Annotated in this window: 95 protein-coding genes, 1 tRNA gene, 1 pseudogene and 1 riboswitch (2 of these 98 cut by a window edge); of the genes and pseudogenes, 33 read left to right on the forward strand and 64 right to left on the reverse strand. The window is 70.2% G+C overall.

Going from position 1 to position 115,343, the window contains the following annotated elements; translation table 11 throughout:
* Positions 1–1,611, forward strand: the 3' portion of a protein-coding gene (locus HKD39_RS10245) for a glycoside hydrolase family 43 protein (RefSeq protein WP_171199781.1). It extends 186 nt beyond the left edge of the window; only the last 1,611 of its 1,797 coding nucleotides appear in the window; its start codon lies off the left edge, out of view; it ends in the stop codon at positions 1,609–1,611.
* 52 nt (positions 1,612–1,663) lie between these two features.
* Here the strand turns inward: HKD39_RS10245 and HKD39_RS10250 are convergent, their stop codons facing one another.
* The 4 genes from HKD39_RS10250 to HKD39_RS10265 all read right to left on the reverse strand — a co-directional run bounded on the left by HKD39_RS10250 (position 1,664) and on the right by HKD39_RS10265 (position 7,032).
* Positions 1,664–2,143 carry a GNAT family N-acetyltransferase gene (locus HKD39_RS10250; RefSeq protein ID WP_171199782.1) on the reverse strand — a complete coding sequence of 160 codons (480 nt, stop codon included), beginning with the start codon at positions 2,141–2,143 and terminating at the stop codon, positions 1,664–1,666.
* A complete protein-coding gene (gene miaB, locus HKD39_RS10255) occupies positions 2,140–3,669 on the reverse strand; it encodes a tRNA (N6-isopentenyl adenosine(37)-C2)-methylthiotransferase MiaB (RefSeq protein WP_425488442.1) in 1,530 nt (509 codons plus the stop codon). The genes HKD39_RS10250 and miaB overlap by 4 nt, the downstream gene beginning before the upstream one ends.
* A 72-nt stretch (positions 3,670–3,741) precedes the next feature.
* Complete coding sequence (locus HKD39_RS10260; RefSeq protein ID WP_171199783.1) at positions 3,742–4,275, reverse strand: hypothetical protein; 534 nt, start codon at positions 4,273–4,275, stop codon at positions 3,742–3,744.
* Between the two features lie 348 nt (positions 4,276–4,623).
* On the reverse strand, positions 4,624–7,032 hold the full coding sequence (locus tag HKD39_RS10265; RefSeq protein WP_171199784.1) for a sialidase family protein: 2,409 nt from the start codon (positions 7,030–7,032) through the stop codon (positions 4,624–4,626).
* A 384-nt stretch (positions 7,033–7,416) separates the two neighbouring features.
* Between HKD39_RS10265 and HKD39_RS10270 the strand changes: the two genes are divergently transcribed.
* The 4 genes from HKD39_RS10270 to HKD39_RS10285 all read left to right on the forward strand — a co-directional run bounded on the left by HKD39_RS10270 (position 7,417) and on the right by HKD39_RS10285 (position 10,945).
* Complete coding sequence (locus tag HKD39_RS10270) at positions 7,417–8,145, forward strand: amino acid ABC transporter ATP-binding protein (protein WP_171199971.1); 729 nt, start codon at positions 7,417–7,419, stop codon at positions 8,143–8,145.
* A gap of 304 nt (positions 8,146–8,449) precedes the next feature.
* The gene (locus HKD39_RS10275; RefSeq protein WP_343074683.1) at positions 8,450–9,268 is read left to right on the forward strand and encodes a glutamate ABC transporter substrate-binding protein; all 819 of its coding nucleotides are present in this window, start codon (positions 8,450–8,452) and stop codon (positions 9,266–9,268) included.
* 109 nt (positions 9,269–9,377) lie between these two features.
* The gene (locus tag HKD39_RS10280; RefSeq protein WP_171199786.1) at positions 9,378–10,067 is read left to right on the forward strand and encodes an amino acid ABC transporter permease; all 690 of its coding nucleotides are present in this window, start codon (positions 9,378–9,380) and stop codon (positions 10,065–10,067) included.
* Positions 10,064–10,945, forward strand: coding sequence for an amino acid ABC transporter permease (locus tag HKD39_RS10285; protein ID WP_171199787.1), 882 nt, complete (start codon positions 10,064–10,066; stop codon positions 10,943–10,945). The genes HKD39_RS10280 and HKD39_RS10285 overlap by 4 nt, the downstream gene beginning before the upstream one ends.
* Before the next feature lie 47 nt (positions 10,946–10,992).
* Here HKD39_RS10285 and HKD39_RS10290 read toward each other — a convergent pair whose 3' ends face one another.
* The 8 genes from HKD39_RS10290 to HKD39_RS10325 form a co-directional block, all read right to left on the reverse strand.
* The gene (locus HKD39_RS10290; RefSeq protein WP_212754414.1) at positions 10,993–12,720 is read right to left on the reverse strand and encodes a GTPase; all 1,728 of its coding nucleotides are present in this window, start codon (positions 12,718–12,720) and stop codon (positions 10,993–10,995) included.
* Positions 12,717–14,888, reverse strand: coding sequence for a dynamin family protein (locus tag HKD39_RS18800; RefSeq protein ID WP_212754415.1), 2,172 nt, complete (start codon positions 14,886–14,888; stop codon positions 12,717–12,719). Before HKD39_RS18800 ends, HKD39_RS10290 begins: the two co-directional genes overlap by 4 nt.
* A gap of 264 nt (positions 14,889–15,152) precedes the next feature.
* Positions 15,153–17,120, reverse strand: coding sequence for a ribonuclease Y (gene rny, locus HKD39_RS10300; RefSeq protein WP_171199788.1), 1,968 nt, complete (start codon positions 17,118–17,120; stop codon positions 15,153–15,155).
* A 629-nt stretch (positions 17,121–17,749) separates the two neighbouring features.
* Positions 17,750–18,487, reverse strand: coding sequence for a RecX family transcriptional regulator (locus tag HKD39_RS20490; RefSeq protein WP_171199789.1), 738 nt, complete (start codon positions 18,485–18,487; stop codon positions 17,750–17,752).
* A 2-nt stretch (positions 18,488–18,489) separates the two neighbouring features.
* Positions 18,490–19,530, reverse strand: a complete 1,041-nt coding sequence (gene recA / locus HKD39_RS10310) for a recombinase RecA (RefSeq protein ID WP_171199790.1) — start codon at positions 19,528–19,530, stop codon at positions 18,490–18,492.
* Between the two features lie 514 nt (positions 19,531–20,044).
* Positions 20,045–20,254, reverse strand: coding sequence for a DUF3046 domain-containing protein (locus HKD39_RS10315; RefSeq protein ID WP_171199791.1), 210 nt, complete (start codon positions 20,252–20,254; stop codon positions 20,045–20,047).
* A gap of 403 nt (positions 20,255–20,657) precedes the next feature.
* Positions 20,658–22,838, reverse strand: a complete 2,181-nt coding sequence (locus HKD39_RS10320; RefSeq protein WP_171199792.1) for an Hsp70 family protein — start codon at positions 22,836–22,838, stop codon at positions 20,658–20,660.
* A 136-nt stretch (positions 22,839–22,974) separates the two neighbouring features.
* Positions 22,975–23,796: a PspA/IM30 family protein gene (locus HKD39_RS10325; RefSeq protein ID WP_171199793.1), complete on the reverse strand. Its 822-nt coding sequence runs from the start codon at positions 23,794–23,796 to the stop codon at positions 22,975–22,977.
* A gap of 446 nt (positions 23,797–24,242) precedes the next feature.
* Between HKD39_RS10325 and HKD39_RS20495 the strand changes: the two genes are divergently transcribed.
* Entirely contained in the window at positions 24,243–26,306 is a 2,064-nt protein-coding gene (locus HKD39_RS20495; protein WP_171199794.1) for a vWA domain-containing protein, read from the forward strand.
* A 51-nt stretch (positions 26,307–26,357) separates the two neighbouring features.
* Here HKD39_RS20495 and HKD39_RS10335 read toward each other — a convergent pair whose 3' ends face one another.
* From HKD39_RS10335 to HKD39_RS10375, 9 genes are all read right to left on the reverse strand, one after another.
* Positions 26,358–27,644, reverse strand: a complete 1,287-nt coding sequence (locus tag HKD39_RS10335; protein WP_171199795.1) for a GNAT family N-acetyltransferase — start codon at positions 27,642–27,644, stop codon at positions 26,358–26,360.
* 62 nt (positions 27,645–27,706) lie between these two features.
* Positions 27,707–28,360 carry a CE1759 family FMN reductase gene (locus HKD39_RS10340; protein WP_171199796.1) on the reverse strand — a complete coding sequence of 218 codons (654 nt, stop codon included), beginning with the start codon at positions 28,358–28,360 and terminating at the stop codon, positions 27,707–27,709.
* Positions 28,357–29,577: an LLM class flavin-dependent oxidoreductase gene (locus tag HKD39_RS10345; protein WP_171199797.1), complete on the reverse strand. Its 1,221-nt coding sequence runs from the start codon at positions 29,575–29,577 to the stop codon at positions 28,357–28,359. Before HKD39_RS10345 ends, HKD39_RS10340 begins: the two co-directional genes overlap by 4 nt.
* A gap of 65 nt (positions 29,578–29,642) precedes the next feature.
* Entirely contained in the window at positions 29,643–30,773 is a 1,131-nt protein-coding gene (locus tag HKD39_RS10350) for a LysR family transcriptional regulator (RefSeq protein ID WP_171199798.1), read from the reverse strand.
* Positions 30,774–30,916: 143 nt separating this feature from the next.
* Complete coding sequence (locus HKD39_RS10355) at positions 30,917–32,560, reverse strand: hypothetical protein (RefSeq protein WP_171199799.1); 1,644 nt, start codon at positions 32,558–32,560, stop codon at positions 30,917–30,919.
* A 180-nt stretch (positions 32,561–32,740) separates the two neighbouring features.
* Entirely contained in the window at positions 32,741–34,108 is a 1,368-nt protein-coding gene (locus HKD39_RS10360) for a hypothetical protein (RefSeq protein ID WP_171199800.1), read from the reverse strand.
* A 352-nt stretch (positions 34,109–34,460) separates the two neighbouring features.
* Entirely contained in the window at positions 34,461–34,943 is a 483-nt protein-coding gene (locus HKD39_RS10365; RefSeq protein WP_171199801.1) for a hypothetical protein, read from the reverse strand.
* Positions 34,940–35,638, reverse strand: a complete 699-nt coding sequence (locus HKD39_RS10370) for a pyridoxamine 5'-phosphate oxidase family protein (protein ID WP_171199802.1) — start codon at positions 35,636–35,638, stop codon at positions 34,940–34,942. Before HKD39_RS10370 ends, HKD39_RS10365 begins: the two co-directional genes overlap by 4 nt.
* 66 nt (positions 35,639–35,704) lie before the next feature.
* Positions 35,705–37,456, reverse strand: coding sequence for an alkaline phosphatase D family protein (locus HKD39_RS10375; RefSeq protein WP_171199803.1), 1,752 nt, complete (start codon positions 37,454–37,456; stop codon positions 35,705–35,707).
* 60 nt (positions 37,457–37,516) lie between these two features.
* Between HKD39_RS10375 and HKD39_RS10380 the strand changes: the two genes are divergently transcribed.
* Positions 37,517–38,953 (forward strand): aminotransferase-like domain-containing protein, encoded by a 1,437-nt coding sequence (locus HKD39_RS10380; protein WP_171199804.1) that lies wholly within the window; start codon positions 37,517–37,519, stop codon positions 38,951–38,953.
* 511 nt (positions 38,954–39,464) lie between these two features.
* Positions 39,465–39,854 carry a hypothetical protein gene (locus tag HKD39_RS10385; RefSeq protein ID WP_171199805.1) on the forward strand — a complete coding sequence of 130 codons (390 nt, stop codon included), beginning with the start codon at positions 39,465–39,467 and terminating at the stop codon, positions 39,852–39,854.
* 1 nt (position 39,855) lies between these two features.
* Here the strand turns inward: HKD39_RS10385 and HKD39_RS10390 are convergent, their stop codons facing one another.
* The 3 genes from HKD39_RS10390 to HKD39_RS20500 all read right to left on the reverse strand — a co-directional run bounded on the left by HKD39_RS10390 (position 39,856) and on the right by HKD39_RS20500 (position 44,565).
* Positions 39,856–40,257, reverse strand: a complete 402-nt coding sequence (locus HKD39_RS10390) for a PPOX class F420-dependent oxidoreductase (protein WP_171199806.1) — start codon at positions 40,255–40,257, stop codon at positions 39,856–39,858.
* A gap of 639 nt (positions 40,258–40,896) precedes the next feature.
* Positions 40,897–44,022: an aminomethyl-transferring glycine dehydrogenase gene (gene gcvP, locus HKD39_RS10395; protein ID WP_171199807.1), complete on the reverse strand. Its 3,126-nt coding sequence runs from the start codon at positions 44,020–44,022 to the stop codon at positions 40,897–40,899.
* Positions 44,023–44,127: 105 nt separating this feature from the next.
* A riboswitch (glycine riboswitch) is annotated at positions 44,128–44,238 on the reverse strand.
* Between the two features lie 150 nt (positions 44,239–44,388).
* Entirely contained in the window at positions 44,389–44,565 is a 177-nt protein-coding gene (locus HKD39_RS20500) for a GNAT family N-acetyltransferase (RefSeq protein ID WP_171199808.1), read from the reverse strand.
* Positions 44,566–44,713: 148 nt separating this feature from the next.
* Between HKD39_RS20500 and HKD39_RS10405 the strand changes: the two genes are divergently transcribed.
* Positions 44,714–45,814 carry an adenosine deaminase gene (locus tag HKD39_RS10405; protein ID WP_212754416.1) on the forward strand — a complete coding sequence of 367 codons (1,101 nt, stop codon included), beginning with the start codon at positions 44,714–44,716 and terminating at the stop codon, positions 45,812–45,814.
* Position 45,815: 1 nt separating this feature from the next.
* On the opposite strand, the gene HKD39_RS10410 is transcribed toward HKD39_RS10405, so the two are convergent.
* The 8 genes from HKD39_RS10410 to clsA all read right to left on the reverse strand — a co-directional run bounded on the left by HKD39_RS10410 (position 45,816) and on the right by clsA (position 52,160).
* The gene (locus HKD39_RS10410) at positions 45,816–47,387 is read right to left on the reverse strand and encodes an MFS transporter (RefSeq protein WP_246232410.1); all 1,572 of its coding nucleotides are present in this window, start codon (positions 47,385–47,387) and stop codon (positions 45,816–45,818) included.
* Entirely contained in the window at positions 47,384–47,833 is a 450-nt protein-coding gene (locus HKD39_RS10415) for a MarR family winged helix-turn-helix transcriptional regulator (protein WP_425488443.1), read from the reverse strand. Before HKD39_RS10415 ends, HKD39_RS10410 begins: the two co-directional genes overlap by 4 nt.
* 106 nt (positions 47,834–47,939) lie before the next feature.
* Positions 47,940–48,548, reverse strand: a complete 609-nt coding sequence (locus HKD39_RS10420) for a MerR family transcriptional regulator (RefSeq protein WP_171199810.1) — start codon at positions 48,546–48,548, stop codon at positions 47,940–47,942.
* Positions 48,549–48,814: 266 nt separating this feature from the next.
* Complete coding sequence (locus tag HKD39_RS10425; RefSeq protein ID WP_171199975.1) at positions 48,815–49,348, reverse strand: bifunctional nuclease domain-containing protein; 534 nt, start codon at positions 49,346–49,348, stop codon at positions 48,815–48,817.
* 79 nt (positions 49,349–49,427) lie between these two features.
* A complete protein-coding gene (ftsR, locus tag HKD39_RS10430; protein ID WP_171199811.1) occupies positions 49,428–50,165 on the reverse strand; it encodes a transcriptional regulator FtsR in 738 nt (245 codons plus the stop codon).
* Positions 50,162–50,668: an FHA domain-containing protein gene (locus tag HKD39_RS10435; protein ID WP_171199812.1), complete on the reverse strand. Its 507-nt coding sequence runs from the start codon at positions 50,666–50,668 to the stop codon at positions 50,162–50,164. Before HKD39_RS10435 ends, ftsR begins: the two co-directional genes overlap by 4 nt.
* Before the next feature lie 322 nt (positions 50,669–50,990).
* Positions 50,991–51,377: a glycine cleavage system protein GcvH gene (gene gcvH, locus HKD39_RS10440; RefSeq protein ID WP_171199813.1), complete on the reverse strand. Its 387-nt coding sequence runs from the start codon at positions 51,375–51,377 to the stop codon at positions 50,991–50,993.
* A gap of 189 nt (positions 51,378–51,566) precedes the next feature.
* Complete coding sequence (clsA, locus tag HKD39_RS10445) at positions 51,567–52,160, reverse strand: cardiolipin synthase ClsA (protein ID WP_171199976.1); 594 nt, start codon at positions 52,158–52,160, stop codon at positions 51,567–51,569.
* Positions 52,161–52,317: 157 nt separating this feature from the next.
* On the opposite strand from clsA, the gene HKD39_RS10450 reads away from it, so the two are divergent.
* From HKD39_RS10450 to HKD39_RS10460, 3 genes are all read left to right on the forward strand, one after another.
* Positions 52,318–53,721: a UTP--glucose-1-phosphate uridylyltransferase gene (locus HKD39_RS10450; RefSeq protein WP_171199814.1), complete on the forward strand. Its 1,404-nt coding sequence runs from the start codon at positions 52,318–52,320 to the stop codon at positions 53,719–53,721.
* A gap of 145 nt (positions 53,722–53,866) precedes the next feature.
* Positions 53,867–55,009: an alanine dehydrogenase gene (gene ald, locus HKD39_RS10455; RefSeq protein ID WP_171199815.1), complete on the forward strand. Its 1,143-nt coding sequence runs from the start codon at positions 53,867–53,869 to the stop codon at positions 55,007–55,009.
* A 140-nt stretch (positions 55,010–55,149) separates the two neighbouring features.
* Entirely contained in the window at positions 55,150–56,637 is a 1,488-nt protein-coding gene (locus tag HKD39_RS10460; protein WP_171199816.1) for a hypothetical protein, read from the forward strand.
* Here HKD39_RS10460 and HKD39_RS10465 read toward each other — a convergent pair.
* From HKD39_RS10465 to HKD39_RS10475, 3 genes are all read right to left on the reverse strand, one after another.
* Positions 56,622–57,281: a hypothetical protein gene (locus HKD39_RS10465; protein WP_171199817.1), complete on the reverse strand. Its 660-nt coding sequence runs from the start codon at positions 57,279–57,281 to the stop codon at positions 56,622–56,624. The genes HKD39_RS10460 and HKD39_RS10465 overlap by 16 nt on opposite strands.
* 116 nt (positions 57,282–57,397) lie before the next feature.
* Positions 57,398–58,066, reverse strand: a complete 669-nt coding sequence (locus tag HKD39_RS10470) for a hypothetical protein (protein ID WP_171199818.1) — start codon at positions 58,064–58,066, stop codon at positions 57,398–57,400.
* 7 nt (positions 58,067–58,073) lie between these two features.
* On the reverse strand, positions 58,074–58,970 hold the full coding sequence (locus tag HKD39_RS10475; protein ID WP_171199819.1) for a hypothetical protein: 897 nt from the start codon (positions 58,968–58,970) through the stop codon (positions 58,074–58,076).
* Positions 58,971–59,081: 111 nt separating this feature from the next.
* Here HKD39_RS10475 and dinB point away from each other — a divergent pair, with 111 nt between their 5' ends.
* The 3 genes from dinB to HKD39_RS10490 all read left to right on the forward strand — a co-directional run bounded on the left by dinB (position 59,082) and on the right by HKD39_RS10490 (position 62,146).
* Complete coding sequence (gene dinB, locus HKD39_RS10480; RefSeq protein ID WP_171199977.1) at positions 59,082–60,293, forward strand: DNA polymerase IV; 1,212 nt, start codon at positions 59,082–59,084, stop codon at positions 60,291–60,293.
* Positions 60,294–60,553: 260 nt separating this feature from the next.
* The gene (gene ligD, locus HKD39_RS10485) at positions 60,554–61,585 is read left to right on the forward strand and encodes a non-homologous end-joining DNA ligase (protein WP_343074673.1); all 1,032 of its coding nucleotides are present in this window, start codon (positions 60,554–60,556) and stop codon (positions 61,583–61,585) included.
* 123 nt (positions 61,586–61,708) lie between these two features.
* Positions 61,709–62,146 (forward strand): GNAT family N-acetyltransferase, encoded by a 438-nt coding sequence (locus HKD39_RS10490; RefSeq protein ID WP_343074685.1) that lies wholly within the window; start codon positions 61,709–61,711, stop codon positions 62,144–62,146.
* Between the two features lie 48 nt (positions 62,147–62,194).
* Here HKD39_RS10490 and HKD39_RS10495 read toward each other — a convergent pair whose 3' ends face one another.
* On the reverse strand, positions 62,195–63,196 hold the full coding sequence (locus tag HKD39_RS10495; protein ID WP_171199822.1) for an NAD(P)H-binding protein: 1,002 nt from the start codon (positions 63,194–63,196) through the stop codon (positions 62,195–62,197).
* A 299-nt stretch (positions 63,197–63,495) separates the two neighbouring features.
* Between HKD39_RS10495 and HKD39_RS10500 the strand changes: the two genes are divergently transcribed.
* Positions 63,496–63,783: an excalibur calcium-binding domain-containing protein gene (locus HKD39_RS10500; protein WP_171199823.1), complete on the forward strand. Its 288-nt coding sequence runs from the start codon at positions 63,496–63,498 to the stop codon at positions 63,781–63,783.
* Between the two features lie 151 nt (positions 63,784–63,934).
* Here the strand turns inward: HKD39_RS10500 and HKD39_RS10505 are convergent, their stop codons facing one another.
* A complete protein-coding gene (locus tag HKD39_RS10505) occupies positions 63,935–64,357 on the reverse strand; it encodes a VOC family protein (protein ID WP_171199824.1) in 423 nt (140 codons plus the stop codon).
* A 102-nt stretch (positions 64,358–64,459) separates the two neighbouring features.
* On the opposite strand from HKD39_RS10505, the gene HKD39_RS10510 reads away from it, so the two are divergent.
* Positions 64,460–64,960 carry a MarR family winged helix-turn-helix transcriptional regulator gene (locus tag HKD39_RS10510; RefSeq protein ID WP_171199825.1) on the forward strand — a complete coding sequence of 167 codons (501 nt, stop codon included), beginning with the start codon at positions 64,460–64,462 and terminating at the stop codon, positions 64,958–64,960.
* Here HKD39_RS10510 and HKD39_RS10515 read toward each other — a convergent pair.
* Complete coding sequence (locus HKD39_RS10515; protein ID WP_171199826.1) at positions 64,957–70,365, reverse strand: alpha-2-macroglobulin family protein; 5,409 nt, start codon at positions 70,363–70,365, stop codon at positions 64,957–64,959. The two genes, HKD39_RS10510 and HKD39_RS10515, sit on opposite strands and share 4 nt — an antisense overlap.
* Positions 70,366–70,764: 399 nt before the next feature.
* Here HKD39_RS10515 and HKD39_RS10520 point away from each other — a divergent pair.
* Positions 70,765–71,902: pseudogene (locus tag HKD39_RS10520) on the forward strand (Cmx/CmrA family chloramphenicol efflux MFS transporter).
* On the opposite strand, the gene HKD39_RS10525 reads toward HKD39_RS10520, so the two are convergent.
* The 3 genes from HKD39_RS10525 to HKD39_RS10535 form a co-directional block, all read right to left on the reverse strand.
* Positions 71,856–72,281, reverse strand: coding sequence for an MmcQ/YjbR family DNA-binding protein (locus tag HKD39_RS10525; protein ID WP_171199827.1), 426 nt, complete (start codon positions 72,279–72,281; stop codon positions 71,856–71,858). The pseudogene HKD39_RS10520 and the gene HKD39_RS10525 sit on opposite strands and share 47 nt — an antisense overlap.
* Positions 72,282–72,348: 67 nt before the next feature.
* Positions 72,349–73,407: a DUF808 domain-containing protein gene (locus HKD39_RS10530; RefSeq protein WP_171199828.1), complete on the reverse strand. Its 1,059-nt coding sequence runs from the start codon at positions 73,405–73,407 to the stop codon at positions 72,349–72,351.
* 233 nt (positions 73,408–73,640) lie between these two features.
* Entirely contained in the window at positions 73,641–74,012 is a 372-nt protein-coding gene (locus HKD39_RS10535) for a winged helix-turn-helix transcriptional regulator (RefSeq protein WP_171199829.1), read from the reverse strand.
* A gap of 122 nt (positions 74,013–74,134) precedes the next feature.
* Here HKD39_RS10535 and HKD39_RS10540 point away from each other — a divergent pair, with 122 nt between their 5' ends.
* From HKD39_RS10540 to HKD39_RS10550, 3 genes are all read left to right on the forward strand, one after another.
* Positions 74,135–75,565, forward strand: coding sequence for an MFS transporter (locus HKD39_RS10540; RefSeq protein ID WP_171199830.1), 1,431 nt, complete (start codon positions 74,135–74,137; stop codon positions 75,563–75,565).
* The gene (locus tag HKD39_RS10545) at positions 75,562–76,140 is read left to right on the forward strand and encodes a DUF1684 domain-containing protein (RefSeq protein ID WP_171199831.1); all 579 of its coding nucleotides are present in this window, start codon (positions 75,562–75,564) and stop codon (positions 76,138–76,140) included. The genes HKD39_RS10540 and HKD39_RS10545 overlap by 4 nt, the downstream gene beginning before the upstream one ends.
* 231 nt (positions 76,141–76,371) lie before the next feature.
* The gene (locus tag HKD39_RS10550; protein WP_171199832.1) at positions 76,372–76,755 is read left to right on the forward strand and encodes a nuclear transport factor 2 family protein; all 384 of its coding nucleotides are present in this window, start codon (positions 76,372–76,374) and stop codon (positions 76,753–76,755) included.
* Positions 76,756–76,980: 225 nt separating this feature from the next.
* On the opposite strand, the gene HKD39_RS10555 is transcribed toward HKD39_RS10550, so the two are convergent.
* Positions 76,981–77,054, reverse strand: a tRNA-Pro gene (locus HKD39_RS10555).
* Between the two features lie 136 nt (positions 77,055–77,190).
* On the opposite strand from HKD39_RS10555, the gene HKD39_RS10560 reads away from it, so the two are divergent.
* Positions 77,191–78,627 (forward strand): MFS transporter, encoded by a 1,437-nt coding sequence (locus HKD39_RS10560; RefSeq protein ID WP_171199833.1) that lies wholly within the window; start codon positions 77,191–77,193, stop codon positions 78,625–78,627.
* A gap of 108 nt (positions 78,628–78,735) precedes the next feature.
* Here HKD39_RS10560 and HKD39_RS10565 read toward each other — a convergent pair whose 3' ends face one another.
* From HKD39_RS10565 to HKD39_RS19585, 4 genes are all read right to left on the reverse strand, one after another.
* Positions 78,736–79,623, reverse strand: coding sequence for a GDSL-type esterase/lipase family protein (locus tag HKD39_RS10565; protein WP_171199834.1), 888 nt, complete (start codon positions 79,621–79,623; stop codon positions 78,736–78,738).
* Positions 79,620–80,819 (reverse strand): glycosyltransferase, encoded by a 1,200-nt coding sequence (locus HKD39_RS10570; protein WP_171199835.1) that lies wholly within the window; start codon positions 80,817–80,819, stop codon positions 79,620–79,622. The genes HKD39_RS10565 and HKD39_RS10570 overlap by 4 nt, the downstream gene beginning before the upstream one ends.
* On the reverse strand, positions 80,819–81,961 hold the full coding sequence (locus HKD39_RS10575; protein WP_212754418.1) for a glycosyltransferase family 4 protein: 1,143 nt from the start codon (positions 81,959–81,961) through the stop codon (positions 80,819–80,821). Before HKD39_RS10575 ends, HKD39_RS10570 begins: the two co-directional genes overlap by 1 nt.
* An 86-nt stretch (positions 81,962–82,047) precedes the next feature.
* The gene (locus tag HKD39_RS19585; protein ID WP_171199836.1) at positions 82,048–83,076 is read right to left on the reverse strand and encodes a TetR/AcrR family transcriptional regulator C-terminal domain-containing protein; all 1,029 of its coding nucleotides are present in this window, start codon (positions 83,074–83,076) and stop codon (positions 82,048–82,050) included.
* Between the two features lie 185 nt (positions 83,077–83,261).
* On the opposite strand from HKD39_RS19585, the gene HKD39_RS10585 reads away from it, so the two are divergent.
* Both HKD39_RS10585 and HKD39_RS10590 read left to right on the forward strand, forming a co-directional pair.
* A complete protein-coding gene (locus HKD39_RS10585; protein ID WP_171199837.1) occupies positions 83,262–84,791 on the forward strand; it encodes an MFS transporter in 1,530 nt (509 codons plus the stop codon).
* 155 nt (positions 84,792–84,946) lie between these two features.
* Entirely contained in the window at positions 84,947–85,180 is a 234-nt protein-coding gene (locus tag HKD39_RS10590; protein WP_171199838.1) for a hypothetical protein, read from the forward strand.
* Positions 85,181–85,771: 591 nt separating this feature from the next.
* On the opposite strand, the gene HKD39_RS10595 is transcribed toward HKD39_RS10590, so the two are convergent.
* On the reverse strand, positions 85,772–85,957 hold the full coding sequence (locus tag HKD39_RS10595) for a hypothetical protein (protein ID WP_171199839.1): 186 nt from the start codon (positions 85,955–85,957) through the stop codon (positions 85,772–85,774).
* Here HKD39_RS10595 and HKD39_RS10600 point away from each other — a divergent pair.
* Complete coding sequence (locus HKD39_RS10600) at positions 85,938–87,239, forward strand: penicillin-binding transpeptidase domain-containing protein (protein ID WP_171199840.1); 1,302 nt, start codon at positions 85,938–85,940, stop codon at positions 87,237–87,239. The genes HKD39_RS10595 and HKD39_RS10600 overlap by 20 nt on opposite strands.
* Before the next feature lie 102 nt (positions 87,240–87,341).
* On the opposite strand, the gene HKD39_RS10605 is transcribed toward HKD39_RS10600, so the two are convergent.
* The 8 genes from HKD39_RS10605 to HKD39_RS10640 all read right to left on the reverse strand — a co-directional run bounded on the left by HKD39_RS10605 (position 87,342) and on the right by HKD39_RS10640 (position 95,345).
* A complete protein-coding gene (locus HKD39_RS10605; RefSeq protein ID WP_171199841.1) occupies positions 87,342–88,550 on the reverse strand; it encodes an acyl-CoA dehydrogenase family protein in 1,209 nt (402 codons plus the stop codon).
* Positions 88,547–90,040: a ribosome biogenesis GTPase Der gene (gene der / locus HKD39_RS10610; RefSeq protein WP_171199842.1), complete on the reverse strand. Its 1,494-nt coding sequence runs from the start codon at positions 90,038–90,040 to the stop codon at positions 88,547–88,549. Before der ends, HKD39_RS10605 begins: the two co-directional genes overlap by 4 nt.
* A complete protein-coding gene (locus HKD39_RS10615) occupies positions 90,037–90,822 on the reverse strand; it encodes a lysophospholipid acyltransferase family protein (RefSeq protein ID WP_171199843.1) in 786 nt (261 codons plus the stop codon). The genes der and HKD39_RS10615 overlap by 4 nt, the downstream gene beginning before the upstream one ends.
* A complete protein-coding gene (gene cmk, locus HKD39_RS10620; protein WP_171199844.1) occupies positions 90,819–91,649 on the reverse strand; it encodes a (d)CMP kinase in 831 nt (276 codons plus the stop codon). The genes HKD39_RS10615 and cmk overlap by 4 nt, the downstream gene beginning before the upstream one ends.
* Entirely contained in the window at positions 91,650–92,447 is a 798-nt protein-coding gene (locus HKD39_RS10625) for a pseudouridine synthase (RefSeq protein ID WP_425488444.1), read from the reverse strand.
* A gap of 248 nt (positions 92,448–92,695) precedes the next feature.
* Positions 92,696–93,442: an SMC-Scp complex subunit ScpB gene (scpB, locus tag HKD39_RS10630; RefSeq protein WP_171199845.1), complete on the reverse strand. Its 747-nt coding sequence runs from the start codon at positions 93,440–93,442 to the stop codon at positions 92,696–92,698.
* Positions 93,439–94,425 carry a segregation and condensation protein A gene (locus HKD39_RS10635; RefSeq protein ID WP_171199846.1) on the reverse strand — a complete coding sequence of 329 codons (987 nt, stop codon included), beginning with the start codon at positions 94,423–94,425 and terminating at the stop codon, positions 93,439–93,441. The genes scpB and HKD39_RS10635 overlap by 4 nt, the downstream gene beginning before the upstream one ends.
* Complete coding sequence (locus HKD39_RS10640) at positions 94,422–95,345, reverse strand: ParA family protein (protein WP_171199980.1); 924 nt, start codon at positions 95,343–95,345, stop codon at positions 94,422–94,424. The genes HKD39_RS10635 and HKD39_RS10640 overlap by 4 nt, the downstream gene beginning before the upstream one ends.
* Before the next feature lie 467 nt (positions 95,346–95,812).
* Between HKD39_RS10640 and HKD39_RS10645 the strand changes: the two genes are divergently transcribed.
* The 3 genes from HKD39_RS10645 to HKD39_RS10655 all read left to right on the forward strand — a co-directional run bounded on the left by HKD39_RS10645 (position 95,813) and on the right by HKD39_RS10655 (position 98,135).
* Complete coding sequence (locus HKD39_RS10645; RefSeq protein ID WP_171199847.1) at positions 95,813–96,310, forward strand: MarR family winged helix-turn-helix transcriptional regulator; 498 nt, start codon at positions 95,813–95,815, stop codon at positions 96,308–96,310.
* Positions 96,311–96,423: 113 nt separating this feature from the next.
* On the forward strand, positions 96,424–97,038 hold the full coding sequence (locus HKD39_RS10650) for a cysteine hydrolase family protein (protein ID WP_171199848.1): 615 nt from the start codon (positions 96,424–96,426) through the stop codon (positions 97,036–97,038).
* An 8-nt stretch (positions 97,039–97,046) separates the two neighbouring features.
* A complete protein-coding gene (locus HKD39_RS10655) occupies positions 97,047–98,135 on the forward strand; it encodes an FUSC family protein (protein WP_171199849.1) in 1,089 nt (362 codons plus the stop codon).
* On the opposite strand, the gene HKD39_RS10660 is transcribed toward HKD39_RS10655, so the two are convergent.
* A complete protein-coding gene (locus tag HKD39_RS10660; protein WP_171199850.1) occupies positions 98,059–98,793 on the reverse strand; it encodes a MerR family transcriptional regulator in 735 nt (244 codons plus the stop codon). The genes HKD39_RS10655 and HKD39_RS10660 overlap by 77 nt on opposite strands.
* Before the next feature lie 108 nt (positions 98,794–98,901).
* Here HKD39_RS10660 and HKD39_RS10665 point away from each other — a divergent pair, with 108 nt between their 5' ends.
* A complete protein-coding gene (locus HKD39_RS10665; protein ID WP_171199851.1) occupies positions 98,902–99,318 on the forward strand; it encodes a hypothetical protein in 417 nt (138 codons plus the stop codon).
* 99 nt (positions 99,319–99,417) lie between these two features.
* On the opposite strand, the gene HKD39_RS10670 is transcribed toward HKD39_RS10665, so the two are convergent.
* On the reverse strand, positions 99,418–100,500 hold the full coding sequence (locus HKD39_RS10670) for a site-specific tyrosine recombinase XerD (protein ID WP_171199852.1): 1,083 nt from the start codon (positions 100,498–100,500) through the stop codon (positions 99,418–99,420).
* Between the two features lie 205 nt (positions 100,501–100,705).
* Between HKD39_RS10670 and HKD39_RS10675 the strand changes: the two genes are divergently transcribed.
* Complete coding sequence (locus HKD39_RS10675) at positions 100,706–102,946, forward strand: NADP-dependent isocitrate dehydrogenase (protein ID WP_171199981.1); 2,241 nt, start codon at positions 100,706–100,708, stop codon at positions 102,944–102,946.
* Here HKD39_RS10675 and HKD39_RS10680 read toward each other — a convergent pair.
* Both HKD39_RS10680 and HKD39_RS10685 read right to left on the reverse strand, forming a co-directional pair.
* On the reverse strand, positions 102,915–104,147 hold the full coding sequence (locus HKD39_RS10680; protein ID WP_171199853.1) for an MFS transporter: 1,233 nt from the start codon (positions 104,145–104,147) through the stop codon (positions 102,915–102,917). The genes HKD39_RS10675 and HKD39_RS10680 overlap by 32 nt on opposite strands.
* An 8-nt stretch (positions 104,148–104,155) precedes the next feature.
* A complete protein-coding gene (locus tag HKD39_RS10685; protein WP_212754420.1) occupies positions 104,156–104,977 on the reverse strand; it encodes an alpha/beta fold hydrolase in 822 nt (273 codons plus the stop codon).
* Between the two features lie 107 nt (positions 104,978–105,084).
* On the opposite strand from HKD39_RS10685, the gene HKD39_RS10690 reads away from it, so the two are divergent.
* Together HKD39_RS10690 and HKD39_RS10695 are read left to right on the forward strand one after the other, a co-directional pair.
* Positions 105,085–105,888, forward strand: a complete 804-nt coding sequence (locus HKD39_RS10690) for an arginase family protein (RefSeq protein ID WP_171199855.1) — start codon at positions 105,085–105,087, stop codon at positions 105,886–105,888.
* Positions 105,885–106,259 (forward strand): MerR family transcriptional regulator, encoded by a 375-nt coding sequence (locus HKD39_RS10695; RefSeq protein WP_246232416.1) that lies wholly within the window; start codon positions 105,885–105,887, stop codon positions 106,257–106,259. Before HKD39_RS10690 ends, HKD39_RS10695 begins: the two co-directional genes overlap by 4 nt.
* A gap of 91 nt (positions 106,260–106,350) precedes the next feature.
* Here HKD39_RS10695 and HKD39_RS10700 read toward each other — a convergent pair whose 3' ends face one another.
* A complete protein-coding gene (locus tag HKD39_RS10700; RefSeq protein WP_425488445.1) occupies positions 106,351–106,938 on the reverse strand; it encodes an NUDIX domain-containing protein in 588 nt (195 codons plus the stop codon).
* Positions 106,939–106,993: 55 nt separating this feature from the next.
* Positions 106,994–108,844, reverse strand: a complete 1,851-nt coding sequence (gene pyrG / locus HKD39_RS10705) for a CTP synthase (protein WP_171199857.1) — start codon at positions 108,842–108,844, stop codon at positions 106,994–106,996.
* 381 nt (positions 108,845–109,225) lie between these two features.
* On the opposite strand from pyrG, the gene HKD39_RS10710 reads away from it, so the two are divergent.
* The gene (locus HKD39_RS10710; protein WP_171199858.1) at positions 109,226–111,571 is read left to right on the forward strand and encodes an exo-alpha-sialidase; all 2,346 of its coding nucleotides are present in this window, start codon (positions 109,226–109,228) and stop codon (positions 111,569–111,571) included.
* A gap of 129 nt (positions 111,572–111,700) precedes the next feature.
* Here HKD39_RS10710 and HKD39_RS10715 read toward each other — a convergent pair whose 3' ends face one another.
* From HKD39_RS10715 to recN, 3 genes are all read right to left on the reverse strand, one after another.
* The gene (locus HKD39_RS10715) at positions 111,701–112,642 is read right to left on the reverse strand and encodes a copper transporter (RefSeq protein ID WP_171199859.1); all 942 of its coding nucleotides are present in this window, start codon (positions 112,640–112,642) and stop codon (positions 111,701–111,703) included.
* Positions 112,643–113,812, reverse strand: coding sequence for a putative cytokinetic ring protein SteA (gene steA / locus HKD39_RS10720; protein ID WP_171199860.1), 1,170 nt, complete (start codon positions 113,810–113,812; stop codon positions 112,643–112,645).
* A 145-nt stretch (positions 113,813–113,957) separates the two neighbouring features.
* Positions 113,958–115,343: the 3' portion of a DNA repair protein RecN gene (gene recN, locus HKD39_RS10725; protein WP_171199861.1), read on the reverse strand. 444 nt of this gene lie beyond the right edge of the window; only the last 1,386 of its 1,830 coding nucleotides appear in the window; the start codon falls outside the window, past its right edge — the gene reads right to left on this strand; the stop codon is at positions 113,958–113,960.

Below are 115,343 nucleotides of genomic sequence, written 5' to 3' on the forward strand. Positions count from 1 at the left end.
CGCGGTGAGGGCGGCGAGTGGTACCTGTATTGCACGTCCGATCGGGGCACCGACGAGCCCGGTGGGTTCGAGCCGGGGCTACTGCCGATCTACCGCTCCACCGATCTGGTCAACTGGACCTACGTCCGGGCCGCTGTCGAGAATCGCCCGTCCTATGCGGTGGCGGACGCCGGGCTGTGGGCGCCCGACATCGTCAAGGTCGGCCGCGAGTACCGCCTGTACTACGCGGTGTCCGACACCACGCTGCCCGGCGCGGGCGCCGCTGTCGGGGTCGCCGTCGGCAGTTCCCCCGCCGGCCCGTTCACGGTGTCGGACAGGCCGGTCGTCGAGCCGCAGCCGAACCCGGACAATCCACGGTTCCGGCGCAGCACCATCGACCCGGAAGTGATCGTCTCGAATGGCCAGGCCTACATGTTCTACGGCGGCTTCGGCGGCGGGATCTCCGCCCGACGGCTCTCCGCCGACGGGCTCAGCACCGACGCAGCCAGCGAGCGGCCGATCGCCATCGGCGACCGGTACGAAGGCTCCTACCTGGTCAAGCGGGGCGGCTGGTGGTACCTGATGATGTCGTCGACCAACTGCTGCAACGGTCCGCTCACCGGCTACACCGTGTTCGCCGCCCGCTCCAAGTCACTGCTCGGGCCGTACCGCGATCGGACCGGCGCATCGGTGCTGGACAGCCGGGTCGGCGGCACCCCGGTCGTCACCCAGAACGGCAACTCCTGGGTCGGCGTCGGGCACAACTCCATGGTGACCGACCTTGCCGGGCAGGACTGGATGGTCTATCACGGCATCAAGGAGGCCGATCCCTACTACCGCGGCGCTGTCGGGTACACCAAGCGCCCCGCATTGATCGATCCGGTCGACTGGGTCGGTGGCTGGCCCACCGTTCGGCGCGGCGCCGGCTCCTCGGATCGGGCCCAGCCTGGCCCGGTCACCCGCCCCGATCAACGCCAGGGTTACCGACCGCAGCCGGTGCGCGACCCGCGGCTGGGTCGCACGATCGCGGCCGACCGCTTCACCGATCCACACCTCGACGGTTGGACCTGGGTGCGCCGGCCCGACTCGTCGACCTACCGAGCCGGGAACGGGTCGCTGCGCTGGCAAACGCAGGCCGGCGATATTCAACCGCCGTCCGCCAGCCCGCTGGCATCGATCCTCACCCGCCCGGCACCGGCCGGCGACTATGCCGTGACGGCGACCGTCTCGGTGGACGTGCCGGCCGACCGCAGCGTTCACAACTTCGTGCAGGGCGGCCTGGTCATCTACAACGACGACACCAGCTACCTGAAGCTGGTGGCGGTGTCGATCGGGGTCACCAGGCAGACCGAGTTCGGCAAGCGGGTCGCGCCGCAGCCGGGATACCCGGCCTACGGCAACGCCGTCGTCGGTGTGCAGGGCGCCAGCCAGACACACCTGCGGATCGTTGCCAAGGCTTGCGGACCGGTGAGCTGCTACACCGCCTACACCAGTCCCGACGGGCATCGCTGGGTTCGCGGCGCGACCTGGCGGCAGGCGGCCACCGATCACACCAGGATCGGGCTGATCTCGATGGGCGGCACCGGATTCACCACCACCTTCAGCGACGTGCGGGTGAACGCGCTGCGCTAACAGCGTCCCGGCGCGACGCCGCGCTAACAGCGTCCCGGCGCCGACCAGCCGGTCAGCCGACCGGCCGGGTGAAGAACACGCTGTTCGGGTCTGGCCGGTAGTCGCCGAACGGTGCGCACTCAACGAACCCGGCGCGCCGGTACAGCCGCCGCGCGGCGCCGAAGTAGTCCTGGGCACCGGTCTCCAGGCTCACCCGCGTCATACCGGCCGCTGCGGCCTGCGCCAGCAGCCGGGTCAGCACGGCGGCGGCGACGCCCTGTCCGCGGGCGGCGGCCGTGGTGCGCATCGATTTCAGCTCGCCATGATCGGCCGAAAGACGTTTCAGCGCACCAATTCCCAGCAACACGCCGGCCCGGCGCGCGGACAGGAACACCATGCCGTCGCCGACCAGAGCTTCCGGCTGCAGCGCGTGCACGCTGCACGCCGGCGAGGTGGCATGCATGTCGGCCAGGTGCTCGGTCAGCAGACCCAGCACGTCGGCGCGGAGCGGGTCGTCGAGATCGATCCGAAGCTCAGCGGACGGAGCCGTCATCGGCAGGACGCCGCGGGGGCGACGGCAGCGGACCGGCCGATACCGGGCATGCCGAGCCCGACCCCTGGCGTCTTGGGCCGCTCCCCTGCTTCGGTCTTGTCGCCCGCCCGGGTGCGGCGGTGCCCGGTGAGTTCGCCGTCGGCGATCAGGTGGTGCGGGGCGGCGCCGGTGACGAAGGTGGTGACCACGTCGCCGGGGCGGATGGCGGTCTGCACCGCTGGGCCGGTCGGGGCGAAGTGCACCAGCCGACCGTCGCGGGCGCGGCCGCTCATCCGCTCGGTGGCGGCGTCCTTGCGGCCCTCCCCCGCGGCCACCAACAGCTCGACCTCACTGCCGATCAGTGCCCGGTTGCCGGCCCACGCCGACTCCTCGACCACCTCGATCAGCCGGCCGTAGCGCTCGCGCACCACCTCCGGCGGCACCTGGTCGGGCAGCGACGCGGCGGGCGTGCCCGGCCGCGGCGAGTACTGGAAGGTGAACGCGGCGGAGAACTGCGAACGCCTTACCGCGTCAAGGGTTTGCTCAAAATCCTCATCGGTTTCGCCGGGGAACCCGACGATGATGTCGGTGGTGATCGCCGCGTCCGGCATGGCGGCGCGCACCTCGTCGAGGATGCCGTAGTACTTCGTCATCCGATACGACCGGCGCATGGCTTTCAGCACCCGGTCGGAGCCGGACTGCAGCGGCATGTGCAGCTGGTGGCAGACGTTCGGTGTCTGGGCCATCGCGGCGATCACATCGCTGGTGAAGTCTTTCGGGTGCGGCGAGGTGAACCGGACCCGCTCCAGCGAGTCGATGTCGCCGCAGGCCCGGAGCAGCTTGCCGAAGGCCTGCCGGTCGCCGAACTCCACACCGTAGGAGTTCACGTTCTGCCCGAGCAGCGTCACCTCGAGAACGCCGTCGTCGGCGAGCATCTGCACCTCGGCCAGCACGTCGCCGGGACGCCGGTCGGCCTCCTTGCCGCGCAACGACGGCACGATGCAGAACGTGCAGGTGTTGTTGCAGCCCACCGAGATCGACACCCACCCCGAGTAGGCGTTGTCGCGCCGGGCCGGCAGCGTCGACGGGAAAATCTCGAGCGACTCGAGGATTTCCACCTCGGCGCTGCGGTTGTGCCTGGCCCGCTCCAGCAGCGTCGGCAGCGAACCGACGTTGTGGGTGCCGAACACCACGTCAACCCACGGCGCCCGGCGCACGATGTCGCCCCTGTCCTTCTGGGCGAGGCAGCCACCGACGGCGATCTGCATGTCGGGGTTGGCCTGCTTGGCCGGCGCCAGGTGCCCGAGGTTGCCGTACAGCTTGTTGTCGGCGTTCTCCCGGACCGCGCAGGTGTTGAACACCACCACGTCGGCGTCCGCGCCCGGGTCGGCGGCCTGGTAGCCGGCGTCCTCCAGCAGACCGGCCAGCCGCTCGGAATCGTGCACGTTCATCTGGCAGCCGTAGGTGCGCACCTGGAAGGTGCGTCGGCGTCCGCTGCCGGTCGGTGGCACCGGCGCTGGGGCTACGGGGGTTACCGCTGAAGTCACGCCCTTGAGGTTACTCACCGCCCGGGCATGTCGCGGCCACCGAACACCGCGTCAACGGCGAGGACGTGACCGTCATTGCCCCTTCAGCGCAGCGTCGCGGATCGCCGCCGCAACCGTCGGCAACGGGACAACCTGGAGACTCCCAGCGCCGTTGTCGGATGCTGTCCAATTGGCCAACGCTCCGCCGGCGGTGCCCGCTGCCAGTACCTTGCGGTCTCCCGCTGCTCTTGCGGTGAGACCCTTGGCGCTGATGCACGCCATGCCGAAAGTGGCGGTGTCGCGTTCAGCGGGAACACCGTAAATGACTGTCGTGTATCCGGGGAGGTAGGTGGTTGTGACAATAAAGATTCCCCGCCCATCCGCTGCGGTGAAAACGTTCGGCTGCGTTCCCACCGACGTGCCACCGGCCGTCCCGCCCTCGATCCACACCGATCGGGGCTGAGCGCTCGACATTTTGCCCGCAATGACGGTTTGCGGTTTCAGTTCGAACTCGCTCGCCACTGTTCGCGTGCCGTCAGCAAGCGTGATTTCCTCGGACTTGTTCCGTGGCGAGAGTGTGCCAAGAACGGCGATTGCCCCCGGCTCCGCCGTGAACTGGCTCGACATCTGGGATTGAAACGTCTGGCTGCTGCATGAGGCGCTGCCGACTCTCGTCGTCGTCGCAGCCGAGTTCGAGTTCCCGGCGCCGCAGCCGGAGATCATGACGGCCAGCGCCAGCCCAACACCGGCGGCGTAATCCCGAGGCCCGACAGTCCGCCGATGGCACAACCTTTGCACGGCCGCTCCCTCGGTGGACGATGGCGTCACACTTCGCCAGCCCCAGCGTGGCCTCGGTGCCCAATCGGAGACAAGGAAAGATCAGTAACGATGTGATCTCGCGCCCGTCACCGTCGCTGCCGGTGCGGCGCCCGCCCGCCGGAAGGACGGTCCGGGCGCCGGCCGGCGCCACGCGCCTCAGCCGATCGACACGTTGTCCAGGTAGTACGAGCTGCCGGTGAACCCGGTACCGACCGAGCCGAAGCTCACCGAGCTGAGCTTGCTGAGCTGCTCCTGCGGCTGGGTCAGCCGGAAGGTCTGGCTGCCGAAGGTGAGGGTGCCGCCGGTGGTGCTCACGTCCAGCTTCAGGTTGCGCCACTGGCCCTGCACCGGCGGGTCGGTCAGGGTGCCGAGCAGGTTCCACTTGCCGCCGTCCCACCAGCTGATGCTCTTGCCCGGCAGGTTCAGGTGCAGGTGGTAGGCCCGGCCGGCGCTGCCGTCGGCCTTGGTGCCGTTGATGTCGATCAGCATGCCGCCGTTGATGGTCATCCCGGCGACGTCGGTCTGCACGCTCACCGAGTCCCTCGCGCCGAACGGCCGGGTGGCCAGTGCCAGCGCCGCGCTGTCGTGGTCGAGCAGCCGCAGCGCGCGCCGGCTTCCGAGCCCGGCCTGCCGCTGGTTGGCCATGCTGGGGACGTAGTCGACGACGGTGGCGTGCACCGAGTCCACCCAGCCGCGCGGCACCGCGTTCACCGGGTCGTTCTCGAAGGTTTGCGCGTCGGCGCGGTACACCTCCAGTTCGGTGACGCCGGTCAGGGTGCCGCCGGCCGGTGCCAGCACCCGGACGTACTTGGCCTGCTGAACGGCAAAATCCTGATAGCGCAACGAGAAGTCCACCCGTTTGCTCGCGGTGATCACCGGCGCGCCCCAGGTCTTGCCGTCCGGCGAGAGCTGCACCACCGCGTCCTGGGCGACGCCGGCGGCCAGCATCAGCCCGATCCGGTTGATCGGGTAGCTGCGGTCCAGTTCGAGGGTGAGCTGCGCTGGATCACGCGAGATCGGCTTGAGCTTGGCGGCGGCGAACCGCTGGCTGCTGCCGTCCACCGCGCCGCTGGGACGGGTCTGCGGGAACTGCACAGCGGTGCGATCGAAGGTGCCGGTGAGCTTGGCCTTGCCCTGCGCCACCATGCTGGTCAGATCCAGCTTGCCGACGTTGGGTCCGACCGCGTCGATGGTGCGGGCCCAGACGCCGTACTGCTCACCCTGCTCCTGACAACCCCAGGCTGCGCACAGGTCGCCGGCCACCAGCGAGCGGCTGCCGTCCAGCGACACCATGGTGGTGTTACCGGACGAACCGTGGGTCCAGTAACCGTCGGCAGGCCGGTTCTCGAACAGTTGCTTCGGGTCCGACCAGTCGTCGCCCTTGCCGTCTGCACTGATCAGCATGTTGTTGTCGGGACGGCCGAACGCCAACACCAGAATCCCGTTGGGCTGCAACACGATCGACGGCTCGATCGCGGCGTCGACGGTGTCGGTGGGCGCGGCGATCTTGACCGGCTTCGTCCAGGTCTTGCCGTCGTCGGACGAGTACGCCTGCAGCAGCCCGTCGGACTGCGGGCTGGCGCGCAGAATGGCGATCAGCCGCCCGTCGACGGTGCGGGCCATGCCGACCTCGTTAGTGGTGTGGCCGGCGACCGGGGTGTTGATGGAGCCGCGCACCGTCCAGGTGGCGCCGGCGTCCTTACTCTGCAGGATCACCGAACGCCCCGCCGGGTCACCGGTGAGCCGGGTGTACGCGGCGGTGATGATGGTGCCGTCCGGCAGCTGCTCGGTGCCCTTGTGCAGCCGCATGCCGCGGTCGAACAACGACTGCGAGACATTCTTGCCGTCGGTCGGGACGAACCGGCCGAGCCGCTCGACGAACGTCTTGCCGCCGCCGGTGGACACCTGGCTGACGATGTCCAGCTGGGTGCGCGCCGCATCGGTCCAGCGCGGGATGAACTGCGGCGCCAGCAGCGATCCGTCGGCCAGCTGCACCAGCGACTGCGGCGCCATGTTCGTTTTGCGGTAGTCCGAGAAGGTCTTCGCGCCGTCATGCGAGACGATCAGCTTGTTGTCGGAGTCGGCGGCAGCGACGTCGGCGTTCTGGGCGGCGGCCAGAAACACCTGCGGCACCCGCTGCGGCTGCTCACCGGGGTTCACCACCCCCACCGTGTCCACCACGGCCATATGCGGGTTGGTGGCCTGGGTGCCGGCCGCCGGCGAGTACGGGTAGTACACGCTGCCCAACCCCACCGCTGAGCCCTGCGGGTCGCCGCCGGACTCGGGGGTGGCGGCCTGGACGCCGGGCCCGCCAGGGAGTACCGCGAGGGTGGCGCCGCCGACAATGAGCACGCTCAGCGCGGCCAACCGGGCCCGGCCGCGGGCCGCGGCATGCCGGCGACGCTGCGTCACCGCCGCGCGATGCCGGCCGGGGCGGTGCGGCACCGAGGCCGGTGCGAGTGCCGAAACCGGTGCGGTTGCCAAAGCCGGTGCCGGCGCCGGCGCGGACCGGACAGCGGAGGCGAAGGACGGGTCGGTGTGCTGTCTGCGCACGTCGTCGGGCATACCAGCGGCTCCTCGGAACCTGGTCGGGACAGATGCGAAACACGATTCCACGATTGCGGCGCTGGCACCACCCCAGCGCCGTAGCCGCCGCCGGAACCGGACGGCATGCCATATCGATTCCGTAAAACCTGGCGGGCGTGACGAGCGTGCGGGCCGTCGAGTGTGGGAAGCTCGCCTATCGCCGCTGCCCGAACGCTGCCCGGTGCCGACCGGTGATGCCTACTTCAGGTGTGTGGTCGCGCCCGTACGACGAAAGGTGACTGAGTGTCCAGTCCCGCATCCGTTCCCGACCGGCCGGCCGCCGAGCTCAACCTTGGTGAGCAGGTCACGATCAACAAACCGGCGACCACCAGCGATACCCGCGGCGGCGCCGACAGCTCGGTGATGATCGGCATGTACGACGTGCAGAAGCACTTCGGCGATCTGCACGTGCTCAAGGACATCAACCTGCAAGTGCCCAGCGGGCAGGTGGTGGTGGTGCTCGGCCCGTCCGGATCCGGCAAGTCGACGCTGTGCCGCACCATCAACCGGCTGGAGCCCATCGACTCGGGGCGCATCGAGATCGACGGCGTCGAACTCCCCGCCGAGGGCAAGGCGCTGGCCCGGCTGCGGGCCGACGTCGGCATGGTGTTCCAGAGCTTCAACCTGTTCGCCCACAAGACCATCCTGGACAACGTCACGCTCGGACCGATCAAGGTCAAGGGCATGCGCAAGGCCGAGGCCGACAAGCTCGGCATGCAGCTACTGGAGCGCGTCGGCATCGCCAGCCAGCGGGACAAGCTGCCGGCCCAGCTGTCCGGCGGCCAGCAGCAGCGCGTCGCCATCGCCAGGGCGCTGGCGATGCAGCCGAAGGTGATGTTGTTCGACGAGCCCACCTCGGCCCTCGACCCGGAAATGGTGCAGGAGGTACTCGACGTGATGACCTCGCTGGCCAAGGAGGGCATGACGATGCTGGTGGTGACCCACGAGATGGGGTTCGCCCGGCGCGCCGCCGACCGGGTGCTGTTCATGTCGGACGGCGAGATCGTCGAGGACGCCGAGCCCGACGCCTTCTTCGACAACCCACAGTCCAACCGTGCCAAGGACTTTCTCGGGAAGATCCTGTCGCACTGATCGTGCCTACCCGAAAGGCCGGCCGGGAAATCCCCGTCCGGCACCGCCATTCGAAAGGAATGACGACATGAAGTACGGAAAACTCTCCGCAGCGCTCGCCGCGGGTGCCGCGGCGCTGCTGACGCTGTCGGCGTGCGGCAGCGGCAGCGATGCCGGCGCCAGTGTCAGCGACGCCGTCAACAACGCCACCAGCGTTGTCGGCGGCGCCGTCAATACCGCCACCAGCGTCGCCGGCGGCGCCGTCAATACCGCCACCAGCGCTGCCGGTGGAGCGATCAACACCGCCACCAGCGCGGCCGGCTCGATGGCCGACAAGGCCACCAGCGCGGCCGGTTCGGCCATGAACAACGCCACCGGCGGCGGCGATCCCAGCAAGTCCAAGGTGCTGAACGATGCCAAGGGCGGCAAGCTCACCATCGGCATCAAGTTCGATCAGCCCGGCCTCGGCGTGAAGAACCCTGACGGCTCGTTCTCCGGCTTCGACGTCGACGTCGCCAAGTACGTCGCCAAGAAGCTCGGCGTGCCGGAGACCGGCATCACCTTTGTCGAGACCAAGTCCGCCGAGCGCGAGGACAAGATCAGCAAGGGCGAGGTCGACTACATCGTCGGCACCTACTCGATCACCGACGAGCGCAAGCAGAAGGTGAACTTCGCCGGGCCGTACTTCATCGCCCACCAGGATCTGCTGGTGAAGGCCGACAACACCGACATCACCGGGCCCGAGGCGCTGAACGGCAAGATCCTGTGCTCCGTCACCGGGTCAACGCCGGCGCAGAAGGTGAAGAAGGACTACTCGCAGCAGGTGGAGCTGCAGGAGTTCGGCACCTACACCGAGTGTGTCGAGCAGCTCAAGTCCGGCGTTGTCGATGCCGTCACCACCGACGACGTGATCCTGGCCGGCTACGCCGCGCAAGATCCCGGCCAGTTCAAGCTGGTCGGCAAGGGCTTCTCGGACGAGAACTACGGCATCGGCCTGCAGAAGGACGACACCGCGGGTACCGACGCCATCACCACCGCGCTGAAGGACATGGTGAAGGACGGTTCCTGGAAGGCCGCGCTCGACAAGAACGTCGGGCCGTCCGGTTACAAGATCCCGGAGCCCCCGGCCAACCTGACTTCGTGATCTGACGGCAGGGGCGCGGCGACATGGTCGCCGCGCCCCTGCTGATGTCTTGCCCCAGGTTCACCTCTGAGCAGGTTCACCTCCCCACCCAACGGAAGGATGGCCGTCGATGGACTTCAGCTTCCTGAGCGACGATCGCTACGACTTCCTCGGCGCGTTCTGGATGAACGTCCAGCTGACGTTCTGGTCGGCGATCGGAGCGTTGATCCTCGGCACCGTGCTGGCGGCCATGCGGGTCAGCCCGGTGCCGCTGATGCGGGCCACGTCGACGGTGTACGTCAACGTGGTGCGGAACATCCCGCTGACGGTCATCATCATCATGATGTCGCAGGTGCTGTACACCCAGCTCGGCGTGCAGCTGGCCACCCGCGGTGAGCGAGGATTCCTCGCCACCAACAACTTCCGGCTCGCGGTACTCGGATTCGTCTTGTACACAGCATGTTTCGTGGCCGAGGCGATCCGCTCCGGCATCAACACGGTGCCGCCCGGGCAGGCCGAGGCGGCCAGGGCCATCGGGCTGCGGTTCACCCAGGTGCTGTGGTTGATCGTGCTGCCGCAGGCATTCCGGTCGGTGATCGCACCGCTGGCGAACGTGCTGATAGCGCTGATAAAGAACACCACCATCGCCTCGGCGATCGGCGTTGCCGAGGCCGCGCTGTTGATGAACACCCTGGTGGAGAACGAGGCAGACAAGTACATGGCCGTGTTCCTCACCATTGCCGTCGGGTTCATCATCCTCACCCTGCCGGTGGGTCTGCTGCTCGGCTGGGTGGCCAAGAAAGCGGCGGTGAAACGATGAGCAATCTCGCGGTCCTTTACGACCATCCCGGCCCGAAGGCCAAGCGCCGCAACCTCATTGCCTCGATCATCTTCGGCTTGCTGTTGATCGGCCTTGCCGTCTGGGTGTGGGTGATTCTGGACGGCAAGGGCCAGGTCGGGGCCGGCAGCGGTGAGCGCTGGAAGCCGCTGATCAACGCCGACAACTGGAAGACCTACCTGCTGCCCGGCCTGTGGAACACCATCAGGGCGGCGCTGGTCGCCGTGGTGATCTCGGTGGTGTTCGGCGCGATCTTCGGTATTGCCAGGCTGTCCGACCACGCCTGGGTGCGCTGGATCGCCTCGGTTGTTGTCGAGTTCTTCCGGGCCATCCCGGTCATCATCCTGATGGTGTTCGCCTACACCTTCTGGAACCAGGTGTTCGGCACCTCCAACCCGTTCGCCGCGGTGGTGATCGGCCTGGTGCTCTACAACGGCTCGGTGCTGGCGGAGGTGTTCAGGGCCGGCATCCTGTCGCTGCCGAACGGGCAGACCGAGGCGTCCAAGGCGATCGGCCTGCGCAAGACCCAGATGATGATGTCGGTGCTGCTGCCACAGGCCATCACCGCAATGCTGCCGGCCACTGTCAGCCAGCTGGTGGTGATCGTCAAGGACACCGCACTCGGTGGTCTGCTGATCGTCGGCTACACCGAACTGCGCCGCGTCGCCGGCACCTCGGCAAGCTACTACCGCAACCTGCTGCCCACCTACGTGCTGCTGTGCGTCATCTACCTGGTGCTGAACCTGCTGCTGGTGTGGGCGGCATCGGCGCTGGAGAAGCGGATGCGGGTGGGGCGCAAGGGTCGCCGCACCGCGGCACCGAAGGTGGACCTGCGGCAGGACTTCGGGCAGAACGTCTGAGCCTGAGTGCGGGTCTCGGGTGCAGGTCTGGAATGCAGCCGGGGCACTCAGCCGGCGGCTTCGGCGAGCGCCGCGCGCACCTGCCGGTAGTCGTCCAGTACCTGCGCGACCGGAGCCAGCACCCGTTGCTGCGCAAAGCCTTCCAGTCGTTGCTGCAAGACGCGCTCGGCGCGGTCCCGGCGCCGCCTGGCACCCACCCCGATCAGCGGGCGGCAGATCGCCGCGGTGAGCAGCCCGGCTATCGCTCCCCCGGCCAGCAACACCGTCGGCCACGGCAGCGGCCCGAGGTAAGGGGTATCCGGCTGCGGCATCTTCAGCCAGCCGAGCACCATCAGCACCACCAGCCAGACCAGCCCGGCCGCCGCCGCGGCGGCGAACAGCCACTGCAGCAGCCCAACCAGCCGCCACCACAGCGGCCGGCGCAGGCCGAGGTCGGTGCCGGCCACCACCCGGTCCAGACCGTCCAGAACGTCGGACTGCGGCGGCCGCGCGGCCCGCTGCACGGCGCCGGCCCAGCGCGGTGGCAGCCCGGCAGCGGCGGTGTCACCCACCCGCCGGCCGGCCAGCTCCAGTTCGGCCAGCGCCGCCTCGCTGGGCGGCGGCAGCGAACTGCGGGCGGGGGTGGCCGGCGCGGGCTCGCCGTCGGCCCTCGGCTGCTGGGTGACGGCGCCGAACACGCCGGCGAGTTGCCCGGTCGGGCCCAACCGCAGCCGCCGCAACGGATCAGGACGGAAGCGCCGCAGCCATCTGGTGAACGGCCAGCCCACCGCGCCGGTGGCGTCGCGCCGGTAGCCGGCCTCCACCGCGGCGAGCACCGTCGGCACCCCGGCGGCGTTGCCCAGCGCCCGGCTGAACCCGGCGTCCTGGGCGACCCTGGCCACGTTCACCGGCTCCGCACCACGCCGGCGTTCCCGGCCGGCGTCGGTGGACCCGGCCAACTGCCGCGCGGCGGTCCGAACGTCGGCGGAAAGCCGTTGCAGGGTCGCGGTTCTGCTGGACACCACCCCGCCCAGCGCCGCCCGCAGCTCAGCGATGCCGGCGCCGGTGACGGCCGACACCGGCAGCACCGTGGCGTTCGGCAGCCCGTCGGCGCGCAGCAGCCCGGTGAGGTCTTTCAGGCAGGCCTGCAACTCGTCAGGGGTGAGCCGGTCGGCCTGGTTCAGCACCACGATGGTCACCGCATCGTGCCCGGCGAGCGGCTGCAGGTAGCGGCGGTGCAGCGCCGCATCGGCGTACTTCTGCGGGTCGGTGACCCAGCAGAACGCATCGACCAGCTCGATCAGCCGTTCCGCCTCCGCCCGGTTGGCGGCCTCGGTGGAGTCGTGGTCCGGCAGATCGAGCAGCACCAGCCCGGCGAGCGCAGGGTCAGCGCGGTCCGCCGGCACCTGATGCCAGGTCGGCACCTGCAGCCACCGCAGCAGCGCGGACGGATCGCTGACCGGACCGTCCGGCTCGCCCTGCGGCGGCCACAGCACGGCGCTGGCCACCGAGGTGATGGGCCGACGGATGCCGACCTGCGACAGCGGCGCGCCGGCAATCGCGTTGAACAGACTGGACTTTCCGCTACCGGTGGCACCGGCGAGCGCCGCAACGGTCCGGTCGCCGGTCAGCGCGAGTCGCGCGGCCGCCTTGTCGACCAGCCGCCGGGCGGCATCGGCCGGCCCCGGCTCCAGTCGGTCCCCACCCAGTTGCACGGCGGTCTGCAGCGCGGCCATCCGGCGCTGCAGACCGGCGATGTCGATGTCGCCAGCTGACCGCCTGCGGCTGAACATCATCGGCCGGTACCGCCCTCGCCGGGTGCGGCGGCGTTCGGACCGGGCTCGGACCTGCTGCGCCGGAACCAGCGGCGCCGCGGCCGCTGCGGCTCCGGCGCAGGGGCGGGCGTCCGGTCCGGTGGCCGGTAGCCGCCGCCGATGCCGGCCAGCAGACTCCGGTCCCCGGCTCCGCTGCCGGTGTCGGTGCCTGCGGTGGGCTCGGCCGGGAGGCTGCTGGCGAGCTGGCGGGCAATGTCGTCGGCGGCGCCGCGCAGGCTCGAAGCCGTTGGGCCGGAACCGATCCGGGTCAACACGGTGTCGAGCCGGGTGCGGTCGATCGCCAAGATCTGGTCGGCGCGGTCGGACAGGTCCTTGCGGGCGGACTGGACAAGGGTGCGCACCGCCTGATCACCGAACACCGCCTCCAGCAGGCGCTGCGCCAACACCGCGGTGCCGCCGGCGATGCCGATCTCGGCGCCGGACAGGCCGGCGGTCTGCGAGAAGGTGACCAGCATCAGCGCGACGCCGGTGCCGTTGACGCCGTAGGAGAGAATCCTTGCCGCGGTGCGCTTTTCCTTACCCTCGTCGCTGACCATGGCGAAGACGTCGGCCTGCCAGTCGCGGACCGTGCGCGACACCCGTTCCAGCAAACCCGGTGCCGTCCTTGCGATATCGGGGTGTGCCGCGAGCACGCTCGCCCCGCCGGGCAGCTGCTGCCAGCGGCGGGCCACCTCGTCGGCGGCCAGCTCGGCCTGCCCGGCGATCAGCTGCTCCACCCCGGACTGCAGCGCCTGCCCGACCTCTTCGGCCTGCCGGGGTTTGCCGGTGACGGCCGACACGATCCGGTCGCGGATCCGGCCGATCCTTGATTCAAGGTTCCGCATGAACTCGCCGGTGCCGAGGAACTCCTGCCAGCGCGCCAGGACCTCGGTCCGCAGCAACGAGCCGTCGGCCAGTCCCTGCGAAATGCGTTGCTGGGCTACGGTGTAGACCTCGTCGACCTGGGCGCCCAGCGCGGCAACGGCCTGCTGCTGGTGGTCCACCGCACCAGCCAGCTCGCGGGCCCGCCGGCTCAGCGCCTCCACCGCCCCGGACAGCGTCTGCCGGACCACGGCCTGCCGGGTGACGGCGTCGTGAGCCAGCGCGCCGAGCCAGTTCTTGAGTGGCTGCACGGCCGGTGGCGGCAGCAGACCCTGTTCGTTGGGCGCGGTCTCCGGCACAACGAACAGGGGTGACCCACCCAGCCCACGCTCGGCCATCATGGCGTGCAGGTGCCCGGCCACCTCGTCGACGGCGTCGGGTGGCACCCGATCGAGCACCAGCGCGACGGCCGCCTGCCGGGCGGCGGCGCCGGCGAGGAAGTCCCACGGCACCGCGTCGGCGTAGCGCGCGGCGGTGGTGACGAACACCCACAGGTCGGCGGCGGCGAGCAGTTGGCTGGCCAGCGCCCTGTTGCTCTCCACCACGCTGTCGATGTCGGGGGCGTCCAGCAGGGCCAGCCCGGGCGGCACCGCCTCGGTCGGGATCAGCTGCAGCGCGGTGATCGGCGCGTCCGCGGCCAGCTCGACCGGAAAACTGGACCTGGCCAACGACGGCAGGATGCGCGCCCGGCCGCCCGCCGTTGCGCCGGCCGGCCCGCCTGGCCCGGCCCGGTCGGGTGCACTTCGAGCCGGCGCCTTCTCGAGCTGAGCGCCCGCTGGCTGTGGGTTCGCTGTCTGTGCGTTCTGCTGCTGCGGTGCCGGCCGCCGCGGCGCCTGCTGCTGATGCTTCGGATCCGGCGCGCCGCCCTGGTCCGCCGGTGCCGTGCGGATCTCGGCGAAATAGCCGGTGTCGGCCGGGTGGTGCACCAGCACGGGCGCTCTGGTGGTCGGCCGGATCACCGACGAGCGGCTCGCCGGGAAGCCCAGCAGCGAATTGACCAGCGTCGATTTACCGGCCCCGGTGGAACCGCCGACCACCGCGAGCAGCGGCGCGTCCACCGATTCCAGGCGCGGCAGCACATAGTCGTCCAGCTGCGCGAGCATCGCCTGGCGCTCGGCGCGGGCCGGTCCGGATCCGGACAGGTTGAGCGGAAAGTCCAACTCCCCCAGCACGGTTCGCAGCTGCTGCAGGCTGCCGAGCAGTGTTCCGCCCGGCGCGGCCAACGGGATCGGCCCGGTGGTGGCGTCACCGGTATGTGGAGTAGTCATGGCCTGAACAGATTGCCGTGCCGAGCCCGGCCGCGCCATTCCGCCACGCCACGCGGAACGGGTTGATGCGAAAGCCCGGTCGCCGGGTGAGTCACCAGCCGGACGCTCTGGTGCAAAGGCCCTGTCCTGCCCCGTCTCCCGCGAGCACAACCGTTTCAGCACCGCACCCACCGTCCGGCGCGCTGAAACGGTTGTGCCGTACCGAACCGCGGGTGCTCGTCCGGAGCCGCGCTGCCAGCGGGCGCTCGACCGAGGGCCGGCGGGTCAGCGGGCGATCTCGGAGGTGCGGGACTCCCTGATCACCGTGACGCGCACCTGCCCGGGATAGGTGAGCTCTTCCTCGATCTGCTTGGCGACTTCCCTGGCCAGCACGTGCGCCTCAAGGTCGTCCACCACCTCGGGCTTCACCATCACCCGGACCTCGCGCCCGGCCTGCATGGCGAACACCTTGTCGACGCCCTTCTTCGCGGCCGCAATCGCTTCGATGCGTTCCAGCCGCTGCACGTACGCCTCCAGCGACTCCCGGCGGGCGCCGGGCCGGCCGCCGGAGCAGGCGTCGGCGGCCTGGGTAAGGACAGCCTCGATGGTGCCGGGCGGCACCTCGTCGTGATGCGCCTCGATGCAGTGCGCCACTTCTTCGGACTCGCCGTAGCGGCGGGCGAGTTCGGCGCCGAGCAGCGCGTGGCTGCCCTGCTGCTCGTGGGTGAGGGCCTTGCCGATGTCGTGCAGGAAGGCGCCGCGGGCCGCGACCGTCGGGTCGAGCCCCAGCTCGGCGGCCATCGCCCTGGCGATGTGCGAGGTCTCGATGAGGTGACCGAGCACGTTCTGCCCGTAACTGGTGCGGTACTTGAGCTGCCCGACGAGCTTGACCAGCTCGGGGTGCAGATCGTTGATGTGCACCTGCAGCAGCGCGTCCTCGGCAGCACGGGCGCAGCGCTCGGTCACCTCGTCGGTGGCCCGGACGTAGGCCTCCTCGATGCGCTGCGGGTGAATGCGTCCGTCGTCGATCAGCTCCTCGAGGGTGACCCGCCCGATCTCCCTGCGCACCGGGTCGAAGCAGCTCAGCAGCACCGCTTCCGGGTGGTCGTCGATGATCACGTTGACGCCGGTGACGGTTTCGAAGGTGCGGATGTTGCGGCCCTCGCGGCCGATGATGCGGCCCTTGAGTTCGTCGGCGGGCAGCTGCACGACGGACACGACGGTCTGTGCGGTCTGGTCGGATGCCACCCGCTGGATGGCATCGGCGACGATCGCGCGGGCCCTGGTGGTGGCGGTGCGTTCGGCGTCGGCCTCGGCCCGCCGGACCAGCAGCGCGGCATCGCGGCGCACCGCATCCTGTTGCTGCTCCAACAGTTCGGCGCGCGCCTGCTCGGGGGTGAGGCCGCCGATCCGGACCAGCTCGGCTTCCAGACTGCTGGTCAACTCGGCGGTCGCGCGTTCCCGGTCGGCGAGCTGCTCGCTGAGCGCACCGAGTTCTTCGGCCTGTAGCCGGAGCGCGTCCTGCTTGCCGGCGACGCCGGCGCGGTCGGTCGCCAGCTGGGCCTGGTCGCGGCGCAGCTCTTCCCGCTCGGCCGAGTGCCTGCGCTGTTCCTGGGCGAGCTGGTCGAGCGAACTCTGCAGTCGGTCCTGCTGGCCGACCAATTCTGCCCTGCCGGACTGCACGGCCTCGTTGGCCCTGGTGACGGCGTTCGCCGTGGCCTCTGCTGCCCGCTGCTGGGCTTGCTCGGCTGCGGCGGTGGCCGCGGCGGCGCGCTCGCGGACTCGTTCGGCGTCGGCGGTCAGCTCTGCCACCCGCTGCTCGGCGCTGCGGGCGGCCGCCGCGCTGCGGTCCCGTTCCGAACGCAACTGCGCCAGCTCCGACAGCAGCTGTTGCTGTCGCTCCCGCTCCGCCGGATCGGTTGGCGCCGTTTCGGGAGCCCGGGTCGCCGGGTGCTTGGTGGAGTCGGCACCGGCGTCGTCGGAGATGGCGTGCCTGGCCCCGTCGGCGGGCGGCGTCGAGCGGGTGCCAGCGGTTCCGCCGGCGAACGATGCCGGGCGCTTCGCGGTGTCGACCGGTGCGCTGCCGCGCTGCCGTTGCTCGGACAGTGCCTGGTCGATGACGGCACGTAGTTGCGCCGGGTCCAGCGCCGCAGATTGTTGGCTCCGGTTGCGCAGCTGCCAGATCAGCGCCACCACGACGGCGAGGGCGATGAGCAGGACGACGGAAAGCACAATCACGGGAGTGGACGACATGACACGGCTCCCTTCTGGTCGGTCGCCGGCCCCGGCCGGCGACTGCTGTCAGAAGTAACACCGCTCCGTACGCCAAGGGGAGGTTTCGGCCGGCGCCCTGATCGGCTCGCGGGCTGGGCCCGTCGAGCCGGGTGGACGGCACGGCATCCACCGTTCCAGCGATGGCTCGCGCCGGCGCCGACGTTGGGCGACCAAGCCGGCCGCCGTGGATCGCTGCCGCTGAACGCAGCAGCCATCAGGGTGCAGCGCTGCGGCACCGACAATCGTCGATCCGCCGGCCGAACCGACCGAGTTGCCCAGCAAACCGGAAACGACCCCACGGGGCCGGCTCTGCCGGAACTCACCACCCGTCTCCGGACGGTCTCGATCGCGTCGTGCTCAGGTAGTGCTTGAGACTGCTATAGCGGGCGTGACCAGCGATGATGGTGTTCGCCATCGATGCCGGCATGGACACCGGCAGCGGATGGATCCGCAACGCCGGTCACGCTCAAGTGGTGTTACTCCTGTGATTGCGACAGTACGTGTCGGCCGAGAAACCGGTCAAGGACGGCCACGGCCGCGCGGCCAAGCAACGGAGCCCGCACCGGGGGCACCGGGACGCCGCGACTGCGCTCCCGCCTGTAGCGGTGTCACGTCTGTCGGTGGCTCTCGATGGCCTCGTTGACCACCCGCACGGCCAGCTCGGGTGGATAGCCGCGCCGGGCGAGCTGGCCGAGCAACCGGCGGCGGGCCGCGACCGGCCCGGCGGCCATGGCGGCGTCGATGCGTTTGCCGACGAGTTCGGCCGCGCGCTCCCGCTCGGCGCCGTCGTCGAGCTCGTTGACGGCGTAGGCGAAGTCGCCGTCTGCCACTCCCTGGCGGCGCAGCTCGGCCCGCAGCCCGCGGCGACCGAGACCGCGGTCGCGGTGTTTGGCGCGAACATAGGCCTCGGCGTAGGCGCGGTCGTCGATCAGACCGAGCAGCTCGAAGCGGTCGAGCACGGCCGTCGACACCTGCTCGCTGACCTCGCGCTGCGCCAGCTTGCGGGCCAGCGTGGCACGCGGCCGGGGTGCCATCGCCAGCTGCCGCACCACGATGTCTTTCGCCCGGCGCCCCTCGTCGGTTTCCAGTACCGGATCCGGCGGCGGCACCCGGCCGCCGCCGGCAGCTCCGGTTGGCACGCCGCGCGCTGCCGAACTGCCGGACACCGATCTGCCCGAGCTACCCGACACGCCGTGCGGGGCCTCGGGTTCCGCCTCAGTGCCGGTGCCCAGGGCTGGCTCCGATCCGGCTCCCGGTGTCGAGTTGGCGGCGCCGGGTGCGGCCTGGACGGCGGCGATCCGCTCGGCGAGCTCGCGGATCGCCGCCTCCCTATCGGCGGGTGGCACGATCAGAAGTCGACGGGAGCGGGCACCGGCTCTTCTTCGGCGTCCAGCCGGGCGCCGACACCGAGCTTCTCTTTGATGCGCTTGTCGAGCTCGATGCAGATGTCCGGGTTGTCGCGCAGGAAGCTGCGGACGTTCTCCTTGCCCTGACCCAGCTGCTCACCCTCGTAGGTGTACCAAGCTCCGGACTTGCGGATCAGCCCCTGCTCGACACCGACGTCGATCAGCGACCCCTCGCGGGAGATGCCCTGGCCGTAGACGATGTCGAACTCGGCCTGCTTGAACGGCGGGGCGGTCTTGTTCTTGACCACCTTGACCCTGGTGCGGTTGCCGATCACGTCGGTGCCGTCTTTCAGCGCTTCGATGCGGCGAATGTCCAGCCGCACCGAGGCGTAGAACTTCAGCGCCTTGCCACCGGTGGTGGTCTCCGGCGAGCCGAACATCACGCCGATCTTCTCGCGGAGCTGGTTGATGAAGATCATCGTGGTGCCGGTGTTGGACAGCGCCGAGGTGATCTTGCGCAGCGCCTGGGACATCAGCCTGGCCTGCAGACCGACGTGGGAGTCGCCCATCTCGCCCTCGATCTCGGCGCGGGGCACCAGCGCCGCCACCGAGTCGACCACCACCAGGTCGATGGCGCCCGAGCGGATCAGCATGTCGGCGATCTCGAGAGCCTGCTCACCGGTATCCGGCTGGGAGACCAGCAACGCGTCGGTGTCGACACCGAGCGCCTTGGCGTACTCGGGGTCGAGCGCGTGCTCGGCGTCGATGAACGCGGCGATGCCGCCGGCCGCCTGCACGCTGGCAACCGCGTGCAGGGTGACCGTGGTCTTGCCGGAGGATTCCGGCCCGTAGATCTCGATGACCCGGCCGCGGGGCAGCCCGCCGATGCCGAGCGCAACGTCGAGCGCGATCGAACCGGTGGGGATGACCTCGATGGGTGCGCGACCCTCGTCGCCCAGCCGCATCACCGATCCCTTACCGAACTGCTTCTCGATCTGCGCCAGCGCGATGCCGAGTGCCTTTTCGCGGTCGGGTGCCGTCATGACCCACCCATGCCTTTCGTCTCACCCAGCGGTCGTCCCGCCGGAGCTTGGTCTGTTGAAGCCTGGTCTGGTGAAGCTTGGTCTGTTGAGGTGTTGGTGTTCGAGTGCTGTTGATGTTGTGCTGCCGACGCTAGATCCAGGCACCGACAGTGGCGATCAACCTGCCAGGCATGTGGATGAATTTCCGGGGTGTGGATAACCCGGCCCACGCTGTCGGACCCATCGGCTAGCGAACCGCTGGAAGCCGATAACCATTGCCGGACAACACTTCCGGTGCGTTCGGTGCGTTCACCGCCTGCGCTGCTGGCCTGCCGTGAGCTCACCGCCCGGTCCGATTCACCGAACGGATCGCTGCCGGGATCACCGAACGAAACCACCGACCGGAACCACCGAACACGGGCACCAGCTTAGCCGTACAGATGTTCGATCGACGGAGGTGCGGCGGCGTGTCTTGATCCGAGCCCGGCCGGCACCGTCGATCACGGAGACCGATGCGGCGGGGAGAGTTGTCCGGTCAGTCCGGCAGTCCGAACCGCAGCGCGGCGGGCACCTCGAACTCGCGGCACACCTGGGCCCAGATCTCGCGCGGATTGATGCCGGCCTCGATGGCCTGATCGGCGGTCAACCCGCCCAGCTCGCCGAACACGTGGTCCTTGGCCACCGATGGCGCCCGCCGGGGACCGAAGTACTCGTCCATCAGGGCCCTGAACTCGCTCAACCGCACCCGTCGAGCCTACGCGGCGCTCCTACTGCTCCCACCCAGCCGGCGGGCAGCCGGCACGCTGGTTGCGACTGCGGGCTGCGGACTGCGGTTGAGAGCGGCCGGCGCTAGGGCCGTGGCGGCACCCCTGAGACCTGGGACTGAGACCTGGGACACTGTGCGGGTGGACAGTCTCGGCTTCGACTCGCCGCTGGTGCAGATCTTGACCGCACTTGCCCTTGTCGCGTTGCTGGTGCTGCTGATCCGCCAGTACCGCGGGAAGTAAGGCCCCAAGCACGGATCCGTCACGCCGCAGCGCACTGGAACGGCCACCGAAACAGCCATCGTGCTGGAGCGATGATCGTGCCGGAACGACCGGGGCCCGGCCGCGCCGACTGCTCGACCGCGCCGACTGCTACCGCTACTGCTATCGCGTCGGCTGCCCCGCGGGCGCCGACTGCCCCGCGCCCGGCGAATCCCCCGCCGGTGGTGACTGCCCCACTGGCTGTGACTGCCCCGCCGGTTGCTGACCGCCGGGTTGCGGCTGGCCCGGCACCTGCGGCGGCAGCAGCACGATCGCCACCGCCGCGGCCAGCAGCACGGCCAGCGCGACGACCACCGCGATCCAGCGAGAGCGCTTGGCCGGGCCGGCCTGTCGATCCGGCTGGTCGGAGTCGTCGGCGGCTGCAGCCTTGTCACCGGCCGACTGGCCGAACAGCTGCGCGAGCTGAGCGCGCGCCTGCTCCAGCGGCTCGGGTTCGGCTGCGTCCGCTGCCCCGACGACGCCGCGGCCAGGCCTGACCCGGCCAAGTTCGGGCGCTCCGGACGCCCGGCCCCCTGGTGCCCGCTGCCCGGGTGCCGGCTGCCACGGTGCCGGCTGCGCCTGACGCCCGCCCGCTGTCATCGGCCGCGCGGGCAGCGTTCCTCCCGGCAAAGAAGCAGACACAGCAGAACGCGAGGCGCCCGACGGCACCGCCGGTGGGGCGCCCGCCGACAACGGGGCAGCAGCACTCGAACGCGCGGCACTGTCGCCCGGCGACGGGGACGGTGAGGGTCGCGGCGATTCCCACGGCAGTGCTCGCTGCTGGCCCGGGGGCGTCGGCACGGGCTCGATCGGCGGCAACGCCGCCCCTGCGTCGGGCGCGTTCACTGCGCCCAACCGCTGCGCGTCACCCGACCGTTCACCCGCACCCAACCGCTGACCCTCACCCGCCCCGGCCGGCGGAACCGCACCCAACCGCTCACCCGCCCCCGACCGCTCACCCGCCCCGGCCGGCGGAACCGCACCCAACAGCTCACCCGCACCCGACCGCTGACCTGCACGCACCGGCGGAACCGCACCCGGCAGCCGACCCGGACCAGCCGGCGGCGCCGCGCCCAACGGCTCGTCCCCGCCCGTCCGCTGCACCGAGCGGAAGTTCGGAACCGAATCGATCAGCCCACCCCCACCTCCGCCGACCGAACTCGCCCCGCCGGCGCCGGGAACGGAAGCGATCGGAGCGGCCTCAGGGGCGAACGGACTCGGCGCACCACCGGCGCCGTCGTGGCCGACCACCGCGCCGCCGGCCTGCACCGTCACCGCCTGCACCATCGCCGCGCCGTAGGCCACCGCGAGCTCGGGGTCCTCCTGGGTGACCGGCACCAGCGCGGTGCGGTCGGCGATCATCTTCGCCACCAGCGGAATGCGGCTGGACCCGCCCACCAGGTAGATCGCGCTGACCTCGGCACCGGACTCGGTGACGGTCCGGCGCAGGCTCGCCACCGTGCGGTTGAGCGCGGCGCGAATCAGGTTCTCCAGCTCGCCGCGGGTCAGCAGCAGATCGGAAAACGGTTCAGGCAAAGGGATCTCGGTCTGCGCGGCACGCGACAGCGTTTCTTTGCCGGCCCGCACGTCCTCCCGCAGACTGCGGGACGCCCGGCGGTCGGCGGCGGTCTGCGGCACGGCCATGGCCTGCCAGTAGCCGGGGTCGCGGGCGGCGATGTCGCGGCCGATCCGCTCCCAGATCAACTGGTCGAAATCAACACCGCCGACATCGGACAGGCCCCCCTCGGCGAGCACGGTGAGCCCGGAACCGGTGCTCTGCACAACGGCGGCGTCGAAGGTACCGCCGCCGAGGTCGTACACCGCCACCGCGTCGCCCTCGGGCAGCTCGTGGCCGGGAAGTGCCCGGAAGTTGGTGGCGGCGGCGATCGGCTCGGGGATCAGCACCAGCTCGTCCGGATCGGTCCACCCGGCGTCGGCCGCGGCCGCGCGCAGCACCCCGCGGCGGCGGCGCCCCCACTGCGCCGGGTGGGTGAGGTGCAGCCGGGCCGGCGGCCGCCCGTCCAGCATGGCCGCGGCGGCGGTCCGCACCCGCGCCAGCACCGCGGTGATCGCCTGCTGGACGGCGACGACGTCCGCGCCGAGTAGCAGCTCGACGTCGTCGATGCGGCGCTTGGGGTTCGGTTCGAACCGCTCGGGTGCCAGCCGGGCCAGCCGCTCGGCCTCCCGGCCGGTGGCCAGCGAACCGTCGTCGGCGAAGTAGACGGCCGACGGCATCATCCGCTGGCCGTCGAAGGCCACCACCCGCAACTCGGTGCCACCCAGCGCGGTGGGGGTCGCCAGCACCGCAGCGGTGTTGGAGGTGCCGAAGTCGACGCCGAGAACGGTGCCGGTGACCGGCTGTTCGGCGTCCGCAGCAGCGGAAATGGTTGGGGTCCTGATCGATCAGCTCACGCCACGCCCGACCGCGTCGCCGTCCCGATCAGCCCTGCTGGTTCGGCTGCGCGGCGGGCTTGGTGACGTTCGGGGTGGCGGCGCCGGCGGTGCCCTGGTCGATGGACCGTGGCTGCTGCGCCGACAACTCGGGGTGCAACTGCGAGCGCAGCTGCTCGAGCCGGGAGGCACCGGCCATGTCCAGCGTCGACTTCTGCACCTCCATCATGCGGCCCTCGACCGAGTTCTCGGCCAGCTCGGAGGCACCGAGCGCATTGGCGTAGCGGCGTTCGATCTTGTCCCGCACCTCGTCGAGCGACGGGGTGTTGCCCGGGGCCGTCATGCCCTGCATCTGCTGCATGGACGCCGAGATCTGCTCCTGCATCTTGGCCTGGTCCAGCTGCGACATCAGCCTGGTGCGCTCGGCCAGCTTGGTCTGCAGGTTGGTGGCGTTCTGCTCGACCGCCTTCTTGGCCTGCTCCGCGGCCTGCAGGGCCTGATCGTGCATGCCCTTGAGGTCTTCCATCTGCTGCTCGGCGGCGACCAGCTGGGTGGCGAAGGTGGTGGCGGTCTGCTCGTACTGGGTGGCCTTGTCGGTCTCGCCCTTGGCGCGGGCCTCGTCGGCCAGCACCAGCGCCTGCCGGGCCGAGGCCTGCAGCCGCTCGACGTCGCCCATCTGGCGGGTCAGCTTCATCTCCAGCTGGCGCTGGTTGCCGATGACGTTGGCGGCCTGCTGGCTGAGCGCGGCGTGCTGCCGTTGGGCGTCCTCGATCGCCTGCTGGATCTGCACCTTCGGATCGGCATACTCGTCGACCTTGGACGAGAACAGCGCCATCAGGTACTTCCAGGCTTTGACAAACGGGTTGGCCATGTCTTTTCAAGTCCTCTCGGCAGCCCCGAACTCCGGCGAGCTCAGGAGACAGCATTCACCACCCGCTGACGGGTGTCCGCTGCAATACGGTTCCATGGTGTCAGGTAGCAGGCCCAGCTTCCACCCCGGGCCAGCGGTTTCGGGGAAACTTCGGGGAACTGGTCCGGGCTCACCCTGGCCGGTCGGGCCCGCCGGGGCCGTCCGGGCCGGGGGCCGTCCCGTTCGATCGGCTGGTCCCGCCCCGGTGCCGTCCCCGCTGCACGCTGCGTTCCGGCACTCCCGGCTCCCGCCCCGGCCTGCCGGACGCCGGTCACCACCGCTGCCCGTTGACCCGCGCCGGTCCCGCTGCGGCCGGGTTCGCGCTGCCGGGCTGCGCCGCCGGAGACCACCCTGACCTGCGCCCGATCGATACAGTGTCGTGTTGGGCCGGCTGGTTGGGCCGTCAGGTGGGGCCCGCAGATGGGGCGCTCGGGTTGGACCGTCCCGATACCAGCCAGCAACAGCACGCCGAAGAGAAGTCCGAGAGGGAACGCATGGGCCGGCACGCCGCCTCCGAAAGCCGCCGCGGGATCGCTGCGTGGCCGTTGGTCGTGGTCGGCGTTGTGCTGATTCTGGCCGCAGCGACCGTGGTGTACGTGCTGGCGGTCCGCGGCAGCGACAAGGCCGACGCCGCGCCCTGCTCAGGGTCGGCGCAACTCGGCGTGCTGGCCGGGCCGGGCAGCGCCCCGGCCGCCGGTGCGCTGGTGAAGGCCTACAACGCGACCAACCCCAATGCCAGATCCACCTGCATCACCGGCGCGGTGGTCGACGTTCCGGCCGGCAGCACCGCGGCCGAGGCGCTGGCCAAGGGCTGGACGACGGCGACCGGCAGCCCGGCGGTGTGGCTGACCGACGATCCGTCGCAGCTGACCGCGGTCGAGCAGCGGACACCCGCGCTGACCGCCGGCCGCGCCAAGGACCCGGTCGCCACCTCGCCGGTGCTGCTGGCCGCGCCGGCCGGTGCCGGCATCGAGAAGGTGGCCTGGAACTCGCTGCTTCCGGCCGGCTCCGGCGCACCGGCGATGACGGTGCCGAACCCTGCGACCAACCGGGCGTCGGCGTACGCGCTGGAGTCGGCGCTGGCGCCCGCATCGGGGACGCTCACCGCCGCCGGGGTGCGGGCGGCGCAACCGAAGCTTGCGGGCCTGCGGTCGGCCGCTGCCGCCGCCCCGGCCGACACCGCGGCCGCGCTGGCCAGCCTCACCGCCGGCGGTGCACAGCCGGCGCCCGTCCCGGTGACGGAGGCCGATCTGGCCACCTACAACACCGCGCACTCGCAGAGCCCGTTGACCGCCGTCTATCCGACCGGCCGCACCGCCGGCGACGCGATGTACGTGGTCCCCCTGGGCGGCGAGTGGGTCGATTCCACCCAGTCGGCCGCGGCGTCCGGGTTCGCCTCGTTCATCGAATCCGCGGCCGGCAAGAAGGCGCTCGCCGCCGCGCATTGGCGGGTGCCGGGCGGCCCGGCGACCACCGGCGTCGGCATCACCCCGTCCACCGAAGTGCAGGCGCTGCCGCCGGCCGCGCCGGATGTGGTCACCGCGCTGGCAGCGGCGATCGGGTACCCGGCGGACGGCGGTTCACCGTCGGCGACCGCAGGGTCGTCGGCGGCGCCCGGCACCGGCGCAGCCAAGGCGCCCACTGCCGCCGCGACAACCGCGGCCACCAGCCCGGCCACCCCCAGCAGCACGCCCCCGCCGAGTGCGGCACCCACCAGCACGGCAGCCGACACCACGGCACCCGGCACCACGGCACCCGACACCGCGGCGTCCGGCACCGGCGGGGGCGCGACGGTCACCCCCCTGCCCCCGCAGACCGTCCCGGCCAAGCCCGCGCCGGCAAAACCGGCACCCGCAAAACCGTCACCGGCACCACCGGCCCCGGCCGAGCCCGCGACGATTCTGCTGCTCGACACCTCGAGCGCCTGGGACGTCACCGTTGACGGGCGGTCCCGCATGCAATGGCTGCAGGAGGCGGTGTCCGGCGCACTCAGCTCTGCCGGCAACCGGTCGGTCGGGCTGTGGACCACCAGCAGCCGGGACGACGCCGGCTACGCCGAGGTGGTTCCGGCCGGGCCGATGAACGATGCCGTCAACGGAACTCAGCGCTCCACCGCGATCGGCACCGCGGTGGCCGAGCTGACCGCGGGCGGCGGGAACCGGACCTACGCCGCCGTGCCGGCGGCACTGCGCTGGTTGTCCGAGCATCCGGTGGACGGGCGGCCGCAGCGGGTGATCCTGGTGACGGCGAACACCGACAACACCCCGGACACCTCACGGGCCCAGGTGATAGCTGCGGTGCAGGAAGCCATTGCCGGACAACAGATCCGGCTCGACATTGTCGGCGTCGGCGAGAACGCACCCGACCAGGCGCTCACCGACCTTGCACAGGCCGGCGGCGGCAGCTACACCGACGTGCAGCAGACCCCGAACCTCGGTGGCGCGCTCACCGAGCTGGTCAACGCCACCTGACCGGGCCGGCCGACGCCGCGAGCGTTGGCCGGCCCGGCGGTGCGGCCTGGCTCAGAATTCGTCAGGGCACCACGGCGCGATCGGTGAGCCGAAGGCGGTGGCGGCAGCGGCAGCGGCACCCGCGGTGTGTTCGGCCACCCGACCGGCCCGGTGCAGGTCGAACAGCGACACCCCGCCGAGGTACGCGGTGCCGAGTTCCAGCACTGACAGCGACAGATCCGGTGCCGCCTTCGTCCTTGCGACGGTCGCATCGTCCGGCCCGCCGCGCAGCCGGTAGCGGCCGGAGTTGCCGGGCAGTTGCCGGTCGGCGACCTCAAGCACCAGGTCGATCTCGGTGGCATATCGCCTGGCCCGCAACGCCTCAGCCACGTCCACCAGCCGCACATAGATGTTGTCGGTGACCTCGGTGTGCACCGCTCTGGCGTCGGTCACCAGCAGCCGCAGCAGCTCATCGGTCGGGGCATTGCGGCGCACGAACTTCCGGGCAAGGTCGAGGTCGAGCAGGTAGCGCCACAGCCCGGCGTAGGCGGCGGCGTCCTGCCCGGCGAGCAGCCCGACGTGCACCTCGCCGTCCGGGCCGGACGAGCCGAAGCCTTCCTTGAAGCGGTAGGTGGCGTAGCCGTCGACGTCGCCGGAGGCGTTGTAGTGCAACACATAGCGCTGCTCGCCGGCGCCGCGGCGGGCCCACTCCGCGTCGAACAGCGTGAGCTCCCACCAGGCATCCGGACGATCCAGCTTGCCGGGCCGGTCGGTGACCATGGCGGCCTGCAGCGCGGCGGCGACCGGCTGGAACTGCTCAAGGGGCACCTCGGCGCAGGAGCCGGCCGTCGGCACACCCGGCAGGAATTGCAACGCCCTGGTGCTGCCGGAGAGCCTGGCCCTTGCGGCGGCCGGGCCGTACCCGAAGCGCCCGTAGATCAGTGCCTCGGAGGCCCACAGCGCGGCCAGCGGTTCACCAGCGGCAGCGACGTCCTCCAGTTGCCGCTGCATCATCGCGGTGAGCAGGCCGCGGCGCCGGTAGGCCGGTTGCACGGTGACGTTGGTGACGGCGGCGACGGGCACCTGTAGGCCGCCGGGGACGGTGATCTTGCGGGCGTACGACCCGGCGCTGGACACCCAGGAGCTGCCGACTTTGAAACCGATAAAACGTTTGGTGTCAACGACTTTCCGGTCGAGCTCGTCTCGTTCGGGGCGGTACTGCTCCTGGAATCCCCTCGCCACCGCCCGCTGGTACGCGGGAAAACCGGCCATGGTCAGCCGGGTCAGCTTCGGCTCGGTCAGGTGCGGCGCCGGGACCGCCGCCGGCTTGCTTCGGCTGGTGCGCTTCTTGTTCGCCATGACGTCCATTGCACCCGATCGGCCGCCGCTGCCGCCACTCGGTTACCCGTTACCCGCACCGCTCAGCGGCGTACCCGGTCCAGCAGCGACGAAAACTCCACAGGATCGGCGAAGCCCTCGTCGCTGCCCCAATCCCGGTCCGCGGCGGCCAGCTGGCCGGCCGGACCACGATCGGCGGGTGCCTTGGCCCCCAGCAGCTGCGCGAAATCCGTTGCTGCCCTGGCGATCCGACTGCTCAGTCCGCCTTCCGCGGCGGTGTCGCCCCAGTCGGCGGTGGCGGCGAACACGCCTGTGGGTGCCGGCAGGGCGCCCAGGTAGCCGAACAGCGGGCGCAGCGCGTACTCCAGCACCAGGCTGTGCCTGGCCGAGCCGCCGGTGGCACCCAGCAGCACCGGCTTGCCGCGCAGCGACCGCGGCTCCAGCGCGTCGATGAACATCTTGAACAGCCCGGCGTACGACGAGGCGAACACCGGCGTCACCACGATCACCCCGTCGGCGTCGACCACGGTGTCGATGGCCCGCTGCAGCTCGTCCGAGGCGAAGCCGGTCAGCATCCGGTCGGCCAGCGGGTGCGCCAGCTCGCGCAGCTCGATCACCCGCAGCTGCACATCTTCGCCGCCGAGCTGAGTGACCGTCGCATTCGCCAGCCGGTCGGCCAGCATCCTGGTCGACGACGGGGTGCTCAGCCCGGCGGAGATCACCGCGAGAGTGGTCACTTGCTCACCGCTTCCGAGTTCGTTTCCGTGCTGTTGGTGGTGTCGGTGTTGCTGTTGTCGGTGTTGCTGTTGTCGGTGCTGCTATTGCTGGTGCTGCTGGTCTCGGTGCCGTTGCCGCCGTTGGCCTTTGCGGCTTCCTCAGCCTTCTTGGCGGCCAGCATGGACGCGAAGGTGGGCGGGTTGTCCGGCACGTCCGCAGGGCGCAGCGCGGCAAACTCCTTGCGCAGCACCGGGACCACTTCCTCGCCCAAGATGTCCAGCTGCTCCAGCACCGTCTTCAGCGGCAGCCCGGCATGGTCCACCAGGAACAGCTGGCGCTGGTAGTCGCCGGCGTAGTCGCGGAACGACAGCGTGCGTTCGATCACCTCTTGCGGACTGCCGACGGTGAGCGGGGTCTGGGCCGCGAAGTCTTCCAGCGACGGACCGCCGCCGTAGACCGGGGCGTGGTCGAAGTACGGGCGGAACTCGCGGACGGCGTCCTGAGAGTTCTTGCGCATGAACACTTGTCCGCCGAGGCCGACGATGGCCTGGTCGGCGCGGCCGTGGCCGTAGTGCTCAAAACGCTTGCGGTACAACTCGATCATCCTGCGGGTGTGGCTGGTCGGCCAGAAGATGTTGTTGTGGAAGAAGCCGTCGCCGTAGTAGGCGGCCTGCTCGGCGATCTCCGGGCTGCGGATGCTGCCGTGCCAGACGAACGGCGGGATCCCGTCGAGCGGACGCGGCGCCAAGGTGAACGACTGCAGCGGGCTGCGGAACTTGCCCTGCCAGGTCACGTCTTCCTCGCGCCACAGCCGGCGCAGCAGGTCGTAGTTCTCGATGCTCAGCGGGATGCCGTCGCGGATGTCCTGGCCGAACCACGGGTACACCGGGCCGGTATTGCCGCGGCCCAGCATCAGGTCGACGCGGCCGTCGGCGATGTGCTGCAGCACGGAGAAGTCCTCGGCGAGCTTCACCGGGTCGTTGGTGGTGATCAGCGTTGTCGAGGTGGACAGGATCAGCTTCTCGGTCTTGGCCGCCAGATAGCCGAGCGTCGTTGTCGGTGAGGACGGCACGAACGGCGGGTTGTGGTGCTCACCGGTGGCGAACACGTCAAGGCCCACCTCCTCGGCCTTCTCGGCGATGGCGAGCATCGCCTTGATCCGCTCGTGCTCGCTGGGGGTGCGGCCGTTGGTCGGGTCGGTGGTGACATCGCCGACGGAGAAAATCCCGAACTGCATTGCTGCCTCCTGAGAGTTCCGGACCCGCCAACCGTTTTTGTTGACGCGTCAAGTAACCCGTCTAACTAGAGTAGGTCGCCATTCATTCCCGAGCTCCCCCGGCCGGCCGGCTCGCGCTGTTGTTGCAGGTCAGCGAGCCTGGCCCGGTCTTGCGGCGGCAGCCACACGGCATCAGGGTCGGCCGGCACCGCCTCCTCGCCGGTGACCCGCTCGACCAGCGCGTGCACCGTCGCGGCCGGCACGCACGGGTTCCAGGTGGCCCACCACCAGAACACCGGCGTCGGGTCGATCACCGGCCGGCGCCGGAGCGTGGCCGTCTCCGATTCGGGCAACGGCATGCCGGCGCCGATCAGCGTGGCGGCGCCGCCGGGGCGGGCCGTCGAGCGCAGCCAGTGCGCGAAGCCGAGCCCGGCGTCGGCGTCGTCGAACTGCCAACCGAGCTCGGCCGACGCCGCGGCCAGCCAACTCGCCCAGTCGACCGGCGCGGCGGTGAGCGGGAACCGCAGTCGGTGCTCGGCCACGTCGGCCGCCGTCACCGGGCCCGGCGCATCCAGCGGATGTCCGGCCGGGACCAGCAGCTGCACCTGTTCGGCCAGCACCGGAACCCCTTGCGCCGCATCCGATTCCGGCGGCGCGGGACGGCCGAAAGCAACGTCGGCGACACCGTCGAGCACCGACGCCAGTGCCGTCAGCCGCGGTGGCCGGAACACCACCCTGGTGGCAAAGCTGACCTCGTCGCCGGCCCTGCGGGCCCGCGGCAGCAGCGCGGCATGTTCGTCCATCAGGTCGATCACCAGAGCCCTGCGGGTGTTGTCGGTGCCGCCGATCCGGTCGATGCCGTCGAGCACCTGCCTGGCCAGCGGGATCAGGTCGCGCCCCGCTGTGGTCAGCTGCACCGGCCCGTCCAGCAGGCCACCGTCGTCGTCGTCGGCGGGGTCGGCGGCATCGGCAGTGCTCGCGGCACCCGCGGTGCCGGCGGGGTCGGTGGTGCCGGCCGGGGCGGCGACAACGCCATTGCCGGACGCACGTGCCCCAGGGCCCGATGCCGGGATCACCACCCGGGAGCACAGCCCGGCCTGCAACTGGACCAGTTGCCGCCGCACCGTCTCCGGGCTGACGCCGAGCTCTTGCGCCGCCCGCGAGATGTCAAGGCTCTCGGCAACGGCGACGAACGCGCGCAGCAGCGCGGTGTCCATGTCCATACCTCAGAGTGGCACAACAGCGCCGGTTCGGCCCGGGCTCGTCCGGCGGTGCGGCCACCGGCACCAGCGCTGTGCGCTGAGATCCGGCGAGAGTTGCCCTGGCACAGCCACTTTCGTCGCTCGGCACAGCCGGCCGGTCACCACTGCTGGCCAGTGGGCTCCGTGGTTGTCGGTTCGGTGTTCGGGCCGGACCCGGGCGGGCCTGAGGGACGGCGCAGCCGCCACGTCGCCAGTGCGGCGGCACCGAGCACCGCCAGGCCGATCAGCACCCACAGCCAGACCTCGTCGGGTCCGTCGGTGGCCAGCTGCACGCCGGCCAGCAACTGGGTGCCACCGGTGGCGATCATCGGCAGCAACACCCCGAGGCCGACGACCAGCTCGTCGCCGGCCGGCCGCACCGGCCGGTCGTCCGGGATTCCGTAGTCGTCGCCGTAGCTGTGCCCGCGGCCGAACACCTCGGTCATGCCGCCGGCGACGCAGCCGACAGCGCCGGCCGCCACCACCGCAGCGGCCAGGATCAGCGACAACACCATTGCATCGCTGCTGTCGAGCGAGCGCACGTTCATCGTGATCATCAGCAACAACACGGCGAAGACCAGGGTCAACACCACCGCAGCCCCCGCGGCGATGCGCTGCACCGCAAGCGTGATCCCCACCGCGATGCCCACCACCAGCGCGGCGATCAGCTGCCCGCGGTACTGCTCGGTGAGGGCGCCGAGGCCGGAGGACACCGCGTGCAGCACCACCATCACAAGGACGGCCGGCAGCACCCCGCGCGCCAACACCGGACCACCGATCCAGACCAGCACCGGGCCAAGCACCAGCAACACCAACCCGCAGATGATCATCCCCGCGCTGACGCGGTCAAGACCGCCGGACGACGCGACCATCAGTGCCCAGAACACCGGTAGATACGACAGCACGGTTCCGGCGAGGCCCACCACCAGCAGACTGCGGCGCACCGGAACCCCAGCAGCCGCCTCCGCTTCGTGCTGGGGGGCCTCGCGTTGGGCTGCCTTGTGTTCGGCACCGGCACGACCGGCGCCGACGAACACCAACAGCAGCAGGGCCGCCAGCACCACGCTCATCACCATGGCAGCGGTGGACCCGGGATCGGGGGTGTCGGTGACGCCGGTGGCGTCGATCGGCTCCGGGTCGATCGGGATGCCGGCCTCCGCGCCCGGCAGGATCGAGGGCAGCAGACCCTCGGGAAGCAACTGGATCAACACGGCGGCCGCCGCGATGGCCGCGGCGAGGCGGGCGGCACCGGCCACCAGCAGGTTGCGGGCCACTCCGAGCACGCCGATGAACAGGAACGCCGGTGCCAGCTGAGCGGCCGTCCCGATCAGGACGTATGCCTGTCCCGACCCTGAGTGTCGGGTCGCGCCGGTCAGCCCAAGTATCGCGAACGGTACCGCCAGCGCCGCGCCGATCACCGCCGGCAGCCACCCGATGCCGGGCCACCTGCCCCACAGCAGCACCGCCGCCGCCGCGCCCAGCACCAGGATCGCCACGTACACCCAGGAGGGCCACCACTCGATGCCGCCCGCCAACACCAGCAGGGTGATGGACTGCCCGCGCACCACCAGCATCACCAGCAACGCGGCGACCGCCACCAGCAGCGACCCGAGCGGCAGCAGCGGCGTCGCCGATTTGGCCGCCCCCACCGGCGCGGTGCCGTACCCGCTCGGGCCCGCCGCGCCGGTGCCACCGGTCGAATCCGGCGCGAACGACGGCGGGACTGCGGCGGGACGATCGCTGTGTGCTGGTTCCGGTTGCATGCCGACTCCCCTGTGCGACTGACTCCCCGTGCCGCCGGTGCCCGGCGGTCTCACCGTAAGATGTGCGATGACCCGGATCGCGCGGACACACTGCCCGATCCGATGACGGTTAACGTTGCCCGGTCCGACGACGGTAGGCCGATCAGCGTTCCAGCGCGCGGTGGACCCGGCCGCTGATCGTCACATGGTCAGTCCGAGCACGAGCTTGCCGGCGCCGCCGGCCACCAGCGGCAGCAGCACGCCGACTCCGACCACCAGCGCGTCGGCGAGCGACTCCGGCCGCAGCCGGCCGGCACCGCTGCTGGGCGCGCCCCACCCCACCGGCCGGTGGCTTTCCGACGCTCCGACCAACCGGCGAAAGGCGCTCCCGGTGATGGCACCGCCAGCTGCGACGGCGATCAGCATCCCGCCGGCCAGCAACGTGGCACGAAAATCCGGGGTGGATTCCAACGATTCATCCAGCGTCAACAGAGCCACCAGCACCGCAGCAAACAGCACAACAAGAACCGCCCCGATCACCCCCGCGAATCGCTGGGTCGCCGCCACCATCCCGGCCACGGCGCCCAGCACAACAGCGGCGAACATCAACGCCGGCGGGCGCGAGTCGGACTGCAGGATCGGCGCAACCGATCCCACCAGCGCCAATCCGAGCGCCGCCGGCAGCACCGCCTTTGTGATGGCCGGGCCGGCGACCGTCACCAGCGCCAACCCGACCAGCAGCAGCACCAGCCCACTGCCGAGCAACGCAACCCGAACCGACTGTTCGAGGGTGTTCCGCACCGATTCCGAGTCGGACCACGGAAACGGCCGCAGGCCGATCAGACCGAGCCACATCGGCGGCACCACCGTTGCCGCTGTTCCGGCGATCCCAATGGCAAGCAGCCGCCCGGACACCCGCCGCTCGGCCCCGCGGACCGTCCCCAGGCGCTGCTCGCTGCGCATCCCGACGCCGGCGGCCAGCGCCAGCACCACCGCGGCCAGCAACAGCACCCCAGCGGCCATCCGCGCGTTCGAGCCGCCACCGGCGTAGGCCGGGTCGCTCAGTGGGGCGACGACGCCGACGGTGCTGGCCACACCGGACCTGAGCGCGGCGGCGGCACCCAGTTGTTGATCAAGCAGGCCGGCCGGGACCAGCTGGACAACAGCGCCCCCGGCGAACACCGCCGCCGCGGCCCGCCGCCACCCCGACAGCCAGAGCATCCGTCCGGTGGCCAGCACGCCGATGCTCAGCACCGCACCCGCCGGCGCGGCGGCCAGGCCGATCACCAGCTGCCCGGCATCGCCGCGCAGCGCCGCGCCGGAGGCGAACACCGCGGCGCACGGCGTCACCAGCACCGCGCCCGCGCCGGTCAACATCCAGCCTGCGCCGGCCGGACGCCGACCCCATAACGCCAGCGCTGCAACAGCTCCGGTCGTCGCCAGCACCGGTACCAGCCACGCCGACCGGTCGGGTGATCCGACCATCAGCCCGACGCTCAGCCGGCAACCGCGCAGCATCGCCACCAGCAGCAGACCGGCCAGCGCGCAGCCGAGCGCACCGATGGGCACCGGCTGCCGGAACCGCGCGTCGTCGGTGGGCGCGTGGCCCGGCCGGCTCTGCGGCGCCGGCGTCGGTGCAGTCGCCGCAGTCGCGCGCGGTTGCGGTGCCGGTGCTGGCTCTGCTGGCGCTGCAGGTGCTGCAGGTGCTGCAGGTACGGCTGGCGGCAGCGGCGTTTGGTGCATGGGACCCCCTCGGTGTCGCGGGGTCCGACGACCGGTGCCAACCTGCGGTTCCGCGCCGCAATGGGGAGTTCACCCCAACAACGGCTCGGGCCGCCGGCTCAGCTGCTCAACCACTCAGCTGCTCAACCACTCAGCTGCTCAACGGCTCAACGGCTCAGCTGCACCGGGGTTCAGTGGCTCAGGGCCGGCGGAAGGTCATCACCCAGTTGACCGGGTCGAAGCTGGCGCCGCCGTCGCGGGAGAAGTCCTGCGTCCAGACCGGATGGTCGAGATCGCGTACGTCCCAGCGGAATCGGCCGACGACGCTACCCGCGGGGTACGCAAGGGTCCCGGTAAAGGTGCCGATCGGACCGTCGAAGGTGCCGCTGACCGGATCGTCCAGCACCCCGGGCAACAGCGACGACGCCCACCAGATGCGCCAGCGAGCACCGACAGGGTCGAACAGGCGCAGCGACATGCCGTTGAACGTGGTGCCGTCGGCGAGCGTGCCGGTGGTCTCGTCGAGGTTGCCGCCGCCGCCGAGGATCGGCCGGGCCGAGGCGGTGCTGGAGAACTCGACCCAATCGCTTTTCAGGTTGAACGGATCGCGCAACCGGCGATGCTGGATGTGCCACTCGCCGAACAGAAAGTCGAAGTCCCGAAAGGGATCGCCGGTACTCACGCGGTTCTCGATGCGGCCGGGCCCGGCGTACCGGCCGGCGTCGCCGCGACCAACGCCGCCACCGAGTCCGGCAGGTCCGCCTGGCAATCGTCGGCCGGCACCGGAGTGCCCCAGCCGGTGCTGGCCGGAACAACGCCGCGCCAGGTGCCGGGCGCCGCATCCGCACCGCTGTCGCCGGGGCCGCCGGTGCGGGCCTTCGCGGTCCACTGCCCGTCGACGATGGGCAGCGCCAGCACCAGTGTCGCCGCGACCTCCTTGGGCAGGTGGCCGCGCACTTCGCCGCCGCGACCGGGCAGCAGGGTCTGGCTGACCACCTCCAGCGCGGCCAGCGCGTCGTCACCGGAGAGCCGTTGAGCGGTGCCGGAAATCACCGCTGACCGATAGTTCGCCGATGAATTGAACAGGCTACCGGCCACCACCAGCGCGTCCAGGTGGGTGACGCTGAGCGCCACCGGCGCACCCTCGGCCGCCCGGCGCAGCGCGCCGGCACCGGTGGAGCCGTGGATCAACACCCGGTCGGCGTCCCTGGCGATCAGCACCGGGACCACCAGCGGCTGCGGCCCGGCCTGCGCCGTCGCCGCGGTGACGGTGCTCAGGGTGCCGACCAGTGCCTGGTCGATGATGCTGTACAGCCGGTCCCGGTCGGTGACGGCCCGCTCCGGGTGCCGGCGAATCTGTGGTGAGGCAACGGTCATACCCTGATGCTCGCCCGGTTCTGGTCGCGCCAGCCAGACCAGAATGCCCCAGAACTGACGACCAGTTCAGCTCGTGGTTTCCGCCGGGCCGGCCCCGGACGCACCGCCGGCCACCACCGCCGCACCCACCTGCACCAGCGAAGGGTCAGCCGGATCATCGCCACGGACAACGCCTCCGCGCCACACCATGCGCAGATCTGGCCCGTGCACCGACAGTTCGGCAAGGCAGTTGTCGAACCACGGCCCCGAGGTGACGGCCCACGGGTACTGCGGGTCCGGAACCTTCTTGGCGTGACCGGCGATGAAGCGCATCGGCCGCACCAGGCCCCTGGCGAACTGCGACATCAACACCCGGACGACCCGCGGCATCGGGTTGCGGATCGGCGAGCACACCGCCTGCACGATAGGTGCCTTGGCCCCGTACTGCGCCGCGTCGATCACCTGCGCCACATACGAATTGTGCACATCGCCGGACAGGAAGGTGACGGTGTCCGGCACCGGTCCGCGCTCGCCCCGCGCCAACGCCATCACCATGTCGGCGACCTCGTCGAAGCCGGAGTTGAACGCGGCCCAATGCTCCATGTCAAGGGAACGACGCAGCTTCTCCCCCAGCGCGGCAAGGACTTTGCCGTACCCGCCGGAGGCTACCGTCTCGTCGATGGCCTCGAGGTCGTGCATGCCGGGCGGCAGCAGGAAGGGCAGCGACGTCCCGATCAACATGTGCCGCAGCCCCGGCTGTTGCTCCCGGTCCAGCGTCAGCTGGTCGCCCAGCCAGTCCAGTTCGCCGGGGCTGAGCATCGATCGCCGTTGCGGCTCAAGCACTCTGGCGGCTCTGGAATCCACCATCACCAGACGACTGTCGCCCAGATCGCGCCGGTAGCTCCAGCGGTAGACGTCGGGATTGCGGTCGACCCGTTCCATCAGCTCGAACACCGCGTCGGTGAGGTCCAGATGTGCACCGGCGCCGGCGGCGAGTACCGGCCCGAACACAGGATCGGCCGAAAGCGCTTGCGGGGAAAGGTTTCCCAGGTGCTGGTACACCCAGTACGACGCCAGCCCGCCCATCAACCGCTGGTGCCACCACTGCGTCTTGTTGATCTCGACGTGCCAGCTGTACGAGGTGTTCCAGTCGTCGCGGATGTCGTGGTCGTCGAAGATCATGCAGCTGGGCACGGTCGACAGCAGCCAGCGGTTGGCCGGATCACTCCAGGCCAGTTGGTACAGGTGGCAGTACTCGGTGTAGTCCTTGATCTCCTCGCCGGGCGGCTCGTCCAGCGATCGCCTGCCGGCGATGAACTCGCGCATGGCATCCGAGGTCTCGTCGGCGTAGACCTGGTCGCCGAGAAAGGCCACCAGGTCGGGCCACGGCTCGTCGCCGCGGGCCAGCGCCAGGGCCAGGGTGCGCAGCGCGTCGACGCCGTTGGTGCGGTTACCTTCGGCGTCGTGCGGCACGGTGGTGCGGCACGAGCCGAAGAGCATCCTGGTCGGGCGGTCGGGATCGATGGTGCGGATGGCCGGCACCGGAAACCGACTGTCCGATTCGGGCCATACCTGCGTTTGGTCCAGTTCCACTCGGTAGGGATAGCTGCCGCCGGGCTCAAGCCCGTCGACGATCACCACCGCGTAGTGGTGGCCGGACACCTCGAAAGTATTTGCTCGCCAAGACTTTTCGCCGACGTCCTGCACCACGGTGACCGTCGACGGAGCGCTGGTCTCCACCCAGACGGTGGCCTCGTTGGTTCCGATGTACCGCAGCAGCGGGCCGAGCACCAACTGGGCTTCGGCGGCGGGTGCGGTATCGGAACGGTCTGTTGACATGCATCATCAATACCCCATCGATATCAACAACCCCGTCGACGGTGACGGTATCGTCCGCCCATGCCCCGGCACGCCCGCCCGACCGGACTGGTGCTCACCCTCGACCCGGCCGACGGCGGCAGCGTCGCGCAGCTGATCCAGGCCCTGACCCGCGCCATCGAGTCCGGGCAGGCCGCCGACGGCGACCCGCTGCCGTCCAGCCGGATGCTCGCCGCGACCCTGCGGGTGCCGAGATCGGCGGTGGTCGCGGCCTACGAATCATTGACCGGCGTCGGACTGCTGGCGGCGCGGCCCGGCGGCACCACCCAGATCGCCCACGGCGCCGCCGACTTGGTGCGCTCGGGAGCCCGCCCGGTGGTCGACTCGTCCGTGGCGTCGACACCGCGGCCGGCCCGGCGTCCGGCCGGCAGCCCGGCGGCAAACCGCAGCCAAGGCCCGGCCCGTCGATCACCGCTGGATCTGGTGCCGGGGCACCCCGACCTTGCGCTGCTCGATAAGGCAGCGTGGTCCCGCGCCTGGCGGCAGGCCGGCGCCGGCGTCGACGACCCGCACGGCAGCGGCGGCAGCTACCGCGAGTTGCAAGGCGCCCTTGCCGCGCACCTGCGCCGTTTCCGCGGGGTGGTCGCCGACGCCACCCAGGTGCGGCTGGCACCCGGCATCGATCCGCTGCTTCGCGGGGTGGTCGGTGCGGCCCGGCTGGCCGGGCGCACCATCGCCATGGAAGATCCGGGATATCCGCGGGCCCGCAACGTCTTTCACGAGACCGGGTTGTGGGTGCGAGGAGTGAAAGTTGATGCCGACGGGCTCCGGGTTGACCTGTTGCGGTCCACCGACGCCGCCGTCTATCTCACCCCTGCCCATCAATATCCGATGGGTGTGCCGCTGAGCCTGGCCCGGCGGGTGGAGCTGGTGCGCTGGGCAGCGGCAACCGGCGCGATCGTCATCGAGGACGACTACGACGGCGAGTTCCGTTACGACACGGCACCGTTGCCGGCGCTGCGGACGCTGCGCGGCGCCGCCGATCACGTCGCCTATCTCGGTACCGCGTCGAAATTGCTCACCCCTGAGCTGCGGGTGGCGTGGGCGGTGTGGCCGACCCGGCTGCCGGCACCGGATCCGGACGAACGGGTGTACGTCAGCGGCCCGACGGCACGGGCGCTGACCCACCTGCTGGACGACGATGCAGTGGCCAGGCATCTGGCGAAGGCGATGCGCACCTACGCCTCCCGGCGCGGCGCGTTGATCGAGGCCCTGGGCCGGCAGCTGCCGGAGCTGTCGATCGCCGGCGCCGCGGCCGGCCTGCACCTGACGGTGCTGCTCCCACCGGGCAGGGACGACCGGGCAGTGACGGCCGCGCTCGCCGCCCGCGGTTACCTGGTGGCTCCGCTGGCCGACTACAGCCCGCGCCGGCAGCCACCCGGTCTGGTGATCGGTTATGCCAGGCTGCCGGCAACGGCGGCGAAGGACTTTGTCGCGGCGATCGCGGCCGTACTGTGACCAGCGGGTGCGGGTGCAGCGCCCGGCTGCCGGGACGCCCTCGGGCCGTTCGGCCGGCCCCGATGCCGGGGACGCCGGCCGGATCGGGAACTCGGGAACGCGGTTGCCGCGTTGTCACGGCGTTGGCCGGCAGCCAGCCGTGCCGACCAGCAGGGGCTGACGACAGGTCCCGTCGGGGCAGAGGGGTTGCACCATGCGCAGTCCGTTCCAGGGCAGGGCACCATGGCGAAAATCGGGACGCGGCTCGGCAACGGTCGCGGCATCGGCGGCGGGCGAGGGGGTGCCCGCTCGCGCAGTCTCCACCGGCCAGACTGAATCCGGCACGCCTGAATCGGGTACGGCCGAACCCGGCACGCCTGAATCGGGTACCGCCGAATCCGGCACGCATGAATCAAGTACCGCCGAATCCGGCACCGCGGAACTGGACGCCGGCGACCACCCCCGTCCAGCGGCAGGCCAGGGTAGACGCCGGCGCCTGCTGGGCCGGGGTGACGCTGCCGGCCGGGATCGGTTGGCGCGCGCACTGATCGACGAGGCGTACGGGATGATCCTGCGCGATCGGCAGGAGGCGGTGGCCGCCGCCGCGGCCGAGTTGGCCGCAGCGCAGCGCACCGTCACCGGGTTGGAACGCGATCTGGCGCGGATGCAGCGGTCCCGGTTGCACTGGCGCCGCTGGCATCGGCTCGACGACGCGGCCATGGCCGACCGGGTGGTGGCGCTGCGCGCGGTGACCGTCGCACAGCTCGCCGACCTTGCCGACACCGACGTGCCACCAGGCGAACACCTGCTGGCGGTGCGCGAGTACCTGCTGCGTCACCAACCGCCGGAGCCACCACCCGCCGCACCGGCCTCGGACGCTGAGCCAGCGCCGGAAGCTGGGCGCCCCAACGCGTCCGGCTGAGTTACTGGCCGACGACCTTGTCGATGCTCATCTTGAGGATGACGCGGTCTTTGGCGTCCGGCGGCGGCGTGCTGCTGGGATTGCCATAACGGTTCTGCAGCTCGACGTAGTAGGCGCCCGTCGGGTCGGGCACCACCTCGGTCAGCTTCCCGCGCAGTTCCAGATACGAGAACGGGTTCTCCGGGTCCACCAGCATCAGCGACATCGCCGGGTTCTTGTGCAGGTTGCGATACTTCGCCCGGCTGGTGATGTGGGTGAACAGCAGGAATTCGCCGTCGTAGCCGAACCACATCGGGTTCACCTGCGGGGTGTTGTCCGGCCGCACGGTGCCCAGCGCCGCGTAGATCGGCTGTGCAAGGAGTTGACGCTGCTTGTCGGTCAGTTCAACGGGTTCATTCGCCATGTCTGCAGAACCTGCCACACCCGACGGGCATTCCGGCAGCCGCCCCGAATTCACCTGTTCGGGCGCCACCCTCGCCCCGGCCCGACGCTGCCCCGCCCGGCACCAGCCGGCCTCCCCCGACCTCCGACAGCTGCCGGGCGTCCTCCGACAGCCTCGGCCGCCCGGCACCAGCGAGCATCCACCGTCCTCGGCCGCCCAAGGGAAAAATCGGTGCCTCGATGCGTCGTCGTCAGAACTGACCTGGGCAAACATCAATTGAGCAACGCATTCTTCCGTTCGACCAAGCCGGGCCACCCGCGCCGTTGCCTGGGAGTCCGGGCACGCTCGGCATACGGTGCGCAAGCTCACCAGCGGGAAAACGTGCGCCTCGAACGGCAAAAGCCCAGGTCGATCTGGGCAAACGGCCATCGAGACACCTATTTTTCCGCTGACGACGGGCAGCCAGCTCAGCCCGGCCACAGCCGCAGGGACCAACGCGGCGTGCCCAGGCTGCTGGGACCGGCGCGGCGTGGGCAGAGCCGCAGGGACCAGCAGGGATGGAGACCATGACCGACCCGGCGCCCGGCGCGGCAGGACCGCCGCGGCGTGGCCGGGCTAGGACCGGCGCGGCCTGGCCGGAGCCGCTGGGCCGGCCGCGGCTCAGTCGGCGTCGGCGAAGGCCTCCGGCGGCGGGCACGAGCAGACCAGGTTGCGGTCGCCGTAGGCACCGTCGATGCGACCGACCGGCGGGAAGTATTTGTGCGCCGCATCGACACCGGCCGGGAAGACCGCCTCGGCCCGGCTGTACGGATGGTCCCACTCGCCGGCCAGCACCGCGGCGGTGTGCGGCGAGTTGCGCAGCGGGTTGTCGGTCTTGTCGTACTCCCCCGACGCCACCTTGTCGATCTCCGCGCGGATGGCGAGCATGGCGTCGCAGAACCGGTCCAGCTCCATCAAGTCTTCGCTCTCGGTGGGCTCGACCATCAGCGTGCCGGCCACCGGGAAGCTCATCGTCGGCGCGTGGAAACCGTAGTCGGCCAACCGCTTTGCCACATCGTCAACGGTCACCCCGGTCTCCGCTGTGATCGGCCGCAGATCCAGGATGCACTCGTGCGCGACGAAGCCGTTCTTGCCGGTGTACAGCACCGGGTAGGCAGCACCGAGTCGGCGTGCTATGTAGTTCGCCGACGCCACTGCGGTCAGCGTGGCCCGGCGCAGCCCGGCCGATCCCATCATCCTGATATACGCCCAGCTGATCGGCAGGATCGACGCGCTCCCCCACGGCGCCGCCGAAATCGCGCCAACCCCACCGTCTTCCGGCTTGGTGACGCCGAGATCGGCCAGCGGATGCCCAGGCAGGAACGGCGCGAGATGCTCGGCCACCGCCACCGGCCCGACACCGGGGCCGCCGCCGCCGTGCGGGATGCAGAACGTCTTGTGCAGGTTCAGGTGGCTGACGTCGCCGCCGAACACCCCCGGCTGGGCCAGGCCCACCAGCGCGTTCAGGTTGGCGCCGTCGACGTACACCTGACCGCCGGCGGAGTGCACCACCGACGCCAGCTCGGAGATGCTGTCCTCGTACACACCGTGCGTCGACGGGTAGGTGACCATGATCGCCGCCAGGTTGTCGCGGTGCTGATCCACCTTGGCGCGCAAGTCATCCATGTCTATGTTTCCAGCGTTTCCAGCGTTGCCCGCGTTACCGGCGGCGCCCGCGTTACCGGCGGCGCCCGCCGAACCCTCAGCAACCGTGCCAACCACGACCACCTTCATCCCGGCCATCACCGCGGACGCGGCGTTGGTGCCGTGTGCCGACGCCGGGATCAGGCAGATGTTGCGGTGCTCGTCACCGCGGCTGCGGTGGTAGGCGCGGATCGCCAGCAGCCCGGCCAGCTCACCCTGCGACCCGGCGTTCGGCTGCAGCGAAACCCTTGCGTAGCCGGTGATCTCGACCAGCCAGGCCTCCAGCTGCTCGATCAACGCGAGCATCCCGGCGGCGTCCTGCACCGGGGCGAACGGGTGCAGCCCGGCGAACTCGGGCCAGGTCACCGCCTGCATCTCGGTGGTGGCGTTCAGCTTCATGGTGCAGCTGCCCAGCGGGATCATCGAACGGTCCAGCGCCAGGTCGGAGTCGGACAAGCGGCGCAGGTAACGCAGCATCGCGGTCTCGTTGCGGTGCGCATGAAACACCGGGTGGGTCAGATAATCGCTGCTGCGCAACAAGTTCTCCGGCGCCAGCTGCACGCCGGCCGCTCCGGTCCGCTCACCGTCGGTCTCGGCAGCACCGGCACCGGCGGCACCGAACGCCTCGACCACAGCGGCCAACTGCTCACTGGTGGTGGCCTCGCTGACCGCGATCTGCACCGCGGAGTCACCGTCCTGCCAGAGGTTGATGCCGCGATCACGGGCAGCGGCAACCACATCGGCGGCGCGGCCGGGCACCTGCGCCCGCACCGTGTCGAAGAAATATTCATTCTCGATGCGCACCCCTGCGCCCCGCAGCGCCCCGGCCAGCGCCACAGCATGGCCGTGCACCCGCTCGGCGATCTTCGCAAGGCCCTCGGGACCGTGGTAGACCGCGTACATCGAGGCCATCACCGCCAGCAGCACCTGCGCTGTGCAAATGTTGCTCGTCGCCTTCTCCCGGCGGATGTGCTGCTCGCGGGTCTGCAGCGCCAGCCGGTAGGCGGGATTGTTGTTGGCGTCGTGGGAGACCCCGACCAGCCGGCCGGGCAGCTGCCGCTGCAACTCCGACCGCACCGCGATGAAACCGGCGTGCGGCCCACCGAAACCCAACGGCACCCCGAACCGCTGTGACGAACCGACGGCCACATCAGCTCCCAGCTCGCCGGGAGCCCGCAGCAGGGTGAGCGCCAGCAGATCGGTGGCCATCGCCACCTTGGCCTCGCGCTGGTGCGCGGCCTCGATCAGCGCGCTGTAGTCGCGCACCGCACCGGAAGCGCCCGGGTAGCTGAGCAGCAGGCCGAAGAAATCGTCGGTGGGCAGCGCGCCGGAATCCGCCGGGCCGCCGTCCTGACCCGACAGATCGCACACCACGATCTCGATGCCGAGCGGCTCGGCGCGGGTCTGCAGCACCGCAAGGGTCTGCGGCAGGATGTCGGCGTCCACCACGAACCGGTTCGACTTGGAGCGGGCGGTGCGGCGGATCAGCGTCATCGCCTCAGCGGCTGCGGTGCCCTCGTCCAGCATGGACGCGTTGGCGACGTCCAGACCGGTCAGGTCGGACACCGCTGTCTGGAAGTTCAGCAGCGCCTCCAACCGGCCCTGGCTGATCTCCGGCTGGTACGGCGTGTAGGCGGTGTACCAGGCCGGGTTCTCCAGCACGTTCCGCTGGATGACGCCGGGCACCAGGGTGTCGTGGTAGCCCATGCCGATCATCTGCACCATGGCGGTGTTGCGATCGGCGAAGCTGCGCAGTTCGGCGAGGGTGGCGGCCTCGGTGGCTGGGTCCGGCAGGCTCAGCTCGCCGCTCATCCGGATGCCGGCGGGCACGGCGCGGTCGGCCAGCTGGTCGAGGTCGCGGACGCCGAGCAGCCCAAGGATGGTCTCGAGGCCGTGCGCGTCCGGCCCGACGTGCCGGTCGGCGAACGACGAGGGATCGATCGGCGCCGGGCCGCTGGGGAAGTGTTCGGCGACGCTGGCCAGGTCGGCGGGCAGCGCCGCGTCGATGCGATCGGTGCCGTTGGCCGCGGTGGCTGCGGCGGACACGGTGGCGTCGGCGGGCACGGTGGCGTCGGCGGCGTCGCGGGTGTGCAGGTCGGTCATCTCGGGATCCTCCCGGCGGCCGGCGAACCGGCGCATCGATGTCAGAACGCTGCGGCTACGCCACCAGCGTCCTCCCCCTCTGTCGCACCGACTGCTTCAGAGGTGTCTGACCCGGCGGTTCTTCTGCCTGAGAGATTGGTGGGGAGGCACTTGCTCCTTCGGCGCGCTGCCGCCGCTGGCGAGCAGCGGGGGCAGCGACTCTCACGCCGGGATCATCGACGACTCCAAGAGTACCGCTCACCGCCGCGATGGCCGGTCAGCCAGCATGAGGGCCGCCGTACTCAAGTTTCGCGTCGCTGGATGGGCCCCTTCGACACAAATCGCGCCGGCAACCCGGTTCTCGCGCTCCGAAACTTGAGTAGCGCGTTACGCAAGTCCGTCGGGGGCGGGAGCGAAGCACGGGCGCAGCACCGCACGCACTGCTTCGGTGGCCAGCCCTTTGCCCTGTTGTGACGGGTCCAGCGCCCAGCCCAACTCAGCTTGGGTGCCAACCGCCTCGGGGAGCCGTTCCGCCTGCGCCCAGGCATCGCCGACCGCCACCATCAGATCGCCGAGACGACGCCGTCCAGCTCGATGACACGCGACGCAGCTCGGCCCGGCCCGCCGGAGCGCCCGTCACGCAGAGGCTGTGCCATGCGCGAAATACTGTGCCATGCGGGAAACGATGCACCATGCGGCAGGATCGCGTCTCATGCCGAGCAACCAACAGCGGAGTCAGCGGGCCGACCAACCGGCGGCCGCGAGCGGCAGCGCGGTCGCCGACGCGCCGCAGCCGACGCCGGAACTGGCCGCGTTCATCGCCGGGCAGCCCAAGGCCGAACTGCACGTGCACCACGTCGGCTCGGCCTCACCGCGGATCGTCGCCGAGCTGGCCGAGCGGCACCCCGGCGTTGTGCCCACCGACCCGGACAAGCTTGCCGAGTTCTACACCTTCCGCGACTTCGCGCACTTCGTCGAGCTCTACCTGGCGACCGTCGACCTGATCCGCACCCAGGAGGACGTCAGGCTGCTCACCTACGAGGTGGCCAAAGACATGGCAGCGCAACAGATCCGGTATGCAGAGCTCACCTGCACGCCGTACACGTCGGTGCTGCGTGGGGTGCCGATCGAGGGGTATATCGAGGCGATCGAGGACGCCCGCGTCGCCGCCGAGCGCGACCTCGGGCTCACCCTGCGCTGGATCTTCGACATACCGGGTGAGATCGGGCCGAACGCCGCCGACGAGACGGTCCGGATCGCCCTCGACCACGGGCCGGACGCGCTGGTGGGCTTCGGGCTGGGCGGGCCGGAGATCGGCACCAGCCGCCCCAAGTTCAAGCCGGCCTTCGACCGGGCCAGGGCGGCCGGCCTGCACTCGGTCCCGCACTCCGGCGAATCCACCGGGCCGCAGAGCATCTGGGATGCCATCGAGGCCCTCGGCGCCGAACGCATCGGCCACGGCACCAGCGCCACCCAAGACCCCGAGCTGCTGCGATACCTGGCCGACCACGACATCGCGCTGGAGGTCTGCCCCACCTCGAACGTCGCCACCCGCGTCGTCGACGACTACGCCGGTCACCCGCTGGCTGCCATGGTCGCTGCCGGCGTCACGGTCACCATCAACTCCGACGACCCGCCGATGTTCGGCACCACGCTGAACCGGGAGTACGGCATTGCCGCTTCGCTGCTCGGGCTGGACGCCGCCGGCGTCGCCGGGCTGGCCCGCGCCGCGGTGCACGCCTCGTTCATGGACGATGCCGGCAAGCGGGCGCTGACCGCCGAGATCGACGCCCACCTGGCGACCAACACCTGATTCAGCCCCTGGCGGCGACCACCAGGTGCCGGCGCCCGGGCCGTGGGTCGAGGCTGATCCGCAGCCCCGCCTGCCGGGCGGCCAGATAGCCACAGCCCAGCGCGGCCAGCACCACAACAACACCGGAGACGCCGAGCGCGATCGGCGCACCCCAGTGCTCGGTGATCCAGCCGACGATCAACGAACCGATCGGCGTCGACCCCATCAACACCAAGAAGTACAGGCTCATCACCCGGCCGCGGAGGCTGGCGTCGGTGGCCAGCTGCACCGTCGAGTTCGCCATGGTGTTGAAGCTGACGCCCGCCAGCCCGGTGACGGCCAGCACGGGCAGGAACAACCACAGCCACGGCGTCGCGCCGGCCACCATCAGCATCACCCCGAAACCGGCGGCCGCGGCGTACAGCATCCGCACCGTGACGACGTTGCGCCGCGCGGCCAACAGCGCACCCACCAGCGAGCCGACCGCCATGGTGGAGTTCAGCCAGCCGTACAGCCCGGCCCCGCCATGGAACTCGGTGCCGGCATAGGCGGTCAGGATGATCGGGAAGTTGAAACCGAAACAGCCGACGAAGAACACCAGCACGATGGTCCACAGCAGGTGCGGCCGCGCCGCGACATAGCGAAGCCCTTCCCGCAGTTGGCCTTTGGCGCGTTCGGCCCGCGGCAACACTTGCAGCTCTGACACCCGCATGGCCAGCAGCGCGCCGATCGTCGCTACGAACGTCAGCGCGTTGATGGCGAACGCCCAGCCGGGCCCAGCGGCGGCGATCAGCACGCCGGCGATGGCGGGGCCGGTGAGCCTGGCCAGCTGAAAGTTGCCGGTGTTCAGGCTGACCGCGTTGCGCATCAGCTCCTTCGGCACCATCACCCCGACAAAGGTCTGGCGCGCCGGGTTGTCGACGACGGTGACCAGCCCGAGGCCGAGCGCCACCACATAAATGTATTCGACTCGAATGTTTCCGGTGAGGGTCAGGGCGGCCAGGATCACCGCCAGCGAGCCGAGCACGCACTGCGTGATCAGCAGCAGCTTTCGCTGGTCGTAACGGTCGGCGATGAGCCCGCCGAACAATCCGAGAAACAGCATCGGCCCGAACTGCAGCGCGGTGGTGACGCCCACCGCGAAGGACGAACCGGTCAGTGAGAACACCAGCCAGTCCTGCGCGATCCGCTGCATCCAGGTGCCGTTGTTGGACACCGCCATGCCCAGCCAGTACAGCCGGTAGTTGCGCACCGACATGGCCGCGAACGTGCGCTGCTTCGCCGGCGCTCCGGCATCAGCACCACCGCTCCCAGCGCCGCGGCCACCAGCACCATCACCGCTGTCACCTGCAGCGCCACCCGCACCGCTGTCACCCGCAGCGCCGGCGCCGGACGCGGCAGGGTGGCCGGACGCGGCACCGTGCCCGCTCGAGGTAGCCTCGGCCGCCGCGGCAATGGCGGTGGGCTCGACCGGCTCGGTCGGTTCGGTGTTGGTCGGCACCGCGGCACCGGCGGGGAACTCGGCGTCCAGAGCGGCTGTGGAGTTGTCGGCGCGATCGGGTCGGCGCCCTGGCGGGGTGTGCGCTGATGTCATTCCGGCTGTTGTGCCTCCGAAAGTCGTTGTAGGGCCGGCAGCGCGGCGCGGATGCGGTCACGCTCGCTGTCGGTGAGCAGGTCCAGTTGCGCCATCAGCCAGTGGTTGCGCAGCCGTCTGACCTCTTCGGCCAGCTCGACGCCGGCGTCGGTGACGAAGATCAGCTGCTGCCGCCCGTCGTCCGGGTGCGGCTCGCGGCGCACGTAGCCGTGCTCCTGCAGGCGTTCGATGATCCTGGTCATCGACGGCGGGCGGACGTGTTCGGCCCTGGCCAGCGTGCCCGGTGTCAGCGGGCCGCCCCTGAGTAGCCGTCCCAGCACCGACAGTTCGGTGGCCGACAGCGCGTCGTCGGACGCGTGGTGGCGCATCCGCCGCCCCAGTACCAGCACGGCGGCGCGCAGCTGCGCCACCGCCTCCATGCTCAGTTCCACCCCGCGTCCAGACACCCAGCCACTCTAGCTCGTTAGCTAGGTTAACAACAACCGTGACGTGCGCGGATGCGGCCCGCTCGGGCGGGACGGAGTGGGAAGAGACTGCAGGGCAGGCCGGGGGTCAGCCGGCGGTGCGGGACTGGCGGCGCATCGCCAGCTCGTCCCGCGGTGCGGCGACCACCTGCTCGCCGTCGAGCCGTTCCGCCGGGAAGTCGGCGAGGGTGCCGGTGATCTCCCGCATGGTGCCGCTGACCGCGATGCCGAACACGCCCTGGCCGCCCTGCAGCAGGTCGACGATCTCCTCGGGCGAGGTGCATTCGTACACGGTGGTGCCGTCGGAGAACAGGGTCACCCCGGCGAGGTCGTCGACGCCGCGGGCGCGCAGGTGCTCCACCGCGACCCGAATGTTGTGCAGCGAGACCCCGGTGTCCAGCAGGCGTTTGACCACCTTGAGCACCAGGATGTCCTTGAACGAGTACAGCCGCTGCGAGCCGGAGCCCTTGGCCGACCGCACCGTCGGAACAACGAGGCCGGTACGCGCCCAGTAGTCCAGCTGCCGGTAGGTGATGCCGGCCGCCTGGCAGGCGGTGGTGCCGCGGTAGCCGGTGAGCGGATCGGGCAGCTCGTGGTTGGGGAACAACGCGTCCTGCTGCTCCGCGGGCTGGGGCTGGCCGGCCGATGCCGAACCGTCGGCGTGCCCTGCGGGCGTGCCGTTACCCGGCTGCTGCATCGTGACCCTCTCTCTGACCGTCAACGACGGCCGCTCCCAACACTCCGCTGACCTGCACCTGCCGGCCGGTGGCTCTGTGCCGACACTTCTGTGCCGACACTTCTGTGCCGACACTTCTGGGCCGGACCGACCGCGCACCCGATACCGACAACCGACACCGACGCATCCGGCGAAGTCACCGACCGGATCGAGTGAATTGACGGTAGGCCGCGGCCTCCGCCTCGGTCAACGTCCCTCCCGGCGTGTCCTCAACCTAAACTTGAGGCTTAAGACCGGTCGGGGCCGAAGTCGTCCGGTGAGACGCTGTCGAGGAACTCCCTGAAGGCCTGCACCTCACGGTCGGGGTCGACGGGTTCACCGTCGGGGCCGAGCCCGTTGCCGTCGGCGCCGTCCGCCGAATCGTCCGGCTCTTCCAGGACGATGCCGGCGCTGTCCATCAGCTCTTCGGTGACGAACACCGGGCAATCGACCCGGACGGCTAGTGCGATCGCGTCGGACGGGCGGGCGGACAGTGAGGTGCCGTCGTCGAAGGCCAGCTCGCCGTAGAAGGTGCCTTCGCGGAAATCGACCACCCTGACCTGTTCCAGCTTGCGGCCGAGTGCGGCGATGACGTCGCGCAGCAGGTCGTGGGTGAGCGGGCGGGCCGGCCGCATGCCCTGCAGGTGCATGGCGATGGCCGTTGCCTCGACGCTTCCGATGACGATCGGCAGGCTGCGTTCACCGTCTTTTTCGGTGAGCACGAGAATTGGCTGCTGGGACGGCATCTCGACCCGCACGCCCACGATGCGCATCTCGATCACGTCGTCGGCCCTCCATCCGTGCAGATTCAGCTGGCTCACCACCACCCGGCTCGACCGTACACGCCGCGCCGGGAGGCGGTCAGCCGCCCAGATGCTTCCGCAGATCAGTCTTCACCAGAAGTGAATGGACTTGCAGCATGGTGGCCGCGAGTTGGGCGGCCAACGCCCCGGCTCGCTCCTTGGCGTCCGGATCGCGCTGCCGGGCCTGGGCCGACACCAGTTGGCTGATCAGCGAGCTCTCCCGCTCGGCCGCGGTGCGCATCGGCCGCAGGTGCCGTGGCTCCAGCCCGGCGGCGATCAACTCGGCGGCGATCTTGGCGATCGCGGCGTTGTCGACGTCGTACCAGCCGCCGGCCATCGCGGAGACCAGGCCGTAGGACTCCAGTTCGCGCAGTTGCTCGGAGCTGAGCCCGCACTCGGCGAGCAGTTCGACGCGCGTCATGCGCACGTCGGCGGGCCGGGCCGGGCCGGCGAAGTCCGCCGGGGTCGGGCCGTCCGCCGGCATCACCGAGCGCGGCAGCCGCGGCGACGGGGTGCCGGGTTCGAGGCCGCGTTCGATCGCGTCCAGCTGTTCCTTGATCACCCGCAGCGGCAGGTAGTGGTCGCGCTGGGCGGCCAGCACGTAGCGCAGCCGTTCGACGTCGGCCGGCAAGAACTGTCGGTAGCCGCCGGGGGAACGCTGCGGTTCCACCAGGCCCTCGGACTCCAAGAACCTGATCTTGGAGATCGAGACCTCGGGAAAGTCCGGTTTCAGCCGGGCCAGCACCGCCCCAATGCTCAGCGCCGGTCCGGCCGCGGGTGACCCCGCCGCGGTCATGGCTGGCTTGGCGAGTTCGTTCCGGCGGCGGCCGAGTCGTCGGCCGGCTGGTTGCCGGCATTCTCGGCGGTCAGGTAGACCAGCCGGAATTTGCCGATCTGCACCTCGTCGCCGTTGGACAAGGTGGCGGCCTCGACCGGCTCGCGGTTGACCAGTGTCCCGTTCAGCGACCCGACGTCGCGGACCTCGTAGCCGCCGGCGATCCGGCGGAACTCGGCGTGCCGCCGGGAGACGGTGACGTCGTCGAGGAAGATCTCGCTCTCCGGATGCCGGCCGGCGCTGACCTGCTCGGCCTCGAGCGTGAATCGCGATCCGGCGTTGGGGCCGCGCTTGACCACCAGCAGGGCGGTGCCTGGCCGCAGCGCCTCAAGACCGGTCAGCGTCTGCTCGCCCGGCTTCTCCGGCTCACCGGTGGGGATGGCGCGGAACACCGAGGTGGTGGCCGGGTCCTGGGCAGCAGGCTGCCCGGGGTTCTGCTCTCGCGCGGAATCGTGATCGGTCACCCGTCGCTCCCTTCGACAACTCTTCGCCGGCGCTGCCGGGCGTCAGTGCATCTGCATGTCGCTGCACTTGTCAGTGTTGCCCCACTGGCAGTGCAACCGAGCACCTGTCCGCGACCGCCGGGAGCAGCCGCTGACTCGTCTCGCTGGTCTTCCGGTCGTGAACAACGGACCCCGGAACGAGGATCCGTCAACCCGACTGGACGCAACCGGCACCATTGCCCGTTGCCGAATCGCAGGGCGCCGTTAGCCGCCGACCCGGCGCGATCCGCTGGTGCTTGACCGTACCGTGCGTCGGCTGGCGGCGACACCGCCGGTGGCGGGATCAGTCGCTACCGACGACGTCCGCGTAACCCTTGGCGTCGAGCAGGTCCGCGGTGCCGGCGGGGTCGGTCAGCTCGATCTCGACCATCCAGCCGTCGCCGTAGGGATCGGTGTTGACCAGCTCAGGGCTGTTCTCCAGGGCCTCGTTGCGGCCGGTGACGGTGCCGGCGACCGGGGAGTAGATGTCCGAAACGGACTTGGTCGACTCCACCTCGCCGAGCGAATCACCGGTGCTGACGGTGGCGCCGAGGTCGGGCAGTTGCACGTAGACGATGTCGCCGAGGCTGCTCTGCGCGTAGTCGGTGATGCCGATCCGGACGGTGCTCGCGCCCTCGGCCTGTTTGACCCATTCGTGGTCGGACGAGTACTTCAGGTCCTCGGGAATCAACGGCGCACCCTCTCGTGAGCTGCCGTTCGCGCCGGCGAACGGGCTGAATTGGCTGAACGTGACTGGCTGAACGTGAAACAGGACGGGCCCGGCATCGGCCGCAAGCCCTGCGGCCCACCGATTTCGCGCTGCGAAGCGTATGCGGCGACCGACCGGGCAGGCAACAGCCGGGCCGGCCTGAGCGGCGGCCTACCCGCGCACCGGCGTGTGCCGCACCACCCACAGCACTTGTTTGAGGTAGAGCACGCCGGACCAGAGATACAGCCCGACGCCCCACACCGTGAACGCCACCCCGATCGGGAAGGCGACCTTCTGCACCGCGGCGTCACCCTGGCCCAGCAGCAGGAACGGGAAGGCGTACAGCAGGCAGAAGGTGGCGGCCTTGCCGAGGTAGTGCACCGGCAGCGGCGGGTAGCCGTGCCGGCGCAGCACCGGGATGCACACCGCGAGGACCAGGTCACGTCCTACCAGCAGCGCCGCCACCCACCACGGGATGATCCCGCGGATGACGAACGCCACCAGGGTGGCGAGGATGTACAGCCGGTCGGCGGCCGGGTCCAGCAGTTCCCCGAGCCGTGAGTACTGGCCGAGCAGCCGGGCCAACTTGCCGTCGGCCCAGTCGGTGACGGCGCTGACCGCCAGCACCACCAACGCCCAGCCGTCGGCCTTGGGGCCGAGCATCAGCCACAGGAACAGTGGCACCCCGAGCAGCCGCAGGAACGACAGCAGGTTCGGCACCGTCCAGATCCGGCCGAGGTCGCCGAGCTGGTAGGTGGCAGTCAGCGAGGGGTCGCCGGGATCGGGCGCGGACTGCTGCGGTCTGCTGGCCACTCCCCGATCGTCGCTCACGACGCATGACGCTACCCACCGCGGCGGCTGCGCTCACCGGCGGAGGACTTCCGAATCGGCAAGAATCGCCCGCGCTCTACCATGACCGATCATGAGCGCCGAAGGATTGGCCCGTGCCCGCCAGGTGATGCAGGACGGGGGTGTGCCCGAGCAGGCCATCGCCGTGTTCGAGCGGTTCTACGGCGAGTTGGAGGCCGGCGCCACCGGCATGGTGCACGAGGCGGACATCGAGCCGCTCACCGACGTGCCGAAGCTGGAGCAGACCGCCAGCACCGAGGCCGAGCAGGCGGCCGCGATGGACGTCACCGCGATCATCAAACTCAACGGCGGGCTCGGCACCTCGATGGGCATGTCGCAGGCCAAGTCGCTGCTGCCGGTGCATCCGGGCGTGACGTTTCTCGACATCATCGCCCGGCAGGTGCTGGCGCAGCGCACGGCGTTGGGGGCCAGGCTGCCGCTGATCTTCATGAACTCGTTCCGCACCCAGGCGGACACCCTTGCGGCCCTGCGACGCATCGATACCGAGCTGGCCGGCGGCAACCTCGCGGTGGACGGGGTGCCGCTGGACTTCTTGCAGAACCGCGAGCCCAAGCTGCGCGCCGACGACCTCACCCCGGTGAGTTGGCCGGCCGATCCTTCACTGGAGTGGTGCCCGCCGGGGCATGGTGACCTGTACACGGCGCTGTCCACCTCCGGGGTGCTGGAAACCTTGCTGGACAAGGGTTTCAGGTACGCCAGCGTGTCCAACTCCGACAACCTGGGTGCCAGTCCCAGCCCGCGCGTCGCTGCCTGGTTCGCCGCGTCCGGCGCGCCCTACGCCGCCGAGGTGTGCCGGCGCACCCCGGCCGACGTCAAGGGTGGCTATCTGGTGGTGCGCAAGTCCGACGGCAGGCTGGTGCTGCGGGAGACCGCCCAGACCCCGCCCGAGGACATGGCGATGGCCGACGACATCAACCGGCACCGCTACTTCCACACCAACAATCTGTGGTTCGACCTGCGGGTGCTCAAGCAGACCCTTGACGAGCGCGACGGCGTGTTGGGGCTGCGGCTGATCCGGAACGAGAAGACGGTCGACCCCACCGACAAGACGTCGCCGAAGGTGATCCAGATCGAGTCGGCGATGGGCGCCGCCGTCGAGGTGTTCGACGGCGCCACCGCCATCGAGGTGCCGCGCTCGCGGTTCCTGCCGGTGAAGACCACCAACGATCTGCTGCTGCTGCGGTCGGACGTGTACGGCTTCGACGACGCCGAGCGCCCGGTGGCGAAGGCCGATCCGGTGCCGCTGGTCGATCTCGACCCTGGCTACTACAAGCTGATCGACGACTTCGACGCCAGGTTCCCGGCCGGCGCGCCCTCGCTGGTGCAGGCCAGCGCGCTGCGGGTGCGGGGCGACTGGACCTTCGGCGCCGGCGTCACCGTTCGCGGAGCGGTGACGCTGGACGACGAGGGCGCCCCCGCCAAGGTTGACGACGGCAAAACGCTTGGCGCCGAGTAACTCTGGCCGGTGGCACCGCGGCTGCCGGCGGCGCCACCATGGGGCGAAGGGTGGGCGTCGGATCGGCTTGTTAATGGTGGTTTACTGACAGGTGAGCGTTGCCGGCACCGTGGCCGGCCGACCGTGATCCGGACACGAGGTAGCCATGCGCATCGGCGTTCCCACCGAGGTGAAGAACCACGAGTACCGGGTGGCGTTGACGCCGGCCGGGGCCCACCAGCTGGTGGCCGCCGGGCATCAGGTGTTGGTGCAGTCCGGCGCCGGCGCCGGCAGCAGGATCACCGACGAGGAGTACACCGAGGCGGGCGCCGAGGTGGTCTACGCGGCCGACGCCGACCAGGCGGCGGACCGGGTGTGGGGCGAGTCGGAGCTGGTGGTGAAGGTCAAGGAGCCGATCGCCTCCGAGTACCACCGGTTACGCCCCGACCTGACGCTGTTCACCTACCTGCACCTGGCGGCCGACCGGCCGCTCACCGAGGCACTGCTGGCAGCGGGTACCACCTCGATCGCCTACGAGACGGTGCAGTTGCCGGACCGGACGCTGCCGCTACTGGCGCCGATGAGCGAGATCGCGGGCCGGTTGGCGCCGCAGGTCGGCGCCTATCACCTGATGCGCAACGAGGGTGGCCGCGGGGTGCTGCTGGGTGGGGTTCCCGGGGTGGTCGGCGCCAAGGTGGTGGTGCTCGGCGGCGGCGTCTCCGGGATGCACGCCGCCGAGATCGCGCTCGGGATGCGCGCCGACGTGACGGTGCTCGACCTGTCCATCCCGGTGCTGCGCAGGTTGGATTCGCACTTCTCCGGGCAGGTGAAAACCCTTGCCTCCACGGCATATTCGATCGCCGACCAGGTGCGGCAGGCCGATCTGGCGATCGGGGCGGTGCTGGTGCCGGGCGCGAAGGCACCGAAGCTGGTCAGCAATGCGCTGGTCGCCGAGATGCTGCCGGGTTCGGTGCTGGTGGACATCGCCGTTGACCAGGGCGGCTGTTTCGAAGACAGCCATCCGACGACGCACGACAACCCGACCTTCCGGGTGCACGAGTCGGTGTTCTACTGCGTGGCGAACATGCCGGGTGCGGTCCCCCGCACGTCGACCTTCGCGCTCACCAACGCGACCCTGCCGTATGTCTCCGCGGTGGCCCGTTCCGGTTGGCGGGCAGCGCTTTCCGCCGATCCGGCGCTGGCGCTCGGGCTGCACACCCATGCCGGAACCCTCACCAACGAGCCGGTCGGTCAGGCGCACCAGTTGCCCTCGACACCGCCGGACCAGGTGCTCGCAGCCGGCAGTTGAGACTCAGGCAGTTGCGGCTCAGGTCCGTTGCGGCCCGGGTGGTTCCAGGGTGTCTCGCGCGTCCGGTTGGAAGACTCGGTTGATCGACGTCCACCCAATGCGGCGGGCGGCTGCGGCCCGGCGCCGCTAAGGTGCTCACCGTGTCGTCCGCCGGTGCCGCCAAGGGGTCGGCGCCCGCGCGCCCGCGGCACGCCGGCAATCAACCTGGCGTCGGCAAGCCGCGGCCGCTGCGGCATGCCGTGCTGGACGCGCTGTCCGTCCCGTGGAACACCCTGCGCTGCCTCGGCCGGCACTTCCCCACCCTGTTCGTCATCGCCCTGGCCGGCCAGCTCGCGCACGACCGGCTGATCGATCTGGCCGTCTGGGTTTCCCGTGCCGGTGGCATCTTCGGGCAGCTGGTGCTGGTGCTGGCACCACTGTCGGTGCTGACCTCATATGTGTTGATACTGCGGGTGATCCGGCCCTCGCTGCCGACCGTGCGGGAGCTCACCTCGACTCGGCCGGACGGGGCGCTGCCCACCGCCCGCCGCTTCCGGCTCCGCAGGCTGGTCACCGAGTTGGACGAGCTCGGCGCGCTGCTGATCCCGTTCCTGGTGGTGTATTCCACCGCCGGCCAGTTGCGCAACGACGCCATCGCCTTCAACCTCGGGGTGACCAACGACGTCGCCGACAATCTGATGGTCCACGTGAACGACGCCGACGTGAGCGCGGCACAGGCCACCGCGTCGGCCGACCAGGTCGCCCGCACCCTCGGCTCCGACACCAACATCTGGCTCTGGGTGCTGATCGTGACGGCGTTCGCGGTACGCACCGCGCTGCCCTGGCTGATCAAGAACGTGCGCTGGGGACTGCTCGGATTCGTCGCGGCATACGCCGAAGCGCTGTGGATGGTGTCGGCGGCACCGTTGCTGAACGGTCTGCGCAGCCACGCCACCGACTGGGTCACCGGCCGCAAGATCGTGGCATGGACGCAGCAGACAATGCACTCCTTCACCGATCTGCTGGGCCCGCTCACCGGCGTCGCGAACACCGTGATCACGGTGCTGGGCAAGCTGATCGGCTCGGCCGGGACGCTGCTGCTGGTTCCCCTGGCGTGGCTGTCGATCGGCGCTGTGGTGTTCGGTCAGTTGATCGACGCCGGCCCGCGAACCGAGCGCACCAACTGGATGACCAGGGCGCGGCTGCGTTTCAACCGGCGGATGTCGTCGCTCGATCAGCGGGCCCAACGGGCCGCCGGCGAGCTGACCTCGGGACTGAGCGGCAGGTTCGGGCAGATCGTCACCGGAGTGCGCACCATCATCGGCAGCGGTGGGGTGGCAATGGTGTTGTTCTGCATGCTGTTTCAGGCGGCGCAGCTGGCCGGCGGCGGACTCTGGATGCTGGAACGCGCGATCATCGGCCCGCAGGAACCATCGGTGTGGATCGCCCTCGGCGACACCGGCGGCCCGCTGCGCACCCTGAACAACACGCTGGTGACGATGCTGTTGCTGTGTCTGGTCGGTGCCGGCACCGACCGCGCCCTGCACGGCCGGCTGCTGCGGCGTCGAGCCGAACAAGCAGCGCCGACCTCGGCGGAGTCAACCGACCAGCACCCGCCCGCGCCGCCGACCACTCAACCGGCGGGTTGAGCGATGCTCAACACCCCGACGTAGGGCGCGTTGCTCGGATAGTCGATCACCACCTCAGCTGGCCGCACCCCCGCCGGCAGCAGAAAGCTGGCCTGCTGCACCGGGTTTCCGCCCGCCGCGGCATCGCTGGATGTCGCGGTTCCGGACCCGGGTGACGCGGCCGGGGCGGGGTCGGCCAGCTCCGGGTCGACAGCCGCGGCGCACCCCACCGTCCCGAACCCGTCGAGCTCGTCAGGGTTCGCGCCGAAGCGCTGGCCGGACGCGTCGGCCAACGTCACTCCGCAGGTCGGGCCGGACGCGGTGGACTCGAGCTCCAGCTGCCACACCTGCGCTCCGGGAACCGATACCTGCACTGCCGCACCGTTTTTGCCGGGTGCGCCGGCCCCAGCACCACCGGCCCGATCCGACGGCATCGGACGCACCGCCACCAGTCGCAGCGTTGCCGACGGCAGCCGCAGCTGCTCGCCAGGCGCTGCTCGCAGTTGCTGGTGCGGAGTCTGGGCACGCTGGCTCCGGTAGCCGTCGGTGACGCTCCACAACGCCAGCCCGGCGACCGGGAGCAGCGCGATGAGAGCAACGAGATTGCGTCGCCACCAACCGGTCTCGGCCGGTCCACGTCGCGGCGGCAGGGGCGGCTCGGACACCGACCCCGGCTGTGAACCGGAGACTGAACCGGGAGTTGAATCGGGAATTGAATCGGGAGCTGAACCGGGGGCCGATCCCGAAGGCGGCCCCGAGGGTGGCCCCGAAGGTGAGGCCATCAGGAATCGCCCTGCCCGGCAACCACCGTGCGGGTCGGCGGGGGTACCACCGGTGCGGCGCTGGCCCGCCATGCCGTCACCGTTGCGGCCGTCACCGGAAGCCGCACCTGCACCTGGCTGTCCAGCCGCAGGGTCTGCGGCGCGGCCCGCGAAGCCAGCAGCGTCAGGCCGGACACTCCGGCCGGGACCTCGAACACCACCGCAACGGTCCGGACGAAGCCGGGTTGCGCCGCGCCGCCGATGGCCGGCTGCGGCCAGCGGTCGGTCGGGGTGAACAGCCGGCCGGAGTCGTCGCGCAGTTGCCAGCCGATCAGGCTGACCGGTTCGTCGTGGGCCCGGATCGATGCCGTCAGCACAACGAACACCCCGTTGCTGGTGCGGGTGGCGGAGTTCGGCCCGGTGGCGGAGTTCGCCCTGGCGGCCAGTTGTGCGCTGCCGGTCACCGCGTCGGCCCGTAGGTCGAAGGTGCGGGCCCGCACCCAGGTGCCCATGGCGCCGCTCGCCGGGAAGGCGGCCCTTTGCACCTCGGGAGTGAGCTTGTTGAACGGATCGCCGCCGGGCTGCACCTGCTGCAACCACAGGGTGCCGAGCAGCGCCGCGACCAGCACCACCGGAGTGATCAGCCGCCGCCACCACGGACGATCGGTCGGCGCGCGGTGCCGAACCATCAGCCGATCAGCTCCCCGCCGGGAACGGCCGGATCGGGGCAACCACAACGGCTTTCGCGGCCGGGTCGCCCCAGCGCAGCTCTTGGTTGGTGACCCACCGGCGCTGCTGCTCCGAGTTCACTTCGACGCGCGCGTTCGGTCCGGTGCCGGGCTGGCTCGATCCGGTCCCGGACGGGCTCGCTCCGGACGCCGGTTGGCCCGCGGACGCCGCGGCTGCGCCGGTGGTGCCGGCGCTGTCCTGCTGTTCCCAGAAGAACGCCACCTGCTCGGGGACGCCGGGCTGCAGGGTGGGGTTGACGGTGCCGTCGCTGACGATCAGCACCTGGTCGGGATTGGCGGAGTTCAGGCCGGGCTCGTCGGGCAGCGTGACGGCCGCCTTCGCAGCTGAGCCGGAGCCGGCAGCGGGCGTCATCGGCTCGTCCGCCGCGACCGCCATGGTGGTGACCACCACCAGCCAGTGCCGGCCCGGCTGGCTGATGCGCAGTGTCGGCGCGAACGCGTCGGGGCGATACAGCTGGACCTTCTCGACGGTGACCCGCCATTGCGGCGTGTCGATCGGCGTACCGACCGGCACCTGCGGAACCGCGGCCTGCGCCGGAACTCCTTGCAGCCCACCGAATATGCCGCTGACGGCTGCCACCAGAGCCGCTGCTCCGACCACCCGTTGCCGGTAGCTGGTTCGGCCGGCCAGCGCGCGCGGGCGCCAGCGGGCCAGCGACTCCCGCGCGTCCCTGCGGGCTCGGCGCACCAGTTCGGCGGCGGACACCGTCGCGGAATCCGAATCAGGGCCGGCGCCCGATTCGGATACCGGGGATGCGGCCGGGCACGCGCCGGCTGCCTCGGCGGCGGCTCCGATGGTGTCTGGCGGGTGCGCTGCGGCGTCCGCGCCCGCGGGTGGGTTCACGACTGTGGATCCTAGGGTGCGCAGCCTCGGGTGCACAGGCCTACGTCGATGTCCACCGGCACTGTCGGCACCGCATGCGAACATGCGTTCGTGTCCGAAGAGAGGTCGGCGATGCCACATGCGGCCAGGCGCACCGCCGCGGCCGGGATCCTGCACGCCGATCTCGACTCGTTCTACGCCTCGGTCGAGCAGCGCGACCAGCCGGCATTGCGCGGCCGTCCGGTGGCGGTGGGCGGCGGCATCGTGCTGGCGGCGTCGTACGAGGCGAAGGCGTGCGGGGTCAGCACGCCCATGGGTTCGGCGATGGCAAGGGCGCTGTGCCCCGAGCTGGTGGAGGTGCCGCCCCGGTTCTCCGCCTACACCGAGGCCAGCCGCGCGGTGTTCAAGATCTTTCGCGACACCACTCCGCTGGTGGAGCCGGTGTCGATCGACGAGGCCTTTCTCGATGTCGGCGGCCTCGGCCGGCTGGCCGGGTCGCCCGAGCACATTGCGCACCGGCTGCGGCAGCGGGTGCGGGCCGAGGTCGGGTTGCCGATCAGCGTCGGGATCGCCCGCACCAAGTTTCTGGCAAAGGTGGCGTCCGGGTCGGCGAAGCCGGACGGACTGCTGCTGGTCCCACCGGACGGCGAGCGGGCGTTTCTGCATCCACTGCCGGTGGAGCGGCTCTGGGGCGTCGGGAAGGTCACCGCCGACAAACTGCACACCCTTGGGCTGCGGACGGTGGCCGATGTGGCCGCCACCGACACCGCCGCGCTGATCGCGCTGCTGGGCGCGCATACCGGCCGGCATCTTGCCGGGCTCGCCGCGCTGGCCGACGAGCGCGTGGTGCAGACCCGCCGGCGGCGCAAATCCATTGGGGCGCAACATGCTCTCGGTCGTGGCCGGCACACCAGGGCCGAATTGGACGGCTCGCTGACGGCGCTGGTCGACCGGGTGGTCCGGCGGCTGCGCACCGCGGGAAGACGCGGCCGTACCGTCACGCTGCGGCTCCGATTCGCAGACTTCCAACGGGTCACCCGCTCGACAACGCGGTGGGACGGCACCGATTCGACCGCCGAGGTGTTGGCCGCCGCCCGTGGCCTGCTGGACGCCGCCGGCACCCTGATCGCCGAGCGCGGCGTCACCCTGATCGGGGTGGCCGTCAGCAATCTGGACGACGCCGGCCAGCCGGCGCTGCCGTTCCCTGGTGACGCCGCGGCGCCGCCGCCGGAGCTGGACACCGCGCTCGACGCCATCCGCGACCGGTTCGGGTCCGCTGCCGTGGGCAGAGCCGCGCTGCTGGGCCGCGACTCCGGTCTCGCGGTGCCACTGCTGCCCGACTGAGCTGCTGTCCGGCTGAGCTGCTGTTGCCCGGCTGAGCTGCTAACCGACTGAGCCGCTGCTGTCCGGCTGAGCTGCTAACCGACTGTGCCGCAGCTACCCGACTGTCTGCATCCGCCGGCCGCCGGGGCCCGGTGCAATGGACCCCAACAATGGCTCCCAACACCAAGAGTTGGTCCGGGTGGCGGGTGCGCTCCCGGCGACTGTGTTGCCGTCGGCGCAGCGTCGCTGCGTCCGCAGCACCACGCCGGTATGTTCGGCGGGTGGCAGCCAAAGCCGATGACGCCGTGGGCAAGCCGATCGAGTTGCAGGTGGACGGGCTCCCGATCCGGTTCACCTCACCCGAGCGCATGTACTTCCCCGAGATCGGCGCCAGCAAGCTGGAGCTGGCGCAGTACTACCAGGCGGTCGGCCCCGGCATCGTCAACGCGCTGCGCGACCGGCCGTGCATGCTGCATCGTTTTCCGTCCGGCCTGACCGGCGACAAGGTGCACCAGAAGCGGGTGCCCAAGGGCGCTCCCGAGTGGCTGCCGACCGTTCAGGTGTTCTTTCCGCGTTTCAAGCGGACAGCGGACGAGCTGTGTGTGGAAAAGCTCGCCGACGTGATCTGGGCGGTGCAGATGTCGACCGTCGAGTTCCACCCGTGGAACAGCCGCAGTGCAGATGTGGAGCGCCCCGACGAGTGGCGGATCGACCTTGACCCGGGCCCGACCTGTCCGTTCTCCAGGGTGCAGCGGGTGGCCGACGTGGTGCACGAGGTGCTCGATGACCTCGGCGCCGTCGGCTGGCCGAAAACCTCTGGTGGCAAGGGATTGCACATCTACGTGCGGGTGGCACCAGACCACAGCTTCACCGATGTGCGCCGCGCCGCGCTGGCCTTTGCCCGCGAGGTGGAACGCCGGGCGCCGCAGGACGTCACCACCACTTGGTGGCGCAAGGATCGTGATCCGTCGCTGGTGTTCGTCGACTACAACCAGAATGCTCGCGACCACACCATCGCCGCCGCCTACTCGGTGCGTGGGATGCCCGATGCCAGGGTCTCGACGCCGATCCGTTGGGCGGAGATTCCCGACGTCGACCCGAGGGACTTCACCATCCGCACCGTGCCGGCCCGCTTCGCCGAGCTTGGCGACCTGCATGCCGGCATCGACGAGGCGGTGTTTTCCCTTGCGCCGCTACTGGAATGGGCCGAACGCGACGAGCGCGAAGGCCTGACCGACAAGAGCGATGAAGTGCCGGTCGACGCCGGCCAGGTGGGAAAGGGCGGGAGCGAAAGCCATCCGCGAGATCGCTAGCCTGAGCTGATGACCGCCTCCGACCGCGACAGCACCACGCCGGACACCAGCGATACCCCTGTGCTGGCAACGCTTTCCGGTGGCTTCAGGGTGATCGCCGCGCGGCCGCAGGATGTTCCGGCGATGGTCCGGCTGCTCGCGGACGATCCGATCGCCACCGCCCGGGAGTCCGCTCCGGACGGGGCCGAGTACGCCGCCGCCTTCGCCGAGATCACGGCGGATCCGCGGCAACTGCTGGTCGCGCTGCTGCCGCCGAGCCCGGCTGCGGCGACCGGCGAAGCCGAGGCCGATGAGGTGGTGGGCACCCTGCAGCTGTCGTTCGTTGCAGGGCTGTCCCGGCGCGGAGCGACTCGGATGATCATCGAAGCAGTGCGGATCGCCCCTGCGGCCCGCGGCACCGGCGTCGGTTCCGAGCTGATCCGGTGGGCGCTGGAGCACGGCCGCGAGCGCGGCGCGGTACTGGCTCAGCTCACCACCGATCAACGACGTGAGGACGCGCATCGGTTCTACCGGCGGCTCGGGTTCGAGGGCACGCATCTGGGGATGAAGCTGTCGCTGTGACCTCCGCCGGTACGTGCGGCGGGGTGTCGAGGTAACGACCGGGCCGGCTCAGCCGGCGAAAGCCGCCCGGTGATCGGCCACCCACCGAGTGAACGGTTGTGCCGGGCGCCCCAACAGCTCGGCCACCGTGTCGGTGACCGGCTCCGGGTTGTCGATCATCGCGCGTTGGCCGTCGATGATCGACCTGGCGAACGACTCGGGCAGGCCGGCGAACAGCTCGCTCATCGCCTGCTGCTGGCTCAGCTCGACATAGGCGACCGGGCGGCCGATCACCTCGCCGATGTGCTCGGCGTACTCGCGCTGGGTGAGTTGCTCCGGCCCGGTCAGATGCAGGGCCTGATTCCGTTGGGCCTGATTCGGTTGGGCCTGGTGCTGTTGGCCCGGTGCGCTCGCGGCCCGACCCGCGGCGCCGCCGGGTGTCCGATCGCCAGGGGTGCCGGTGCGTGTCTGATCGCCGGTGGCTATCTGATCGCCGCCGGCGGCTGTCCGATCGCCGGCACCGGTCAGCGACTGCACCGCCACGGCGGCGAGGTCGTCCTCGTGGATCAACGCCCGCCTGGCATCGGCGGCCGGCCAGCGCACCGTCCCGGTCGCCCGAATGCTGTCGGCCCAGCCGAGCGTGTTGGCAGCAAAACCACTGCTGCGCAAGAAGGTCCACGGCACACCTGTCTCCCGGATCAGCCCCTCCAGCAGCGTGTGCGAACCCATGATTCCGCCCTGCCCTGCGGCGCTATCGGCACCGTGCGCCGACTGGTAGACGATGCGGCCGCCCGCGCCCCGAACACTGTCGGCGACGGCCGACACCACTCGCGGCGCGGCAGGATCGCCGGCGATCGAGGGGAACAGCAGGAACGCGGCGTCGGCCGGCCGCAGCGCGCCGAGCGAGCCGGGGTCGGTCAGGTCGGCGGGCACCGGCTCGACCCCGGCGGGAAGCGCGGCAGCCCGGTCGCGCACCACGGCGAACACCTGGTGTCCATCGGGTTCCTCCAGCAGCCGCTGCACCACCCGGCCACCGACCCTGCCGGTCGCGCCGGTCACTAGAATCCTCATGCGCATGCTCCCGTCGTCGTTTCCCGCCGCTCGGTGCGGCACAGCGACGGTATGAGTTCAAGCCGAGTTGAGGTCAACCCTCGACCGGGGCGGGCATCGGCCGTTCATCTCAAGCCATGTCCGGCCCTCTCAACTGCGTGAATGAGCCGGAGTTGGGCTGATTTGGACCACGGGGCAGGTATATGTCATTCTTTGCCTAACCGCGCTGAATCCAGCCGCTGGTTCCCCTCCTGGTCCGACCACCCGGCTACCGCCTACCCTGCTCGCCGGCCGTCGACCCCTGCTGCAAAGGCCTTGCCATGTTGCGTCGTCTTACCGCGGCCTCCGCCGCCGCCGTGCTGTCGCTGACCCTGCTGGCCGCTCCCCCGGCCGCGGCAAAGACGGTGAAGCCCAAGAGCTATCCGAACTGCGCTGCCCTGAACAAGGACTACCCGCACGGTGTCGGCAAGAAGGGTGCGAAGGACCGCTCGAAGAGCAAGTCCAAGAGCTTCCGCCCCGTCACCAACTTCACGGTCAGCACCACCGTCTACAACCTGAACACCAAGCGGGACGCTGACCGGGACGGCATCGCCTGCGAGAAGCGCTGATGCCGTCCCCGGCCGGCATTGCCCGGCACTGGAGCTCAGCGCGGAAGATCGGGCACCGAGTTCGGTGGCCGATCTTCCGCGCTGATGCACGCGGCGGGCAGCGGCGACGCGTAACCCGAGCGCGCCCGGCGGCGGCTACGGGTGACTGCGGTCAGCGTGCCGCCGCCTCGGGTGCGCTGCCATGCACCGTGAGCAGATAGCCCTGTGGATCGGTGAAGCTGAACATCCGGCCGAAGGGCCCGTCGCTGGGCGGCGCGACGATCGGCACGTCGGCAGCCCGCAACCGCTGGTGCAGCCCGTCCGCGTCGGCGGTGGCCAGCCAGAGCGCAACGCCCACCCCTGGCCGCGGCGCCGCGGCTGCCAGGTCGACACCCGGCAACGGCTCACGCACCGCAAACGGGATGGGCGCGGTGTCGAACACCACTGCACCCGGCGGGCTGGCCGGCGCCGGCACCAGGCCGAGGACATCGCGGTAGAAACTCGCCGCCTGCTCCAGATCCTGCACCTGCAGGGCGATGAAGTCGCACCCGGTCACCGCGCTGGCGCCGGCTGGATTCGTTGTCGTCACTGGCATGTCTGTTGCTCCTTCACGATCGACACAGTTGACTGTTCAGTGTCAATATGTTGACACGAGACTCAGCCTGCACCCGGATTCGTCATGTGTCAAGCTATTGACATGGCTACAGACGTGACGGGATCGCGGCAACAACCGGGGCGCTTCTCCGACCGAGTTGGTTATCTGCTCAAGCAGGTGGACAGTGTGCTGCGCGCCCGGATGGACGACGTGTTACGCCCGCTCGGCCTGACGGTTCCGCAGTACGCCTGCCTCGAACTGCTCGGCGCCGAGCCGGGACTCAGCGGCGCCGAGCTGGCGCGCGGCGCCTTCGTCTCCCGGCAGGCGATGAACCTGGTGGTCAAGGGCCTGCAAGACCGGGACCTGATCACGCGACCCGACACCGCGCCGTCCGGACGCAGCCGCCCCATCGAGCTGACCCCGGCCGGCGACACCCTGCTACGCACTGCGGCGGCCCGCGTCATCCAGGTCGAGACCATCATGGTGTCGCTGCTGTCCGACCGCCGGCTCCAGCAGCTGCGCAGCGGCCTGGAGTCCTGCGTCACCGCGCTGGAGAACCTCCCGCAACGGCCACCGAACAGCGGCACGGTGCCGGGCGCCTAACCGATCACCACCCGGTCGGAAGCGCTGCGCCCAAAGGTTTCCGGTGCGTACATCTGCTCGGCCTTGGTCGGTGGCGCGACAAAGGTTCCTGGCACGGTGGCCCTGGCCTGGTAGCTGTAGGAGTACACCCCGCCCTGCAGCCAGGAGGTGAACGCCTCGGCGCGATCGTCCCGCAGATTCTGGTGCTCGTACCAGTAGGCGTTCCCCTGCTCGGCGCCGATGGGAGCAGCAGGATCGGCGGCAGGGCCGGCGTCTTTGCCTGCCCCGGTCTCGGCGGGCCGGGCGTCCGGCGCCCCACCGAGATCGCGGATCTTGGCCAGGTACTGCAGCGCCGACCGCACAGCGGCGTCCCTGCGGCCGGCGGACGCACCGTCGAAGCCGTTCTTCTTGGCCACCAGCAGCGCCTGGGTGGCTTGGACGGAGGTGAACGGCTGCGACTTCTCGCCCTTGCGCCAGAACGGATACCCGCCGTCGTCGTTCTGCAGTCGGATCAGCTTGTCGATGTTGCCGTTCACCTGCTTGCGCAGAGCGTCCGGCGAAGGCAGCTCAGGGGCGGAGAACGACTGCAGCACGCTGCCGACCGAGGCGATCGCCAACACCTTGGTGGCCATCGCATCGGACGAGTCGTAGTCGTAATCGGCGAGATAGCCGAGCGCGTCGGACAGCCGGGTCAGTGCGGTCGACGAGGTGCTCACCTGCAGGCCGCCGAAGGCGTCGATCACCCCGGTAGGCGACTGCACTCGCTGGTCCAGCACGGTATTGCCGTCCAGCGATCCGTAGCTGGCGAAGGCCTCTGAGGTGCTGGGGGTGTACACCGGCAGCGTCAGCTGTGCGGCATCCGCTGCCGCCGGATCGTCGGCGGCAGCCGCAGCGACCCGGAACTCGGCGGTGCCGGCGCGGTCGGCCGTGACGGCGAAACGCACCTCGACCCGGCTCTTGGCCGGCACCTGAACCTGCTTGCCGACGGCGCCGGCGGTCGCACCGGTTCCGGCTCCGGCGACGGTCAGGTTCGCTCCCTGCAGCGCGACCTGGGCGGTCTGCGGGGTGTCCGTGGTGTTCTGCACCAGCACCGGAACCTCGGCCTTGTCACCGAAATTCAGGAAACGGGGTGCGGTGGGCCGGACGGTCAGCGGCAGCGCGGCGGTCAGCGTGGCCTCGCCGGTGCCGAACTGTGCTTCGCCGGCAACGGCGACGACCATCACCCGGTAGCGGGTGAGATTGTCCGGCAGCGTCACCGGCACCGCGGCGCTGCCGTCGGGCCCGGTGAGCACGGACGGGCGGAACAGGGCCAGCGCGTCGAAGTTGTTGCGCAACTGGATTTGGGGCTGCGTCGGCCCGCTCTTGGCCGGCGCGGCCGCGGCGGGCGCGCCCTGGTCGCCCTGGGCGGCGGTGCGTTGGTCGCCGGTGGCCGCGCCGGCTGCGCTGCCACCGGCGACGGACTCCATGGCGCCGGCTGCCGTCGAGTCCCCGCCGGACTGCGGCGAAAGTTGTTGCGGGCCCAGCATCACCAGCGACCGGCCGAACCGGGTGTCGACTTCGGTGTTGCCGACCGGATAGAACGCGGCGAGCGGGTCGGCAAGCTGGTAGTCGCTCTGCGCCAGCACCGCCTCGTCCACGACGGCAACCTCGAATTCGCTGCCTTGCACCGGTTTTCCGTTCGCGTCCTTGACGGTCACGTCGACGGTGGTCTTTCCGCCGGGCTTCACGGCCTGCTGCCTCGGCTTGGCGGTGACGGTCAGTTCGCGGCCGGCGGTGGAGACCGCAAGGTCCACCCGGCCGGTCGCGTAGGCCGGCCGGTTACCGGGAGCGGTGCCGCGTGGCACGGTGCCGACCACCTCGACGTTGGCGGTCACCGCCGGCAGCAGAGCGTCGGTCACCGGGACCCGCACCTGCGCCGTTCCGTCCTGCACCGTGAAGGTGTTGCTCGAGACGATGCCGTTGTGGTTCAACGTGATCAGCCCGGTTCCAGCGGCGATCGGCCCCTGGACGAACAGCACCGCGGTGTCTCCTGGCCGGTACTGCTTCTTGTCCGGGATCAGGGTGAGCTGCTGCTGGTCGACCCGGGTGTCGATCGAGTCGTCGCGGCCGGCCACCCAGCGGCTGACCTCGGTGCGGCTGGTGCGGCCCTTGGCGTCGGTGACGGTGGCGGTGATGCGATACTGCCCACCGGCCTTCGGCCTGAAGGTGCAGTCGACCGGCTTGGCGGTGGAGCGGACGGTGCAGGTCTGCTTGTCCGACAACGTTTCGGAGGTCTCGCCGCCGGCCCAACTGCTGGTCACCTTGGCGGCCGTCACGGTGATGGCCCGCCCGGCTACAGCGGTGCCGGCGATGTCGGTGGCGATGAGGTTGACGGTGAGGGGCTGACCCCGACCGATGAACGTCCCGTCGCCGCTGACCCCGACGTAGGCGTCGGCAGGATGCACCACAACGTCTGTGCTGTCGGCGATCTGCTGCCGGTTGACGTCGGTCACGCTGGCTTGGGCGGTCACCGTCACCGGGTACCCGGCGGTGTCCGCACCGAGATCACCGACCTGCACGTCGAGATAGTCGCGGCCGGCGCCGTCGGTGGTTCCGCTGAAGTGTTGGACGTTGTCGTCCCTGGTGCCGCCGGGTCCGGGCGGCATCACGTCGCCGTACTGGCTGCGCGCGACGCCCTCGCTCAACCACCACGGGCGCCAGCGGCCGAAGCTGAACTGTTGCCAACCGGGTGGGGCGTAGCTGGCCTCTGCGGTGCGCACCTGCCAGTCGACGGTGGCCTCGCCCAGCGCTCCCCCGGCGTAATAGGTGGCGTCGGCCTGTACCGCAAGGTCGCTGCCTCTGACGGCGGGAGCGGTGTCCACCCGCCGGGTGGCGACCTCGAAGGCCGGCGTCCGGAAGTCGGCGATCTGGAAGGTGTGCTCGCCGGTATCGGCGCTCTCGGCGCTGCCGGTCAGGGTGGTGGACAGCCGGGCGGCGCCGAGGTTGGCCCCCGCCGGAACGGTCACGGTTAGGTCGAAGCCGCCGGAACCATTCACCTTGGCGGTGCCCCGGCCGATGCTGACGCCGTTGCCGTCGGTGGCACTCCACCGCACGGTGCCGGTGCCCGGAATGCTGAGTCTTGTTGCAGGGTCAGAACTTTGCTGCCGCACCCAACCCTTGACCGACACCTTCTCTCCCGGCCGGTAGGTCTGCCTGTCGTCGGTGAGGTACCACAGCAGCCGGTTCGGTTGGTCGGCGCGCCGCCATCCGATGTCGTTCCACAGGCTCGCCGGGAGCAACGCCTGCTGTTCGTCGCCGGTGGCGAGCAGGGCGGTTCCGCCGGCGTCCAGTGGGAGCCGCGCCAGTCCCTTGGCGTCGGTGGTGACGGAATCGCCGGTGGCACCGCCGGGACCGATCAGCTGCACCTGCACCCCCGCGATCGGCTTGCCGTCGCGCAGATCGGTGACCCAGGTGGTGGCGTTGCCGGCATCGGCGACCGTGTCGACACCGATGGTGGTGAGCTGGACCCAGCTGGCGCTCGGCCGGTTGGCGTACTTGCCGTCGCCGGTCACCGGTTCGGTCGGTTCGACCAGCACTACCGCCTGGCGCCGCTGTGCGTTGAGGTCGGCGGAGAGATCGATGGCGGTGGTGGACAACGAATCTCCCGGACGATTGACCGGCAGGGTGCGATCGGACAACTGCCGCCACGACGTGGGCGGGGCGATGGGCGCATCGCTCTGGTTGGCCTTGACGTACCACGCCAGGTACCCGGCCCAGTCTTCGAGTTCCACCGCGTACACCCTGACTCGAACCTGCCGGTGGATCGCCGAGGTGACGGAGATCTGCGGCTTGTCCAGCATCGGGTCGACGGTGGTGACCGGCGAGTCGAACGCCGAGAGTTGTTGCTGGGCAGCACCAATGGAGATGGTGGTGTCCACCGGCGCCGCCAGCCGCTGCCCGAAGGTGTCCTTGAGTCCGGCGTCAACGCGTATGCGGTAGGTGGTCCGCGCGGCCGTCGGACCGGTGATCACGATGCCCTGACCCGACGCGGCGACCACCGCGCCGTCCAGCTTCGGGGTGATGGCGACGGTGCCGGGATCGAAGGCTTTCTCGTCGATCGGGTTGCTGAACGTCAGTTGCAGCGATGAGCCGGGGCCACAGGTCGCCCCGCCGCAATCGGTGGTGGTCAGCTCCATCGGACCGTGGGTGGTGAACGAGAAGCGCTGTTCCGACATGGTGGGCAGCGGCCCTTCCGCGGACGGCGTACCGGGAGCGACGGTGAGCGTTGCGCTGGTGCCGACCGGCAGGTCACGTTCGGGGACAACGGCAATGAACCGCCCAGGGGTGGCGGAGTCGATGGTTCTCGCGGCCTGGTGGTCGGCGTCGATCTCAGCCGCGGTGGCCTTCCGGATCGGCCAGCTGGTATCGCCGGCGGTCAGGGACAGCTTGGGCAGCAACGTTTTCTCCTCGATCCGCTGATCGAACACGGCGACCAGCACCGGGCGCAGCGCTGTCGGCTCCTCGTCACCGGGGGTGAAGCTGGTGACGCTCGGCGGCGGTGTGCTGAACCTGGCGGTGACGGGCTTGGCGAGCGCGTTGCCGGATTGGGACCGGGTGCCGACCGGGATGGTGACGGTGTAGTCGGTCGCCATCGGCAGTCGGTCGACGGGCGCCTTCTTGCTGCCGGTCTCTGCGACGAAACGCAGTGTGCTGGTACCGATCCACTCCCACCGCCCGGGCACGTCGGGGCTGAGCCGCGCCGGGACCGGCAGATCCTTCAGTTGCCCGACGGTGGTGACCGGGACCATCGGCTGGCTGAAGGTGATGGACAGGTTGGGGGCGATCGCGACCTTGCCCTCAGGTTGAATGCGGAGCACGGTGAGCGGCCCGCCGGGAGTGCCCGCCGGCTTCTGCGGCGGGTTCTGGCTGGCGGCTGCCGAGGGGAACCGCTGGTTGTTCTGCTGGGTGCTTTCCGGCTTCTTGATGGTCTGCGCGGGCCAGCGGTACGGGCTGCCGCCGGTCGCCGTCGGCGTCCACGCGGGGAGCCGGCCGAGCAGCCGGCCAAGGGTTTGCTGATCGAGCGGGGTGCCGTCGGCCACCGGCGTTTCGGCGGCCGGAGTGGCAGGGCCGGACCCGGCCGACAACCGCAGCCCCGCGGGCAATACCCGACCCTGGCCGGGGGTCGCGTTCCCGCCGCCAGGCTCGGTCGTGGCGCCGGAACCGCTGCCGGGTCCGGAACCGGGCGCCGACGGCTCATTCTCGCCGCTGGATGCGCCGGCCGGGCCCGGACGGCCCGCCGGGTTCGACCCGCCGCCGGTAACGACGACCGTCGTCACCAGCACGATCAGCGCGAGCGCTGCGGCGCCGAGCACCCACCACCGGCGGTGTCGCCGCAGCGAACCGCGCACTCCACCCGCTGCCCGCTGATTCGTTCCGAGGTTGCTCATCGTTCCTCCCGAAGCCGCCGCCGACCCGCAACAACCGGGTGCTGCGGACTGGACGGCGCCCGGCTCGCTTTGGTTGCACGGGCTTGTCCGAATCGCGACTGTAGGTCTGGGCTCGTGGTCCGGGCTGTTGGTCCGGGCTGTTGGTCCGGGACGCCGGTGCGGTTGCCGGCACCGGTACGGTGACCTGCGTGAGTTCTCCGATCTCAGACAGAGCAGGGCTGCCGGCATAGCCGGTGGCCCGATGCCCGCACGCTGAGCAGTCCCTCCCTGTTTTTGCCGGTGACAGCCCGCTGGTGATCACACCGCGGAACCCGCTCAGCCGTCACTGTTGTGCATCCGAGTCCCGGTGTTGCCGGTGCGCGTTTTCCGCCCACCCGCTTGCCCACCGGAGGTTCTCGCATGCCTGTGTTGTTGTATCTGCTCGCCGTCGCGGTGTTCGCGCAGGGCACCTCGGAGTTCGTTCTCGCCGGGCTTTTGCCCGGCATCGCCGCCGATCTGAAGGTGTCGCCGGCCAGCGCCGGGCTGCTCACTTCGGCTTTCGCGCTCGGCATGGTGGTCGGCGCGCCGGCGCTGGCGGTGCTGGCGGTGCTGGCGCGCCGACTACCGCCGCGCTGGACGCTTGCCGGTTTTCTTGCCACCTTCATTGCCGCGCATGTGGTCGGCGCGCTCACCGGCAGCTTCGCGGTGCTGCTGGCCACCAGAGTGCTGGCCGCCGTGGCCAACGCCGGGTTCCTGGCCGTCACCCCTGTCGACGGTGGTCACGCTGGTGCCGGCGCAGCGACAGGCGCGGGCGCTGGCCGTGATCCTCGGCGGGACGACGCTGGCGCTGATCGCCGGGGTGCCGGCCGGCGCGGCACTGGGGTCGCTGTGGGGTTGGCGCTCGGCAATGTGGGCAATCGCGGCGATCAGCATCGGCCCCTTGATAGCCGTGGTGCTGACCATGCCGCGCCGATCGTCCAGCGCGGCAACGGTTTCCGCACCGTTGACCGGCGAGCTGACGGTGCTGCGCCACGGTTCGCTGCGCAGCGCGCTGCTGCTGGCGGTGCTGGTGAACGCCGCCACCTTCGGCACCTTCACCTATCTCGCGGCGATCGCCACCGGGCCGGCCGCCGTGCCGGAGCCGGCCGTCGCGGCACTGCTGGCGCTGTTCGGGTTGGGAGCTTTTGCCGGGGTGACGCTGGCCGGGCGCTGGGCCCACAGTCACTGGCGCCGTTTGCTGGCACTCTGCCTGCCGCTGACGGCCGGCGGTTGGCTGCTACTCGCGGCCGGCGCCGGCCAGGCCTGGGTGTTGTGGACGCTGGCGTTGCTGCTCGGCGGATTGTCGTTTGCGTTGGGCAGCACCATGATTGCCCGCATCATGGCGTCCGCGCACGGCGCGCCGACGCTGAGCGGGGCGTTCTCGACGGTGGCGTTGAACCTCGGCGCGGTGCTGGGGCCGATCGTGGCCGGGGTGGCCTTCGAGCGGCTCGGAGCAGCAGGGCCGCCGTTGGTCAGTGCCGGTTTGGTGCTCGGCGCGCTGGCCCTGAGCCGCCGGTAGGTGCCTGCGGACCGGCCGGGCGTTGCACCTGCTCGGCCAGCCGGCGCGGCGCCAGCAGCAGGTAGGAGTCGGTGAGCAGCTCGCCGAGCTCGCCCCAGTCGGTGTCGGCGTCGAGCAGCAGGCCGACGACGTTGCTGCCCCAGCCGGCCCGGAAGTACGGCTCCCCCATGTGTTCCAGCGCCAGCACCTCGTCCGGCTCGGCGCGGAAGGTGATCCTGATCCGTCCGTCCTCGCCGCCGAAGACGTGACAAACGGTGCTGGAGGCGACCCGCCAGCGCACCCCGACCCAGGCGTCCTGCTCGCGGCATTCCGGCAGTGCCCGGCACATCGCGCGCACCCGCCGCAACACCGCTACCGGAACATCGGGGCGCTCAGCCATGGCCTGCACTCTGCCAGCCGCCGCCGACAGCGCGTCGGGTGCGGCCGGCCGCCGCGGTCAGTGGGAGTTAGTGGGAGTCGGTGGCGGTGCCGGCGGGCGGTTGGCCGGGTTCCCGCGCCGTCACATCGTGCCGCGCCGCATCGTCGGCGGCTGCCTTGTCGGCCGCTGCTGGCTTCGCAGGTGCGGCGGCCTGCTTGTGTTCCTTGCGGCGGGTGATCGCATTGCGGATCGGCGTCACGATGAGCACAACGATGCTGCCGACGATGAAGCCGAGAATGGCCGAGCAGAGGGTGTTGACGATCCAGCCGAGAATGCCGCCGACACCGGCGATTCCGGCGACCGGCTCCTCGATGTGGTGCACCAGGTCGTACGGCGCGCTGAAGCCGAGGTCGTCCATGCCGACCAGCAGGATGTGCCCGCCGACCCACAGCATCGCGACCACGCCGACGACCGAAAGCACATTCAGCACCTTGGGCATCGCGGCGACAAGGCCGCGGCCGAACTTCTGCCAGAACGGCGACTCGCTCTGGGCCAGCTTCAGGCCGCCGTCGTCCATCTTCACGATCAGGCCGACAACGCCGTAGACCAGCAGGGTGATCACCACGGCGACCACCAGCAGCACCACCAGCCGCAGGAAGAACGGCTCGGAGGTGACCTCGTTCAGCGAGATCACCATGATCTCGGTGGAAAGGATGAAGTCGGTACGGGTGGCGTTGGTGACCACCTGCTGCTCGTCGACCGGGCCGGTTTCCTCCGCGTGCTTGGCGTGGCCGAGCAGCTTCTCCCAGATTTTCTCGGCACCCTCGTAGCAGAGGAAGGTGGCGCCCAGCATCAGCAGCGGGGTGACGGCCCACTCGGCGAACTGGCTGAGCAGCATGATCGCCGGCAAAATGAAAATGATCTTGTTCCGCAGCGAGCCGACGGCGATCTTCTTGATGATCGGCAACTCGCGCTCGGCCGCGATGCCCTGCACGTAGCGCGGCGTCACCGCGGTGTCGTCGACGACGACGCCCACTGCCTTCGCGCTGGCCCGCGCGGCGGCGGCACCGACGTCATCGATGGACGCGGCGGCGGCCTTCGCCAGCACCGCGACGTCGTCCAGCAAGGCAAAAAGTCCACTCGCCATCGCGCCATTCACTCCTGTCAGCGTGGGCAGGTGCCACGTCGCGTACCTGGGCTGAGTGTAGTGAGTGTAGTGATCTTGGCGCCTGCCCAAGCCGGCCGCGAGGCACGCCCCGTCCCCCATGCTTGGGCACCGCGCCGGGCGCGCATCACAGCTGAGTTTTCGCATCACAGCTCGAGTAGTCAGCCACCACAGCTGTGATGTGCAAACTCAGCTGTGATCCCGATCTGGGCGGTTCACCCAGTACGGTGCTGGCCGATCTCGCCGGCGTGCGCCTTGATCCACTCGAAGACGTTGTTCAACGGTTCGGCGGCGCTGCTGCCCAGCGGCGTCAGGGTGTAACTGACGGCGGGCGGAACGGTGGGCGTGACGTGGCGTTCGACCATGCCGTTGCCGGTCAGAATGCGCAGGGTCTGGGCGAGCATCTTCTCGCTGACGCCGTTGATCCGGTCGCGTAGCTGGAAGAACCTGTGCTCGCCGTCGCGCAGGGCGACCAGGACCAGAAAGCCCCATCGGCTGGTGAGCTGATCGAGCACCACCCGGCCGTAACAGTCTCCGGCAAAGGCGTCGGGTGAAGCATCGATTTTCGCGGTATCCGTCCCCGTCATGTTCTGTCCCGTTCTATCTGTGCTGCCCGCCGTGGTGTCACGTGTCGGCCTTACCTACAGGTTCGGACCGGAGCGCAAAGTGCGTACTTCCCGATCGTAAGCTGCTTTCCTACGGTAATTCCATGGCTCGTTCCGCTCTCGACATCACCGAGACTCACCCGCCGGCCACCGCGCCGAGCGACCGCGCCGTCACCGGTGCACTTGCGTTCGCCGTCTTCGGGTACGCGCTCGCCCAGACGCTGGTGGTGCCGGCGCTGGCACCGATCCAGGCCGATCTACGGGCGTCACCGGCGATTGGCGCGTGGGTGCTGTCCGCCTTCCTGCTCGCCGGCGCGGTGCTCAGCCCCATCGTCGGCGCACTCGGCGACGGCCGCGGCCCGCGCAACGTCCTGGTTGTCACCCTCGGCGTCTTCGCGGTGGGCTCGGTCGCGGCGGTGATCGCGCCGACCATCGAGGTCCTCATCGCGGCGCGGATCGTGCAGGGGGTGTCGCTGGCGATTCTTCCGCTGTCGTTCGCCGTGGTCCGCCGAGTCGTTTCGGGGGCCAGGCAAACCTCGGCGGCGGCGGTGTTGGCGGGGATCGGCGGCGCGGGCGCCGGGGTCGGGCTGGTGATCGGTGGCCTGCTCACCGACCTGCTGAGTTGGCACGCGCTGTTCGGTCTCGGCGCCATCTTGGCCGCACTCGCCGGCGGCATCGTCCTTGCGGTGGTTCCGACCGACCCCACCGCCGGGCGAACGGGTGGTCACTTCGACCTGCTCGGTGCGGTGATGCTGACCATCGGCCTCACCACCATCCTCGTCGGCCTGACGCAAGGCACGAGCTGGGGGTGGACGTCGGTCTGGGTGTGGCTGATCGTCGCGGCCGGTCTCGCGGTGCTGGTGTTGCTGGGTCTCGTCGAGCGCCGGCGCTCCCGTCCGCTGCTGGACGTTGCCGAGCTTGCCGACCCTGGCCTGGTGGCCACCCACCTCACCGCGCTGCTGATCGGCGCCGTGTCGTATCCGTTCTATCTGCTGCTGCCGCTCTGGGCGCAGGCCGGCGACGGATCGGCGCCGAACCAGGTGGGGTTCGGCGGCAGCATCACCCTGGCCGGGCTGATTCTGTTGCCCGGCGCGCTCACCCTGCTGTTGGGCAGCGCCCTGACCACCAAGCTCGCCGCCCGCACCGGACCTCGCACCCCGTTAGTTGCCGGATTTGGTCTGATCGCCGTGGCGACGCTGGCATTGGCCGGCTGGCACCAGCACATCTGGCAACACGTCGTCTGCTATGCGGTGGTCGGACTCGGCACCGGCTTCGTCTTCGCCAGTCAGCCCCGGCTGATCAGCGTGCACGTCCCGGTGCGCCGCACCGGAGCGGCCAACGGATTCAACAACATCGCCCGCAGTGTCGGCAGCATTCTCACCACCCAGATCACCGCTGCCATCGTCGCCGCCACCACCAGCGCGACCGTGCCGGTCACCGACGCCACGCTGTCCATCGGGCTGGCGCTCACTGCCGGACTGTGCCTGCTGGGACTGGTCGCTGCCACGTTCACCACCAAGGGAGCTCAGCAATGAACACCACAACGACCGACGATTCATACCGTTCCTGGCAGCGCTTCAGGGCCGATTGGTGGCGCACCATCACCGCAGCCGACGGGCTCTTCGGTTACGACCCGGTCGCCAGGGCGCGTATCGAACGGCTCGGCGTACCGGCGTATCCGTACGACCCCGCCTGGGTACTGCCGGCCCGCTTCGAGCCGGCAACCGAGGCAGGGACACTCGATCTGCAGATCGCCCACCACACCGGCATCAAGAGCGTTTTCCGTTACGGCACAGTCGATGTCACCGTTGCCGGTCGCGAGTACCGGCTTCAGGTCTATTCGGCACCTGGACGCGAATACCACCTTTCGTTCCGCGATGCGACCAGCGGCCACACCACCTATCCCGGCGGCTGGGTGGTTTTCATTCCCTTCCCAGACGGCCACCGGGGCGACGGTTTCGATTTCACCCTTGATCTCAACCGCGCGGTCAACGGCCCACGCGGCTACTCCGAACTCACCGCATGCGCGCTGCCACCGGCCACCAACACCATCGACGCCGCCGTCACCGCCGGTGAGCAGATCACCAGCTGGATGCGCGCAACGCCCTAGCTGCCATGCTGGTCTCGCAGGTCGGACGCGCCGTTCGGCCGGCGCGGCGCGGCGAAACGGTACTGCAGCAGCCGACGCGGCGGGTCTTGCTCCGGATCGATTGCCTATCATGATGGATGACCCTCGCTCGCCTGCAGGGACGCATATCGCTTGCCTCGAACGTCTCCCACTGGTGAGAGCGACCGTGTTCACAGCAGTCGGATCCAGCGATGCACGACGGGAGGAAGCGTGATGACGACGGAAGGTCTTCGGACGGCGCTGGCCGACTTCAACAACGGTGACGCCTTCTTCGACCATCTGGCCGACGACGTCACCGTTGAGTTCCCGTACGGGCCGACCCTAGGTCTACCGGCGCGAATCGACGGAAAGCCTGCCGTGCGCAGGCACCTGGCGGCGGTTCAGGCGGGAGGTCTGACGGTCGGTGAACCCACCATTGAGCAGGTGACGCCGTCCCGCTACCTGGCCGAGTACACCGGGACGTACCGAACGTCCAATGGCGCCGCGGTCGACGTGCCTCTTGTCGCGATCATCGACCACGATGCAACCGGAATCCACCGAATTCGCGAATACTGGGACACATATCTTCTCGCGACACTCGCAACGCGGGCGCAATAGCACGGCCGCTGCTGCCGCGGCGCACTCGCTGCCTAGAGCCCCTGTCTCCCGCCCGACCCACGACAGCCAGGACCGCCACGACAAGATCGACTGGGCGGGCGCCCGCAACACTCCGCATCGCCGGCCAGCGAAACTGCCCACCAAAGAATTTAGGCCGAACCTGCACGATGCAGGTCCGGCCCATTCCGATGTCCAGAGACATCACATCCAGCGACATCACATACGTCGGGCTGACAGGATTTGAACCTGCGACCCCTTGACCCCCAGTCAAGTGCGCTACCAAGCTGCGCCACAGCCCGTGTTCTGTTGTCGGCCCGCCCAGCGAGCCGAGCCAAGACTACCGCAGCCGTGCGGCGGATTTGCCCGCCACCGACCGCACGCCGCCCTGCCAGCGGCCGACCCACAGCACGACTAGTCACTTGCTAGCATTCTCGCATGCGATCGAACGAGCCGCCGGCGAGCGCTCCCGCGGAAGCGCAGCCCGCCGCGGGCATGCGGGAGTTGCTGAGGTCGCCCTACGCCGCGCTCGCCATCGGCGTCATGATGATGGAGTTCGCGGCCGGCATCACGGTCTATTTCTCGGCGGTCGTGGTGCCGAGCGTGGTCGACGAGCTCGATGCGCAGCGCCAGTATCCGTTGCTGCTGTCGGCCGGCGCGGTCGGCATGTTCGCCGCGCTGCCACTGGCCCGTCCGTTGCTGCGCCGGTTCGGTTCGGCGCCGATGTTCACCACCGGAATCGTGATCTCCGTTGGCGGCACCGCACTCTCGGCGCTCGCCCACTCGGCGTGGCTGTTCGCGATCGGCCGCCTGCTGGCCACCTTCGGAGGCTCGCTGCTCGGCGTCTTCGGGATCAGCGCAGTGATCGCCAGCATCCCGCTGCGGTTCCGAAAACGGTTGCTGTCGTTGACGTCCGCGATGTGGATCGTGCCTGGCCTGTTCGGCCCGCCGCTGGCGGTGGCCTCGGTGCACCTGGTGGGTTGGCGCTGGGCGCTGTTGTTCCCACTGCCGCTGGCGCTGCTCGCCCGCGTGCTGGTCGCCCGGGCTGCCGTCGCCGCCGCTGGTTCGCATTCGACCGCCGACAACGATGCCAAGGGGCCTCGTCATCGCTGGGTCGCTCGGGCCATGCTGCCGATCGGCATGGGGCTGTTCACCTTCGGATCCAGCACCGGCGGGTGGGCCTTCTTCGGCCCGCTGCTGGCGATTGTCGGTGCCCGCCAACTGCTTCCGGACGGGACGCTCACCGCCAGACCGGGTCCGCAGCGTTACCTTGCGTTGCTCGGCGTCATCGCATTCGGCTATTTCGGCGCCGATTCGCTGCTCACCGCCGCCCTCACCAGGGCCGACGGCATCGCCATCGGCTGGGCCGGCGTCGGGCTCGGCGCCGCGGGCGCCGCCTGGGCCCTTACCGCGCTGGTACAACCGAATCTGGCCAACCGCATCGGCGAAACCACAACGCTGCGCTGTGGAGTCGCGCTCTTGGCAGGGGCCGTCGTCGTTCTCAGCATCACCCAGTTCACCGGCGTCGTCAGCGGCCCGATGTTCCTTGGCCTGTGGGCGGTTTCGGGGGCGGGCATGGGGCTGCTGTATCCGGTCACCTACGTGAGGGCGACGACGGCGCAGCCCGGCCCGTACTCCCCCGACGCCCCCGCCCTTGCCACCGCGGTGATCCTGGCCGAAGGGCTTGGCCAGTCGCTCGGGATCGCCGTTGGCGGCGGGGTGGTCACGATCGCACAGATCCTCGGCGGCAGCGAGGCTTTCGGGCTGCACATCGCCATCGCCGGATACGGCGGGGTCTTGCTGTTGACGGTGCTACTCACCGCGGTCGGCGATCTCCGCACACCGGGCCACCGCCGGCCGCGACCGGCGGGCTGACCGGCCGCGACGGGCGGGGCGACCGGCCACACCGCCACCGCCGCACGGAATCCACACCAACGGGTGCCCTGCGCATAGCACCTGGATCGGCGTCGGATCACAGGTGGATCAACGCCGCGAAGCCAGCGCGGGCGCGATCTCCTCGCGCCAGACGACACTCGCCAGTTCGGGCAGCAGATCCCGGCTGCGCCTGGCCAACCACGGCAGCCCACGAGCCACCAACCAACCCACCCGCAACGGCAGCGACGGCACCGGCGGCACCGGAACGACGCGTCCGCTGTCCACCCAGCCGGCCCGCACCAGCCGCCGGGCGGCATGCGCTGCCAGCAACCGGTGCCCGGTCGGTGACGGATGGATACGATCGATATGGAACACCGACGCGCCAGCCTGCGCCCGAACCTGTTGCGCGTCAACGGTCAGCACCGAACCGGCCGCCGCTTCGGCCAGCAGCACCGCCACCAGCAGAGCCTCGCGCAGCTGTTCGGTACGCCGCCCGAGCACCCGCCGTACCGCGGCGGGCGCCGGCAGCTCCGGCCCCACCATCGGCGGCAGCACCAGCAGGGGCTGAATGTCGGCCTGTCGCAACGCGGTCAGGGTCGCGGCGGCATCGGTACAGACGCTGTCGGGGTCGAAATCGCCGCGCAGCACGTCGTTTCCGCCGATGAACACCGTCGCCAGCCGGGCCCCACTGGTCAGCGCGACCGGTAGCTGCTGCTGCCGGACGTCGGCCGCTCTTGCGCCGTTGCGACCGAGATTGCAGTGCCTGGCCCGCATTCGATGCGCGAGGTGCGCGGACCAGCCGCTCACCGCCCCGGCGCTGTCGCCGACTCCCGCGGTCACGGAGTCGCCCAGCGCCACCACCAGGGGCGCCGGGGTTCCGGGTATCAGTCTGGTCACCACCCGCGGGACCAGCACCGGCCCAGCCGGTTCGGATGCGACGACGCGGCGTGCCGGTTCCGCGGTGCCGGGATCGTTGGCCGGCGTGACGATCGTCATCGCAGGTCCCACGATCCGGCCCGGCCCGCCGATGCGGCCGATGCTGCCGACGCGGCGGACGCAGCCGACAGCTGCTCGCCAAGGCCTTCGTGCAGCTGCAGCAGCGCTGCCGTGGTGGCCTCCCAGGGGAACCGCTCGGCCCGTCGGCGCGCGGCCAACCGGCGGTCGGACCGTGGAATCGTCAGCAACCGCTGCACGGCATCCGCCATCTCCTCAGGCCCGGCAGCCGCCGCGCCGGCCGCCGGATCGTCGCCGATCACCTCGGGCAGCGCCGACGCCGCGTGCACGACGGCGGGCGTGCCGGATGCCAGCGCCTCGAGCGCGGCCAGACCGAACGTCTCGATGGGTCCTGGTGCCAACAGCACGTCGGCGTCGGCCAGCAACCCGGCCAGTCGCTGCCGGTCGGCGACGAAGCCGAGAAACCGTACCGGGAGTCCAGCTGCCGACTGCTCCAGCGCGGCCCGGCGCGGCCCGTCGCCCGCGACCGTCAACGTCACAGACACGTTGCGCCGCGCCAGCTCCGCCACCGTCTGCAGTGCCAGCTCCGGTCGCTTCTCCACCGACAGCCGGCTGCACAGCAGCAGCTGATATGCGGAAACCTGTTGGGCGGCTCCGCTATTGGCATCTGCTGCCGCGCCGGGATGGAAAGCGTTCAGGTCCACCCCCAACGGAATCCGTTGTACCGCAGCGTCGATGCGGTCGAACTCGCCGGCGGCGAACGCCGTCGTGGCGACAACCGCATCGAAAGAGTACGCCGTCTGCCGGTTCCGCAGATCGGCAAGGCGGGTCGCGGCCCAGGCCGGGAGTCGCATCGCCCGCAGCACCCCGTCCACCCGTTCGTGGGCGTAGAACACCGACGGCACCCGGTGCCGCCGGGCCCAACCGACCAGAGCATGCAGCGTGGTGCGATCGGAGACCTCCAGCCGATCCGGCCGCAGCTCGGACAGCAACTCGGCCACCAGCTGCCGACGCAGCACCACCCGGTAACCGCCGGTACCGGGCACCCGCGGGCCGCGGACCGTGTACACCCGGCCGAAATCATTGTCGGACACGGTGTTGCGCGCGCCCGGCACCACCACCGTGTACCCGTGGCCGGCAGCGCGGTAGCCACGCCCGAGCTGTTGCAGGCAGGTCCGCAGGCCACCGCTGCGGGGCCCGTAGAAGTTGGCGACGGCGACGATGTGCAGCCCGCCCATCACGCGCTCCGGCGCACCGCTGGGCGGCGGTCCAGCACGGCTCGGTAGTGCTCGATCAGCGCGTCGCCCAGCCGACTCCACGACCGCGGCGCCACCGCCGCTCTTGCCGCAGCGCTGAACGCCCGGCGTTTGGCGGCGTCACCGGCCAGATCGGCGACGGCAGCGCGCATTCCGGCCAGATCGCCCGGTGGGTACAGCCATCCGGTGCGGGACGAGTCGACCAGCTCGGCCGGGCCGCCGATGCGCGGAGCGACCACCGGGACACCGCTCGCCAGGGTTTCCTGCACCGACTGGCAGAACGTCTCGCTCTCCCCCGGGTGCACCATCACGTCCAGCGCTGCCACCGCGGCCGGCAGCTCCAGGCCGTCGAGGTGACCGGTGAACACTGCCTCCGGGAACTGGGTCTGCAGCTTGGACCGGCTCGGGCCGTCGCCGATGAAGACCAGCCGGGTACGAGGCAGACCCGCCAGGGCTGCCAGGTCTTCCAGTTGCTTCTCCGGGGCCAACCGCCCCAGATAGCCGACCAGCCGGATCCCGGTGTCACCGCGCTGCCACCTCGCCCGCAGTGTCTGGTCCCGTCGTGTCGGCGAGAAGCGCTGCGCGTCAACGCCTCTACCCCACAACTGCACGCGCGGAATACCCCGTGCCGCAAGTTCGGTTGCCGAGTGCCGCGACGGCGCGAGCGTCAGGTCCGCCTGCTGGTGAATCTCCACAGTCCGCGCCCAGATCCGGGCGGACCAGCCGGGAAACCCGTAGCGGTCGGCGAAGGCGGCCACATCGGTCTGGAACACCGCGACGGTCGGAAGGTGCTGCGCGACAGCGGCTTTCATCGCAGTGTTACCCAGTAACAGGGGTGACGCCAGGTGCACAACGTCCGGCGCGAACGCCGACAGCATGTCCGTCATCCGGCGCTGGGAGGCCAGGCAGAGCCGGACCTGTGGATAGCGCGGCAATCCTACCGACGGCAGGTGCAGCACCGGGGTGTCCCGGTAGGCGTAGGGAGCGCCGTGCCCGGCCGCGATCACCACCGCCTGATGCCCGCGAACGGCGAGCTGGTCGAGCACGCGCAGCACCGATCCCGTTACCCCGTTCATGTGGGGCAGGAACGACTCCGCCACGATCGCGATCCGCACGGGTGTCATCACCACATCCGCGGGAAGACAACGAGTGTGCTGCCGGGTGGGTGTCAGACGAACGTCACGTGAACCTGCGGTGACACCCGCAGCAGCTACGTCTCATGCTTGCCGACAGCGCGCTCGCGCTCCGCGGTGCGTTCCAACCCGGCGATCAGCACGTCGAGTCCGAACTCGAACCTGTCGATGTGGTCGGCATCGACCAGCTCGGCGACGTGAGCCATGATGGTCGGGTACCGCTCCGGCGGCAGCGCCGTGAAGTACTCCCGCAGGCCGTCGACCCACTGCTGGACACGCTCCCGCACCTGGATCGCATCCAGGCTCCGGTCGCCACCGCGGATGCGCTCGACCACCAGCCAGTTCTCGAACGAGCTGGCCCCGATGTAGAGCGCGAGCTGGTCCAGCGCCAGCGCGGCCACCCTTGGCGGCACGCCCTGGCCGATCATCAGCGCCAGCATCTGCTCAACCAGGTCGAACGAGCGCGGCCCCGTCGGCACATCGGCGAAGCTGATCCTGGCCAGATCCTGGTGCCGCCCGAGTACCTGATAGTTGGCAAGTGCCCAGGCGCGCAACGCTTCCTGCCAGGACGCATCGCTGAGATCCGGCACGGCGTCAGCGATCTCGACCATGGCAAGCTCGTACACCCTGGCGAGCACCTCGTCCCGGCCGGAGACGTGTGCGTACAGACTGGATGGGCCCGTTCCGAGCTCACCGGCAATCCGCCGCATGGTGACGGCTTCGGTGCCCTCGGCATCCACCAGCGCCGACGCCACCTCGACGATGCGCTCCTGGGAGATGTGCGACCGCGAGCGTGCCGGGCGCGCGAAGTTGCGCCACGGCAGTTGCGGGAAGTCCTCCAGTTCTCGGCGCGCCCCGCTGACGGCACCCTGCAGCGCCCCCCGTGCCGCTTCTCGAGCGGCCGCCTTGGCGGCACGGGAAGCGGCCGCTTTGGCCTGGCGGGCGTCGTCGGCAAGCCGGCGCTCCGGCGCGGGCTCCCGCCGACCTTGTCGCTGGTCGGTGGGCTGCTGACCGGCACCCCGCTGCTCCGTGCGCCGGTCGGCGCCGGGCGCCGGCGTGTTCCGGCGGTTCGGCCGTTCGGCGCCGCTCGGTCTGCTCTGGGCCACGGCCACCTCTCTTGCTGAGCGCTCGGTTGCCACCGCGAGCCTAACAATCACGAACACCGTTCCCGTTTCACGAACAGTGTTCTTGACAGCGCACGGTTCCGGTTGTAGAACAGTGTTCGTCGTGCACGAACACTGTTCGTTCCACAGTCCCGCTATTCGACTTTTCCCTGACCACCGGAGCCTCCATGAGCACCGTCCCCACCCAGCACAACGACCCGCCGGACAGTCCCGGCGCCACCACCATCAAGACCGAGCCGCCGGGGCCGGCCGACCCGCCCGGGCCCGCCGCCGGTACCGCCTACCGATGGCGTTGGCCCGCCCTGCTGGTGGTGCTGTTGGCCGACGTGATGGACCTGCTGGACGCACTGATCACCACCATTGCCGGGCCCACCATCGTCCGCGACCTCGGCGGGGGCGAGACCACCATCCAGTGGCTGTCGGCCGGGTACACCCTCGCAATGGCGGCCGGCTTGCTGATCGGTGGCCGGCTGGGCGACATCTTCGGCCGCAAGCTCATGTTCGTGATCGGCATCGCCGGCTTCACGTTGTTCTCGTTGGTGTGTGCGCTGGCCCCGTCACCCGGGGTGCTGGTGTTCGCACGAGTGCTACAGGGCCTTTGCGGCGCAATGCTTTTGCCGCAGGGCCTTGGACTGATCAAGGAGATGTTCCCGCCGGCGGAGATGGGCAAGGCGTTCGGTGCCTTCGGCCCACTGATGGGTATCGGCGCCGTCGGCGGGCCGGTGCTCGCCGGCTGGCTGGTGGACGCCGACGTGTTCGGCTGGGGCTGGCGCGCGATCTTCGCGATCAACATTCCGATCGGCGTGCTCGCCGTGCTGCTGGCGCTGCGGTTCCTGCCGGCGAACCGGCCCCAACCCGGTGTCACGCTGGATGTCCCCGGCGCGGTACTGGCGTCCGGCGGGATGTTCCTGCTGGTGTACCCACTGGTGCAGGGGCGGGAGAATGGTTGGCCGGCATGGGCTTTCCTGATGCTCGCCGGCGCGGCGGTGACGTTCGCCTTGTTCGCCGCGGTGCAGCTGCGTCGGGGCCGGCGGGGTCGGTCCACCCTGGTGTTGCCGAGCCTGTTCCGCAAGCGGGCCTTCCTCGCCGGTCTCGCGACCGGGCTGGCGTTCTTCTCGGCGCTGATGGGTTTGGATTTGATCGTCAGCCTCTACACCCAGATCGGGCTCGGGTTCAGCCCGCTGAAGGCGGGGCTTACCGCACTGCCGCAAGCGCTCGGGATGATGCTCGGATTCGCTGTGGCACAAGGACTCAACACCAGGCTGGGTCGCACGCTGATGATGATCGGCATGCCCATCGTTGCGCTGGGTCTGTTGTTGTTCGCCGCCGTCATCGGCTGGGCCGGCGACAGCATCAGCATCTGGTCGATGGCCGCTCCGCTCGGCCTTGTCGGCATCGGGATGGGTCTGTCGATGGCACCCTTCTTCGACATCGTGCTGGCCGGTGTCGACGAGCACGAGTCGGGCTCGGCGTCCGGTTCCATGACATCCGTGCAGCAGGTCGGCGGGTCGCTGGGGGTGGCGGTGCTCGGCACCGTATTCTTCTCGGTGGCAGGGCATCCGCGCGGCGACCGCATCGCCACCTTCGGTCACGCCACTCAACTCACCCTGCTGGCCGCGGTGGCATTCGTCGTGGTGGCACTCGCGCTCACCGTGCTGCTACCGGCCAAGGCGCGGCCGGACACCCCGCCGCACTGAGCGCCGTCAAGGCGAGCATCGAGCCGCACCACACCCCGCACGCATCGGCGCGGAAGATCGTGCACCGTACTCGGTGCACGATCTTCCGCGCCGGCGCATGCTCGGGCGGAATGGGTCGGGGGCGGAACGGCTGGTAGGCAGCGTTGAATGGCGATGTGAGCGACGACGAGCGGACCACCAGCCCGCCGCGCCGCTCAGGCACGGTCTCGACGGGGCAGCTCGCCAAGGCGGCCGCGCCGCTGTGGCTCCACCAGTTGGTCGCCGCGATCGCCGCGCTGGTTTCGCACTCGCCGGGATTCGGCGAACCGCCGGGTCACTGGCGGCGTTCGCGCTGGCCTACGGCGCGCTCAGTGTTGCCGCCTTCCCGATCGCCTCAGCACATGGGGTGATCGGGCTGTGGATCGCACTGGCGGCCGCCAACGCAGGGTTATGGATCGGTCAAACCCTGGTGTTGCATCGCTGGGCGCGCAGCCGGCGTCTCTCGGCGGAAGATCGTGCACCGTAGTCGGTGGACGATCTTCCGCGTTGAGGCAGCCACCGGTGCCAGCCACGCCGTGACAGCCCACACCGTGCCCGCCATGTCCGCGGCTGCCACGTCCGCCCCTGCCGCCGACACAGTGCCCCGGACCGCTCCCGCCCGCCCGCACCGGATTCTCAGCCAATTGTCACCAGATCGGCAGGCAATGCTCTGGCCGGCAGCCGAACAGGCGCTCAGGCGTTGGTTTACTGGAAGTCATGCAGCTGCGTTCGTTCCGCTCGTCCCGCCCCGGCTCCGCCTCGACAACAGCACCGCCCGCCCGGGCGGTCAACGGGCCAGGGCGGCGGCGGGCCGTGGCCGCGGTGGCGCTGAGCTCGACGGCACTGTTGCTGGCGGCGTGCTCGGGCGGCGGCGAGACCGTCATCACGGTGACCAGCGGGACGCAACAGGGAAACGCGCAATCCGGCCAACAGCCGTCCTCGGTGGAGGTGTCGTCCGCGCCTCAAGCCTCCGGCGACACCGGCTCAGGACCGATCCTGTCGTCCACCGAGCCATCGGCACCGGAGTCGTCGGCCCCGAGTTCGGCACCCGGCTCCTCGGCCGCGCCGTCAGCAGCGTCTTCGGCGTCTTCGGCGGCACCGAGCTCCAGCGCGCCCAGCTCGAACGCGGTGGCGAGCGGCCCGGTCACCCTGCTCGACCGCAACGGCGGCCCGCTGATGAGCAACCAGACGGTCGAGGTGATCTCGGTCGACCCGAGCAAGGTGACCGACAAGGCCGGCACCGCCGCCACCATGGCCAAAGTGCTGCAACCCATCGACTCCTCGTTCACCACCGCTTCGGTTCAGGAGCAGCTGTCCGGCACCGCCCCCTTCACCCTGGTCAGCCTGCGCACCACCACCGCGGCCGACGCCATCAGAACGCTGAAGGCGCTGCCCGGCGTCACCTCCGCTGCGCAGCCGCGATTCGTCATCGACAACCCCGAGCTGGAGTCGCCGGTATTCACCCAGCTCACCGCGGCGGTCAACGATGGCACCGCCCTCGGCTCCGGCCGGGTGCGCACCAGCATCGACTCCGGGATCCAACTCGCGGCACAAAAGGCGTTGCAGGACAGTAAGTATCCTGCCGCTATCGTGGCGATTCAGCCATCGACCGGCGGCATTCTCGCGGTCGCCCAGAACGCCAAGGCCAACGAACTCGGGCCGATCGCGCTGAACGGTCTCTACCCGCCGGGCTCCACCTTCAAGACCGTGACCGTCGCGGCCGCGCTGGCCGACGGCGACGTGACCGCCCAGACACCGCTGGCGTGCCCGGCCACCGCAAACCTCGAGGGCCGGCTCATCCCGAACGAGAACAAGTTCGCGCTCGGCACCGTGCCGCTCACCACCGCGTTCGCCCGGTCGTGCAACACCACCATCGCCGGTCTCGGGGTCAAGCTTCCGCCCGAGGCGATGTCCGACACGGCGAAGCAGTTCGGTCTGGGCGTCGACTACAACATCCCAGGTATCACCACCGTCACCGGCAAGGTGCCGGTGGCCAAGACCTCGTTCGAGCGGGTGGAGGAGGCCATCGGGCAGTGGCAGGTGGTGGCGTCACCGTTCGGCATGGCGCTGACCGGGGCCACCGTTGCCGCCGGCAAACTGCCGACGCCGACACTGGTTTCCGGCACCAAGACCGTCGCCGACCAGCAGCCCCCTGCGGTGTCCAGCTCGGTGATCAGCCAGCTCCAGACCATGTTCAAGGCGACGGTGTCCGACGGCACCGCCGAGGCACTGGCCGACATCGGCGGCGTCGGCGGCAAGACCGGCACCGCTCAGTACGGCGACGGCAGCACATCGCACGGCTGGTTCGTCGGCACCCAGAAGGACATGGCGTTCGCGGTGCTGTTGGTCGGCGGCGAGGCATCCAAGAACGCCGTCAGCACCGCCGGCGACTTCCTGCGCGGGGCGCAGCAGTACGTGCCGGGCAGCTGATCCCAAAACAGCGCAGCAGCAACGGATTCCCCCGGGCCGGACGCGGCCGGGGCCAGCATGTGGTCACCCGCAGGACGCGATCGCGCGCCCTCGGGTTGGCGTTCAGCGGAAAGCGTTCTGGCCGGTCAACGCCTGACCGAGGATCAGCGTGTGCATCTCAACGGTGCCCTCGTAGGTCAGCACCGACTCCAGGTTCGCGGCGTGCCGGATCACCGGGTACTCCAGCGAGATCCCGTTGGCGCCCAAGATGGTTCGGGCGGTGCGGGCGATCTGCAGCGCCTCCCGCACGTTGTTCAGCTTGCCGAGGCTCACCTGCTCGGTGGTGATCTCACCCGCGTCTTTCAGCCGGCCCAGGTGCACGGCCAACAGCATGCCCTTGACGTACTCGGCGAGCATGTCTGCCAGCTTGGCCTGGGTCAGCTGGAACCCACCGATCGGCTTGCCGAACTGCTCCCGCGACCGTGCATAGTCAAGGGCCGCGTGCAGGCTGCTGCGCGCCGATCCCATGGCGCCCCAGGCGATCCCGTACCGCGCTTCGGTCAGACAGGACAGTGGGCCGGCCAACCCGGTGGCTGCGGGGAGCACCGCGTCGGCCGGTAGCCGGACGTCCTGCAGCACCAGCTCTGCGGTGACGGAGGCACGCAGCGAGAGCTTGTGGGCAATTTCGCCTGCGGTGAATCCGGGGGTGCTGGCCGGGACCAGGAATCCTCGGATATCCCTTGGGCTGTCGGTGGTTTGCGCCCACACCACGGCGACGTCGGCGATGCTGCCGTTGGTGATCCACATCTTCGATCCGTTCAGCACCCAGTCGGCCTGCTCGCCCTGGCCGTCTCGGCGGGCACTGGTCTGCATGCCGGCCGGGTCGGATCCGTGGTCGGCCTCGGTGAGACCAAAACAACCGATGGTCTCGCCGGTGGCCATGCCCGGCAGCCACTGCTGCTTCTGCTCTTCGCTGCCGAACCGCCAGATCGCGTACATGGCAAGCGATCCCTGCACCGACACCATCGATCGGATGCCGGAGTCGCAGGCCTCAAGCTCGCGGCAGGCGAGTCCGTAGTCGGTGGCCGGCAGGCCGGCACAACCGTAACCGGACAGGTGCATGCCGAGCAGGCCGAGCTCGCCGAACTGCCGCATCAACCCGCGCGGGTCGGGCAGCTCACCCGCCTCGAACCACAGCGGTACCTTCGGGGTGATCTCGGCATCGCACAACCTCCGTACCGCTGCGGCGATCTGCCGTTGCTCGGCGGTGAACAGCCCGTCCAGCGCGGCCAGCCGATCGGGGTCGACGCCGGTGCGCGGTCCCCGGCTCACCGCCGACCCCGTGGTGCGCCTCGCTTTTCCCTGACGCGGACGTTGATCCGCACCGGCGATCCGGCGAACCCGAAGTCTTCGCGTAGCCGGCGCTCGATGAACCGGCGGTAGCCGGCCTCCAAGAATCCGGTGGTGAACAGCACGAAGGTGGGCGGCCGGTTGCTGGCCTGGGTCGCGAACAGCACCCGCGGCTGCCGGCCACCGCGGACCGGCGGCGGCGTCGCCTGGATAAGTTCCTTGAGCCAGGTGTTGAGCTGCCCGGTCGGGATCCGTTTGTCCCACGACTCCAGGGCCCGGCGCAGCGCCGGCGCGAGCCGGTGCACCCCGCGCCCGGTCTGCGCGGAGATGTTGATCCGCTCGGCCCACGGCACCCGGTTGAGTTCACGTTCCAGCTCGGCGTCGGACTCGGCCCTGCGGTCGGCATCCACCAGATCGGCCTTGTTCAGCGCCACCACCAACGCGCGGCCGGAATCGGCCACCATGGAGATCACCCGCTGGTCCTGCTCGGTGAGCGGCTCGGACGAGTCGATCAACACGATCGCCACCTCGGCGGCCTCCAACGCCGCCTGGGTCCGCAGCGAGGCGTAGAACTCCATGCCCCGCGCGGTTTTCACGCGCTTCCGCAGCCCCGCGGTGTCGACGAACCGCCAGATCTCGCCGTCAAGGTCGACCAGCGAATCGACCGGGTCGACGGTGGTACCGGCCACCGAATCGACCACCGCAATGGTGTCCTTGGACAGCTTGTTCAACAGCGACGACTTTCCGACGTTGGGTTTACCGACCAGCGCGACGCGGCGCGGGCCGGACACCGCACCGAACTGCTCCACCGGCGCGGTGGGCAGCTTGTCCAGCACGATGTCGAGCAGATCCCCTGAGCCACGCCCGTGCAGCGCCGAGACCCCGATCGGCTCGCCGAGGCCGAGGCTCCACAGCTCGGCCATGTCGGCCTCGGCGCGCTCGTCATCGACCTTGTTCGCCACCAGGATCACCGGCTTCTTCGACCGCCGCAGCACCCTGGCGATGGCCTCGTCCGTACTGGTGGCGCCGACCGATGCATCCACCACCAGCACCACGACGTCGGTGGCCGACATGGCCCGTTCGGCCTGCGCCGCAACGGCTTTCTGCAGTCCCTGGGCGTCCGGTTCCCAGCCGCCGGAGTCCACAACGGTGAACCGGCGGCCGCGCCACAGCCCGTCGTAGTTGACCACGTCACGGGTGACGCCGGGGATGTCCTGCACCACTGCTTCGCGGCGGCCGATGATCCGGTTCACCAGCGTCGACTTGCCAACGTTCGGGCGGCCCACCACGCCGACCGTAGGGACGTACGTGCCTTCACCATCGTCCGCGGCCGCGCCGGCGTCCTCGGCGGTCGCGTCTTCCCAGCCGGTGAAATCACTCTCGTCCGACCAGCTGCCGTCGGCGAACTGCGGGTCGGCCGGGGAACCCGACTCGGTGCCGGCGGGGTGGCCCGGTGTCGAAACGTCCGTCATGACAAGCCTTTCTGCAACTGCTGATCCAGTTCGCCGACCAGTGCCACCAGCCGCTGCTGGATCTCGGCGGTCGCGGCGTCGACCGCCTTCTTGCCGCGCAGCTGCTCGGGTCCACTGTTCACCGTGAACGGTTCACCGCACCACAGGTAGACCTTGGGTCGCAGCCGCCGACGCCACTTGCTGCGGCCGGCAGGGCGGGCCGTGCCGCGGATGGCCACCGGCTGCACCCTGGCACCGGAGCGCACCGCGAGCCAACCGGCCCCGGAAAAGACGTTGGCCACCAACCCGTCTCCCCTGGTGCCCTCCGGGAAGATGCCGACGCAACCACCGCGCTTGAGCTGGTCGAGTGCGTCCAGCATCGGTCGCCGGTCGGGCACCCCGCGCTTGATCGCGTACTGGCCGACAGCGGTCAGCAACCAGCCGAGCGGACCGCGCACCGCCTCGGCCTTGATCAGGAACGAGATCCGCCGCGGCAACAGCCCGAAAAGCACGGCACCGTCGACATAGTTGGTGTGGTTGGCGACGAACACCAGCGGCTCGTCGGCCGGGATGCGATCGGTGTGCAGCAACCGGGGGCGGTAGAAGCTGTTCCACAAGGTGATGCCGATGCGGCGGCCGTTGTCCATCCCAAGGCCGGTGGCACCGGCGGGCGCGGCGTCGCGCTGGCCCGGCAGGTTGAAGAACCGCCCCGACCTGCGCTGCCGGGCCGGACCGGAACCCGATGCTGATGACGGTGCGCCCGGCTGCGGCGATCGGCCGGGCTCAGTGGGCGTGTCCGTCATCTGACCTGCTCCGGTCCGCCGGTCAGGTCGCCGGTGTCGATCGTGCGGCCGGTGGCGTCGGCACGGATCCCGCGTGCCGCAGCAAGTTCCAGCAAATGTTCGACCACTTCCTGGATCGTCATCGTCGAGGTGTCGACGTGCACGGCGTCGGCGGCCGCGCGCAGCGGGGAGGTGTCGCGGCTGGAATCCACCCGGTCGCGACGGTCGAGGTCGGCCTGCACCGCGGCCAGGCCGTCCGGCTGTATCGATCCGGGTAGCGCTGAATCCGTTGCGTCGCCTGACGTCTGCTCGGCATGCCGGCGCCTGGCGCGCTCGGCCGCGTCGGCGGTGAGGTAGATCTTCAGCTGGGCGTCCGGGGCGATCACGGTTCCGATGTCCCTGCCCTCCACCACCATCCGCCCGGAATGCGCCAGTTGCTGCTGCCGGTCGAGCAGCCAGTGCCGCACCGCGGGGTTCGCCGACACCGGCGTCACAGCCGTTGTCGCCGCCCGCTCCCGGATCTCACCGGTGACATCGACGGTTCCGCTGGAACCGTTGCCCGGCAGCACCGTGGTGAGCAGATGCCGCTGCTGCTGGGGATCGGTCGGGGTGTCGAGCTGCACGAAGGGCAGGTGGTCCGCCACCGCCACCCGATCGTCCGGGTCGACGTCGGCGCGAAGCATGGCAACGGCGACAATCCGGTACATGGCACCAGTGTCGAGATAGCCGGCGCCGAGTCGGGTCGCCAAAGTCCGTGCAACGGTAGACTTTCCGGTGCCGGAGGGTCCGTCGATGGCGATCACGAAGGAGCTGAGGGTGGCGCGCACGGCGCCGGTGGCGGCGTCCATCTACAGCCCGACCGCCTTGTACAGCAACGACACTTCCACCGGGTTGAGCTTGCGCAACGTGCCCGGCCGCTGATGCCCCAGCTGCACCTCACCGATCTGGGTACGCACCAACCGCGACACCGGATGGTCCACCGCCGCCAGCATCCGGCGGACGATGTGCTTGCGCCCCTCGTGCAGCACCACCCGCACCACGGCCCGGCCGCCGTGCACGTCAACCACCTCGAAATCGTCGACCGCGACGCGGCCGTCGTCCAGCTCGACGCCACGCCCCAGCCGACGCCCGAGGTCGCGCGGCACCGGCCCCGGAATCTCCGCCATGTACGTCTTCGGCACCCCGAACGACGGGTGGGTGAGCCGATGCGCAAGCTCACCATCGTTGGTGAGCAACAACAATCCCTCTGAATCCATGTCGAGCCGGCCGACGTGGAACAGCCGCTCGGAGACCCGCCAGTCCTCCAGCAGATCACCGATGTGCGGGCGGCCCTGCTCGTCCGACATCGTCGACAGCATGCCCGGCGGTTTGTTCAACGCCAGGTACAGCTGGTCGGTGCGGGTGCCGATCCGTTCGCCGTCAACGTGAACCACGGCATTCTCCGGATCGATGCGCATGCCCATCTCGGTGACGACGATGCCGTCAACGGTGACCCGGCCGTCCCGAATCATCTCCTCGGCCTTGCGCCGCGACGCAACTCCGGCGGCCGCCAGCACCTTCTGCAGTCGCACCCCCTCGGCGCGCTCGTCGTCGGAAAACTCCGGCGGCGTCGTACCTTTCGCGGGATGACGAAACCGATCGCTCACTGTTCCCGACCGTTCATCTCGCGCTCGCTGCGCTGAATTGCTCGCTGTCGCGCTCGCTGTCGCCTCACGGTGCCCGATCGTTCGGCTCCGCGCTCGCTGCGGGCCGGATCGACGCTCCTTCGTCGCGTCACGCCGTTGCCTCCGCTCGCTGTCGCCTCACGGTGCCCGATCGTTCGGCTCCGCGCTCGCTGCGGGCCGGGTCGACGCTCCTTCGTCGCGTCACGCCGTTGCCTCCGCTCGCCGTCGCCTCACAGCTCACCTCGCACTTCGTCGATCGCGTCGATATCCGGCAACAGCGGACCGAGCTCGGGCAACTCGTCCAGCGAGCCGAGCCCCAGCCGCTCCAAGAACAGCTCGGTGGTGCGGTACAGCGTTGCGCCGGTCCCCGGCGGGTCGCCGTCGGTGCCGGCCTCCTGGATCAGGCCGCGGGCGACCAGGGTGCGCATCACGCCGTCCACGTTGACGCCGCGGACGGCGGCGATACGAGCGCGGTTCACCGGCTGCCGGTAGGCGATCACCGCGAGGGTCTCCATCGCGGCCCTGGACAGCCGAGACTGCTGACCGTCCAACACGAATCGTTCGACCACGGCCGCGTAGCGGTCGCGGGTGTAGAACCGCCAGCCCCCGCCGATCTCACGCAGATCGATGCCGGAGCGGGCCTCGGCCAGCCGGCCGGCCATCGCGATCAGCTCACTGCGCACCGTGTCGATGCCGTGACCGACGGCGGCGGCGAGTTGCTGCTCCGTCACCGGGCTGTCCACCACCAACAGCACCGCCTCCAGCGCCCCGGCCAAGTCGTCGGTATCGACGGCGCCGAGAGCCACCGCACCCGGCACGGCCGGCAGCTCCTCGACAGTCGCCGGCTCTGTTCCGTCTTCGGCGCCCGCGCCGGTGCGGTCTTCGTCGTCCGGGCCCGTCAGCACCTCGCGGAGATCCACCGCATCGGCCCCTGGCGCCGCTGCGTCCCCGGGTCCGGGCTGCTCCGGCCCGCTCACTCGTACTCCTCGTCGGTGACGATGCCGCCGGCGCCGACAGCGCCGGGCTCGGTGTCCGCCTCGGTACTGCCGGTCCAGCGGATCGTCAACTCCCCCAACGGTTCCGGCTGGTCGAACAGCACAACGGCCTCGCGGAACAGGTTCAGCAGCCCGAGAAAGCGGGCCACCACCTCGAGGGTCCGCTCACAACCGCTGACCAACTCGGCGAAGGTCGCGGTGCCGCGGTCGGCGAGCATCAGCCTGATGGTCTGGGTCTGCTCGGCGACGGACACCGGTGAGGCGTGAATATGTTCCAGCGACACCGTCGGCGGTGGTTTCGGCCGGAACACACTGGCGGCCAGTTCGGCGAACCCGGCTCCGTCCAACCCGAGCTGCACCTCAGGCAGCAGGCCGAGGTAGCGATCCTCCAGCGTCACCGCGCGCGGATAGCGGCGCAGCGCACCGGCTTCCAGCTCGCGGAACAGGGTCGCCACCTGCTGGTACGCGCGGTAGGCCAGCAGCCGGGCGAACAGCAGGTCGCGCGCCTCCAGCAGCGCCAGATCGTCCGGGTTCTCGATGTCGGCATCCGGCAGCAGCCGCGCCGCCTTCAGATCGAGCAAGGTGGCGGCCACCACCAGAAACTCGGTGACCTGCTCCAGGTCCCAGTCCTCGCCCATTGCGTTGATGTAGGCGAGGAACTCGTCGGTCACCACGTGCAGGGCGACCTCGGTGACGTCCAGCTGATGCTGGCTGATCAGCTGCAGCAACAGGTCGAACGGACCCTCGAAGTTGTCCAGCCGCAGCTCGAAGCGCCGGCGTCCACCCCCCGGCCCCGCACCGGCACCCGCCCCTGCGCCGATACCGGCGGAATCGGTTGGCACATCGGCGATTTGCTCGCCGGCGTCGTGCTCGAGACTGGCCCGATCGACAGCTGCAGCACCGTCCGCGGCCGCCGGTCCGATCTGGTCCGCGGGTCGGGCCGGCAGCGTGTCGACGCCGGTCATCGAGCGATCACTTCACGAGCCAGCGTCCGATAGGCCTCGGCCGCCGACGACGTCGGGGCGTAGCTGGTGATCGGTTCACCGGCGACGGTGGTCTCCGGGAACTTCACCGTGCGGGAGATGACGGTGTCGAAAACCTCGTCACCGAAACGCTGCACCAGCATGGCGACCACGTCGCGGGCGTGCACGGTGCGGCCGTCGAACATGGTGACGAGCACGCCGTCGACGGCCAGCTCCGGGTTGATCCGCTCCTGAACCTTCTCGATGGTGTCGACCAGCAGCGCAACCCCGCGCAGCGAGAAGAACTCCGCGGCCACCGGCATGATCACGCCCTGGCTGCAGGCCAGCGCGTTCACGGTCAGTAGACCGAGCGAGGGCTGGCAGTCGATCAACACATAGTCGTAGGCATGCAGCACCGGCCGCAGGGCCCTGGCAAGGGTCTGCTCGCGGCCCACTTCGTTGATCAGCTGCACCTCGGCAGCCGACAGGTCGATGTTGGCCGGGATCAGGTCGAGGCCCTCGATCCGAGTGGGGGTGAGCACATCGGTGATGGCGGTGTCCCGCTCCAACATCAGGTTGTAGATGGTGCGTTCCAGCTCGTGGCTCGGCACTCCCAGCCCGGCGGACAGCGCGCCCTGCGGATCGAGATCGACCAGCAGCACACGGCGGCCGTAGCTGGCCAGCGCCGCACCCAGGTTGATGGTTGAGGTGGTCTTGCCGACACCACCCTTCTGGTTGCACAGCGCGATCACCCGCGCCGGGCCGTGGCAGGACAGCGGTGCCGGCTCCGGAATCTGCCGCGGCGGCCGACCCGTCGGTCCCAGCGCGCCCGTTCGCTGCACCGACGATGCGGCATCGGCCGGCTCGCCTGACGGGTCGTCAGGCACCGCGTGCGCGTCAGGCACCGCGCTGGCTTCCGGCACTGCGTCGGCGTCAGGCACAGCATCGGCGTCAGGCACAGCATCGGCGCCAGGCACCGCGTCGGCGTCAGGCACAGCGTCGGGAACCGCCTCGGCGTCGGGGGCGGCCGTGCCGTCTGCACCAGCGGTGCCGGCTGCACCAGCGGTGCCGGCTGCACCAGCGGTGCCGGCTGCACCAGCGGTGCCGGCTGCAGCAGCGGTCGGCTGAGCGTCCGGTCCGGGCGCGGTGCCCGGCGGGGCCGGAGTAGAGCTATCCGGCGACGGTGCACTCGGCGCGGCGGCGCTTTCCGGGTGGATCATCCGGCCATCCTCTCGTGTCGTCATCCCGACGATCGAGCACGAGCCTATGTCAGCGGGCGGCGCGCCCCGGTTCGCGCACGCCGACGGCCACCGGACGCATCCGCTTCCGCCGCACCAGTCGGACTGCCGGTATTTAGTTATGCAGCATCATTATGTGCCATAGTAGTGCTATGGACACCGCACAGGCCCGCACCTTCCGGCTCCAGCTGATGGCGCTGTACCGGCGCCTGCAGTCCGAACACGTGCAGCAGCTGCCGCTCGGCGACCTGCGGGTGCTCGGCGCTGTCGACCGGCTCACCACCGCGGCGGCCGCCCCGGCCGCCGGATCCGCGAGCCCGCCGGGCCCCACCCCGAGCGACGTCGCCGCCGACCTGCATCAGCAGCGCCCGAACATCGCCGCGGCGGTGCGTCGGCTGGCCGCCGACGGGCTGCTCGAGCGGGTACCGGACGGAACGGACCGGCGCCGCGGTCGGCTGCTGCTCACCGACCTGGGCCGCGACGTGCTGCACCGGGACCGGCAGGAGCGCGAGGGCTGGCTGCGCGCCGCCGCCGGCCAGCGGCTGTCGCCGGCCGAGGTGGACACCCTGATCGCGGCCGGCGAGCTGATGCAGCGGTTGGCCGACACCGAAGGCACCGACCGGACCGGCAGCGCCGTGGGGAAACCGTGACCACCACATCCGGCACTTCGCCCGCGGAGCGGGCCGCGGCCGCCGGAGCAACCGTCAAGCCTTTCCCGAGCCCAAGCGCCAAATACCAAGCGCCGTACCAAGAAGGAGACTCCATGACCAACCAAGCCCGGACGGACACCACGCAGCGCACCGACACTGCGCTGATCGGGCTGGACTACATCGTCGACATCATGCATCCGGATGGGTTGATTGCCAGGGCGGCGCGGCATGCCGCCGACCGCGATGTTGTCGGCCGGTTCAATGACGCACTCGCCACGGCCGCCGGCAATGGCTGGCTGACCGTGCTGGTCAAGGTTGGTTTCCAACCCGGATACCCGGAGCTGCCGGCAACCTCGCCGATGTTCGCCGGAGCCGGCAGACTCGGCGCGCTGCGGCTGGACGGACCGGGAACCGCCTTCCACCCGGAGCTGGACGTCGACCGGGCCGATCTGGTGGTCAGCAAGCCGCGGGTGAGCGCGTTCTACGGCACCGCACTGGACGCGGCGTTGCGCGCCAACAACATTCGCCGACTGGTGCTGGCCGGCGTCAGCAGCAGCTGGGCGGTGCAGAGCACCGCGAGAGACGCGCATGACCGCGACCTCGAGGTGGTCGTCCTCGAGGACGCCTGCGCCGCGGCGACCGAGCGAGAACATCACGATTCCATGCAGTTGCTCGGCACCATCGCCACCATTACCAACACAGCGCAGCTGGCCGATCTGGCCGCCTGACACCGGCGATGACCTCCGTCCGCACCGCAAGGCCATGGCCGCCCGGTTGGCCACGACATCTGACGCCGGGGCGCTGGCGCGTGGTGTTCTGGGAGTTGGAACGCGACGCCCATTACAACTGGCGGGTCGGGCTGCGGGTCGGGTTGACGGTGGCCGCCCCGCTGCTGCTGGGATTGCTGACCCACCAGGTCGCGGCCGGCAGCGTCGCTGGCATCGCCGCCTGGCTGCTGGCCATCGCCCCGACGGCACCGACTGGCAAACAGCGCTGCTGGCAGAACCTGCGGCGGGCCGCGCTGTTGTCAGCCGGGTACCTGCTCGGCCTGGTGGCCGGCACCGTCGGGGTCTCCCAATGGTGGCTGGCGGCGATCTTCGTCGCCGCGCTCGGGGCGCTGACGCCGGTGCGGTGGATCGCCATCACCCCGCTGATCTGTCTGATCGTCGGGCTGGATCCGCCGGCCGGTTTGAGCTTCGGCGCCGCGTCGTGGTGCTTCGGCGGCGGTTGCCTCTGGGCAGCGCTGGCACTGCTGATACCGATCGGCGGTCGGCACCCGTCGACGAGTTCCGTTGCCGAACAACGACTTTCGCTGCGGCAACACGTACGGCAACGTACCCCTGAGTTCCGGCACGGCGGGCAGGTCGCCGTGCTGTGCACGGGGCTGTTCGTGCTGCTGACGGTGCTGGAATGGCCGCATGCCGGCTGGCTGCTGGTCGGTGTGCTCACCACCCTGCGACCCAGTTGGGCGGCAACAGAGGCAAGGGTGGTCAAGCGCAGCATCGGCATGGCCGGCGGCGCACTGCTCACCGCGGCAGCGCTGGCGATCGGTCACCACTCGCCGGCCTGGGCCACCGCCGCTCTCATCGCCGTATTGGGGGCTGCCGCCCGACCGTTGCGGCAGCTGAACTACGGGTTCTGGCCGGTGCTCGGGACGCCCACCCTGTTGCTGCTGGTGGATCTGGGCACAAGGCTCGACGGTGTCGCACCCGAGTTCAGACTGCTGAACAATCTGTTGGGAGCAGCCTTCACCCTGCTGGCGGTGACGGTGCTGTGGCCGCATCCGGACCAGCGTCCGCCGCGCCGGGAGCCATCTGATCGATGAGCGAGCGGTGCGCCAATCGGCGCAGCGCCAACAGAACCGGTTCGTACAGCGCCGTCCCGAGCACCGAATAGCTCACCGCCTGCTGCGGCGTCATCGCGGCGATCGTTTTCAGCTCTTGCTTCGCGACCGACAGCATTGCCGCCCCGTAGCGCTTGGCACGGGCGTCGTCCCACGGCAGGCCCGCCTGTTCCAGGCCGAGCAACGCCGCCTCCAGCTGCGCGGTGGCCGGCCAGTTCGGATCGAACTCCATCCCCAGCAACTCAATGGCGCGCCGGGCCCGCGGATAACGCACTGGGTCGCCGGGCTCCCGCGTTCGAGTGTCTGCCGGCTCCGGCCCTGCCGGGTCGGCCGACTCCCGCATCGCCGCGTCGGCAGGCAAGACATACGGTGGCAAGGCCGATACCGCCGCTCCCATGGCCAGCACCGGATCGTCCGCCGGGTGGTCGATCAGCCGCAGAATGTCGCGCACCCTGGCCAGCGGCAGCTCACGGACCGCGGTCAGAGCACTGATCAGCCGCACCCGGTCGACGTGCTCGGCTCCGTACTCCGCTCGGGTCGCTGCGGTGGTTTCGCCCTTGTCCAGCAAGCCTTCTCGCAGATAGAACTTCAACGTCGGCACCGACACACCGGTGCGCTCGGCGAGCTCCGATATCCGCATGTCCGCTCCTTCGATCCCGGTCATTCTTGCATTGGATAGTACTCATGTCTAATACTGGGTACTGTCACTATCCAACGCCCGCAACGCCCGAACAGCTAGGACCCCGCCATGCATCCAGCGCTCGTCATTGCCACCGGAGCCACCGTCCTCACCGTCATCGGCATCATGTCCGGCGGCACCTTCCTGCTGCGGGTCAGCACCGCAGGCAGCGCCTTCACGCCACTGCAGAAGACCTTCTTCCGGGCCGGACACGCGCACGCCGGTGTCTTGGTGATCCTTGGCCTGGTCTGCGCGCTGTTGCAGAGCGCCGCCGGAGTGCCTACCGGGTGGACCTTCGCCTCGCTCGGGGTGTTGGCCAGCGCGCTGCTGATCCCCGGCGGGTTCTTCTTCTCGGTGATGGGCAAGGACGTGACCACACCGAACCGGCTGATGGCCGTGCTGTGGGTCGGTGTCGCCGTGCTGGCGGTGGCGTTGTTGATCGTCGGCATCAGCGTGATCGCCGCCGGCATCAACGCTCTGGGCTGAGCGATGTCGGCAATCCGGGTCCAGTGGCCCCGTCGATGCCCAAAAGTGGGTCGAGAACCCCACGCGACCCCGATTGACGACATCGCGCGGTCGGGCTGTTCAGCGGGCCCGCGGATGCGAGGTGGCGTAGACCTCGCGCAGCGAATCGACGGTGACCAGTGTGTAGATCTGGGTGGTGGTCACCGATGCGTGGCCGAGCAGCTCCTGCACGGTGCGGACATCCGCCCCGCCCTCAAGCAGGTGGGTGGCGAACGAGTGCCGCATGGTGTGCGGAGAGACACCAGACCCCTTGCCGTGCACGGCATCCGGATGTTGCTCGGAGTCCGAGCTACCATTCTCCGCCACCAGGCCGATCCGTTCGGCGGCGTCCCGCAGGACCTTCCATGCACTCTGCCTCGAGAGCCTGCTGCCGCGGGCGTTCAGCAGCAGCGCCGGCTCGGCCTTGCCGCCCTTGGTCTTGCGAGCCAGCTCCGGACGGCCGCGCACCAGGTAGGCCTGCACCGCGGCGGCCGCGAACGAGCCGACCGGGACGATCCGCTCTTTCGACCCCTTGCCGAGCAACCGCACCACCGTCAGCGCCGGGTCGGCAGCTCCGGATGCGGCCACCGGCTGAGAATCGAGGTCGTCGACGTCGAGCCCGACCACCTCCGAGATCCGGCCGCCGGTGGCATACAGCAGTTCAAGCAGCGCCCGGTCACGTAGACCCAGCGGATCGTCCGTCGGCACCGACTCCAGCAGCCGGGTCACGGTGGCGACATCCAGCGCCTTGGGCAGCCGTTTGCCGGGAGCCGGTGGGTGCACATCGGCGGAGGCGTCGATCTCGGTGAGTCCTTCCGCCAGCAGGAAGCGGTGCCAACCGCGCACCGCGACCACGGTGCGTGCGGCCGAGGACGCCGCCAGCGGCGGATGCTGCTCCGTGCCCTCGCGCAACGACATCAGGAATTCACTCACCACTTCGGCGGTGAGCCGGCGGACGTCGCCGATGTCCCGCTCGGCCAGGAACTCCAGATAGCGGTGCAGATCCCGCCGGTACGACAGCAGAGTGTTGCGCGCCGCCCCACGCTCCACCGTCAGGTGATCGAGGTAGCCGCGCAGCGCCTGCCGCAGCGCAGGAGCCGGCTCCGGGCCGGTGCCGGGAACCGCCGCGCCGTCGGCCGCGGTGTCGATCGAGGCGGGTGGCATGAGCAAACGGTAGACGGCCGGCGGCACGACCTCGGGGAGGCCGGTGGCCGCCGGTGCGACCGGTGCGGCGCTCGCGTTAGACTCGAACCGCAAACAGTACGCGTGTACTGGTGACGGGCTGGTGGCCCCGACGGCTCCCCGCGCCAGGTGAACCGAAGGATCCCAGATGAGCGCACCCAGTTCAGCCGCTGCCCCCTCCCCCGCTGTGGACGCATCGACGATCATCTACACCCACACCGACGAGGCTCCGCTGCTGGCCACCTATTCGTTCCTGCCCGTCGCGGCGGCGTTCGCCGGGCAGGCCGGGGTGAACCTACAGACCCGCGACATCTCTTTGTCCGGGCGCATTCTCGCCGCGTTCGCCGATCAGCTGCCGGCCGACCAGCAGACCGCGGATGCGCTCTCCGAGCTCGGCGAGCTGGCCAAAACACCGGCAGCCAACATCATCAAGCTGCCGAACATCTCCGCATCGGTGCCGCAGCTGAAGGCCGCGATCGCCGAGCTGCAGGGCCAAGGTTTCGCGCTCCCCGACTACCCGGACGAGCCCAGCACCGACTCCGAACGCGACGTCCGCGCCCGGTACGACAAGGTCAAGGGCAGCGCGGTGAACCCGGTGCTGCGCGAGGGCAACGCGGACCGCAGGGCACCGGCGTCGGTGAAGAACTACGCGAAGGCCCACCCGCACAAGATGGGCGCCTGGACGGCTGATTCCAAGACGCGGGTGCTCACCATGGACGATCACGACTTCTTCCACAACGAGCAGTCGGTGGTGATCGACCCGGCCGGCGACGGTGACACGCTGCGGATCGTGCACGAGGCTCAGGACGGCACCATCACCGTGCTGAAGGACGACATCGCGGTGCTGCCCGGTGAGGTGGTTGACGCCACCGTGATGCAGGTGGCGAACCTGAAAGCCTTTCTGGAGAACGCCATCGCCGAAGCCAAGCGCGAGGGCGTGCTGTTCTCCGTGCACCTGAAGGCCACCATGATGAAGGTGTCCGACCCGATCATCTTCGGCAACGTGGTGCGGGCCTTCCTGCCCGAGGTGTTCAGCCAGTACGGCACGGAACTCGCCGCGGCCGGACTCAACCCGAACGACGGGCTCGGCGCGATGCTGTCCGGGCTGGACCAGCTGGCCGACGGCGGCGCGGTAAAGGCCGCGATCGACCAGGGCATCGCCGACGGGCCGGCCCTTGCCATGGTCGATTCCGACAAGGGCATCACCAACCTGCACGTGCCGAGCGACGTGATCGTCGACGCATCGATGCCGGCGATGATCCGCACCTCGGGACACATGTGGGGCCCGGACGGCAACGAGGCGGACACCATCGCGGTGATCCCCGACTCGTCGTACGCCGGCGTCTACCAGACCGTGATCGACGACTGCAAGGCCAACGGGGCCTTCGACCCGACCACCATGGGCTCGGTGCCGAACGTCGGTCTGATGGCCCAGAAGGCCGAGGAGTACGGCAGCCACGACAAGACCTTCCAGCTCGAAACCGCAGGCACCGTCAAAATTGTGGGCAACGACGACAAGGTCTACACCGAGCACGACGTTGACGCCGGCGACATCTGGCGGGCCTGCCAGACCAAGGACGCCGCGATCCGCGACTGGGTGAAGCTGGCCGTGAACCGGGCGCGGGCGTCGAAGACGCCAGCGGTGTTCTGGCTGGACGAGGCCCGCCCGCACGACGCCAATCTGATCGCCAAGGTGCGCGAGTACCTCGCCGAGCTGGACACCGACGGACTTGAGATTCAGATCCTGTCGCCGGAGCTGGCCACCGCGTTCTCGCTGGAGCGAATCCGGCGCGGCGAGGACACCATCTCGGTGACCGGAAACGTGTTGCGCGACTACCTGACCGACCTGTTCCCCATCCTGGAGCTGGGAACCAGCGCCAAGATGCTGTCGATCGTCCCGCTGCTCGGCGGCGGCGGGTTGTTCGAGACCGGCGCCGGAGGATCCGCACCGAAGCACGTGCAGCAGCTGGTGACCGAGAACCACCTGCGCTGGGACTCGCTCGGCGAATTCCTCGCGCTGGCAACGAGTTTCGAGCATCTGGCGACGACAACCGGTAATGCGCGGGCTCAGGTACTGGCCGACACCCTCGACGCCGCCACCGGCACCTTCCTCAACGAAGACCGCTCCCCCAGCCGCAAGGCCGGCGAGATCGACAACAGGGGCAGCCACTACTACCTCGCGCTCTACTGGGCCGAGGAGCTGGCCGAGCAGACCGCGGACGCCGAGTTGGCAGCGGCTTTCGCACCGGTTGCGAAAGCCTTGCGGGACAACGAATCCACCATCAACGACGAGCTGCTCGCGGTACAGGGCAAGCCGGTGGAGCTGGGCGGCTACTACCGCCCGGACGACGCCACAGCCGCCGGGGTGATGCGTCCCTCGCCCACGCTGAACCAGATCATCGACGCGCTGGCCCCGGCCCAGCGGTAACAGCGAACACTCGCCGGTAGGTCGCCGCGGTCACCAGCAGGGTGGCCGCTGCGACGGCGGCGGAGACCGACGGCAACAGCACCGGCCGCGGATCGCGCGGATCGCCGAGCAGGAACCCGCCGAGGGCGGCACCGCCGGCGATGCCCACCTGGAAGGCGGTCACGTACCAGGCCGACCAACGCTCGGCGCCCGCGCCGGCCAGCCGGATCACGGTGCCCTGCAACCACACCGGCAGACCGCCGATGGCCGCTCCCCACACCAGGGCTCCGGCGACGGCGGCCGGCGCTCGGTGCGTCGAGACGGCGACGGCGATCGTCCCGAACGCCAGCAGGAGTGCACCGGGCAGCGCGGCCGCGAGCACACCGGGACGGCGATCCAACGTCCGGCCGACCAGCGGCAGCGCGGCCAGCCCGGCGACGCCGAAGCCCGCCAGCAGCAACGGATATCCGGCTCCGGTGATGCCGGATCCGGCGGCCAACAGTTCAAAATAGCCGTAGCTGACATAGTGTCCGGTCACCACCAGCGCGGTGACCGCGCAGACGACCACCACCGGCCATCGACCGCGGCGGGCGCGTCCGTCCGCCGCTCCCGATACCGGCGCCGATGTGGCTGTAGTAGCGCCGGGCAGCAGCACCCGCAGCGCGGCAGCCATCCCGAGGGCCAGCCCCGCCGTCGCCAGAGCCGTTGCCCGCCAGCCGATCTGGGCACTCAACCAGCCGCTGGCCGGGGTCCCGACAATCATCGCCGCCGACGCCCCCACCATGGTCACGGCGGTTGCCCGCCCGGCGCGCCCCGGCCCGGCCAACTGCACGGCCAGCACCGGCACCACCGCCCAGGCCACGCTGTGACTGGCGGCCGCCACCGCCCGCCCGAGCATGGCGAGCTGCAGGCTGGGGGCAATCGCCAACAGCGTCTGCCCGAGCGCCAGCAGACCGAGCGCGGCAACCACCAGCGTGCGCCTGGACAGCCTGGCCGTCAGTGCCACCGACGGCACACTCAGCACCCCCGCCACCACGGCGTAGCCGGACAGCAGCAGCCCGGCGGCGCCCGGGGTGGTGTGCAGCCCGGCCGCCAGCTGCCGCAGCGAGGCGATCGGCAGCAGTTCGGCGGTGAGGAAGGCGAACAGGCAGCCGGCGAGCGCCACCAGCGCCGGTCCGCTGCGGCGGCCGGCGGATTCACCGACGGTAGCGGCCTTCGACACCGCCGAGCTCATAGTGCCTGTGCCGTCAGGAATCCGCGGATGTCGCCGATCCAGCGTCGCTCCTCGTCATCGGTGAAGATGTGCCCGGCGTCCGGATACTCGATCAGCTCCGCTCCGGGAATGCCCGCGGCGAGGTCGCGGGTGGTGCTGGGCAGCACCAGCCGGTCCTGTCCGGCCGCCATCACCACGGTGGGCACGGCAATGCCGGCCAGCAGCGGGCGGATGTCGACGCCGGCAACCAGCTCGGCCTGGGCCGGCCCGCCGGGTTCGAAGCCGGCACTGATCTGCTGGCGGGCAACGGTTTCGGCTGCCGGGTCGAGTTGCGCAAGAGTGGCCGGCGAGCTGCCCGCGGACAGGATCAGCGCTGCCAGGGCGTCGGTGTCGCCGACGGCGGCCAGCGCGCGCCAGGCGGACACCACGCTGCGCAACTGGGCGTCGGCATGGCCGAGTCCCACCGTCAGCAGCAGCCCGGTCACCCGATCCGGATACCGGTGCGCTGCCGTCACCGCGACCGCGCTGCCCAGCGACATCCCGAGAATCGGGAACCGGTCGACACCGGCGGCATCGGCCACCGCGATCAGAGTGTCGGCGAGACCGTCGAGCGTGAGCGGCGCGGCGCCAAGCGCGCTGCCCTCGGTCCCCGGGTAGTTGGCCCCGAGCAGCGTCCGCTCCGAGCCCAGCGCCTCGATCACCCTGCCGAAGTTCGCCGGGATGCTGCCGCCGGCGCCGTGTGCCAGCACCAGCGCGGGCCCGGTCCCGGTCCCGGCACGCACCGTGCTCACCCCGGCCAGTCGGTCGGAATCTGGCACAGCCACGTCATCTGTCGTCACGTTCGCGACGCTAGGCATTCACATCGGCGTCAAGGTCAAGCGCGAGGCGCTGACCTGCGGAGTTGCCGCGGCCGGAGCGCCGCAACGGCAGCGGCTAGGGTGGCCGGGTGTCGGTCATCCTTTCGCCCTTTCATCTCGACGAGCAGCTGAGCGGGCCGTGGCCGCTGCCGCCCGACGTGACGCTGACGCCCGACCTGCCCAGCGGATCGCCCTGGGAGCGGATGGCGGTGATCTCCACCGGGATCGCCGGCGCCGTGGCGGACAGCTGCCGGCGCGGAGACGTTCCGGTGGTGCTGTCCGGAGACTGTGTCGCTTCGCTCGGGGTGGTGGCCGGCGTGCAGCGGGCCGGCGTCAACCCGTCGGTGGTGTGGCTGGACGCGCACGGCGACGTGCAGACCGAACAGACCAGCACCTCCGGGTACCTCGGCGCGATGCCGATCCGGCAGCTGGTGGGCGGCGCCGACCGGACCGTGCCGGACACCACCGGACTGCGGCCCGTGCCGGAGCAGGCGGTCACCCTGCTCGACGGCCGCGACCTCGACCCGCCGGAGGCGCGCTACCTCGCCCAGTCTCAGATCCGGCAGCAGCCAGTGGGTCCGGTAGCGGTTCAGGGTCCGATAGTGCTGCACGTCGATGTCGATGTGGTCGAGTCGGGCGAGCTCCCCGGGCTGTTGTTCCCGGCGTCCGGCGGGCCGAGCCTCGACCAGGTGGTGGCCGCGATCGGCGAGATCCGGCGCAACAACCAGCTGGCCGCGATCAGCCTGGCCTGCACCACCGAGAATCGCACCAGCGCCGCCGTGCTGCGGATCGCCACGGCGCTCACCGAACCCCACGAACAAACCCCATCGCCGCACCGCGTCAGCCCGAGTGCCGGACCGGCAGCCAGAGACGAAAGGTCGGACCCCGCATGACCATCGCATCGCACCCACGTCATCGGTCAGCTCTGCTGGTGGGTGAGCTGGCCGCCGCCACCGGGGTCAGCACCCGCGTGCTGCGCTACTACGAAGAGCAGGGCCTGCTGTGCCCCGAGCGCTCCAGCACCGACTACCGGCTCTACCCGCCGGACGCCGTGCAGACGGTGCGGCAGATCCGCGGGCTCCTGGATGCCGGCTTCTCCACCGTCCAGATCCGCGCGTTGTTGCCCTGCGCGCGGGGCGACGCGCCCGAGATCGAGCTGTGCCCGCAGGTGGCCGCACTGATGCGGGAAACGCTGCAGCGCATGGATTCGGCGGCTGCTCGGCTGGACGAGCAGCGCACCAGGGTGCGAGCACTGCTCGACTGACAACCCGCCATCGCGGGTCAGCTGGGTTGCCCGCGCAGCGCCCCCGCGGTGTCGGCGGTGTCGGCTGATACGGCAGCCAGCCGGAAGCGAGCTACCAACGCTCGTCGCTGGTCAGTTCCGGGCGCGGTGACGACTCCAGCGCCGGGCCGTCGCACCATGGGGAGTCGGCCGGGCGCAGCGGCAGCGGGTCGGTCAGGAAGCGTTGCGCGGCAAGCAGTCCGGCGACGCAGCTGGCGTTGACGATGTGCCCGTCGAAGACGGCCAGCACCGCTTCGTCCAGATCAACCCAGGCCAGCCGCAGGTCCAGTTCTTCGGCATCCGCCTCGCCGGCCCGCGCGCCGATGGTCAGCCCGCGGGCCAGAAACACCCTGATCGACTCGGTGGTGAACCCGGGCGACACCGCCAGGTCCACCAGCACCGCCCAGTCGGTGGCGGCGAGGCCGGTCTCTTCGGCCAGCTCCCGCTGCGCCGAGGCCAACGCCGGTTCGCCATCGATGTCCATCAACCCGGCCGGCAGTTCCCAGAGGCGATGCCCGAGCGGGTGCCGATACTGCTCGATCAGCGCGACCCGGTTCTGCTCGTCCAGCGCCACAACCGCCACCGCCGTGGTCTTCGCGGCGACCTCACGCGCGGCGACAGAGCCGTCCGGCATCTCCACCTGATCCACCCGCACCGTCATGATGCGGCCGTCGAAAACCGTTTCGCTGGAACGGATGTCGTAAGTTGCCACGGGATCAGCCCGCGGTGCCGGCCGGGGCCGGCGCCGCGGCGGCCGAAGCGGCCGGGGCGGCAGCATCGCGGGTGCCACCGGTCTTGGCGGCCGGCTCGTCGCCTGAGCCCGAACCGGAAGCGGCCCCGGAACCCGAGCCGGCGGCGCCACTGTCACGGTCGCTGTCGGCGTCGGTCTCCACCGGCAGCCGCTCCCCCTCCAGATAGTCCAGCGCGGCCCGGACGAACGCGGCGAACAGCGGGTGCGGCCGGGTCGGCCGGGACTTGAACTCCGGGTGGGCCTGGGTGGCGACGAAGAACGGGTGCAACTCGCGGTCCAACTCGACGAACTCGACAAGGGAACCGTCCGGCGAGGTGCCGGACAACCGCAGGCCGGCCTGCTCCAGCCGGTCCCGGTAGCCGTTGTTCACCTCGTAGCGATGCCGGTGCCGCTCGGAAACCGTTGTGCTGCCGTAGATCTCGGAGACCAACGATCCATCGGCCAGCACCGCGGGGTACGAGCCAAGGCGCATGGTGCCGCCCATGTCCTTGTCGCCGGCCACCACGTCGGTCTGGTCGGCCATGGTGGCGATCACCGGATCGGGTGTCTCCGGGTTGAACTCGGCGGAGTCGGCAGCTGCGATCCCGGCGAGGTGGCGGGCACTCTCGATCACCAGGCACTGCAGGCCGAGGCACAGCCCGAGCAACGGGATCTTGTTCACCCTGGCGTAGTTGATGGCACCGATCTTGCCCTCGATGCCGCGCACCCCGAAACCACCGGGAATCAGCACGCCCTGCACCCCGCGCAGCGCCTTCTCGGCACCCGCCGGGGTTTCGCACTGATCGGACGGCACCCAGACGATCTCCACCTTGGCGCGATGCCCGAAGCCGCCGGCCCGCAGCGCCTCGGTCACCGAAAGATAGGCGTCGGGCAGGTCGATGTACTTACCCACCAACGCGATTCGCACCGTCTCGGTCGGCCGGTGCACCCGGTCGAGCAGGCCACCCCACTGGGTCCAGTCCACGTCGTGGAAGCTCAGGTTGAGGCGCCGTACCACATAGGCGTCCAATCCTTCGCTGTGCAGGACCTTCGGGATGTCGTAGATACTCGGCGCGTCCGGCGCGGCCACCACGGCCTCGGCGTCGACGTCGCACATCGACGAGATCTTGCGTTTGAGACCCTCCGGGATCTCCCGGTCGCTGCGGCAGACCAGGGCGTCCGGCTGGATGCCGATGTTGCGCAGCGCCGCGACGCTGTGTTGGGTCGGCTTGGTCTTCAGCTCGCCGGACGGCGCCAGGTACGGCACCAGTGAGACGTGCAGGAAGAAGACGTTGTCGCGGCCGACGTCGTGGCGCACCTGCCGGGCGGCTTCCAAGAACGGCAGCGACTCGATATCGCCGACGGTGCCACCGATCTCGGTGATCACCACGTCAGGGACGATCCCGTCTTCGCCCGGCTCCGCCATGCCGATGATGCGTTCTTTGATCTCGTTGGTGATGTGCGGGATCACCTGCACGGTGTCGCCGAGGTACTCACCGCGCCGCTCCCTGGCGATCACCCGTGAGTACACCTTGCCGGTGGTGACGTTGGCCCGCTCGGACAAATTGCGGTCAAGGAAACGCTCGTAGTGGCCGATGTCAAGGTCGGTCTCGGCGCCGTCCTCGGTGACGAACACCTCGCCGTGCTGGAACGGGTTCATGGTGCCGGGGTCGACATTGATGTACGGGTCGAGCTTCTGCATGGTGACCCGCAACCCGCGGGAGGTGAGCAGCCGGCCGAGGCTGGACGCCGTCAACCCCTTGCCCAGCGAGGAGGCAACGCCGCCGGTGACGAAGATGTGCTTGGTGAGGTACGTCTGGGCTGCTAGCGGCGGCAAAACGGCTCCCGTTGTCCGAGGGTCAGTACTGGTCTACGCACAGATGCAGGCAGAAACACCCTGACGAAACGACAAGAGCGGCGTCGCTACCGTTGCCGGTTCGCGATCGCCGCTCAAGAAGATTCGCCGTGTTGCCCACGGGACTTCATAGTAACCCAGATCCGTCCGCGCGCGCCCTTCTGCCGACGCGACACCCGCCGAGCCACCCCGCCGGGGCCGGCGTGAGCTCGCTGGTGCGCACGCCGGCCAAATATGACACGGTGTTTCACACACCACTCGATCGGCTCGTTCCGGTCGCGGTTGCCTTCCTCGGGGATCAGCCAGGCCACCGCGTCCGGGGAGCTGATGTCAGCCCAAGAGTCGACCCCATGAGAGGGAACAATGACGTTCAACTCACGCCCGAGATCCAACTCGCGCCCGAGATCCCGGCCATCGAGCGCCATCGCGCTGCTCGCCGTCGGAGCGCTCGCCGGCTCCGTGGTAACCGTCGGACTGTCCGGCGCCGGCAACTCGCCCGGAGTGCTGCAGGCGGCGAGCGCCTCCGGCAACACCATCGCCGGGCCTTACGACCCACCCGACCCGGGCCCGGCACCCATCGAGAACGGCTTGCCGGCAAATCAGCCGGTGTTGTCCGGTGGTGCCATGTGGCATCCGTGGTCGCCCGGCCCCGGCGAGCTGGGAGCCAATCCCCAGGCCTTCGCGATCGACCAGGTGTTGCCCGACGGGCGTAGCACCAAGAAGGTGCTCGCCAACTGGACGAGGAACGAGGACTCCCCCGGCGCCAAGCTGAACAGCGGGCGGGTGGTGTCGCAGGACAACGGGCTGCTGTTCGAGCCGTACAAGGCGCTCCCGGCCGCCTTCACCATGATGGCCGGCACCAAGCTCAGGGACGGCTCGGTGCTGTCGGTCGACTTCGTGCCGACCCGCGACGCCGACGGCCTCGACAAGTTCGACGTCTACCGCTCCACCGACAACGCCACCACCTGGACCAACTGGCGCGCGCCGATCATCGAGAACCAATGGGACATCAACTGGTACCGGATCCACCGCGACATGGTGGAACTGGATGACGGCACCCTGCTGCTCGGCGGGTACGGCAACGGCAAGATCGACGGTGTCCAGAAGGGGTACAGCTTCATCTTCGCCTCCACCGACGGCGGCAAGAGCTGGACCCAGCGCGCGGCGCTGAACGCCGGATCGTCTTACAGCACCAACGAAATGGGCTTCACCCGTACCGCCGACGGACGGCTGGTCGCGGTGCTCCGCCCGGACGCCGCCGGGCCGAACCGGCTGCCTGAGCCGATGCTGCAGACGTTCTCGTCCGACAACGGCAAGACCTGGGAAGCGCTGAAGCCGTACGTACCGCCGGCCGGGATGCCGCCCGGCGGCATCATGCCCAAACCCATGCTGCTGCCCAACGGCCAGCTGCTGATGACCTACGGCCGTCCCGACAACAACGTGGTGGTCTCGCGCGACGGCACCGGCCGCACCTGGGACGCCGGCGTCAATCTCTACTCCCGCTATCCGGGCGAAAACATGTTGCGGCGCTTCATGGGTTCGTCGGGGAACATGGACGTCACCGCCAGGGACAACTCCTCGGCACTGGCGTTCGGCGACAACTGCCACAACATCTGGTTCTGCCGCGAGTACAGCCACGACAACGAGGGTTGGACCAGGGTGGTCGACGCCAAGGCTCCTGGCATCGGCAGGCTCGACCTGGCCACCAAGGTGCAAGCCGGCACCGTCACCCTCAGCGGCAGCGTGCTGCCCGCCGACGCCCGGTTCCCCGAGCAGCGGCTGCAGGGCGCCGTTGACGGCTCCGGTGAGTACCGCGCCGCTGCCAGGTTCGCCAGCCGGGCCGCCGCCGCCCGCGGTCTCACCATCGAGCTGGACCGGCCCACCATCGTCAACCGGTTCGGGTTGATGATGGGCAAGGGTGAACCCGGCGCGGCCAAGGTGCAGTTCTCGATGGACGGCAAGACCTGGGGTCGCCCGGTGACAACGGGGCAGCGCACCGACTTCGCGATGCGGTATCAGGACGTCACACCGGTGTCGGCGAAGTTCGTCAGGATCACCGGAGACGGTGCCACCCCGCTGACCGCGGTGACCGAGTTCGAGCTGTACAGCGCGAACACCTACACCTTCGAGAACGATCCGGTCGGCTCCACCCCGCGGGGCATCACCGACGCCCGCTACGCGCTGGTGGCCGACGAGGGCACCATTCCGCAGTACAACCACTCGCGCACCCGATTGGCCTTGCAGGACAACGACACCGACGTTCGTGCCCAAGCCAGGATTCCCAACCCGACGCCCGCGGCAACCCAACGCATCACCTTCGGCTACGAAGGCTTCGGTTACGGCTCCGGCGCCATCTGGGAGATTCTCGGCACCGGCGCCGACGGCAAGGAAGTGGTCGCCGACCGGCTGCTGTTCGCCCCCGCGTACAACCCGAACCGGCATGTGCTCAAGCAGTGGAACGGCAGCGACTGGCAGGTGGTCGGCGAGGCCGGACCGTTCGTACCCAACCGCGGCTGGATCGACATCGATCTGGTCAGCAACGGTTCCGGCAGCACCGTCACCATGAACGGCGTGAAGATGGGCACCAGCAGCAACCGGCTGGCGCAGGTCGGCACCTTCACCGGGATCAGGGTGCTCACCGGCCAGAACCCGCAGGATGTCGGCAACATGGAGCACTCGTACGACGACATCACCTTCAGCACAAGCTGATCCGGTCTCGGGCCGCGGGTTGAAATCCCGTCAGCTCGTTACCTGCGCAACAGACGGCAACCGGCCCCCGGAGATTCTTCCGGGGGCCGGTCGCCGTGTGGTGCTGGGTTGTCAGGGTGATGGCGCCGCTCAGCCGACGGCCAGCGCAGGGACCGGGCCCTGCGCGCCGGTGCCGCTGCCGTACTGACCGACCCCGCCACCGTTCTGCTCGACCAGGGCGAGCACCGCGGCCAGCTGCCCTGCGGTGGTGTTGGCGTCGTCGACGGTGCTGACGGCCTGGCTGCGGATGCCGTCGCCGCGCACTGCGCCGACAACGCCCTGCGGGGTGGCCGAGCCGTCGCGACCGACCACCACCACACCGCCGGCCGACTTCTTCAGCTGGGTGGCAAGATCGGCGACCGCCGCGGCCCGGTCGGCTTCCGAACCGCCGGACTGCTTGCCGCCGGTCAGCACCAGCACCAGCCGGCCAGGCGTCTGGGTGCCGGACGCGGTGAGGTAACCGGCGCCGGACAGCGCCGACAACGCGGTGGTGGCGTCGGTGGCCGACGCCGCGGTCTTGCCCGCCGGGTCGGTGACCAGCACGGAGCCGAGCAGCGCGCCCGTCATGGTGCCGGCCGAGGCGACGTCGGGGAGCACACCCTTACCGGCCGGAACCGACTTGGCGACAAGCGATTCCAGCTCCGAGCTGCGGCCCGGGTCGGTGAAGTTCTGGGTCAGCTGCAGCTGCGAGGTGACCTTGGCGCCTGCCTTGCCGAGCAGCCCGACGATGGCGTCGCGATCGCCCGGGTCGGCGTCCTGGGTACTGATCAGCACAACGGTGGCCTTGGGCAGGGTGCCGCGCACAGCCAGCTGGCTGACCGAACCGGCCAGCCGCTGGTCGGACGCGACCTGCGCGGACAGGTCGGTGTTCTGCTGCTGCAACGCATCTCGCTGTGCGGTCAACTGGGCGTTCTCGTCCTGGTTGCCCACCAGGATCGGCGATTGCACCTTGGTCGCGCCAAGAAAGATGCCGAGCGCCAGCGCCAGGAAGACCGCCGCGATCGACATGATGTGGTACCGCATGGAAATCATCTAGAACAGCCCCTTGACCCAGTTGACGAAGTTGTCCCAGCCCTGACGGGCGAGATCGGCGTAGGTGCCCGACACATCGGAGTAGTAGATGGCGACCGCGATCGCGACCAGGGCGGCGACCACAAGGATCAGCACGACCCACCAGGACACCTTGGGCCGGTACAGCTTTGCGACCGCGGGGGCCTCAACGACTTTCTCGGACACCCGCATCCGCACCAGGAAGGTGGAGGCGGAGGAACCGCGGCCACGGTCGAGCAGTTCGGTGAGCGAGGCGTGCATGCCGACCGTCACCATCAGCGAGGCGCCGTGGGCATCGGCCAGCAGCAGCGCCAGGTCTTCGGAGGTGCCGCTGGCCGGGAAGGTAACGGCACCAATCCCCAAGTCCTGCAAGCGTTCAAGGCCGGGCGCGTGCCCGTCGGTGTGCGCCGGGATCACCACCTCGGCGCGACTGCGCAGCGTCTCGTCCTCGATCCGCTCCGGGTTGCCGACGATCACGTCGGGCTGGTAGCCGCGGGCGATCAGCGCGTCGGCGCCGGAGTCGACCCCGATCAGCACCGGGCGGTAGTCGGAGATGAATCGCTTGAGCTGCTTGAGTTCTGCGTCGGTGTCGGCGCTGCCGGTGACGATCAGCACCTGCTTGCCGTGCATGTCGGTGGCCAGTTCGGGGATGCCGACACCGTCCAGCAGCAGCGTGCGCTCCCGCTTCATGTACTCGATGGCGTTGGCGGCGAACGCTTCCAACTGCGCCGACATGCCGGACTTGGCCTCGATCATCAGATCGGCCACCGACTCGGCGGTGAGCGCCACCCCGGAGGCAACCTCTTCGTCGCCGTGGTACAGGGTGTCCTCGTCGAGGCGCACCTTTGCGCCGTCCCTGAGCCGGACGAAGACCTTCTCGCCGACCTGGTCCAGCAGCGGGATGCCGGCAGCGACCAGAATTTCCGGGCCGAGGTTCGGGTAGCGGCCGGAGATCGACGGTGCCGCGTTGACCACGCCGGCGACCTGCGCCTTGACCAGCGCGTCGGCGGTGGCCCGATCGATGTCGGGCTCGTCGATCACCACGATGTCACCGCGGCCCACCCGGCCGAGCAGCGTGTCGCTTCGACGCGACACCCGAGCGACGCCTGTGATACCAGGTGCCGCATGTGACTGGCGGGACAGAAGTTTCATGTGTGGCATATTGGCAGGCCGCACGCACGGATACCGGGAGGCGCGACGCTCCGGGCGTGGGAATTTGCCGACACGTCATTCGACGGTCGGTCACTGACAGTGACGCTGCGGCCAGGTCAGCGGGCTGCTCCCGGTGCAGCCGTGCTCAGCCGCGGGCGGCGGTCAACAGATCTCTGGCGTGCGCCAGGGCAGCGTCGGTGTCGGTGCCGCCGAGCATGCGGGCCAGTTCGAGTTCCCGGTCGGCGCCCTCCACCACCCGCACGCCGGCGGCGTGCACGCCGGTGTTCTTGCGGGTGCCGGCGGCACCGTCCACCACGTACTGCCGGTCGGCATAGGCGGCCACCTGCGCCAGGTGCGTCACCACGATCACCTGGTGGCTCTTGGCCAGGGCGGCAAGCCGGCTGCCGATCTCGGTGGCGGCGCGGCCGCCGACCCCGGCGTCCACCTCGTCGAACACCAGGGTGCCGACGGTGTCGGCGCCGGCCAGCACCACCTCGAGGGCCAGCATCACGCGGGACAGCTCGCCGCCGGAGGCGCCCTTGGTGATCGGCAACTCGGGCGAGCCGGGGTGCGGCGTCAGCAGGATTTCGACGTGGTCGACTCCGTCCTGGCCGGCGTGCCACCACTGGCCGTCGATCTGCACCAGCGGGGTGTCGGTGGCGGCCGGGTCGGCGCCGGGCTCCACCGCCCTGCCGGTGACGGCGACGCGCAGCGCGGACCGGCTCATCGCGAGCTTCTTCAGTTCGGTGGTCGCCTGCTTGGACAGTGCGGCGGCGGCCTTCCGGCGCCGCGCGGTGAGTTTCGCTGCTGCGGCGGCGACCTCGGCGGCGAGCGTGTCGACCCGCTGCCGCAGCTCGCCGAGGGCCGCGTCCGAGGTGTCCAGTGACGCCAGCTCGGTGCGGGCCGCCTCCGCCCAGGCCAGCACCTCGTCGACGTCGGCGCCGTACTTGCGGGTGAGCGCGCGCAGCTCGGCCTGCCGGGTGAGCGCCCTATCGAGCGCGGCCGGGTCGGCGTCCAAAGTGTCGAGGTAGCCGGCCAGATCGGCGCCCACCTCGGTCAGCACCGACACCGCCTGCTGCACCGCCGGCACCATCCCGGCGAGCTCGTCGTCGCCGCTGCCGGCCAACTGCCTGGCCGCGGTGTCGGCCAGCCCGGCTGCCGTCGGTGCGTCCGGATCGCCGGATCCGCCGACGCCGGAGAGCGCTGCGGCCGCGCCGGCCGCTGCGGTGCGCATCCCGTCGACGTTCTCCAGCCGCTTGACGGTGGCGATCAGCTCGGCGTCCTCACCGGGTTGCGGTGCCAGCGCGTCGATCTCGGTCAACCCCATGCGCAGCAACTGTTCTCGCTGCGCCAACTCTCGTGCCCTGCCGACCCGGTCGGCCAGCTCGGCGCGCGCGGCCAGCCACCCGGCGCGGGCGGTCCGGTAGCCGGCGAGCGGGCCGCCGCGTCCGGACCCGGCCGATCCCGTTGCGCCGCGGGAGGTTTCCGCGGCGGTACTGGTGTCAAGGCCGGCGTAGCGATCGAGCACCCG

The organism is Nakamurella aerolata (assembly GCF_013002705.1).
In the GTDB taxonomy this organism is placed as follows: domain Bacteria; phylum Actinomycetota; class Actinomycetes; order Mycobacteriales; family Nakamurellaceae; genus Nakamurella; species Nakamurella aerolata.

Coding starts and splice junctions, on each gene's coding strand:
- HKD39_RS10260 (WP_171199783.1), bottom strand. CDS start 4,275: ATGTCGAGCCAGTTCACGGCGGAGCCGGGGGCAATCGCCGTTCTTGGC.
- HKD39_RS10275 (WP_343074683.1), top strand. CDS start 8,450: ATGGCCGACAAGGCCACCAGCGCGGCCGGTTCGGCCATGAACAACGCC.
- HKD39_RS10715 (WP_171199859.1), bottom strand. CDS start 112,642: ATGATTTCCATGCGGTACCACATCATGTCGATCGCGGCGGTCTTCCTG.
- HKD39_RS10290 (WP_212754414.1), bottom strand. CDS start 12,720: ATGATGTTCAGCCGCAGGCGGTCAGCTGGCGACATCGACATCGCCGGT.
- steA (WP_171199860.1), bottom strand. CDS start 113,812: ATGAAACTTCTGTCCCGCCAGTCACATGCGGCACCTGGTATCACAGGC.
- HKD39_RS10710 (WP_171199858.1), top strand. CDS start 109,226: ATGACGTTCAACTCACGCCCGAGATCCAACTCGCGCCCGAGATCCCGG.
- HKD39_RS10650 (WP_171199848.1), top strand. CDS start 96,424: ATGACCAACCAAGCCCGGACGGACACCACGCAGCGCACCGACACTGCG.
- HKD39_RS10695 (WP_246232416.1), top strand. CDS start 105,885: ATGACCATCGCATCGCACCCACGTCATCGGTCAGCTCTGCTGGTGGGT.
- HKD39_RS10700 (WP_425488445.1), bottom strand. CDS start 106,938: ATGACGGTGCGGGTGGATCAGGTGGAGATGCCGGACGGCTCTGTCGCC.
- HKD39_RS10645 (WP_171199847.1), top strand. CDS start 95,813: ATGGACACCGCACAGGCCCGCACCTTCCGGCTCCAGCTGATGGCGCTG.
- HKD39_RS10380 (WP_171199804.1), top strand. CDS start 37,517: ATGCCCCGGCACGCCCGCCCGACCGGACTGGTGCTCACCCTCGACCCG.
- HKD39_RS10280 (WP_171199786.1), top strand. CDS start 9,378: ATGGACTTCAGCTTCCTGAGCGACGATCGCTACGACTTCCTCGGCGCG.
- HKD39_RS10660 (WP_171199850.1), bottom strand. CDS start 98,793: ATGCGGATATCGGAGCTCGCCGAGCGCACCGGTGTGTCGGTGCCGACG.
- HKD39_RS10525 (WP_171199827.1), bottom strand. CDS start 72,281: ATGGCTGAGCGCCCCGATGTTCCGGTAGCGGTGTTGCGGCGGGTGCGC.
- recA (WP_171199790.1), bottom strand. CDS start 19,530: ATGACGGCACCCGACCGCGAAAAGGCACTCGGCATCGCGCTGGCGCAG.
- HKD39_RS10350 (WP_171199798.1), bottom strand. CDS start 30,773: ATGGACACCGCGCTGCTGCGCGCGTTCGTCGCCGTTGCCGAGAGCCTT.
- HKD39_RS10565 (WP_171199834.1), bottom strand. CDS start 79,623: ATGACGATCGTCACGCCGGCCAACGATCCCGGCACCGCGGAACCGGCA.
- HKD39_RS10270 (WP_171199971.1), top strand. CDS start 7,417: ATGATCGGCATGTACGACGTGCAGAAGCACTTCGGCGATCTGCACGTG.
- HKD39_RS10470 (WP_171199818.1), bottom strand. CDS start 58,066: ATGGTTCGGCACCGCGCGCCGACCGATCGTCCGTGGTGGCGGCGGCTG.
- HKD39_RS10370 (WP_171199802.1), bottom strand. CDS start 35,638: ATGACCGTTGCCTCACCACAGATTCGCCGGCACCCGGAGCGGGCCGTC.
- HKD39_RS10490 (WP_343074685.1), top strand. CDS start 61,709: ATGGTCCGGCTGCTCGCGGACGATCCGATCGCCACCGCCCGGGAGTCC.
- gcvP (WP_171199807.1), bottom strand. CDS start 44,022: ATGACCGACCTGCACACCCGCGACGCCGCCGACGCCACCGTGCCCGCC.
- HKD39_RS10250 (WP_171199782.1), bottom strand. CDS start 2,143: ATGACGGCTCCGTCCGCTGAGCTTCGGATCGATCTCGACGACCCGCTC.
- dinB (WP_171199977.1), top strand. CDS start 59,082: ATGCCACATGCGGCCAGGCGCACCGCCGCGGCCGGGATCCTGCACGCC.
- HKD39_RS10500 (WP_171199823.1), top strand. CDS start 63,496: ATGTTGCGTCGTCTTACCGCGGCCTCCGCCGCCGCCGTGCTGTCGCTG.
- HKD39_RS10570 (WP_171199835.1), bottom strand. CDS start 80,819: ATGGGCGGGCTGCACATCGTCGCCGTCGCCAACTTCTACGGGCCCCGC.
- HKD39_RS10510 (WP_171199825.1), top strand. CDS start 64,460: ATGGCTACAGACGTGACGGGATCGCGGCAACAACCGGGGCGCTTCTCC.
- HKD39_RS10575 (WP_212754418.1), bottom strand. CDS start 81,961: ATGACACCCGTGCGGATCGCGATCGTGGCGGAGTCGTTCCTGCCCCAC.
- HKD39_RS10665 (WP_171199851.1), top strand. CDS start 98,902: ATGCATCCAGCGCTCGTCATTGCCACCGGAGCCACCGTCCTCACCGTC.
- der (WP_171199842.1), bottom strand. CDS start 90,040: ATGACGGACGTTTCGACACCGGGCCACCCCGCCGGCACCGAGTCGGGT.
- HKD39_RS10410 (WP_246232410.1), bottom strand. CDS start 47,387: ATGACATCAGCGCACACCCCGCCAGGGCGCCGACCCGATCGCGCCGAC.
- HKD39_RS10540 (WP_171199830.1), top strand. CDS start 74,135: ATGGCTCGTTCCGCTCTCGACATCACCGAGACTCACCCGCCGGCCACC.
- HKD39_RS10585 (WP_171199837.1), top strand. CDS start 83,262: ATGAGCACCGTCCCCACCCAGCACAACGACCCGCCGGACAGTCCCGGC.
- HKD39_RS10355 (WP_171199799.1), bottom strand. CDS start 32,560: ATGCAACCGGAACCAGCACACAGCGATCGTCCCGCCGCAGTCCCGCCG.
- HKD39_RS10390 (WP_171199806.1), bottom strand. CDS start 40,257: ATGGCGAATGAACCCGTTGAACTGACCGACAAGCAGCGTCAACTCCTT.
- HKD39_RS10325 (WP_171199793.1), bottom strand. CDS start 23,796: ATGGCCAACCCGTTTGTCAAAGCCTGGAAGTACCTGATGGCGCTGTTC.
- rny (WP_171199788.1), bottom strand. CDS start 17,120: ATGTCGTCCACTCCCGTGATTGTGCTTTCCGTCGTCCTGCTCATCGCC.
- ftsR (WP_171199811.1), bottom strand. CDS start 50,165: ATGACCGCGGCGGGGTCACCCGCGGCCGGACCGGCGCTGAGCATTGGG.
- HKD39_RS10560 (WP_171199833.1), top strand. CDS start 77,191: ATGCGATCGAACGAGCCGCCGGCGAGCGCTCCCGCGGAAGCGCAGCCC.
- HKD39_RS10530 (WP_171199828.1), bottom strand. CDS start 73,407: ATGGCGAGTGGACTTTTTGCCTTGCTGGACGACGTCGCGGTGCTGGCG.
- HKD39_RS10550 (WP_171199832.1), top strand. CDS start 76,372: ATGACGACGGAAGGTCTTCGGACGGCGCTGGCCGACTTCAACAACGGT.
- ald (WP_171199815.1), top strand. CDS start 53,867: ATGCGCATCGGCGTTCCCACCGAGGTGAAGAACCACGAGTACCGGGTG.
- HKD39_RS10450 (WP_171199814.1), top strand. CDS start 52,318: ATGAGCGCCGAAGGATTGGCCCGTGCCCGCCAGGTGATGCAGGACGGG.
- HKD39_RS10545 (WP_171199831.1), top strand. CDS start 75,562: ATGAACACCACAACGACCGACGATTCATACCGTTCCTGGCAGCGCTTC.
- HKD39_RS10335 (WP_171199795.1), bottom strand. CDS start 27,644: ATGGCGAACAAGAAGCGCACCAGCCGAAGCAAGCCGGCGGCGGTCCCG.
- HKD39_RS20500 (WP_171199808.1), bottom strand. CDS start 44,565: ATGGTGGCGGTCGGCGATGCCTGGGCGCAGGCGGAACGGCTCCCCGAG.
- HKD39_RS10405 (WP_212754416.1), top strand. CDS start 44,714: ATGCCGAGCAACCAACAGCGGAGTCAGCGGGCCGACCAACCGGCGGCC.
- HKD39_RS10670 (WP_171199852.1), bottom strand. CDS start 100,500: ATGCCACCCGCCTCGATCGACACCGCGGCCGACGGCGCGGCGGTTCCC.
- HKD39_RS10515 (WP_171199826.1), bottom strand. CDS start 70,365: ATGAGCAACCTCGGAACGAATCAGCGGGCAGCGGGTGGAGTGCGCGGT.
- HKD39_RS10655 (WP_171199849.1), top strand. CDS start 97,047: ATGACCTCCGTCCGCACCGCAAGGCCATGGCCGCCCGGTTGGCCACGA.
- HKD39_RS10375 (WP_171199803.1), bottom strand. CDS start 37,456: ATGTCAACAGACCGTTCCGATACCGCACCCGCCGCCGAAGCCCAGTTG.
- HKD39_RS10345 (WP_171199797.1), bottom strand. CDS start 29,577: ATGCAGTTCGGGATTTTCTCCGTCGGCGATGTCACCACCGACCCGACC.
- HKD39_RS18800 (WP_212754415.1), bottom strand. CDS start 14,888: ATGACTACTCCACATACCGGTGACGCCACCACCGGGCCGATCCCGTTG.
- HKD39_RS10615 (WP_171199843.1), bottom strand. CDS start 90,822: ATGACGGACACGCCCACTGAGCCCGGCCGATCGCCGCAGCCGGGCGCA.
- HKD39_RS10505 (WP_171199824.1), bottom strand. CDS start 64,357: ATGCCAGTGACGACAACGAATCCAGCCGGCGCCAGCGCGGTGACCGGG.
- HKD39_RS10265 (WP_171199784.1), bottom strand. CDS start 7,032: ATGCCCGACGACGTGCGCAGACAGCACACCGACCCGTCCTTCGCCTCC.
- cmk (WP_171199844.1), bottom strand. CDS start 91,649: ATGGACGCCGCCACCGGCGCCGTGCGCGCCACCCTCAGCTCCTTCGTG.
- HKD39_RS10635 (WP_171199846.1), bottom strand. CDS start 94,425: ATGACCGGCGTCGACACGCTGCCGGCCCGACCCGCGGACCAGATCGGA.
- HKD39_RS10495 (WP_171199822.1), bottom strand. CDS start 63,196: ATGAGGATTCTAGTGACCGGCGCGACCGGCAGGGTCGGTGGCCGGGTG.
- HKD39_RS10285 (WP_171199787.1), top strand. CDS start 10,064: ATGAGCAATCTCGCGGTCCTTTACGACCATCCCGGCCCGAAGGCCAAG.
- HKD39_RS10535 (WP_171199829.1), bottom strand. CDS start 74,012: ATGACGGGGACGGATACCGCGAAAATCGATGCTTCACCCGACGCCTTT.
- HKD39_RS10420 (WP_171199810.1), bottom strand. CDS start 48,548: ATGCAGCAGCCGGGTAACGGCACGCCCGCAGGGCACGCCGACGGTTCG.